Below are 114,149 nucleotides of genomic sequence, written 5' to 3' on the forward strand. Positions count from 1 at the left end.
CCTGCGCCGCGGACCCAGTCCGGCCGGCCTGCCGACCACGCGGCGCGGCCGTCCGCCCGTTCCACCGGCTCCACCTCGAACGCCGGGTGCTCCGCGAGGAACGCGGCGATGATGTCTTCGTTCTCCTCCGGCGAGAACGTGCAGGTCGAATACACAAGCCGTCCGCCGGGGCGAAGCATACGCGCCGCTTGAGCGATGAGCGTATGCTGCATGGCGGCGTACTTGGCCGTCCAGGCCGGCTCCCACGCCTTGGCCATCTCCTCTTCCTTACGGAACATCCCCTCGCCGGAACAAGGCGCATCGACCAAGATTTTATCGAAATAGCCGGCAAACGCATCAACCAGCTTCGCCGGATCGTCATTCAGCACGACTGCATTGCGGACCCCGTTTAACTCGATATTTTTCACCAGCGCCTTTACCCGGTCCGGATGGATGTCGTTGGTCACGACAACCCCTTCACCCTGCAGCTTGGCGGCGATTTGCGTCGTCTTGCCGCCGGGAGCGGCGCATAAGTCGAGCACCCGGTCGCCCGGCTTCGGATCGAGCAGCTCGACCGGCGCCATCGCGCTCGGCTCCTGAATGTAGTACAGCCCTGCGTGATAATGCGGGTGCTTCCCCGGCCGGACTTCATCCGCAGATCCTTCCGTCTCCGAGCCGCCGCGAGGAGCAGCGCCTTGATAATAAAACCCCGTTTCCGCCCAAGGAATCGGACGCAGCCCGATCGGCGACAGCCTCTCGAACGCCGCGGGGGACAGCTTCAAGGTGTTCACGCGTAAGCCGTATAACCGCGCTTCGTCGTATGAAGCCAAAAAAGCCGGAAAATCCGCTTCCAGCAACCGTTCCATATGCTGCAAAAATACCGCAGGCAGATCGCGCCCTGTCATGTTTCGTTCAACCCGTTTCCGTCAATGTGGACATCCAGACCGGCCGTCGGGAGCCGCCTATCGGCTCTGGTCCCGACCCGGATGCCGGATGATTCCCATTGTACTTCGAATCCGATAGTCCCCGCAACCCGGGATGGTTCCGATTGGGGGCAGGGGTCTGGTCAAGAAATTCGAAATTACACCCCATTTCAGGTATGATAGAAAGAGGTAGCTATTTGAACACATCGACAAGAAAGAGGGGGAACCATGAAAAAGCTTGCCATTTATTTATCCATCATCGTCGTTTTGTTCGGCGCGTTATTCGTGTTGAACCAGCAGTCCAATAAAGCCAAATTCGGCAAACACGCCGACAACGTGTACAAGATCGCGCCGGACAAGCTGCATCCGGAAACGGTGAAGCTGCTTGACGATCCAAACTATCAAAATATCATTCTGCCGGAGGACCTGGATAAAAAAATTGCGAATAAAGAAAGCTTCTATATTTATTACTTCGCTTCCACCTGCCCGCATTGCAAGGTGACGACGCCGATCCTGATGCCCGTGGCCAAAGAGCTGGGCGCCGACATCAAACAATTCAACCTCGAGGAGTTCAAAGACGGCTGGAAGCGATACGGCATCGAGTTCACACCGACCTTGATTTATTATAAAGAAGGCAAAGAAGTCGAGCGGCTCGTCGGCGAGCAAACGAAGGAAGCGCTGCAATCGTTCATCAGCAAGCACAAATCTTAAACCGGCCGGGAGCACGATGAAGCCCGGGTAGACGAATTATTCATACTAACGCTCTGCCGGGCGCACCCGAATAAGGCTGCACCGACGTCAAACGTCGGGTGCAGCCTTTCGTATGAGCAGGTCTAGCTGCTCGCGCTCGTATAATGCGCGACCGCATACCGCCAAAACATTCGCGAAAGCGCCAGGGCGATCAGCGCGACCAGCCCGCTGGCGATCACCTCCGTCCAGCCGATGCGTCCGACGATGGCGGCGGCGGGGAACGTCGTAATGAACGCCACCGGGAACACGTAGGTTAGGATGAACCGCAGCGCGCCCGGGTACACCGAAACGGGAAAACGCGCCGTCTCGAACGACGTCGTGAACAGGAACGATAAATTGTCGACCTTCACCGCCCAGAACGATACCGTCATCATCGCAATCCACAGCGAATACACGACCGCCAGCGCCGCAACGAATACCGCCGCGAACATCAGCAGCTCCCGCCAGCCGGGGGTATAGCCGATGCGCAGGAGCGCGAAGGCCACCATCCCGAAACCGAGCAAGACGTCGGCCAGACGCCAAAATACAAGATGCCGAAAGCTTACGTAAAATTGGCTGTCGATCGGCTTCGTCAAGACGTAATCCAGCGTGCCTTTGCGAATATGGTCCACGAGCCGGCTCATGTTCGGCTGCAGGAAGAAATCGATAAAGCCGTGTACGGCGGTGAATACGCCGAGCAGCGCCAGCACCTCGTCGAACGACCAGCCGCCGATCTGCTGCGTCCGGTAAAAATAGAGCTGCACCGTCAGCACCGCCATCGCCAGACCGAACAGCGTATGCAGCACGTTGGCGGCGAAATTGGCCCTATACTCGAATTCTTCGACCAGACACGCCCGGAAAAACGATTGCAGCGTACGCCCGTATTTGCGCATCTCTCCTAACCTCCCGCCGCGGAGTATTTGGCCAGTCCCCGCTTCCACTGGATGCGGAAAATCACGATCAGCACCGCGATCCAGACCAGCTGCTGGACGAAGCCCTGCCCGATTAAATCCGGGCGTCCCGCCAGCTTGCCCGTCAGCAAATCGACGGGAAATCCGACCGTCGAATAGAACGGAAACCAGGAGGCGACCCAAACCAGCCCCTCCGGAAACATGGACAAGGGCGCGATGCGTCCCGCCAAGAACAAATGCAAGCCTTCATACAGCGCAAAGATCGACGTAGCCTTGTTCGTCCAGAACGCCAGCAAACCGAATTCGTAGCCGATCAAATAACGCAGCACGTTGGACCCGAGCAGCGCCAGTACGGCGAGCCCGATCATCCCCCCGTCCGCCGCAGGCCGCAGCACCGGCCATATCCACGCAAGCACGAGCCAGGACGGAACAAGCAGCGCCGCGAAAAACAGCTTGTAGACGATGTTTTGCGCAATGCTCCAATGCATCGGATGAAACGGGCGAAGCAGCTTGGCCGAGAACGTGCCCTGCCGGATTTCGCTGTCCAGCTCCCACACGTCCCACGACCGCGACAGCCTCTCGACAACGAGCACGCCGATAAAGTACACGATATAATCGTTCGCGCCATAACCGCGGACGGTGCCGCCGCCGGCAATCGACAGCCATACCGAGAGGCTGACGATCGGCTGGACGAACGACCCGATCATCCAGATCAGGCTTTCGCTGCGATACGCCAGCATGACGGCCCATTCAACGCTCAGCAGCGCCGCATACTTCTGCCGGAACCGCAGCCAGGCTTCCCCGGCTGTGCGGGCGTCCGCCCCTTGCCCGAGACCCTTCTCCCGGCCGCTCATTCGCGCCCCACCTCCGACGTCTCGCGTTCCTCCTGCCGGTTTTCCTTGCGTAACGCGCCTGCCGAACCGCCTGCCCCATCCGTCTGCGCGAACGCTTGCCCGATCACCGTCTCCATCGACGGATCCTCGATCGTCAGATCGAGTACCGGAAAATCGGCCAGCAGCTTCGCGGACACGGCGGATACTTGCTCGCGCGGCACCTCGAACAGGGCGACCGGATAGTCGTCCAGCATCACGTTCGTCACCGCCGGCTCCCGGGCCAGCCTTGCCCGAATCGCTTCCGCCGAGCCGCCTTCGGCCAGCTGCAGCTTGATTCGCTTGCGGGGCGAATGCCGGTCGACCAGCTCGGCGATGCCGCCGTCGTACAAGAGCCGCCCGCCTCCGATGACCATGACGCGCTCGCACAGCGCCGTCACATCGCCCATATAGTGGCTCGTAAGCAGTACCGTCGCGCCGACGCTCCGGTTGTATTCCAAAATAAACCGGCGCACAACCTCCTGCATTTGTACATCGAGGCCAATCGTCGGTTCGTCCAAAAATAAAATGTCCGGCCGGTGCAGCAGCGACGCCGCGAGCTCGCACTTCATCCGTTCGCCGAGCGACAGCTGCCGCACCGGTTTATGCAGGACGCGCTCGAGCTCCAGCAGCTCGGCCAGCTCGCCGAGGCTTTTCCGGTACGTCTCGTCATCGATCTCGTAGATCGCTTTATTGACCAGGAAGCTGTCCGATGCCGGCACGTCCCAAATCAGCTGGCTTTTTTGCCCCATCACCAGGCTGATTCGGCGTTTGAACGCGTTCCGGTGCTCCTGCGGCTTGAACCCCGCCACCTCGACGCGTCCGGCCGTCGGATGCAGCAGCCCGGTCAGCACCTTCATCGTCGTCGTTTTCCCGGCGCCGTTCGGACCGAGAAAGCCCACAATTTGGCCCGCGGGAATATGGAAGCTGATGTCGTCGACCGCTTTCACCACCCGGTAGCTGCGGCTCACTAAACTGCGCAAAGACGCCAGTAGTCCGGGCTCCCTCTCGTGCACGCGATAATGCTTGGACAGGTGCTCCACATGAATCAACCGTCTCGTCCTCCTTCGAGCTTCGCTCTATACGCGCGCTGATTAGTCTTCCTCGTGTTCTTGCGGCGGATGCAGGCGGTATTCCTCTACGAGCGCATTCAGCTCCGGATCGAGAACGCGGATGTCCAGGTCATAGAAGGCGAATGGCTCCTCCGCGATCCGATGAAGCTTGCCCAGGTAGGCCCGGCTGTCCTGCCGCAGCGCCTCCAGATCGATGCCAAGCACCTCTTCCGGCTGCTGCTCAAGCTTCTCCAACGCCGCGGCGAACAGCTTCACCGCGCCCCCGTTATTGCCGTTCCGGTAATGATAAAGGCCTACCGCTACCTGCAGCAGGCCCTGATACAACGTGTCGCGTCCTTCCTCGAGCCAGAGCTCCTCCATCACCTCATGGCATTCGAAGTAATCCCTTGCGATGTTGAAATAGTACACGAACAGCACATACAACCGATCGTACTTCGCGGTCAAGATGAACCCTCCCCGGTTTCGAGCCGATGCTAAGACAACGAGCTCTTTTTCGCCCGGCTGATCGCCTCTTCGATTTGATCGGACAATTCTTTCAATAACCACGTGTCGTTCGTATCCCACAGTTCATTGAAACGCAGCTGGAATTGAGCGGCCTCCCGCACCCGATGGTAAAAATACAACACCTGAATGTTGTTCAGCACCCGGTTGACGATATTGGAGTTGTCCTCGAACAGCTGCTGCGACTCCATGATCTCGTCGCGGATGCTGCTCATTTCCTGATCGAGCTTGTACGCCGCTTCCGCCGCTTTGCTGAGCCGGCTGACGACTTCCTCCGGCAAGCTTTCGCGGTATTTGTAGTTGAGCGAATGCTCAATCGTCGCCCAGAAGTTCATCGCCAGCGTACGCAGCTGAATTTCCGCCAGCACCCGCTTCATGCCGAGCGACGTCTGCACCGGATACTCCACAATCATGTGATAGCTGCGGTAGCCGCTTGGCTTTTTGTTCGTGATATAGTCTTTTTCATACACTAACGTCATATCCTGACGGGCGCGGATCAGCTCCGCCAATTGCCCGATATCTTCGACGAATTGACACATGATGCGGATCCCGGCAATATCCTCGATGCCGGTCTCGATTTGTTCCATCGGCACGTTAAGCCGCTTCGCTTTTTCCAATATGCTGGAAACCCGCTTCACGCGGCCGGTCACAAATTCAATCGGGGAATACTCTTCGCGGCTTTTCAATTCGCTTCGCAGCGTCTTGAATTTGACCTTCAATTCTTCGACCGTCTGCTCGTATGGCAGAAGGAATTTTTTCCAATCGCGACCATCCATCCGTAATCCTCCCTATCTTCCCGTATGCGCCGAGCCGACCGCCTCCGATATATGCTTGAAGCCGTCCTGCCGCAGCAGCTGCCGCAAGCCGCGGTTGATTCGTTTCACCAATGCAGGCCCTTCATAAATGAGCGCCGTATACACTTCGACCAGGCTGGCTCCCGCGCGAATTTTCGCATAGGCGTCTTCCGCTGTAAATATGCCCCCCGACCCGATAATCGGCAGCTTGCCTTCGGTTAAGCGGTACACGGTCCCGATCAGCTCCGTCGACTTGCCCGTTAACGGCCTGCCGCTCAGTCCGCCGGTTTCGCCGCGGTTCGCATTCGCCAGGCCGTCGCGCGAGATCGTCGTGTTGGACACGATGATGCCCGACACGTTGCTGCGCAAAATCGTCGCCGCCGTATACTCGACTTCCTCCGGCGTCAAGTCCGGCGCAATCTTGACGAGCACCGGCTTCTCCCGGCCGCCGAACTTCGCATGCATGGCGTCCATCTCGTCCTTGACGGCGGCGAGCAGACGCGACAAGTCGTCGCCGTGCTGCAGATTGCGCAGATCCGGCGTGTTCGGCGAGCTGATATTCACCACGAAAAAATCGCCGTAGCCATACAGGGCCTGAATGCATGCGCGGTAATCCTCGTGGGCTTGTTCGTTCGGCGTCGCTTTGTTCTTGCCTATATTAATCGCCAGCGGAATCGTCCGCTTTCCTTGATTCCGCAAATTGCGCTTCATGCCCTCGATGCCGACGTTGTTGAAGCCCATCCGGTTGATCAGCGCCCCGTCCTCGGGCAGCCGGAACAGCCGCGGCAGCGGATTGCCCTCCTGGGGCTTCGGGGTCACTGTCCCGACCTCCATGAAGCCGAAGCCGATGCTGGAAAAGCCCGGAACCGCCTTGCCGTTCTTGTCCAAGCCTGCGGCAAGGCCCACCGGGTTCGTAAACTTGATGTTCCAAAGCTCCGTCTCCAGCTCCGGGTAAACGCCGACGCCCCATACAGCCTGCAGCAGCCGCCGACCTCCCGGTATTTTACCGAACGTATGCAGCCCGTCGATCGTGAGATGGTGCGCCTTCTCCGGGTCCATTCGGAACAGCACCGGTTTGGCTATCGATTTGTACAACATGCTTCTCGCCCTCTTCCCGTCCGTCTCTTGCTGACGATAACTCTCTCTAGATGACAGTTTATCGTTTTACGGCGGAAAAATAAAGAGGACAACCCAACAAAACCCTGACGCTCCAGCGGTTACAATATGGTAGAATATGCTTAAACCTATCGGAAGGCAGGGCTGATGTCGATGTCCAAAAAGAAAATTACTCCGTACGCAAAGCGCAAAGCGAAAGAAGAGCCGAACAAAAAGCTGATCATCTGGGTCGCCTCCGTCCTTGGCCTCATTATTGTCGGCATGTCGGTCCTTCTCATTGTAAACAGTTGAAGCGCTCGATAGTAATCATTTTTCCATGAGCGCCGAATAAAGTCAGCCCGAAGGAGAAAGCATCCTTCGGGCCTTTTCGGGCTATTTATTTTTGGTCTCCTGCAGGATCGCAACCAGCCTCCTCACCTATTTCTCAATCCTGCCGCCGACTCTCATAGCCGCGGCGGGAAAAATTAAGTTTGCGTTCTCCCGGCTTACCGCCATCATATGACACCTAAGAAAAAAGGCCAACCAAATTTGATATGCTCCCCATTAGGTAGACAGGTGAAATAATAAAACCTATCTACCAAGGGGAGTTTTTTCATGTCCAAAATTAACGAGTACTGCGGAAAAGAGAAGTTAGCCATATTGAAGGAACTTGAAACGGGGCAAGGGTCACTAAGCGGGATAGCCTATAAATATAGCATTAACGTCAGTACTTTAAAGGAATGGCGGCGGCGTTATGAAGTGTACGGGGCCGAAGGGTTGGAATTTCGTTCAGGCAATAAGAGCTACACGGCGGAAACTAAACTTCAAGCGGTTCAAGATTATCTTTCAGGGAAGTACTCGCAGAACGAAATCATTAGAACGTACCGCATTGCAAGTCGTACACAGCTCAGGATCTGGATTAAGAAGTATAATAGTCATAGCGGTCTAAGACCGTACAAGAACGGAGGCGTAGCCGCTATGACAAAGGGACGAACGACAACCTGGGAAGAACGGATCGATATCGTATTGTACTGTCTCTCTCAAAATCGCGATTATCCTAAAGCAGCCGAAAAGTATCAAGTTTCTTATCAACAGGTCTATCAATGGGTGAAGAAATATGATGCAGGGGCAGAAGATGCCCTACAGGATCGACGTGGGAGAAATAAACCAGCCGAAGAGTTAAGTGAAGTAGAACGACAAAGACTCGCCTTAAAGAAGTTAGAAGCCGAGAACGAATGGCTGCGCGCGGAGAATGCCCTGTTAAAAAAGTTAGAGGAGCTCGAAAGGAGGCGTTATTAAGCCGAATACGTCAGGAGAACGTCTACCTGTCTATTCAAACCGTACAGCAAAACAAAGGCTTTAGCATTCAACTTTTATGCAGAATGGCAGGTATTCCCCGTTCGAGCTACTATAAGTGGTTAAATCGGGAACCCAGCTTTCAGGAGCAAGAAAACGAAAAGCTAGCAAATGCCATGATCTTGCATTATGAGAAGGTGGAGGGCATCTTTGGCTACCGCCAATTAACCCTTCATTTGAGAAGACAACTGGATCGCGCGATTAATCACAAGCGGATTTATCGCCTGATGAAATTGGCAGGCATTCGGTCGGTTATTCGCAGGAAGAAAAAGAAATACGTGAAATCCACGCCTGAACAGATCGTAGAGAATTTGTTGAACCGAGAATTCACTGCTGAGAAGTCGAATGAGAAGTGGGTAACCGACGTAACCGAAATGAAGTACGGCCAGGGCCAGAAAGCTTACCTCAGCGCCATCTTAGATCTTCACGATAAATCGATTGTGGCGTACGTCCTAGGCCATTCCAACAACAATAGCCTCGTTTTCACAACGCTGGACTTGGCTTTGAAAGCCGCACCCGGCACATCGCCAATGCTGCATAGTGACCGAGGTTTTCAATATACCTCATGGGGTTTTAAAAGACGCTTGGAAGCACACGGGATGACGCAGAGTATGTCGAGGGTAGGAAAGTGCATCGATAATGGCCCCATGGAGGCATTCTGGGGCACCCTCAAGAGCGAGAAATACTACCTCCACAAATACCAGACCTTTGAAGCATTAAAGAAGGATATCGAGGATTACATTCACTTTTATAACTACGAGCGGTTGCAGAAGAAATTAAGCTGCCTTAGCCCGATGGAAGCTCGAGCTAAGGCAGCTTAATCACTTTATTTTATTCCACTGTCTACTTGACGGGGTGCACTTCAATTTGGCTGACCTAATAATACGAAATAAAGTATTTTCTTAGCGCTTAGAATAATTTAGTGGTTTGTCTGAAGAACTACATGCTACACGCGTATGTGCTTTAATTTATAATCGCAAATAAAATTGGAGGACGTAGCCCAAGCGAAGGCGCGGGAGATGTTTTCCTTTTTTGAGCTCTAACGGGAGTCATACCTGAGTTGTTCTCAGGGTTATTTATAATACACTCTTATGTTTTATCTCGCAGGAGTTTTTGTCAAACTACTTTCTAACATATCTATAATGAAAAGGAATCGCTCCGCTTCCCGAAATACATGGTCTGCCAGCAGGGGATGAATAATACTCTTTATACGACAAGACTCGATTAATTCTTTAGCCGTCTTTTTAAAATCGCGAAGAGATTTTACGGAAATTCGATTCTGGTCAAGGAATTGGTCTAGTAAAGGAACTGTCTGGGATTGAGGTCGCATGGATTCTAAATCTCTTGCTTGAAAGAGCAATTGGTCGAAATCTTGACTAAAGTTACGTGATTGTTCAACTAACTGCCGTTCAGAGGGGTCCAGTAAATGTCCAATAAATTTTGCATGGTCAGCCATTATCCTTAAGAAAAATACATTTTCATTAATGATTGCATCGGGTAAAGGATCTAATCTTCCAGTATTAAGTTCTTCCAATCTGTTTCTAAAGTAAAATGCTTCTCTACTCGTGTGGTCGACCAACAATGGAAAGTTATTGGCTCCTGGAAGTTGGCAACTTAAAATTAATCCTAACACTTTTCTTTTAAAAGCCCATATATGGGAAGCCGCATTGTGCACTTCTACATTGAATCTTTTGATTACTTCAGGGTCTGTTTCAGGTGTAAATGTGTTTGACCTTCTTTCAATTTCCTCAAACACCGCGTAAAAGTGATTCGCCTCATTTATTAACTGGGTGTCATCGCAACGAAACCCTAATTTCAAAAAAAGTGAATGTTCCTTCATTATACGTGACCAAAACCGAACTTCGTCTAAAGAACGCATAACGAATCCATTGGACATAGCTGCACCTCCATTTCACTCCATGATTAAATATTATGGACTTTGAAAGGAAGTATGCTCAAATAATGGATGCATGCGGTCTGTTTCAGCATTGACTTCCTTGACAGATGCATTCGTGAAAAAATGCGCCGCTTCCTGAATATGAATTCCGTTACGATGAGTGTTACATCGCTTGAGTAAAGGGGTGATGATGTACCGCTTTAATCTGCGCTGCTTGCGCAGGTACGGCGTCAGGCTCCCGCATCAGTTCGTGAATATAGGCATGAATGGATCTGAAAGCTTCAGTGGCATCCTCGCCTTCTACGTTCACGCTCAAGGTTTGGTCGCATTTCATCGTTAAGAATAAGGAGACGACCTGGGAAGACACCTTCCCGTTAATATACATCTGCTTTTTACCAAACAAGATGCTGCTTTTATAACCGTTCGCTATGTCCGCAAGCCTGATTAAAGATTCTATGGCAACCGGAATGGCTGCATCCCACTTCCATTCAATGTTCATCGTCAAATCCCTTCCTTTCTTCGTGAGAAAAATAAAGAGACATGCCCCCTCATCAGGTGAACATGTCTCCAGTTGACCGGAAGAATCGTTCCTTTTTGCTGCCTAAGCCTAAGGCTTATAGATCCAATCGTTAAGATTAAAGTCTTTCTTGATGATGCCGTTATCGAACAAATATTTTTTGGTTCCTTCCAGAAGTTTCAGACTGTCCGCTGAAAAATCCTCGACTTGCCACTGGCTAATATCGAAGGATGCTTTAACTACATCCAGCGGGAATTCGGAGGACTCGGCATACAGCTTATAGAATTCATCGGCATTGGACTGAATTTCTTTTGCTGCCTTTTGCCGCACTCCGTTCCATACTTGCACGAAGCCAGGGTTCCTGGAAAGGTAGTCTTCACTCGCCACCGTCACGCTCGAGCCCCGAAGATCCGGATGACTCTTTGCTTCATCTATCGCTTTATAGCCTTTGCTGATAATCAAAGGGCCGAACCCTGTCGGGTAAGCATAAGCTTCAATATCCCCTCGCGCCAAAGCCGCTTCGCCGTCAGCAGGGAGCAGGTGAACGACCTTTATGTCTTTATCCAAGCCTTTTTCCTGCAGCAATCCTTTCAGGTAACGGCTCATGTAGGAGCCATCGGCTGTAGCGATTTTTTTGCCTTTCAAATCCTCCACCTTTTGAGGTCCATCCGCTTTAGCCACAAGCCAGGCATTCATACCGGACTGGGTAATGTTAATCAGTTTCGTCTTCAAGCCGACCGCTCTGGCATTAATTGCCGGCGTATCGCCGTAAATTCCGACATCCAGAGCACCCGAGGCGAGAGCTTCATTCAAGTTCGGTCCGTTAGGAAAAGATTTCACCGAAACATCGGTGACGCCGTATTTTTTGAGTTCGGATTCCAGGTAGCCTTTTTTCTGCGCCCAGCCTTCTACCCCCGTGATGGTACCTTTGTTGTTAGGGGAAATATACCCGATACGAAGCTTCGGTTCAAGCGTCGTCTTCGCTTCGGATGTCTGGCCTGCTCCCTGCGCCGGGGCGGCTGCATCGCCTGCTGCCGGTTGCTTGGAGCCTGAAGTCCCGCATCCGGAGAGAGCCCAGGCAAATACAGATGTAAGGAGTAATGCAGTTAAAGTCCAATGCTTGCGGGATGAATTCATAGTAATGCCCCCTGTCTGTCTAGTTTAATAAGGTTGTGCCTGGTTTAGTGCCTGTGCATGCGTCGAAATATAAGATAAGAACCGTCATCCGCCGCCGTTGATTTGGCGCCCCGGGTCCAGCCCAAGTTGGTACGGTAGCTGCCCAGCTGTCCGCTTTCGATCAGTGCGGACTCGTTGAACTCCGCTTCCTGCTCGGCAAATGGCGATACGAACAAAGCATCCGTAGGGCAGTACAATTCGCACATAAAGCAGCTTTGGCAGTCGGATTTTCTGGCGATAGCAGGAACGCCGCCGTCTTCGGTTGCCGGATCGAATACATTCGTCGGGCAGACGGACACGCACTGGTTGCAGTTGACGCAGCGGTCTTGGCTTAAGATTTCAATCATTAGATGACAGCCTCCTTCTTGGTGAATGTGGAATGGATACCGGAGTGGGCGGCACCGGCATCCTGATCGGATAACGGTCGAACCCAGAGCTGATCCAAACCGCCGCTTAGCAGGCGATAATGCTGCTTGGTATCGGACCCGGGAAAATCTTCGCGACGGTGCATCCCTCTCGTCTCCTGACGCGCTGATGCGCTTGTAAACATCCAACGGGCCGTCGCAGTCATTGCCGCCGCCTCCCGGACCCGAACGGTATTGCCGTCCCCGGCCTGAAGTCCGCTTTTCACTTCATTCCAGACGCGCTCGAGCCGCTGAAGCCCTCCTTCAAGCCCTGCTCCTGTGCGGAACCAGTTCCGGTCGTAAGGGAACACCTCGTCCTGTACGGCCTTCACGATCTCACTCGTATCCGTTCCTCCCTTGCGCTCCGCCGGTTGTGTCGGGATGCCGGTTCGTTCCGAGAGCCCTTGCGCACTGCGGCTGGCGGCATACGCTCCCAATTTCAATGCATAACGTGCCGCTCCCTCACCGGACCAATAGCCTGAGGACATCGCCCAAGCCGCATTATGGCTGCCTCCGCCGGTAAACCCGCCGCAGATGAGCTCACGTGTCGCCGCATCCCCGGCAGCATACAATCCAGGTACCTTGGTCGCGCAGCTTTCATCGATAATATGGATGCCGCCCGTTCCGCGAACCGTTCCTTCAAAGCGAAGCGTAACCGGAAATTTTTGCGTGAACGGATCGATTCCGAGTCGGTCGAAAGAAAGGAAAAAGTTCGGCTGTGCCTTGCGCATCGCCTCTTTCAGCTCATCGTCGGCCTTATCCAATCGGGCGTACACGGGCTGGGTGAGCAGCGTCCGCGCGATCACCGAGCGGCCTCGCTGCGACCCTGCGCCTTCGATCACCCGGCCGTCTTCGTAATAGAAGGTAGCCCAGGTGTAGAAGGCCGACTTCGTCACCGGAGAGAATGCAGGACACAGAGAGTACGCGGTAGAGAATTCCATGCCCGAGAAATCGGCCCCCGCTTCAGCGGCCAACAAATAGCCGTCCCCGGTTAATACATTCGTCCCTAAGGCTTTGCTTAAAAATGCGCAGCCGCCGGTCGCGATCACGACGGCTGAAGCATCGACCCGCCACGTTTCCTTCGTTTGAATGTTCGTTCCCGTCGCTCCGGCCACACCATGCTCATCCGCGAGGAGCTCCAAAGCCGGACTGTGATCGAGGATCTTCACTCCCGCCTTCTGCACCTGTCTGCGCATCAGCTTCATATATTCCGGCCCTTGCAGACTTTGGCGCTGAGACAGCCCCGCTTCGTCGACAGGAAATGGGTAGCCCCAATCCGCAATCTGGTTCGTATTGGCAAAGGTACGGTCAAGCACCCGCTGCATCCAGCCGCGATCGGCCAAATAGCCCCCCAGCGCTTCACGGCTTTTCATTGCGCTTTCCCGCTCCTCAGGATTCGGATTCACATACCAAACACCTGTGCCGGATGGAGCCGTAGCGCCGCTCGTTCCGCAATAGCCTTTATCGACTAATACAACCTTCGCACCTTCTCTAGCTGCTGTTACCGCCGCCCAGGTCCCCGATGGACCTCCGCCGATTACCAACACATCTGCGTTCAGATTCACATCATATCGACTCATTGTTTTCCCCGCCTTTATAGAGTATGGATTTATCAAATCGAAAACGAAAGCTCCCGTTGGGCTTCTATTGCGCCTGGCTCCTTCAAGAGCAAGCGATCCAAAATCACCTTCTCAAAATAGGCAAATCCACTGTCGCGTTCTCTCGGACGCGGGAGTGTAATTTTCACATCCATCGCGATCTTCCCGCTCTCAATGAGCACTACGCGGTCCGCCAATGCTACCGCTTCGCTCACATCATGCGTGACGAGCAAAACGGTAAATCTTTGCTCGCTCCACAACCGTTCAATCAACTGCTGCATTTCGATTCGCGTCAACGCATCCAGGGCGCCTAGCGGCTCATCGAGCAGGAGCAATCTCGGGCTTCCGGCCAAAGCACGTGCCAACGCTACGCGCTGCCGCTGACCGCCTGACAGGACCGCTGGCCATGCACCGGCTCTTTCCTCCAAGCCCACTTGCTTCAGCGCTTCATGCGCCAGCTTCTTGTCGCCGGACTTCACGCCGATGCGGACGTTATCGACCGCCTTCCTCCAGGGAAGAAGCCGGGAATCCTGAAACAGTACCCGGATATCGGGATGGATGCCCTTCGTTGCGTTGCCTTCGATCATAATCAGACCGTCCGACGGCTTCTCCAAGCCGGCTACCAAGCGAAGCAGCGTGCTTTTGCCGCATCCGCTCCTGCCAACGATCGCGACGAATTCACCGGGTTCCGCCTGAAAGTTAATATCTGTAAGCACCTCTGTTGTACCAAATGTTATGCCCAAATTACGAGTATGCAGCTTAACGCCGCCTTCTTTGACCGTCATGTCCATGACCTCCCCTTCACGCTTTTTTCACGTAGTTATGATGCCATTGAAGCCACCGCCGCTCGAGGAATTTCGCCGCAAGATCGGATAACTTGCCGAGCAGCGCGTACAAGATCACGCACAGCACGACGACGTCCATTCGCATATACTCCCTGGCGTGGGAAGCCATATAGCCGATCCCGGAATCGGCAACAATCGTCTCCGCGACAATCAGCGTGATCCACATGATGCCTAGCGAGAACCGGACACCGAGCAAAATATTGGATAGCGCACCGGGCAATATCACTTGGGTGAATAAGGAAACTCCGTTTAACCCGTAAACCCGTCCCATCTCGATGAGTCCCGGATCTACCGAGCGTATGCCATGAAATGTATTCAGATAAATCGGAAATGCCACCCCGAGAGCTACCAGAAACAATTTGGACGTTTCGCCAATACCGAACCACATAATAACCAAGGGAATAAGCGCCAGATGAGGAATCGTGCGCAGCATCTGGACCGAAGTATCAATAAACCGTTCGGCTACAGGGAAAATGCCGTTTAATAATCCAATGAAGAAAGCAACGCTTCCTCCGATCAGAAAGCCTAAGAACGCCCTCTGCGTGCTGGCACCTACATATTCCAGCAGCGTGCCGTCCTTGACCACCTCGACAAGCGCTTGCACGACTTCCAGAGGCGTTGGCAGTATGCGTTGAGATAAAACGCCTGCAGCGCCGAACGCCTGCCAAGCTGCCAGCATCAGTACAGGCAAAACCCAAGGCTGCCAGAATGTTGCGAATTTTCGTTTGGACATGGGGAATCCCTCTCTTTTTGTGAAGTGGAGTTGGTTGACGGATGATTCGAATGATGAAACAAAAACAAAAGAGACCCCCTACCTTCTTCAAAAATGAAAAAGGTGGAAGTCTCCTCTTTGCCGGGTAGACTGGCCATACCATCCTATTTGTAAACAATTCATATATATTTACTCGGATTAATGTTGTTGATTTACTATAGCACCTCATTCCAAGGATCGTCAATACGCTGCTTTCATTTTATCAAAATGATAACAACCGGCTCCAACTGGATTTCAATACATGAAGCCCGCAGGAAGAAATGTTTCCGTCGGGCTTCTGCATGGTTTATATTTGTTGCTCATCCGGTCTTCCCGCGCTATACATGTTTGTTACAAGACTGTCGGCGTATCGTCCAATCCTCACACTTATTTCAGCACGCATGTAGTCTCTGGTGATTGTAAAACTATCTTCATGCTCACGGCAGATATATCGGTAGCGAATCATCCGATCATCTTTTTCCTCTTCAAACACACGGATGTTTTTTTCCAACAAGTATTTTTTTACTTTCGACAAGTCTACATGAATGTTTTTCGCCAGAACCTGAGCCGCTTTAGAATAGAGCAATCTCAAGGTTTCGGAGGAGCGTTCCACTTCCCGAGCCTTTCTTATAATAATCGAATGCATGATGGGCAATAACACATAATCTCTCATCATGTTGATTTCTTCCGTTGTCGGACGACTATGTTGAACTGATTTATCGTTGAGTCTGTTCTGAAATGCCTCTTTATGTTGCGGAAGCATCATCCGGCTGGATTCCCACAGCCCGTTCTTTTCAAGCTTTTTGCTCATTTATAATGCCCTCCGATTTTCATCGACCTATCCGCTGCTTGCCCGGCAGCGGTAAGCGATGAAGCTCTTACGATTGCGGCGCTGCCATATCGATTTTTTATACTATCCGTAGCTTTCTCCAAGGCTCTGGACTTTACCTGATCCTCAAAGAGGGTAAGCTGGTAATCCTGATCGTCCATTAACTGGCTTAATGTCACACCGACACGACGCACGGGCATTTTATTCCAGAATTTATAAAAAAGCATTTTTACGGTTTCAAATACGGTATTGGTGTGGTTAGTAGGGTCCTGCATCTTCATTTGGCGCGAGAATCCGGTCGGTGCTTCGTAGGGACTGCACATGCAGCTGACCGTGACTACAGAGCCCATATATCCTTTACGACGGCAGTCGCGGCATACCTCCTCTGTGAGCTCCAGTAAAATGGTGTTCACTTCCCACGTCTCCACATAGTCTCTAGGTAAAGTCATCATATGGCCGACTGATTTTGGCGGCGTGTTGAATGTTCCGGGTGTAACCGGGCTATCATCCAGACCGTTCGCCGTCCGCCACATCACCTCTGCATGAATATCCGATTGCTTGCCAAAGCGAGCACGAAATTTATCTTTAAGACGCGGCAGCGGCGTTCTGGCAATATCGCCGATGGTGTGCATTCCAAGACGAGCAAAATGTGCCGTCATACGTGAACCGACACCGAACATCTTATTTACGGGTTGTGGCCATAGCAAAGTCTCGACTTCTGTTTTTGACAAGGTAAAGATGCCACTTTCATTCTTCTTTGCCCATATATCCGTCGCGATTTTAGCAAGTATTTTATTAGAACTGATGCCTACTCTAACCCATACTCCGGTTTGACTAAGAACCTTTTGCTGAATAGATTTAGCGATCGTTTCAGGATCTCCAAAGATAGGCAAGCTTGCAGAAACATCCAAAAACTGCTCATCAATACTGAATATCTCAACAAGATCCGTAAACTCCTCATAAATCTTCGTAATCATCAGTGAGACATCAATGTAATGCTGCATCCGGGGACGCATGACAACGAGCTCCGGACACTTGATAAGGGCTTCGCCCAACCGTTCCGCCGTAGTCACCCCGAAGCTTTTCGCGATGGGACAGGCAGCCAGAATAATACCTGAGCGGCGTGCCGGATCACCGGCAACAGCAACGGGTTTATTTTTACATTCAGGATGATCCGCCTTCTCTACGCTGGCGTAAAAGCTCTGGCAATCCGCTAGAAAAATAGTCCTTTCGCTGTTCTCGCTCATCTTATCTGCCTCCGTAAGTTCATAAGCATGGTCATGAGCTCAGCCTTTATCAAACTCCTCAGCATGTTGAAATGATGAACGTAGCCGCGGACTTTGTATTCTACCTGAATACCCTGCGCATTCATTTCTGTACTCAAAACTTTAATATTTTGTTGGATCATCTTACTTTTAATGCTCTGCAATTTTGAATAAATGGAATCTTCAACTTCCCTAAGATAAAAAATGACATGACGGAAAACAATTTTGTCCTGATACATTTTTAACGTATCCATATCTCTGGCTAACATATCCAGCAAAATGGGCAGCAAGGTGTAGTCCTTGATGATTTGAATATCTTCTTCGGTTTCAATACTTGGATTAACACTCATACATCCACCACCATCATGCGAACATATATTCTCGTTTCACATTATACACCGAACACTTGTTCTTTATGCAAGTGAATTTTTTGGAAATCGATTCTTCCCTCAGCCATGCAAAAAAAAACAGGTTACCGGCAGGCACCTGTCCTTTGCAATATTTTCGTACTCCATCTCTGCGGCTCAAATTTACGATCACGCCATCATCGTTGAACGGAACGCCAAAAGCGAGGGGAACGTCGTCTAATCGAGCCATTTATACACCTTGTTCGGGTTCGTATCGTCGGCTTGAGCGGGCAGCTTCAACGGGGTCGCGCTGACGGACGTGGCGGCAGGCAGCAAGCCGCGGCCGATCGTCACCTTCGTACCGAGCGGCGCCATGTCGAACAGCTCCTCCACGTCTGTCTGGCGCATCCGGACGCAGCCGAGCGACTGATCCTTGCCGATGCTCTTCGGCTTGTTCGTCCCGTGAATCGCGTATAACGTATCGGACAGCGTCATCCCTCGGCTGCCGAAATCGCCGTCTGATTGGCCGTTCGGATTGCGCACCTTCTCCGAAATAACGAAGCTCCCTTCCGGCGTCCGCGAACCGCCGAGACCGACCGGGTATTCGCGCACGACAATGCTGCCGCTCACGACCGCCAGCCGGTGAGCCGTTTTGTCTATCTTAATTTCAAGCGGCTCGGCGAGCGGTTGAATCAATCCCTCGGGAAGCTCACCGGGTGGCGTCTGACCTTGCGAAGATCCGCCCGCCTGCGCGGCTGAGCGCTCGTTCCAGCCCTGCATCTCTTGCGCTATAGCCGCCGAGTCGCGTGCGAACAGCTCCGACATATAAGGCGTCAACCCGGGCAGCACGTTGTCCGGATACGACGCCGTCAATTGCGAAGCTTCCGTAGGCGCTTGTCCGGTGCGCCGGATGTAGGCTGCCACCGCCGAGCGAAGCACGGCCTGCTGCTCCTGATGAGACATCCATGCCGCTACGACGCCGTCCGCCCGCTGAGCGTCGCTCGGCTCGCATTGACAGCTTTCCGCGTCGTGGTACAAAATTTGCTGCCGCGAAGCGTCAGACTCCGCCTCCACCGACAAGAGCGTCTCCGGCTTTCGCAGCCATTCGATCCAGGTCGAATCGCTGAGCGGGATGCCGCGCACCAGGATGCCGAAGCTTCTCACCCGTTCGAGCAGCAGCATGTGCTGCAGCGCTTGGCCGATCGTCTCCGGCGTTTTGGTCCCGGCCAAATAGTACACCCGGGTCGCCTGAATTTGCGCCGGCGTGACGTCCGCAGGGACGACGGCCGCAGGCTGCGCCAGCTCCTCCACCGTTCGCGTCTGCAGGCCGGGCGCCGAGAGCAGCGCAGCTCCGAGCGCAAGCATCGCTACGGCGAGACGCATGAACCGAATCCCCCAGCGGCGAGACGCCCGAGGCGGCTTCGACGGCCCGGGCGAAGCCGCCTCCTCCGCGGGCAGCACGACCTTCTGCTCTTCATAGGCCTCGTACACCTCGCCGGCTTGCGCATAGCAGTACAGCGCCTTGCCCTGCTTGCCTTGCTCCTCATACTCACGGCCGAGCAAGTACCAGGCCATTTTATTATCGGGATGCTCCCGGACGTATTTTTTCAAATATTGCGGATCCTGTTTAAAAAACTGCTGCAGTTGTTCGTCGGAATCTTTCGTTCTCACGAACTCCCCCTCGCTTTCCACCCTTCTCCCCTATAATATCGGCTGGCGGCTTTTAATTGTGAAGGTGAAGGGGAGCCGCGGAAGCAGCGCCAAAAACCGCTCTGCAGCGGTTTCAGCTTCTTCTTGCCTTATTCATGAAGCGCTCCCTCTTACCTCTCCTCGAGGCTTGACGATGAACGCAGTACCGTTCCCGTGCGAAGCTTCTCTCGCATGACCGCCTCAAAGGCATCGACGATCTCGGGGTCGAAATGGGTCCCCTTGCAGCGTATAATTTCCGACATGCCTTCCTCGTAGCTGCGCCCTCGCGCGTAAGGACGGTCCGTCGTCATCGCGTCGAAAGCGTCGGCCACGGCGACGATTCGCGCGAAGAACGGAATTTGATCCCCGCGCAAGCCGTCGGGGTACCCCGAGCCGTTCATCTTCTCATGATGATATTTGGCAACCTGAGTCGCCTGAAGCATACGTTCTTCCGGCTCCATCTTGGACAAGATGCGGGCGCCGATCGTCGTATGCGCGATCATCTCCTGAAACTCCTCGTCGTTCAAGCTTTCCGCTTTCAGCAGAATACGATCGGGTACGCCGATCTTGCCGATGTCGTGCATCAACGCGGCGCGGTGGAAATGCTTGCATTCTTCCTCGGATATTCCAAGCTTCCGGGCGATCCACAACGAGTACAACGCAACGCGGGACGAATGCCCGGCCGTATAAGGATCGCGTGAATCCAGCGCCAATACGAGCGAATGAATCAAATTCATCGAGAACGGATGGTCCGGTTCCGCACCGCCGCGATTTAATTCGGATGCCGATTCCAGCAGCAGCTCCAAGTCACGGTTTCTTTTTTCCAATTGTTCGATACGCTTCAGCAACCGCTCTCGTTCGTCCGGCAAGCCGTTCACCTCTGTTCTTTGACGTCTGAATGTACATGTAATCTTAATCGAAAAGACCTATTCTGTGAAGAAAGTAAAGTCGCTCTCTCTACAGAATAAGCCTTGTTCCGTTCAGCGGCAATTATTTGCCAGTTGTCCGCAAGATGGCGGTGCGTGTCTTAGAATCCCATTCAACATCCAAGCCAATTTCTTCGGCGAAGAAACGGACCGGCACATAAGTGCGGTCTTGTTTGATATAAGGGGCGGCATCCGTGCTTTTCTCGACGCCCGCTTGGCCCTGCTCGATTCGTTTCACGCCGGTGCGGTCGATGTAAAGCTCAATCGTTACGCCGTCTTTACTCAGCTGGACGGCTCTCGCCGCATCGTCGAACGTTACGTTGTAACCGAGCGCTTCCGTGATCGCCCGAACAGGAACCATCGTCCGTCCGTTCCCGATTTCGGGCAGCGCATCAAACTCGATCCACTTGTCATCGAGAACGACCTTCACGTTCGTATCGTCCGGCAGGTTGGCGGGAAGCCGGAAAGGACGGATTTGACGAATTTTATTGTTGTAAGCGTCCGAAACAAGCAGACTGCCGTCTTCCAGCACGGCGACGTCCGTCGGACGATGCAGCTGCGCATAGCCTTCGATGCCGTCGGCCTCGCCCGTCGTTTGATCCGGCGCGCCGGCAAGCGTCGATACTTGACCGTCGAGCAAATAACGGATCGAATGGTTTTGGCTGTCGGCGATGACCACGCCGCCTTCTTCCGTAACCGACAAGCCCAGCGGGAAGTTAAACGCCGCGTTCAACGCCTCCCCGTCGGCAAAGCCGCCCGGGACATACAGATCCTTGAGCGCTTCCGCTTTGCCGCTGCCGGCTGCCGTTGTGACGGTGCCTTGCTGCAGATCGATATAACGGATACGCTGATTGCCCGCGTCGCTGACGTACAGGTTGCCCTTGCCATCCAAAGCCAGCCCGCTCGGCTCGTTAAACTTGGCCTGAGCCAAAGCTCCGTCGGCGAAATCTCCCGCCGGCGCCGCTTGCCCTGGAGAAACCTCGACCGCCCGTCCGGATGCCGCATTTAACGTCGTCACTTGACCGCTTGGCGAAATGCTGCGAATCGCATGATTCAGCGTATCGGCTACATAAACGGTACCGTCAGCCGCGACGGCGACATCCAGCGGACTGTTGAAACGCGCCTTGGATCCCGGCCCGTCTTCCTTGCCCAGAACGCCGTCCCCGGCAATCGTGCTGACGTTGCCGGACGGATCGATTTTGCGGATCGAGTGATTGCCGGTATCCGCGACGTATACATTGCCTTGCGCGTCGGTCGCGATTCCCTGCGGGCCGGAGAACAGCGACAAGTCGCTTGCGCCGTCCAATCGCCCGCCGATCGGGAACCCTTTAGCGTCCATTTCGTAATAAATGCCGGCGTACGGGGTAACCAGCCCGCTGTAGATTTTGCGAATTTGATGATTGCGCGAATCGCTGAAAAGAACCGCTCCGTCCGGCTTGACGGCAATACCTGCCGGAAGCCGGAATTGCGCCGCATTCGTCCTGCCGTTGACGTTGCCGATATCCCCCGTTCCGGCGTATGTCGTCACTTGGAGCAATAGTTGATGATCCGCTCCCCGGAGACCGTCCGCGTACAAGCCCGCTGCAGACGCTCCGGTACCTCCGGCGATAACGGATGCGAGGATGGACAAGGCGATGATTTTCATGGCTTTATTCATGAGGTGCTCCTTTCTGGCCGCTGAAGCTTTAATTTAACGTCACAGCGGCCGATGCTGCCGCGCTGACCGGCAATTCGTATACGGTGCGGCCGTCTTTGTCAAGGACCTTTACATACATCAGCTTGACTTGTGTCGAAGCAGCCGATGTCGTTACGGTTAACGGCGCGAAGAGCAGCGTTGCCGTTTCGCCCTTCAAGTTGATTGGCGGCACCGGGCTGGAGCCGGGCGTCTCATAACGGGTGCCGGCGAAAATCAGCTGCTTCTCCGTCGTTCCGACCTCTTGCGTTAACGTTTCCGCCGAGTTTGCCCCGTCGAATATCGTTCCGTCATCACTAGGCAAGCCTGCGCCCGGAGCCTCGTAGTTCAAATCGGCCTTGTTGTAAGCGACATGCGCCTGAACCGCATAGAACGGAAGAGCTTCCAGGAAGTTCTCCATCTCCAGCTTCAGCATGATTTGATTGTTTTCCTTGACGCCGACCTGGCTCAGGGTCACTTTCGGTTCAACCACTTCGATCGCAATCTCTTTGTCTGCGCTTGTTCCGGCAGAATTGATCGTAACCGCATGCAGCCGGTAAACCCCAAGGGTGCTTGGTACGGTAACCGTAAACGCAGCTTCTCCGTTCACAACGTCTTTCGTTTCGTTGTTCAGCTTAATTTTCGAACCGGCCTCTGCGGTAAGCACGACGGTTACGCTTTGGTTTTTCAACGCCTTCCGGGGGGCGCTCTTCACGACGGGAGCGCCCGGAGGCGTATTCCCGGAATCCCCGCTAGAATTAGATGGAGCTGGCGCGGGGGTTGGCGCCGGATTCGGATTGTTCTGTTGCGTTTGTTCGAAATTTTTTCTGGCCTCATCCGTCATACGGCTTAACAGCGCATCCTCGGCTTGTTTATTAGCCGCCGCCTTCGCTGCATCGTTCGCTTCCTTGATCCGCTTCTTGTCTTCTTCCAGCCGATTCAGCAGAGAACTCAGCTTATCCTTGTTGGCCTGAAGCAGATTGTCTTCACCGGTTTTCGGCGGCGCAGGGGGCTGCTCCCGCTTCGCCTTCTCGACCTCCGGGTCGATCCCCGCGTTCTTGTCCAGCAACGGGATCTTGTTCAAATCAATCTTTTTGAGCGGGTCTTCAATGTTTTGATTCGCCTGATCCACCATCTTCTGATCAATTTTCTTCTCATCGATGGCAGCTTTCACCAGGTTCGGGATAGCGGCATCGAAGTTGTTCATCACTTTCGCCAAATCGTCCTCCGACAGAAATTTGAGGATCGCAAACTCATCCGGCTTCTGCAAGCCTTGCTCGAACTGCTGCTGCAATTTTTGTTTCATCTCATCGAGCTCCCGCTGGATGTCGGGAATGTTTTTCACGAAAGCTTCCATTACCTTGGGCGAAGCCTGGTTTACGATTTGATTCATATCCGCATATTCAACCCTCGTACGCAAATCAGGCGCTTGCGTTCGCGTGTCCAGATTGATCTGCTGGGCCGGATACACCGCTGCGGTATTTGTAAGCTGTAAACTGGATTCGCCGGGCCCTGAAGTACCGGAAGTTACGGTCGTCGCCCTGACGACCCCCGCGGCAACCAGCATGGTCGTTCTACCCGTTAACGGATTGGTATATATGAAGAACTGCGTTCCGCGTACACCCATGACCGCCGTCGGCGTCTCCACCTCGAACTCGTCTTCCGAGCTGACGAGCGATTTCACTTTCGACCACATGGAGCCGGCCCAGGCTTTCACCTTCGATTTCTTCGCGCCCCCGTCTTCCATCAGCTCGGAGATGTACACCTCGGCGTTCTCCCCGATCGTCAGCTCATCGTTCCGGTCGACGATCCGCAGCACGGCCGACGCTCCGGGACCGGTGGAGATCGTATCCCCCTGATTCAGCGTCAAGTCTTGATAAACCGTATTGGAACGGGATCCGCCCGATTTCGTGTAGGTGACGTCGCCGCTCACTTCAACAACGACGGCGGAACGAACGGACTTGGCGGAAGCCGGTTCGGCGAATGCCGAAGACAGCAGCGACAAAACCATCGTCCCCGTTACGGCCCAAGACACCGTCCTCCGGCCTTTCCGTTGATGTGCTTCAGTTTCGTGTCTCACTGCAAAACTCCTCTCTTTACGATGTATAAGAACCATCGAAATCGAAATCGAACCCATTCTCGTCTAGGATACGCCGGTTTTCCTTTCCGCAGCTGACGCCGGAGCTCCCCGTATACCTAACACCTCGTACAGCTTCAGCGGCACGCTCTTCCCTTTCATCAGCTTCTCGCCGGCAAAGTTGTATTCGAAGTACGCCTTCGTCAGCTCATACGTCGCTTCGGAAACAAGCACTTGATTCGGCTGCGTGTTCGATTCGATCCGCGCCGCCGTATTGACGTTATCGCCGATCGCCGTGTAGTCGACCCGCAGGTAGGAGCCGATGTTGCCGACGACCATTTTCCCCGTGTTGATGCCGATCCCTACCGCAATCGTTACGCCATACTTCTCCAGCACGTCGGCGCGAACCTTCTCCATGCCCTTCTGGATCTCGAATGCCGTCTTCACCGCGTAGTACGGATGGTCCGGAACGTCAAGCGGAGCGTTGTACAGAATCATCGCTGCGTCGCCGATAAATTTGTCGATCGTGCCGTGGTTGGCCAGCGCCCGTTCGGTAATCAGGTTGAACATCATGTTGAGGAAATCGACGACCTCCTCCGGCTCGAGCCTCTCGGATAGCGGAGTGAATCCCCGGACGTCCAGGAACAGCACGGTCAGCTCTTTACTGATGCCGCCGAGCTTGATTTCTTGCTCGCTCGTAGCTATTTCTTTAACCAGATCGGGGGAGATATAACGGCCGAATTGTTTCGTTATGTAGTTTTTCTGCTTCGTCTCGAAGTACGTCTTCATGGAGATATTCCCGAGGTAGGCAAGCAATCCGCACGCCAGCGCGCCTACGACATCCATATATTGCAGCGAGGAGGAGAACAGGAAATATTGGCCCGCAAGGAGCGCAATCATGAGGCCGAGCAGGAGAAGCGCTCCCGAAGTCGCCCGGAGCCGCCAGGTCGCGATGACGGCGAACAGCGCCACGACGACGGCAAGCGCCAGCTCCAGCAGCCCGTTCACCCGCGCAATGACTTGATCTTTCAAAATTTGGTTCAAGATGTTCGCATGCGCGTAAACCATGTGCATATGGTTCTCGATCGGGGTAATGCCTTCATCCGAGCCCGGCGCCACATAACCGACCAGAATAAGCCGGTCCTTGAATGTCGCCGGAGGCACTTTGCCTTGCAGCACGTTATTGAAAGGAATCGTTTCAAAGTCAAACTCCTTGGCGTCCCATCGAATCAGCATCTCCGATTTCGGACGGTCTTTCAGCATCGGCAAATTCAAGTAGCGATCCACATTGGCGCCCGCCAGTTGGGCCATCGCCAAGCCCATCGACGGAAATAGGCCTTCGGGCGTATGGATTTGCAGCCAGTTCGAGCGGACGACGCCGTCAGTGTCGAACGTTGCGTTGATGTGCGCCCGGTGCACGGAGTCTTTAAATATCGGAATCGGCTGCTGCACCCCGCGGGCCTCCATCCATTCGCCGGCCCTGACCGTCGTGCTGCGGTTGAATTCGCCTTCCACCAGCGCGTGCGAAGGAAGAATAATGTTCTTATGCTTGGCCAGCTCCTCGGCAAGCGCCTGGTCGCTCTCCGGCTTGTCGCTTTCGGTGTACAGCTCGATATCGAAGGCGATGACTTTAGCCCCGCCCTGTTCCAACTTTTGAATCAGCTGCGCGTAAACCTTCCGGTCCCACGGATAAGGTCCCACTTCCTTAATCGACTGCTCGTCGATGCCGATGACGACGATATCCTCATGCGGCTGCTGGGACATCGTACCTTTCAAATTCCACATATATATCTCATTCGACAGCACCTTCAACCAACCGGACGCCAGTATGACGATACCTAACAATATGATGATTGCATTGCCAATAAAAAGGACGGTTGACTTGCTCATTTCCTTCTTCTTCATGAATAGCCCCCAGCGATCAGTATACGCCACTATATTTTAACATACAAAAACATTTAAAGAATCAAGGAATTGTAAAAACATATGAAAAAAAGCCTACCCCCGATGGCCGGGAATAGGCTTTAAGTTGCAGGTCGAATCGATTAGTTAAAAGGCGTATCCGCCACTTTAATAGAGTCAGTCGGGCAACCGTCTTGCGCGTCTTGCAGATCATCGTACAGGTCTTCCGGAATTTCCGTAACGCCTTTGTTGCCGTCGCCTTCGAAAATAACTTCAGCAAGGCCCTCATCATCGTAATCGTAAATATCAGGTGCCGTGGCGCCGCATGCGCCGCACGCGATACAGGTGTCTTTTTCAACCCAAGTATATTTTGCCATGTCTAAGTTCCTCCCTTGATTGTGTAACCTTATCCTAAAATATAATATTATAAAAAACAAGAAAGTTCAAATAGAAAGTATGAAACAAATCGTTCACGGAACGAGAACGGTAGCCTCTCTATACGTTATATTAACCCGAACGGCCCAACCTTAAAACAAAACGAACGCAAATGGTTCAGGAATCGTCTTCCACCTCGAGCCCCTTGAGCCGCAAGTGATCCATCTGCAGCGACGTGCCGCGCACTTTGGCGTTACGGATCAGCGTCGACGGATCGTCGCCCAGCATCCCGGCCGTCAACACCGCGCTTTCCCCGTACTTGTCGCGCAGCTTGTCGAGCGTCCGGTTGAGCTTTTCTTTCACCGGCTGCTTCTGATAGCTGAATAAATCGAGCTGCACGGCGGATTCCTGCCGCGAGGTCAAATTTTGCAGCGTAAGGCCGACCAGGCGCACCGGGTCCCCTTCCTTCCAATAAGCATCGAACAGCTTGCACGCCATCCGGTAAAAGTCGTCGGCGCTCTCCGACGGCTCCGTAAGCTTAGCCGCTCTCGTAATCGTCTTCATATCCGGATCGCGAATCGTCACCTGCACGGTGTGCGCGAGCAGCTCCTGCTTGCGCAGTCTGCGCCCCACTTGATCCGCCAAATTCAGAAAAACGCGGTGAAGATCAGCACGCTGCGTATAGTTCACGGGCAGCGTCGTCGTATGGCCGATCGATTTGCTCTGTTCGCGCTCCGGGTTGACGGGGGCGTCGTCCTCGCCGTTCGCCGCCCGTTTCAGCCAGGCGCCCATCACCCCGAAGTGGTTCGTCAGCAGCCTCTCATCGGCATGCGCCAGCTGACCCAGCGTATGAATTTGCAGCCGTTTCAGCTTATCCGCGGTCTTCTTCCCGATCCCGAACAGCAAGGCGCACGGATGCGGCCATAGCACCCCGGGGACGTCCCGCTTCCGCAGCACGGAGATGCCATTTGGCTTCTTCATATCGGAAGCCATTTTGGCCAGCAGCTTATTCGGGGCGACGCCGATGGAGCAAGGCAAGCCAAGCTCCTCGCGAATGCGGCTCTGTATCGTTTGCGCAATGTGCAGGGGCGTGCCGAACGACTTCGAGCCGGTAATATCAACGTAACATTCATCAATCGACATCGTTTCCACGAGCGGCGAATAGTCATAAGCGATTTTCATAAAGCGGCGGGAGAACTGGCGGTATAAATCGAAATCGGGTCGGATCAAAATCAAATTCGGGCATAACTTCAACGCCTCGCGAACGAGCATTCCGGTCTTCACGCCGCGGGCCCGGGCGACGTACGAACACGTCACGATGATGCCTTTGCGCAGCTCCACGCTTCCCGCCACAGCCAGCGCCTTGCCGCCGTACTTCTCCGGCTCGACGGCTTCATGCACGGAGCAATAAAACGCGTTCATATCGATATGCAGAATCACTCTGCCGTTCAGCGGATAACCGTTCGCCGGCATCCGCGTCTCCTGGGTTCCGTCCGACATCGCCCGGGTCACCTCCTCACTTCGCTATCTCTAGCATAAATCGGCTCGCGGCGTCGGTCAACTGCCGCCCTGACGGCATGATTTTATATTCTATAATATCCCTAACAAGAAACAATGTGCTATAATTATGAATTATACTTTGCCATCGATAGGCTTTCACGAAACAGGAGGATTCCCATGACAGGCACCGTTAAAATTTTCGATACTACGCTCCGCGACGGAACGCAAGGAGAAGGCGTCAGCCTTTCCGTGGAAGACAAGCTGAAAATCGCCCAGAGGCTCGACGCATTGGGAGTTACTTATATTGAAGGCGGCTGGCCGGGAAGCAACAACAAAGACATCGAGTTTTTCATTCGCGTCAAAGATTTGAAGCTCAAGCACGCCAAGGTGACCGCCTTCGGCAGCACGCGCCGCAAAGAAACGCTCGCGGATCAAGATCCGAACCTGAACCGAATTATCGAAGTCGGGGTTTCGGTTGCCACCATCTTCGGGAAGTCGTGGGATTTCCAGGTTCATACCGCGATCCAAACGACCTTGGAAGAAAACCTGGCGATGATTTTCGATTCCGTCCGTTACTTGAAGCAGAACGGGCTCGAGGTTATCTACGACGCCGAGCACTTCTTCGACGGTTACAAAAGCAACCCCGACTACGCCTTGGCTACCATCCGCAAAGCGGAGGAAGCAGGCGCGGATTGGATCGTGCTGTGCGATACGAACGGCGGCACGCTGCCGCACGAAATTACGGAAATCGTGAAGGTCGTCCGTCAATCGGTCGCGACGCCGGTCGGTATCCACGCCCATAACGACTGTGAGCTCGGCGTCGCCAACAGCCTCGCGGCTGTCATGGCCGGCGCTACGCAAGTGCAGGGCACCATTAACGGGTACGGCGAACGCTGCGGCAACGCCAACCTCGTGTCCATTATTCCGAATCTTCAATTAAAGCTGAACTACAGCGTCATCAGCGAAGAACAGCTGGCCAGCTTAACCGGCGTCGCCAGATACGTCAGCGAAATCGCAAATATGCATATGCCGGTGAACCAGCCGTATGTAGGAGCGGCCGCTTTCGCTCACAAGGGCGGCATTCACGTCTCGGCCATCCTGCGCAACTCCAGCACATACGAGCATATCAAGCCCGAGCTTGTCGGCAACAAACAGCGTGTCCTCGTCTCCGAGCTGGCCGGTCAAAGCAATCTCGTATTCAAAGCGCAGGAAATGGGTCTTGATTTCGATACGAACAACCAGCAAACCAAGCAGTTGATCGAGCAGATCAAAGAAATGGAGCATCAAGGCTACCAATTCGAAGGTGCAGACGCTACGCTGGAGCTGCTCATTCGCAACGCATACGGCAAGCTGGAGGAAGTATTCTCGCTCGAATCGTTCAAAATTATGGTCGCCAAAACGATGAACCAGCCGGTATTAACCGAAGCGATCGTGAAAGTGAGAGTCCACGGCGAAACCTGTTATAACGCGGCCGAAGGCAACGGCCCGGTTAATGCGCTCGACAACGCCCTGCGCAAATGCTTGCTGCAGTACTACCCCGGCCTCCAGAACATGCATTTGTCCGACTATAAGGTGCGTGTGCTTGACGAGAAAGACGCAACGGCCGCGAAGGTTCGCGTACTGATCGAATCGTCCGACTTCCAGAATACGTGGAGCACGGTCGGCGTCTCCGAGAACATTATCGAAGCCAGCTGGCAAGCGCTTGTCGACAGCATCCGTTATGCCTTGCTGAACCAAACAAGAGCCGCGAGCAAGCAAGCAGAGTCTAAAGAACGCTTAGGCCTTGTCAACCACTAGAACGAGTGAAGCTGCAGTCCGCGCTCCGATGCGCAGGCTGCAGCTTTTTTACGTTCAGGAAGCCGGCGAAGCGTCAATAAGCTTCTTAATTTTAGCCTCCAGCTCATCGGGAGCAAGCACATGGACGATTTCCACCAAGCGTCCATGCTTGTCAACGAGAAAGCTTGTCGGGACGAACAAAATGCGGAAATCGTTCGCCGCCTCGCCGCTCGTGTCGAGCAGGACCGGAAAAGGCAGATCGTGTCCTTGAACGAACGCGTTGACATCTTTTATCGAATCACCCTTCGTAACGTTCACCGCATACAGATCGAAATGATCCTTGTAACGCTTGTACACGTGTTTCAGCGCCGGCACCTCCTCATGACAAGGCCCGCACCAAGACGCCCAAAAATTAATCAGCAGCGGCTTGTCGCGCGTGCCTCCGATCACGTATTCTTTACCGTCCAAGCCTTTTATTACATGGTGAGGAACCGGCAAATCGACCGCAACCGACGGTTTAGCCGCCGCCGCTGCCGCGACCTTCGTCTGGCGATCCATGCGTTGCCATTGCCAGCCGGCGGTAACCGCCAAAACCAAAGCCGCAACCGCCAATGCTATTGTTTTTTTCATCGTATGTTCTCCTCCATCTTGCGTTCCTGCTTTTCCTCCGGCGCGCCAACAAGGGATGCCTACTATTATTTCCAGCTGCAGCGAAATGAATCCCATGGAAAACGTTCCAGCCTGCTTCCAAGGATGGCTTCCAGAGCGCAGGATACATTAATCTTATTATCGGCGCATATGGAGGTCCCGTCAGCAATGGAAAAAACGAAAAAGAAGAAACTGTCCATCCTCTTCGAAAGCGATATAACAGCGGATAACTACACAATGAATCGCCAATCCGAAGCCGGCGACCAAACCGAATCCAAGCCGACCGCGAAGCAGCAAGCGAACGCCGGCTCCAAAGGTTTGATCTGGGAGTTCATCGCCATTGCAACGGTACCGCTCGTCCTGGTGCTCGGCAATTCGATGCTCGTACCGATCTTGCCGGAACTTCAAGAGAAGCTCGGGATCAGCCAATTTCAGAGCAGCCTTGTGATTACGCTGTTTTCCGTCACAGCCGGCCTTGTGATCCCGATATCCGGTTATTTGTCGGACCGGTTCTCACGCAAAGCGATTATTATCCCTTCGCTCATCATTTACGGAGCAGCCGGCATTTTGGCTGGTCTGGGGGCCGTTTGGAACTCCTACACCGTGCTTATCGTCGCCAGAGCGATTCAAGGCCTGGGCGCCGCCGGCACGGCGCCGATCGCGATGGCACTGGCGGGCGACTTGTATAACGATGGAACGGAAAGCAAGGCGCTAGGCTTGACGGAAGCGTCCAACGGCACCGGGAAAGTGGTCAGCCCGATACTCGGCTCGCTGCTGGCGTTAATTGTTTGGTATGCCGCCTTTTTCGCATTTCCGGTGTTTTGCCTGCTTTCCCTGCTCGCCGTTGTTTTTTTGCTGAAGGAACCGGAGCGCAAGAACGAACCCCCGAAGCTGTCCGAATATATCCGGCAGATCGGCACGGTCATGAAGAAAAAAGGCCGCTGGCTGGTCACTTCGTTTGTCGCCGGTTCGGTAGCGCTGTTCGTCCTGTTCGGCGTTCTCTTCTATTTATCGGACATTCTAGAAGCGGCGCCGTACCATATCGACGGCGTCATGAAAGGTCTTGTGCTGGCCATCCCCTTGCTGGGACTCGTGATCACGTCGTATACGACAGGCTCCATGATTAAGAAGAACGGCAGCTTGATGCGAGTGCTGATGACGATCGGATTAGCTGTCATGACGGTCTCGCTCGGCTTATGCATCCTCTTTTATAACAAAAACATCTATCTGTTCATCAGTCTTCTAACGCTCAGCAGCATTGGAACCGGGCTCCTTCTGCCGTGCCTCAACACCATGATTACGGGCTCGGTCGAACGCGACCAGCGGGGAATGATTACGTCGCTTTACAGCAGCCTGCGCTTCCTGGGTGTGGCGTTCGGTCCGCCCTTGTTCGGCTGGATGATGGACAAGTCGCATCAAATCGTATTTATTACCGTTACATCGCTTACCGCGATCACGCTCGTTCTCGTCTTTTTCTTCATCAAACCGCCTGCCAAGCTTGGAGGCAGCTAGCCATCCGGAGCGGTTGCTCTTATAATGGAAGGTAAAAATGAGATGAGGCGAACAGCGCCCGATGCCACCCGAATCGATTACACTGACGTCCGCCGTTTGGCAAAAGATGATAGACCATTGCCGGGAAGCCTACCCGCTGGAAGCCTGCGGCTTGCTATTCGGCGGCGATTCAACGCAAAGCGAATCCCTGGTTTCGCCCATCATCGACGAATTTCTGCCTATCGCTAACGTTGCCTCCGACCCCGGGCACCGGTTTCGGATGCATCCGCAGCAGCTGATTCGGGCGTTGACGCGGGGCTCGGGAGAACACCCGGCGGGAACACGTCGAGCATTGCTGGGCATCGTTCATTCGCACCCGAAAGCGCCGCCGGTTCCATCTTCGCTCGATCTCGACCCGTTGTGGAACGGTATTGCGAGTTATTGGATCGTATCGTTATCCGACCTGGAGTCGCCGGCTGTGCGAGCTTACACCATCACCTGCGGCGGGGACAAGAAACCGGTCAGCCTTCCTCTGGTTTTCCGCGTTGGCGACAACAGTCCATAAGCGCAAAAAAACCTTCGGATTCGACTTCGTTCCGAAGGTTTTTTAATGTCTGCTGAGCTGCATGTACAAATCGCCAAGCGTCTGAACGTCTCGTTCGCGCGCTTGCTCGAGCAGCCTCGACCACAAGCGGGCTGTCATTCTCGCATCCTCCAGCGCATGATGCCGCTGCGTCACTTTAACGCCGTAATGATCCAGCAGCGTATCCAGATCATACGCTTTCAATTTCGGATTCAACCATTTGGCGACCATCATCGTATCGAGCAGCCGGTGCGTCAAATTCACCTTGGAGGTGCGCCATAAAGCGGCGTTCAAGAAGTGCTTGTCATGCCCGGTGCCGTGCGCAACGAGCACCTTCTGCTGAACGAACTCCAAGAAACCGCGCAAAGCATGCAGCAGCTCGGGCGCGGCGGACGCTTCCTTGTTCGTGATGCCCGTCAGCTCTTCGATTTCCTCCGGAATATTGCGTTTCGGATTGACCAAGCTGTAGTACGTTTGTTGATCTTCCACTTCCGAGCCGTTGACGGCTACCGCGCCGACCGAAATGATTTCGTCTCCGTTATACGGCGAAAAACCGGTCGTTTCCAAATCGAATACGACCAGTTTCAGCGTATGGAGCGGAATTTCATATAACGAATTTTTTCGCTGTTCCTTCATGATGGACCGAATAAAAGCCATCTGCTGTGCACTTTGCATATCAAACATCGATGTGATCGCCGGCGTAAGCCCGCCCATTTTGTACAAACTCCACATTCTTCCCGGCGGCCTCCTATCCATCACCAGCATTCACCCGCTTTCTTCCGATTTTCTATCTCCGAATGTACGACCTTTTTGACGTATTTTTGCAGCTCGTTTCCGATCCGCAAACACAATTTCAATTCGGTCGTTCTCTCTCTGGTCAATAAATCCGCCGTCAGCTTGCCTCTTGACGTATAATGGCCTTCCTCCAGCTGGAACGGGGTCATCGAGCGCAGCTTTAGCGCAGCCGCCAACGCATCGAGCCAGTCGTGACCGATTTCGTCGGGCACATGCCCTTGGGCAAGAAGCAGCCTGATCCGCCCTTCCGTTGAAGTAACCCGAATGCCTGCTTCCAGCGCGAGCAGCCGGACTCCGTTGACGATCGGGATATAGGCGCCGTATTTGACATCCACACCGCCGGCATCCTCACCATACCGCTCCTTGATGAGCTGGCCGAATATGCCGATCGACACTTTGTGGTGCAGCGTATTCTGCAGCATATGCCTGTACATCAGCGGATGCGCTTGATTGTAGGAAACGAAGGAGTCGATGAGCGACTCTCCCAGGCTGCGGTCGCCGTAAATCGTGCGCAAATCGGCAGCGATGAGCAAATAGCGGACGTTCTCCCAATTCGGCTCCGCCAACCATTCGTTCGTCATCGCCAAATAACCGGATAGCGGCTGCCGCCACTTGTCGTTCGTGCACAACACCCCGCCGCTGCATGGCGGATAGCCCGCCGCCTCCAGATTGGCCGATATACGTTCGGACAGCACGCTGAAAAACGCCTTCGCTTGTTCCGCTTCCTTCTCATCCCCCGGATCGGCGTAAATCAGACCGTTGTCCTGGTCGCTCCACAATGTTTGTTCTACTCGTCCGCCGCTGCCGAATAGCAAAAAAGCATAGGGAAGAGGAACCTGTTCGTTCCTCTCCTCACAGAGGATTCGCTCCGTCATCTCGATCGTCCCGTAAATAATCGTATCGTGAAGCCGATTCACCCCTCCGTTCCATTCGAACGGTTCTTCCGAAGGAAGATGCAGGAGAAATACATCGTGAGCGCGATCGCGTAAAGCTCTAAGCTGGCTGAAGTCCCGGGCCTCTTTGACCTCTTGGATGATGCTGTCCCACGCATGACGCTCCATGCCTGCATCTCCTTCCCGTGAGAGAATTATAGCTGATTTTTCTTTTACAGATTCCGAGGCTTTTCTTACAGGCTGTGCGTTTGGCCGCCGGCTGCCGCTTTTTTCATTTGCTCGGGATAGCCGTACGTGCCGTGTTCGGAAAGGTCCAAACCGATGATTTCTTCTTCTTCGGTTACGCGCAGACCGATCGTCGCTTTAATCAAGTACAAGATAATGAAGGAAAGCACGAGCACGAAGAGGAACGCCCCGACAACGCCGAGCGCTTGAACGCCCAATTGCTCGAACCCGCCGCCGTACAGTAAACCGGCTTTACCGATCCCTACCGTTTCAACCAATTGCGGCGTTGCGAAAATACCTGTAGACAACGTACCCCAAACCCCTGCGATCCCGTGTACGGAGAAAGCGTAAACCGGATCGTCAATACCCGCTTTTTCAAACCATTGCGCGGTGAAGAAGGTAACAATACCGGCAATCGCGCCGATGATGATGGCATCGCGGGGCGTTACGAAAGCGCACGCGGCTGTAATGGCGACAAGCGCGGCAAGTAAGCCGTTCAGCATGCTGGGAATGTCGGCTTTGCCGAAGTAAATCCAGGAGACGATCAGTGCCGCTACCGCACCTGCTGCAGCAGCCAGGTTCGTGGTCAGCGCAACGTGACCGAAGAAGCCGTCGCCGGTTGCGCTAAGCGTGGAACCCGCGTTAAATCCGAACCAACCGATCCACAAAATAATGACGCCAAGAACAGAAAGCACTTGGTTATGACCTGGAATCAGGTTAGGCGTTTTGTCTTTATTATATTTACCGATACGAGGTTTCAGCAAGAGGGTCGCCACGAGAGCGGCCGTCGCGCCCTGCAGGTGAACGACTGTCGAGCCTGCGAAATCCTGCATGCCGATAGAGCCGAGCCAACCGCCGCCCCATACCCAATGGGCAACGATAGGATAGATGATGATCGTATATAAAATACCGAAGATGAAGTAAACCGGAAGCTTGCCGCGCTCTGCGAAACCGCCCCATGCGATCGCGAGCGATACGCCGGCAAAGGCGAGCTGAAACAAGAACAGGATGCCGATCGGAATCGGAGATTCCGCAAACAAGCTGATGCTCGCTTTCACCTGATCAGCCGTACCGTCCAGGAAAAAACCGCCGGTACCGATAAAACTGTTGCCGTCGCCGAACGCCAAACCGAAACCAACAGCCCAGAAAGCGATGGCGCACAGCCCGAACGTCAAGATGGTTTTACCGGCAACGTGACCTGCATTTTTCATCCGCGTCGAGCCCGCTTCCAATAAGGCAAAGCCGGCTTGCATGAAGATGACGAGAATGGCTGCAAGCATAACCCAAACCGAATCGATAGCCGCAGCCAATTGAGCCGGCGTTTTGTCGTCAGCCGCAAGTGCCATTCCGGCAGGAGCGAACAGGGACAACAGACCTAAAGAAACCATCATTTTCTTTAACACATCGACCACTTCCTTAGTTTGTGTTATTTTATATAACATAATATGAAATTAATAATGTCATTATATGCAGATATTCATTTTTTTGCAATAGATCTTTCATTAATTTTATGGTTTTCCGAAAAATAACCTGACATCGATAGATGATCATTCGTTTTTTATATGAATAATTTGTACTACTCCTAATATGCGTGTCATATATTATTACAATTCATTTGGATGTCTACCGATTTCCGGCAGCCATATCGGTTCTATGCCCATTTACGCAACGCAAAGCATAACGTTTGACTGTATGGTTTGGAATGAGTATCATTATAGGTGAAAAGAGGTGACGAATCATGGGGATATGAAGCTTTATAAAATTGGCGAGCTGGCTCGCTTATCGGAAGTAAGCCCCAGAACGATCGATTATTATACGAAGCTCGGCTTAATCGATCCGGAAACGAGGTCGAATACAAATTATCGATTGTACAGTGATGAAACCTTGACTCGGCTTAAACGTATTGAATCGATGAAGAGGGAGAAATATACCTTAGAAGAGATCAAGGACAGCCTTCGTCAATGGAACAAAGTAAGCCAAGACGAGATTGTGACAGATAAACTTACATCCTTGCAGGTTCTATTGAAGCAGCTGGAACGGGAAGCGAAGGAGGTCGGCCCGCTTGTCGAGAAGCTGAAGCCGACGCAGCTGAAGAATCTGCACCAGAAGCTGACGCCATCCGCTGCTGCTTGTATCGAAGCACTCTTGCTGCTGCTGGGTAAAGGCCCTCTTTCCTGATATAACCTCAAACAAACAAAGAATGGAGTGTAGTCGAATATGTTATTCACGCCATGGACCATCCTCATTCTGGCCGCATTCGGACTGAGCGTTTGGGCAAGCTTCCGGGTTAAAGGAACCTTCAACAAATTCTCAGACGTACCGGTCGAGTCGGGATTGACCGGTTACGATGTAGCGCGGCGCATCCTGGACGACAACGGACTGTATGACGTACCGGTCGAAGCGGTTCGCGGTGCATTGACCGACCATTACGACCCGGTGGCGAGAGTCGTCAGATTGTCTGAACCCGTATACTACGAGCGTTCGATCTCCGCCGTATCGGTGGCGGCGCACGAAGTCGGTCATGCGATCCAGCATAAGGTTCATTATCCGATGCTGGTAGCCAGACATAAGATTTTCCCGATTGTAAACTTTTCTTCCGGCATCGCACCGTTCCTTCTGTTAGGAGGATTTTTCTTCAAAATTTCCGGGCTCATCCTGATCGGGATTCTCTTATTCAGCGCCGCTGTCGCTTTTCAGTTGATTACGCTGCCGGTGGAGTTTAACGCTTCCTCCCGCGCCCGCGACCTGATGATCTCCTCGGGATTCATTCGTAATCATGAGGAGAAGGGCGTCTCCAAAGTATTAGGCGCCGCCGCACTCACTTATGTCGCCGCCGCACTCATCTCGGTGCTGCAGCTGTTAGAATACATTTGGATCTTCAACCGCAGCGACGATTAATTCAACTCCATCAAGAAGCCCCGGCCATCGGCCGGGGCTTCTTGGTTGCTATGTGATGCAGCCGTTGATGGGCTGGCTATGATCAAGAACGATGAATGAAAAACTCGAGTAAAAATTTACGAAACCCTTCGGCAACAAGCGGCAGCTTGTCCCCCGAGCGTTGAATCAACCCGACGCTGCGCGTTACGCGCGGTTCGATGACCCGCACCTTGGACGGCTGCAGCTGGCTAATCTCCGTTAATGCCATCTCCGGCAGCATACTTACCCCCATACCGGCCGCCACCAATCCGCGGATCGTATCCGTCTCCTCGCCTTCAAAGCCGATTTTCGGGGTAAATCCGGCCTTAGTGCAAGCTTCAAGCACGATGCTCCGCAGCGAATACTCCTCGCTGAACATAACGAACGAATCGTTCTTTAACTGTTCCAATCGAATTTGTTCATTGCGGGCCAGCGGGTGCTCCTGCGGGACGATGGCGTACAGCTCTTCCAGCAGCAGCAAATCGCCCGTGACTTGGTTATGTTTCTCGGGAAAAGGTGAAATGAAGGACAGATCGATTTCACCTTTCACCACATCGCGGATGAGACTATTGTAGGTGCCTTGACGAAGGCGGAATTTGACTCGCGGATGTGTTTCCCGAAAACGCGCCACGACGGTGGGCAGCAAATAAATGCCGAGGCTGTGCGGGAAGCCGATGCGAATTTCTCCCTGCTCCGGATCCATGAACTCATGAACTTCGTTTATCGCCCGCTCCAAATCCGTCATTATGGCTTCTACGCGACACAAAAACAACTTTCCGACCGAGGTAAGCTGGAGATTGCGCCCCTTCTGCACGAATAATTGGACACCCAGTTCTTCCTCCAGCTGGTGGATTTGCCGGCTGACCGCCGATTGCGCCACATGCAGCTCTTCCGCCGCTTGAGTCACGTGCTGCTTGCGGGCCACTTTCACAAAATACTGCAACTGTCTGAATTCCACGGGATTCCTTCCCCCTGTTTCTTGGTTGAGGCACGCTCTATTGGACAAGTTCTCATATAAAAGTTTATAATAATAATTGGTGAAATACCAATCATTCTCAAAGAGAATTAAAGGAGGCCCATGTACACATGGCACAAGCGACACTGAAAGGCAATCCGATCACGCTTGTCGGACCGGAGCTTAAAGCCGGAGACAAAGCACCTGACTTCACAGTTAACAAAAATCTGCTCGAAACCGCATCGCTTTCCGATTACGCGGGCAAAGTGAAGCTCATCAGCGTGGTGCCTTCCTTGGACACCGGCGTGTGCGACGCACAAACCCGCCGTTTCAACGAAGAAGCGGCTAAATTGGGCGACAACGTGGTCATCCTTACCATCAGTAACGACTTGCCTTTCGCGCAATCCCGTTGGTGCGGCGCAGCAGGTATCGACAAAGTCATCACCTTGTCCGACTACAAACATCATTCCTTCGGTAAAGCTTACGGTGTGTTGATCCAAGAACTGCACTTGTTGATGCGCTCTATCTTTGTTATCGACGCGAACGACACCATCCAATACGTGGAGTACCTCGGTGAAATGACCGATCACCCGAACTATGAAGCAGCTGTCGACGCTGTGAAAAAACTCGTGTAATCCATATGAAGTCATAAAAAAAAACAGCGAAGCTACCCTCGCTGTTTTTTTATTCCCCCCTGGAAAAACACCGGATTCAATCATGTATTTTATAAGCGGCGAGCCGCTTGTCGATATGTTTGAAGATGTCCAGTATGGTGCGGTAATTGGAGCCCAAGTCCCCCAGCGAACCGCGCGAGGCGGAATATACATCGATGGCCGTTTTGACCGGGTTGATCCCGAATAACGTCACCGTAATATCCTGCGTCCTGCCGGTAATCGTCCGCCGTTCCAATACGATTTCGCCGACGCTGCGCACCTCATGGAGCAGCTTGTAACCGTTCAATTTTTTGAACATGTTGACCACTTCATCCATGGCCTGGTCTTTGGAGAGTTTATAATTGCGGGTCTTCAGCAGCGGATCCCTGGCTTTCTCTCCGGTCGTTTCATGGCTGCGAATCAGACCGATTAAGGTTCGCTTTAGCAAAGCATTCCCTCCTATGCGAAGTGCGTATCTATTCCAGTTAACACTAATGTTTATCATATCATTGTTTACAAGGAAGAGAAAGAGGAAATGCGCGTTTTCGCAAGAAAAAGAGCCGAATCAGAAGTTGAAGCGGCTCTTTCTCTTGAATTAAACTTCTTCTAGAAAACCGATTGATTGGCGCCTTCCCAATCCTTCAAGAAACGTTCGATGCCTGCATCCGTCAACGGGTGCTTGGCCATCTGTTGAATGACTTTATAAGGGACCGTTGCGATATCTGCGCCCAGCAGCGCCGCATCGATGACATGCGTCGTCGTCCGTACGCTGGCGGTAATGATTTCAGAGGAAATGTTATGAATTTTAAACATTTCGCTGATTTCTTTAATCAGGTTCATCCCGATTTGGTTAATATCATCGAGACGGCCGACGAACGGAGAGACGTATGTAGCGCCGGCGCGTGCAGCCAACAGCGCCTGCGTGGAGCTGAAGATAAGCGTTACATTCGTCTTAATGCCAAGCTCGGTGAAACGTTTCGTTGCCTTTAACCCATCCTCGGTCATCGGCACTTTCACCACGATCCCGTCGCCCAGAGAAGCGAGCTTCTTGCCCTGCTCCACCATTTCATCGGCTTGCAAGCTGATAACTTCCGCACTGATCGGAAGGTTGCCGACAATGGCGGATATTTCGCGTACCGTTTCAAAAAAATCTCTGCCTTCCTTCGCGATCAGCGAAGGATTCGTCGTGACGCCGGCAATGACGCCAAGCTCATGCGCTTTTCGGATTTCTTCCACATTGGCGGTATCGATAAACAGCTTCATCTCCAACATCCCTTCATCATATGTATCCGGTATTTTGGGCACAAAAAAACCCGCATATGCCGTCCGGTTTAGTGTCTCAAACCCGCTCTCGCAGGTGGGTGTCCGCAGAACCGGTTTTGAGATCCCTTTTCGAGGGCATGTCAGCCGCGATTCAATGTTGGTCTCCCTAGAAACAGTCATTGGTTCAAAACAACTTTAAAACCGAAACGAACATCGCAGGATTTTGTTGTAGTCTTATTATAATCTACCGCTGAGCGAAAGTAAACTCGGCCGCGGATGAAGTTCATGGAACGGTGGGAACTTATTGCTTGTCCGCTTGGTTGGCGTTATCTTTAGCCGCATCCGCCGCAAGAAGGTCGCCAGACTTCGATGCTTCATCCGGGTCCGACGGCGCATCGCCTTCGTCCGCCTCTTCCTTCCCGCTCAAAGCCTGCTGCTTTTCCTGCAGCTTGCCGAAGATGAGATTAAAGTGCCAGAACGAAATGACGGCGATTAGACTGCCGGTGAAGAACGGAATCAGGAACGTGAATATGCGAGTGCTCACGAACAGCACAACACCGACCAGCACAATCATGGACAAGGAGCGAATCGGGCTTCCGATCGTAATCAGCACCGCATTCTTGACAATCTGCAGCATCTTCATATGCAAATGCGTCAATATAGAAAAGAAATGGAACAAAGAAATGATCAGCAGCACCGAAATCGACATCACCAAAAAACGTAAAATGCCGAACAGCCCGGATTGATTCCCGTAAAATTGAAAATTGGCGTACAAGATAGCGCCAAACAGCAAGTAAATAAATCCGCCGATCATCGCTTGAACGAAGTTTGACTTGTAGCCGCGGAAAAATGTCTTGAACAGCGGCACATCCTCATCCCCCGTCACCCATTTACGCGCGACACTAAACATGGCCGCCGTCGAAGGAAAGAGGGTGAACGGCGAAACGACAGCCATTAAGAACAAGGTTTGGTAGACCATCTGCTCTGTTGTCGAATTCAACAGTAAAATACCTAGGAAAAAGAACGGTATCGCGCAAAAGATCCATAATAAATTGATGACGGACAACCGCATAATCCATTCGGAAATCCGATAAAATCCGCCCATTACTCCTCGAAACTCCACTACAACGCCTCCTTATGTCTCCAAACTTAATAGCTTATTTCCGGAAATCCAGGTAGCCGTCCATGCCCGTCCGGGAAATTCAAATACGGCTATAAAATCAGGAAGGCCCATGCTTTAGGCATGAGCCTTCCCGATTTGGTAACTAGGGCGATTCGTGTATTATACGAGCGTTTCTTCGTTCGAGCGATTGGACGAACGCGTATGACCGCCGCGGTCGCTGCGTCCTTCTTGACGGTTATCCGAACGGCCGCGATAATCGCGGTTCTCACGGTAGCCGCCTTCGCGACGTCCGCCATCACGGCTGCCGTCACGACGGGAGCCGCCGCGGTCGCCACCACCGTAAGGACGGTCATTGCGGCGTGCGCCGCCTGCCGTACCGTAAGGGCCGGAAGGTCTGCGTCCGTTCGAACGAATGTCCGGACGACGCTTCTTAGCGCGAATCGGATCCTCTGGCGTCAGTTCGATTTCAACTTCCTTCTTATCGCCGCCGGTCAGCAATTTCAAAGCGGAAGCCAGCAGGTGAACCGAGTCGTGCTGCTCCAACAGCGAGATCGCAAGACCTTTATATTCGTTATGTTCTTCTTTTTGAAGCACTTCAAGCACGCGCTCGGCTGTCAGCTTTTGCTTGCCTTCAATCGCTTCGGCCAAGCTTGGCATCGGCTTACGGGCAATGCGATGACGGGTAATTTTCTCGATAAAGTACAGGTGGTCGATCTCGCGCGGCGTTACGAACGAGTAGGCCACGCCTTCTTTACCGGCACGGCCGGTACGACCGATCCGGTGCACATAACTTTCCGGATCTTGCGGCAAGTCGAAGTTGATGACATGCGTTACGCCGGAAACGTCCAATCCGCGTGCGGCTACGTCGGTAGCGACCAGTACATCGATGCTTCCGTCACGGAATTTGCGCATCACGTTATCGCGTTGGTTCTGGGACAAGTCCCCGTGCAAACCTTCCGCCGTATAACCGCGTTTTTGCAGCGCTTCGGACAGCTCGTCGACACGGCGCTTCGTGCGGCCGAAGATAATCGCGAGATCCGGGGATTCCATATCGATCAAACGGCACAGCGCTTCGAACTTCTGGCGCTCATGCAGCTCGATGTAAGCTTGCTCGATGTTAGGTGCGCTGATTTGCTTCGGAATAACCGAAACGTGCTCCGGATTTCTCAGGAACTGTTGCGCCAGCTTCTGGATATTAGTCGGCATCGTCGCCGAGAAGAGCATCGTTTGACGCTCGTCCGGAACAAGCCGAAGGATGGATTGGATATCTTCCATGAAGCCCATGTCGAGCATTTCGTCCGCTTCATCCAGGATAACCGTCTGCACGTCGTCCAGCTTGATCGTTTTGCGGTTAATGTGGTCGAGCAAACGGCCCGGCGTACCGATAATAATTTGCGGCTTCTTGCGCAGGCCGCGGATTTGCTTCACGATATCTTGACCGCCGTAGATCGGCAGCGAGCGGATGCCTTTGAAACGACCGAGCTTTTCGATTTCTTCCGCCACTTGAATGGCAAGTTCGCGGGTCGGACACATGATGAGCGCTACGATGCGTTCTTCCTTGATGTCGATTTTATTGATCAACGGAATCCCGAATGCTGCCGTTTTCCCGGTTCCCGTCTGTGCTTGACCAATGAGGTCGCGGCCCTCCATGGCTACAGGAATGGCCTTATCTTGAATCGGAGTCGATTCTTCAAAGCCCATCTCCGTAATGGCACGCAACACTTTCGGCTCCAAGCCGAATTCACTAAACGTTTTCAAATGATTTCATTCTCCTTTGTTCTATGGGTTCTCATATTGTCTGTACCCTTAAGTGCGACTCCTATCTTCTTTTTATTACTCTCTTCATGAAACACTTTCTAGCTGTGTCAAAATGAACAGTCAAGGCCGTACTTAAGAATATCTTTAGTATTATACCACATGCGGAAGTCATATTCCAGAAATGTTCAAATTGAAACCCGTTTTCCCCGAACATCGTATATAATACATATATAGAATGCCCTGACGAAAAGGAGCGACAGCCCATGTCCGTATGGAAAAGAGTGGGAGGAATTTTGAAAAGCAACAAGTCGGTGCCGGAGACTAAACCCTCCAATCCGTTTGAAGATACGAAGGTTGGAGACATCGTGAGCGTCGATCTGGAAGAATACGTCGTGTCCGGCAAGCTGACGTACTTCGATCAAGGCTTCGCACCGCATCGCTTTGCGTATTATTTGCAAAACGGCAAGCATCTCTCCTGTTTGCTTGTGGAAAAAGGACGTACGTACGAATGCTTTATTTGTGAATTCGTGGAGGGAGCTTTGGACGATCCTAACGATGTGCCTACCCGGCTTGACACAGGCGGCGAGGTGACGTACGAGCTTGAGCACAATCGGACCGACACGGTGCGGACCGAAGGCAATACGGATTTCCGGGCCGCGGACCAAGTGATGTTTTGGCGTTATTTCGGGACGGAGGATCGTTATTTTTTCCTGCAATGGCAAGACGGTAAATATGTGGCGATGGAAGGCGAACGGACGCCTGCCGGTTTAATCAAATTTTTGAAAGCTTCGAGCGAACCGAACTCTCATTGATTCGTTTCGCCTGATCATACGATGGTTCTGCGAGGAGGTGACCCTGTTCAATGAAGCGTGCAGCCCGTTGGCTCGCCCTTGTGCTCGTATTCGCGCTATTAGCCGGATGCGGCGATTCAGGCAATTTTATTAAGGAAAACTATTCGTTGATCGATGTTCAGGGCCAAGGCAAGAGCACTGCCAAAATTTATTCGGTAACCGGCAAAGATGTGCCTACTGTAGCTCATGAACTGGAACAGCAAGAGAAACCGCAGGAAATAAGCAAAGAATCGACCGAGCGGATGTTTCTCGTATACGACAACAAGATCATTCATGTCCAGAAAGACCCGGATAACGAAAATACGACGCTTGTTGAATTAGACACGATCCAATATGCAAAAGATAATTACGACTCTTCGTTCTTGCAAGGATATTTAACCGCTACGCTGATTCAATCTGTTTTTGGCGGAGGCTGGTTTAACAGCCACCGGGGATATGACTACCGGGGCTACACGTCCAGCAAGCGTTACGACGATTACGGCAAATACCAGACGGCGCCTTATCCGAGCGCCTCCGCTCCCGCGAAGACGCCGGCGCAGACCGCGCCTTCGACGTCCGATCGCAAAGGGAGCTTCACAACGACGCCAACCAAGCCCAGTACGGGCGCCGGAAGCAGCAGCGGCTCGGTTCGCCGGAACGACGGCTCCACCCCAAGCTACGGCAAAGCGCCGTCAAGCGGATCGTCCAAGCCGAGTACAAGCAAGCGATCCGGTTCTTTTAAACGAAAATAACAATCGAAACGTGAAGCTTTCCGCGACAATCGTGAGAGAGCTTCACGTTTCGCATTCACGGAGGATTCCTATGATAAAGCTGCAGCGCTCGTGGATCGGTTCCATTCTCGTGACCGTCTTGAGCTCGGCTTTCATTGCGGCCAGCTTCAATTTGTTCCTCATCCCCCACCAGCTGCTCAGCGGCGGCTTGTCCGGGATTGCGATGATGATCGGGTATTTGACCGGGTTCGACATCTCTCTGCTATACCTCGTATTGAACTTGCCTGTCCTGATTTGGGGACTGGTTTCGATCGGACGCAAATTCATTGTGCTCAGCACGCTTTCCGTTATCTTAACGACATGGTTCATGCGGATCGTACCCGTCGATACCGTTGCGAACGATTCGATCATGTCCGCCGTTACCGGCGGCGTGCTGCTCGGTATCGGTTCGGGCATCACCATGAGGGCTGGCGGCTCGACAGGCGGCCTCGATATCATCGGATCGATATTGACCCGTAAACGGGATTTTCCGCTCGGCACCGTCCTGTTCGCTTTGAACGGCGTCGTTATTTTAATGCTCGGCTATTATAAGAACAACTGGGACCTCGCCCTCTATTCGATGGTAACTATTTTTATTACGGGCAAGGTCGTGGACACGATACATATCCGGCATTTGAAGGTCACCGTCTATATCGTCACGCAAAAGAAGGATCTGCTGCTGCAAAAAATGAAAAAGCTGCACCGCGGCGTTACCGTTATTCAAACGGAAGGGGCATATACGAAGCAGCCGCAGCATATGCTGATGACCGTAACGACCCGTTATGAGCTCGCCGACCTCCGGCAGCTCGTCCGCAAATGGGATCCGCAAGCGTTCGTGAATATCACCGAAACCGTCGGCGTTATGGGCTTATTTCGCAGAAATTAGCTTATTTTTAGCAGTCCGCTGGCACAAAAGTACCGCTGTCAACTTAAACAATCTATGTTATAATCTAATTGTAACTTCATAGCCGTTGATTTCCCCGGCTTTACCTGTATGGCTCGTAAGTGGCTCCTGATCTCTCAACACCAGATGACGGGAAGGGTGATGCTTGTGGAAACAGTAAAGCTTTCGACGATTGTTATGAAATTAACGCCGGAATTATATCCTTTTCTCAAGCAGCGTGAACTCGAGTCGGAGATCGTGCTGCGAAACGGGCTCGCTGCCCTGGAGGCCGAGGACGCCATGGAAATTATTCAATACAGCATATCCGAGCACCAGAAAGACGCCCACCTTCATTAAGAAGGGGGCGTTTTATTTATGAGTTTCAACATTTCGCAATAATTCCATGTTATGCTTTCCGCCTAAATGTGATATGATATGACATAGAATACGGTAATCGGAGGGATCATGAATGGGCGCCTTATCCCCATGGCATATTATTTTAATTGCTGTCGTGCTGCTGCTGCTGTTCGGACCGAACAAGCTGCCCGAGCTCGGCCGCAGCTTCGGCAAGATGTTCCGCGAGTTCAAGGATGCGACGAACAACAACAGTGGAAACACGAATGACAACCGTGAGCTGGAAGCTCCGAAAAAAGAGCTGGCAATTGCTTCCGATACGGCACAACAGCCAAACGCGCAAAAATAGAAAAGCTCCTGAGCGGAGCCTTTCCAAGCCATCCGCCTACACGGCAGGATGGTTTTTTTTGCGCATATAGGCCTGCGTACCGAATGTGAGCACAGCGGCGAGGCCGGCTATCACCGCACCGAAGAGATACATATCATTTCCGCCGAATACGTCTTTGACGAAGCCGCCGGCGTAGCCGCCCGCGATCCCGGCCAATCCGAGAAATACCATGGACAGCATCGATTGTCCCGTCGATTGCAGATGGTCAGGTACAAGACGTACGACGTAATGCACCGAGGTAATCCAAAACACGGCGAAGGTGATGCTCTGCGTCGTTTGCAAAAACATGAGAATAACCGGGTCTTGAATAAATCCGTACAACAACCAGCGGATCGTATACAGCACCGCCACGATGCCGAGCAGAGCCAGTTCGTGAAACCTGTTCAAATACCGCCCCAGCAGCGCAAAGGTAGGGATTTCACTGCCTGCGGCAAGCGCCCATGCCCAGCCGACCATCACATCGGAGCCGCCCAAATCTTTTAAATACAAAGCAAACAACGAATCGTTCATCCGGTGCGGAACCATGATCAGGAAAATGAGAAATAAAAACCATATAAACTGTTTGTTGCGCAGCATGCTGCCGAAAGCGCGCAACGATACGACAGCGTCGCCTTTCCCCTTCTCGTCGCGCAGCAGCAGTAGAAGAAGCATCGGCAGAACCCATATCGTCCAGTACAGGAAAGAAAGATTATGCATGCCTCCGAGCGCCGTGAGCAGGAAACCCGACGACAAGGACAGCAGCATGAAGCCGACCGAGCCCCACATTCGCACGGAGCCGTACGTCGCATGCGCCCGCTCCGCCACACGTATCGACAAGGTATCGAGCAGCGGCGTCGAAGACAGCATGAAGAAATACAGCATGAGCATGAAGATGAACGCACTCATATACCCGCTCGTTCCGAAGATGCCGATACTGGACAATATCGTCATGCCCCACAAGCAAAAAATAATGAGCTTCAACGTTTGATAACGATCGCTGATATATCCCCACATCGGTTGGGCGAATATCGTGATGAACGGTCCGATCATCATCAACAGCCCGATTTGCGAAGACGAATAGCCGCGCTCCCCCAAATATAACGGCAAAAAAGGATTAAGTACGCCGGTCGTTGCATAATATGAAAAATTAAGGCCCCGCAATTTCCAAAGCTGCTTGTTCATCATTACCTTCCTTTAATCAAACTAAGATCGCATGTCCCATCCGCCATCATTCTTTGCATTGTAGCACGGTTCGTCAAATTGTATCAAAGCTGTCTATCGATTTTCGGTTTCTTTGGTATAATGATAGATATTATACTAGCAGGGAGAGACGAACATGGAACTCTTAGTGGCCGCGTTATTCATGGCTTGGAGCGGCGTTAGCGCCGACCATCCCGACGCCACGTTCGAACAAATGGTGCAGGCATCCTTAGATTCCAAGAACGCCATCGTGCAGCAAACGCAGCCAGCCGCAACCCCGAACGGCAATCCCGAAGATCCGCTTAAGCCGGCCGTCAAGCTGGACCCGCAGAAGGACGCCCCCGCCGTAAAAGGCATCTATGCGACGGCGCACAGTGTCGGCGGCTCGCGGATGAACACGCTGCTCAAGCTGATGGATGACACCGAGCTGAACGCAATGGTCATCGATGTGAAGGACGATTGGGGGTATATTACATACGATACCGGGAATCCGGCCTTGCTTGCCATGGAGACAACGCAAAAAATTATTCCCGACGTGGGCAAGCTTATGTCGACGCTGAGTGAGCACGACGTATACCCGATTGCCCGCATCGTCGTATTCAAAGATACCTTGTTGGCCAAAAAACGTCCTGATCTTTCTTTCTTAAACGCAGACGGTTCCGTCTGGGGCAATAGTAAAAATCCACCCGACAGCTTCGTGAATCCTTATAAAAAAGAAGTATGGGACTACAATATCGAAGTGGCGAAAGAAGCCGTAAAAGCCGGATTTAAAGAAATACAATTCGACTACGTCCGGTTTCCGGAAGGCTTCGAGAAAAGGGCCGACTCCCTGAAATACGACAAAGACGACCGGACGCGCATCGATGCCGTCGCCGAGTTCGTCAAATACGCGCACGAGCAGCTCGCTCCGCTCGGCGCAAGGGTGTCCGTAGACATTTTCGGTTATGCCGCTTCCGTACCGGCTGCCGAAGGGATCGGGCAAGATTTTCAAAAAATTTCGCAGAACGTCGACGTCATCTGTCCGATGATTTATCCGAGCCATTATTCGACCGGCTGGTTCGGCTCTAAAGTGCCGGACGCCGCTCCCTACGCCACCATTGACGGCGCGACTAAAGATACGCACAAAAAACTGGAATCGCTTCAGGAGCTCAAGCCCGTCGTCCGCCCCTGGATTCAAGACTTTACCGCCACTTGGGTGCCGGGGCATATCCGGTACGGCAAGCAGCAGATCGAAGAGCAGATCCGCGCCTTGAAGGATAACGGTGTGGAAGAGTTTCTGCTGTGGAACGCCGTGAATACGTATACGCCGGATGTCGATTACTAAAAGAGAGCGGATCGCACCGCAAGTATGGGGCGATCCGCTCTCTTTGGCATGGCGGATGGTTTATGCGCTGCTGCCTCGGCGAACGCCGAGATCGGGCAGCTGCCAATCGATCGGTTCGCTGCCGATGCTTTGCAGGAAAGCATTCGCTTGCGAATACGGCTTGCTGCCGAAAAATCCCCGATGCGCAGATAGCGGACTGGGATGCACGCTTCGCAGGATGAGATGGCGCCGGTTCGTGATCAGCTGCATCTTCTGCTGGGCATGACTGCCCCAGAGAATGAATACGATCGGCTTCTCCCGTTCGTTCAACAGCGAGATGACGCGGTCGGTGAACCGCTCCCAGCCTTTTCCTTTATGCGAATTCGCTTCTCCTTCCCGGACTGTCAGCACGGTGTTCAGCAAGAGAACGCCCTGCTGCGCCCAAGGCACCAAATACCCGTTATCGGGCAAAGGGCAGCCCAGATCGTCCCGCAACTCCTTCAACATGTTCTGCAGCGAAGGCGGCGCAGGAATGCCCGGCTTGACGGAGAAGCTGAGACCGTGAGCCTGACCCGCCCCATGGTACGGATCCTGCCCCAGGATGACGGCCCTCACATCGGCATATGCCGTAAAGTGTAAAGCGTTAAACAGATCGTGCATGTCCGGATATACGGTGCGCGAAGCGTATTCCCGCTTCAAAAACTCCCGCAGCTCCAAATAATACGGTTGTTTAAATTCGTCGGCCAATAAATCGGCCCAATCGTTCGTCAGGATCGCTGCCACGATTCCCTCTCCCTTATCTGTGTTTCGTGAGCCGCACGAGCCAATGAACGAAATAGCCGACAGGCCGCTCTACCCTTGCTCGGGTTTTGGCGTCCTCCGGCTGAACTAACGGATAACCCAGGCTTGCCGTCGAAATGGTCGAAGCCGACAAAGTCAAGCGCATTCTTCCACGCGCCGGACAAGCTGCCCCAATATTCCGGCCGTCGCCAATACGATGCCGTCGGCGGCGGGCAATCCTTGCCTTAGCTCGTTCACATGAGCGTCGTTAGACTCGGGTATCTTTACTGTAAAACGGAAGCGGCTTTACCACAACATCGGTTTAGGCTTGCAAGTCCATTACGAAGCCTGCGCCTCTGGTCGCTCGTTTCTTCTAGACGATAGCGGCCTCTAGCACCTCCGGCGTTTTCACGTAAAACCGGGCCAGCAGCCCTTCAATCTGGTCGAAGGCTTCTTCGTCCCGTTCGGCCAACACCACCAAGCGGATTTGCCGGTCCTGCAATTCAATTTCCATATTGTATAAGTACATCGATGATCCCTCCGTTCTCCGGGCATAGCTTGCTCTCCCATCCTACCGGATTCGCCAGGCTTTGGCAAGACCAAGGAGGGTTGCTCCGGCGGCGGCGCAGCCACCCGAATTGCGGCCGGTTAGCTTCATCCGTTACAATGAGGGATGAGACAAGATTTCCATTCTAGTTTCGCAGGAAATGGAGGAACAACACATGCTGGCAGTCGGCACACCGGCTCCCGCATTTACTGCGGAAAGCACGCAAGGCACGATCCGTCTCGACGAAGATTTAGGCCGTCGGCCGATCGTTCTCATCTTTTACCCGAAGGACGAAACGCCCATTTGTACGAAGCAGCTTTGTGCCGTACGCGATTCGAAAGCGCAGTACGCCGAATTTGATGCGCTCGTGCTCGGCATCAACCCGGGCACCCTGGAGGAGCACCGCCGATTCGCGAATAAGTTCAACTACGATTTCCCGCTGGTCACGGACGAAGGCGAATCGATTCGGCAAGCGTACGATGTCGAGCAAACGTTGTTCGGATTGCTCGGTCAGCAGCGAATCGTATTTGTCATCGGCGCCGATGGCAAAGTGTTCTATGCAGCGAAAGGCAACCGGCCGACGCACGAAATTTTAAATGCGCTTCGGTCGGAGCGAGCAAGAAGGGGCGGCTAGCCCCCTCTTCTTCCTCCATCGAACAAGCGGGTCCGCATACGGCAGTTGCGTAAGCTTGCCTCCGCTTCAAATAACGGGGAAACCATGAGGCAAATCTTCGGCAGGCGGCGAGGCTCCACCTGAACAAACAAGGGCTTCTTTCCGGGAAAGAAGCCCTTGTAAGGCAAGCCGCTATTATTGCGATAAACGTTTCGTCAGCTCATACAAATCCATATCAAATTCTTTCTTCGTGTGCACCACTTTATCGATATCGGTCAGCGTCAGCTGGCCCTTAATCACGCCGCATGCTTTGCCGGATTCGCCCTGGATTAAGCTCCGCACGGCGAAATCGCCGAGGCTGCTTGCCAGAATCCGGTCGTTATGCGTAGGCGCGCCGCCGCGTTGAATGTGCCCGAGCACCGTAACGCGTGGTTCTATGCCGTTGCGCTTCGTAATTTCCTGGGCAATGACCTCGCCCTTACAGACACCCTCTGCGACGATGACGATACTATGACGTTTGCCTTGTGCGAAATTTTCGGCCATCCGGTTCGAAATTTCGTCCAGGTCAAACGGCACTTCCGGTACGAGAATCGTCTCCGCCCCGCTGGCCAGTCCCGCGTACAGCGCGATATCGCCGCAGTGGCGGCCCATGACTTCCACGACCGACGAACGCTCGTGAGAGCTCATCGTATCGCGCAGCTTGTTGATGGCGTCAACGACGATGCTGACCGCTGTGTCAAAGCCGATCGTGAAATCGGTGAACGGAATATCGTTGTCGATCGTACCCGGAAGACCCATCGTTTTGATTCCAAGCTTGCTCAGCTTGTTCGCCCCTTGGTACGATCCGTCTCCGCCGATCACGACGAGACCGTCAATCCCCCGCTTACGCAAGTTGTCTGCACCGAGCTGCTGCCCTTCCGGCGTCATAAACTCCTTACAGCGGGCGGTTTGCAGAATCGTTCCGCCCCGTTGAATGATATCGCCGACGCTCCGCAAATCCATTTCCCGGATATCGTCATTAATAAGTCCGGCATATCCCCGCTGTACGGCAAACACTTCCAGGCCGTGAAACAGCCCGCTACGTACGACGGCGCGAACCGCCGCGTTCATTCCCTGCGAGTCGCCGCCGCTCGTGAGAACGGCAATTTTTTTTACTGTCATGATGGTTTCCTCCTTGTCGCTGCCCTTATTATCTCTATAAATATAAAACATTGGCATCTTAGGTTGGTCTTACATCGCTGTGGCGCTGTCCGCTCCCGCTACGTGGTCCTGCGAATCCAGACGCTGTTCACGAGGAAGAACAGCCGCATCCACGGGCTGCCTTTCATCAAACGGCGGGAGATACGCTTAACCTCCTGCTGCTTGCTGACCTTCGGATCGGACAAATATAACGCCAGCAGCCCCTCGATAATCATCCGGTGGAAAGCCGGATGCTCCAGCAGCTGCGAATGGCGCTTCGCCTCCTCGACGATCACGGCGATTCGTTCGACCGTGGCATCCATGTTCGCATAGTAGCTGCAAAAATTTAAATCACCGCCGGACAAATCTTCTTCTTGATCGATCAAATAATCGAGTAAAATGTGAAGCCCGCAGACGTACGGAAAGTACGCCTCATGAATGCGCTGTACCGTGTCCGCCTGCAAGCGCGATTCCGAAGCCGCCAGAAACAGCATAAACACCCCGAGCGTCGAACCCGTCGCCGCGGCAAATTCGTTCCATTGAATGGCCGGGAAGCGGCTCTTGTGACGTTCCCACCAGGTGAGCAGCGCCTCCTCGCGCAGCTCTCTGCGGATGTGCTTGTACACCTGCAAATCGCAATACAGCCCGACCAGTTCGCGAACCGAGGCAGCCACGAGCGGATAAGCCGGCAGTAAGCGGAGTGAGGCTTGACACGTTTTGACCAAATCGTTCAAATAATCCCCGTCTTCGCGCTCCGTCCGGAATTCGTAATATTCGTGGAGCGGCTCGGACGGATCGACGGCGTCCAGCATCGATTGATGCAGCCGGCGGAAATCGTCCGGGTCAAGCGAAGTGCTGCGGTCGCACAAATTATCCAAGTAGTCGCTGATCGTTTGGAAAGCGACGATGAGCGGAATCAGCACATGACGCATCGCGGGATGAGCCGCCGCATAGACTGCGCCTCCGATACAGTGAAATTCCTTCGCCGTCATGCTGTCGATGGCCTGCTTCCGCAGCTCGGGATCGGGTATCGTTTCGGCTCGATCGCGCCAATAACCCAGCTGTTCACGTACGCCCGGCAGGACGTAGCGGTACACCCTCGAGACTAAACGAAAAGGCCCGTTCGGAACGGCCGCTTTGGAGCTACCGGGGTTCAAACAAATCCCCTCCTCCGCCGCTTAACGCGTAGCAGTGCTGCAGCAGCGCCCGCATCTCTTCCCATTGAAGCTCGATCAGCAATTGTTCCACGCGTTCATTTCTCGTGCGCGTCACCTGCATTTCGATAAGCCGGTTGAAGCCTGCCGGCTCGAAGCGCCCGTCCGCCGACCATTGTTCGAAAGCGGCCCGAAAGGAGGGATTTCCGATATCATCCCACACGAACGCAGCAAGCCGCTCCCGGATCCGATCGGACCACTCCTGATGAGCGGGATGACCGCCGGCCATCCGAAACCAGTAGTCTGCATTCGGGTAATCCCCCTCCATCCGATGCATGATGGCGTGCCAGTAGCTGCCTTCAGGCGTATGGATGTCTTGCGAAAGGTTGTGCGAATGATCCAGGCTTTCATTAAATAGATGCAGCCCAGCCTTCACGGCAAGCGCGAAGCTGCGGCGTTCGCCTTCGAATCCGTCCGTGGACAGCTTGGAGATTTTCAAATCCGCCAAGTCGTCCAGTTCCTCCGTCGGGTACAAGGAAGGCCGATGGCTCGTCAGCTGCGCTGCGATCCGGCCGAGGCTTTCTGTCCAACTCACGTTACGCGAACCTCCCGGGGTTAATGGCGTCTATCGTCTTGAATTCGTCTCTACATTTAATGATGCGCCGCACGGGCATCCATATCTTGATTGACACGGAACCATAAATGAAGCTCATTGATCGTGCTCGCAAGTTCTGCGATTTCGCTGTTCAGCCTGCAGGAGGTTGCAAAGTCGTCTTCCACATTCAACTGGTCCTGCTTCACGATAATGATCCGTTCGATTTGTTTGACCCGGTCGGGAATCGTTCCGCGGATCTCTTCCCAGCGCAGCAGCAGCTCGGCTTGCTCCCGTTTCGAGTAATCCTCGAAGTCTTTCTTCAGCTGAGGCAGCGGAATGCCGAGCCGTTCGTCCCATACAAAAACATCGGTCATGCGAGGTGCACCACCTTGTAAGCTTTTAAACCCGGACCTGCAAGAGGCACTCACAGTTTATTCTATTAATGTATCAGAAACAAGACCTTCGTTCCAGTAGGGAACGAAATTTTTCTCCTCCATTTTCAGGGTTCGTGGTATAATGTGGGGACTGTGTGAAAAGAGGGGCTGCTATGAATGAATCCGAGCACCAACGCGTAACGTTCAGCCAGCTGTTAGCCTTCTTCCTGCCGCTCGGCATATCGGCGAGCCTGGTTACCATCTCCCATGTCATTATTAACAGCACGCTGGCGCGATCGGCCAATCCGGAAATCATCATCGCCAGCTACGCCCTGCCGATGAGCATTCTCGGCATCACCGAGAAACCGGCCGTACTGCTCCGGCAAACATGCTCTACCCTGGTTCGCGACCGCATCTCCTTCCGGGCGATGTCCGTTGTGAGCCTCTATGTGCTCGGCACTATTCTCGCGCTCGGGGCCATCCTAAGCTATACCCCGGCAGGTCCGTGGGTGTTCGCCCGCCTGTTCGGAGCGGACCCGACGTTGATTGAACCGATGATGGATGTATTTCGCATCCTTATGTTCGTCAGCATTTTCTCGGGGCTGCGCTGCTTGTTTCACGGCGTCATCATTTTCAATATGCGTACCAAGTGGCTGACAATCGGCATGCTGATCCGGCTTATCGGCATGTACCTCGTCTCGCTTTATTTCATCCGCACCGGCGTAACAAGCGGCAAAGTCGGCGCCATCATCTTCCTTGTCGGCATGGTGATCGAGGCTGCCGTCAGCATATGGGAGGGCCGGTCGCTGCTGAAGCGCCACATTCCGGAAAAGAAGCCCGACCATCCGATTGAAAAGCCGTCGCAAATATTCAGATTTTTCAAGCCGCTGCTCTATTCGTCCGTCATTGCAGTCGTGTCGGTGCCAGCCATTAATGCATTTCTGGGCAAAACAAGCGATATTCAGTTAGCGATCGCCGCATTTGCCATCGCCGCCAGCGTGACGAACCTGGTGACCAGTTTCTTCTCCTACACGCATCAGATCGTCTTGAACTTTTACCGCAAAGATGCGCGGAAAGTGCTGCGCTTCGCCTTGATGCTGTCGTTAATTCCGACGCTGCTGCTCTCCCTGCTTTCCTACACGGACATCGGACCCTGGTTCATGGAGCAGGTGATGGGCGTGAACGAGCGGCTGATGCACGCTTCTCTGTCAACGCTTCGCGTATTTACGCTGTTGACGCTGGTTTTTCCATGGCTCGATTACGGCAACGGGCTGTTAATGCTGAGCGGCCAAACGAAAACGATGGTATGGTCACAAGCTGCAAACGTGTGCATAACCCTGTTAACCTTAGTCGTTTGCGTGTTCATGACGCCAGGCTGGAACGGGATGATCGGAGCGCTGGCGCAATCGCTGGGACTCGCGGCCGAAGCGGCCGTCGTCTGGCAGGTCCTGCGTGCAGCGGCCCGCGATCGGACGGTTCCGGGAAGCATCGGACCGAACACACGGACAGCGGACAAAATTAACACAGAATCGAGTGGACGCTCATGACTGCGGAATCGCCCATGAGGCGCAATGATCTGGTCTTACGAAGCTTTACGTTTTCCTTTTTTATGATGATCGCCATCATCACTTCGTATTTCCCGCTTTACTTTCAATACAGAGGATACACCACCATACAAATCGGTCTGCTGTACTCCGTCGGGCCGCTGGTCGGCATCGTCGCCAACCTGTTCTGGAGCATGATGAGCGACAAGTACCGGACGATCCGCAAGGTGCTCATCCTGATCGTCATCGGCCAGCTCGCGATCTCCCTGCTCGTGTTCCGGACGGATGCCTTCGCGTTAACGATTGCCCTGATGGCTGTCTTCTTTTTCTTCCAGCAGCCGATGATGTCGCTGAACGACAGCTTGATTCTGTTAACGGTCAGCGGAACCCGCAAAAGCTATGCCTCCTACCGGGTATGGGGCTCGATCGGGTTCGCCGCTGCGGCGCTCGGCTTCGGACAGCTGTTGAAATATTACGGTGCAACCTTAACGCCGGTGCTGACGGTCGGGGTGCTGATCATTTCGCTGCTGCTGGCCTTCCTGTTGAAGGACGCACGCGACCCGCAAATCAAGAAGCCCGACTTCTCGGGCTTCTTCCCGATAGTCGCATCGCGGCCGTTCCTGGCCTTCCTGGTGACGCTGCTCATAGTAGCTACCGCGCACAGGCTCAATGACGGCTTCCTGGTCTTATACATGCAGGAGCTCGGAGCGAGCCCTTCCCTCATCGGCTGGTCGTGGGTGGCTTCCGCCCTCAGCGAAGTACCCGCTTTTTTCTTGCTTAGCAAATACGGTCACAAATATAAAGAGCTGCCGCTGCTGGCGGTTTGCAGCCTCGTGTACGGCATCCGCTTTCTGATGATGAGCTGGATCGACAACCCTCTCTGGGTCATCGTAACGCAATTGATGCATTCGGTGTCATTCGGCATCTTCCTGTTCACGGCGATCCGGTACATCCAGATGGTCATTCCCGATCAATACCGGGCAAGCGGACAAGCCGTGTTCGCCGTCATCTGGTCGGGGGTCGCCGGGCTGCTTAGCGGTACGATCGGCGGCTGGATCTTTAACGACTTCAGCCCGCAGACGATGTATGCCTTCGGATCGGGACTCGCGTTCGTAGCGATGATTTGCTTTCTCGTCCTTCACGCCCGGAGCACCGGTGCGAACGGCGCCCGCGATTTTCAAGCCTGACTATGCAGGATTCGCCGCCCCTTCGTTCGTCTAATAAGTCGAGCGAACCCGGGCGGCTTTTTGGCGCGGCGAAACTCACTTCTTAAAGATTTCTTAAGAACCGGTACAACGTGCAACGTTCTGGAAAGATCATCCGTCATACTCAGAGGTAGAACTATAAGTAACGGAGGGGTTATGTGCTTGCGGTCAATCAGTTGTCTCACAGCTTCAAGAACGGCGTAGAAGCTACGCCGGTGCTCCATGAAATCGATTTCCACATCGCCAAAGGCGAAATGGTCGCGCTGCTCGGCAGTTCGGGCTCGGGCAAGTCGACGCTGCTCAATCTCATGGCGGGCCTGATGAAACCGACAACCGGCAGCATCCTCATCGACGGCAGCCCGATCGAGAAAATGAGCGAAAATCAGCTCGCCGAATTTCGGCGTTCGCATATCGGTTTTATTTTTCAATCGTACGAACTGATTCCTCATTTGACGGTACGGGAAAATGTCGAGCTGCCGCTCGTATTTCAAGCTGTGAAACCAAAGGAGCACCGGGACAAAGCGGTGTCGCTGCTGACGAAGGTCGGACTCGGCGAGAAAACGGAAATGTTCCCGTCCCAGCTGTCCGGCGGCCAGCAGCAGCGGGTAAGCATCGCGCGTTCCCTGGTGACCGAGCCAGCCATCGTGTTTGCCGACGAGCCCACCGGGAACCTGGATACGAAAACCGAGAAGGAGATCATCGACCTGCTGATCGAGCTGAACGGAACGCTGGGCATTACGTTCGTCATTGTCACGCACGAGCTCGAGGTGGCCCGCCGCGCCCAGCGGGTCATTCAACTGCGGGACGGACGCCTCGTCGAAGACGGCGCATGGGCGGGTGAAACCGGATGAAGCTGACCGACTACATCAAGCTCGGCTGGGATCAGCTCAAGCGCCGGATCGTCGTCACCGCTTTATGCGCGATGGGAATCGCCATCGGCTCGGCTTCGATCATTGTCGCCCTCTCGTTCGGCGAATCGATCAACCAGTTCAGCAAGGCGCGGATGTACGATTTTCTGAAATCGGACGAAATTTCCGTCCGCTCTGGCAGCGGACCGGAAACCGGGGCGCCGGACGGCGATCCGAACGCGTCCAAGCCCTACGAGCTGACCCAGAGCAAAATCGATCTGATTCGCAGCTTCCCGCATATGAAGGCGCTGTCGACCTATCGGACGTTACACGGGTTTCAATTGGAGCTCGATAACAAGAAGGGGTACTTGAACGAAATTTACGCAACCGAGCTGGACACGCTTGACGATTTCGGCATTGAGCTCCAGCAAGGCGGCCCGTCCGACCTCGAGAATACGATCATCCTCAGCTACGGGGCGACGATGGGACTGCAGGACGAACAAGTGTCGAGAACACGAAACTACGAGAACGAACGCGAAGCGATGCAAGCCTGGCGCGAACAGCGGACGCTCGCCTATCCCATGTACCAGAAGCTGATTACGCTTGTGCCGCAAGGCTTCGGAGCGAGCAGCGGGGAGAGCGTCTCCATTCCTGTACGTGTCGCAGGCATTCTGAAGAAGCCTGAGGGCATGTCGGACGACATCGTCTCGAATCAGAAGATCGCCTATGTCTCACCCGCGCTCGGCAAACGATTGTCCGAGGCGCAGGCGTTAATGAACGGTGGTCAAGAAAGGCCGAACAGCGGCGGACAACCCGCGACAACAGCCGATTACGACGAAGTGAAAGTAAAAGTGACCGACAGCTCCCGCGTCAAAGAAGTGGAGGAGCTGTTGAAGAAGCTCAAGCTTGATGTGCAGACGAACCTGTACCGGGAAGAGCGGATACAGTCCGAGCTTATGATCGTACGAATCGTGTTTGGCGGGGCCGGCTTGTTTATCCTGTTCGTCGCCTCGATTTCGATCGTCGTCGCAATGACGATGTCAACCTACCAGCGGCGCAGACAAATCGGCATCATGAAAGTGCTCGGGGCGAATCTGAGGCAAATCCGCAACATGTTCATGGTCGAATCCGCGTTGCTCGGACTGCTTGGCGGGCTGGTCGGCATTCTGCTCTCGTATTGGGTCGTCTGGGCGATCAATATCGTCATCATGCGTTTTTCAGGCGGATCCGGCAGCGAAGAGATTTTGTTCATCAGTCTGTGGATTTTGCCGCTCGGCTTGTTCTTCGCCATTATGACTGGTGTGCTGTCCGGCATTTATCCGGCTGTCAAGGCATCCCGCACCGATGCGTTAACTGCGATCAAACGGGATTAATCACGTTATAGGAGTCATGCTGCCATGAAAAAGAAAAAATGGATCATCGCCATCGCCACCGTGCTTGTCCTCGGGGTGACAGGTTTATTGTTCTGGCAAAGCCGACCGGCCGACAAATCGAAGCAGACGGCGATGCAAACGACGAATGCGCTTAAATTCAAAGTGACCCGCGAAGATTTGGCCAGCAGCGTCGAGGTCAAAGGCAAATCATCGTATCAGCAGGAAACGTACATCAATGCCCCCTTCGCCGCCGATGTCAAATCGTGGAATGTGAAGGAAGGCCAACAGGTGAAAAAGGGCGACCTGCTCTTCCAGCTCGTCGATACGGACCTGCGCAATGAAATCGCCGAGCTTCAGGCGTCCGCCCGCAAGCAGGAGCTCGATATCCGTTTGGGTGAATTTCAAGCGACGATAGGAAGCGGCGACGCTTCGACGGGCATTTCCGAAGCCGACGCCAAGCAGCGCTTCGCGCAGAACGAAAGCCGCAAAATCCAAGAGGAAATCAACCGGTTAAATCTGGAGCATGGACGAACGCAGTTAACCGAGAAGATCGAGAAGCTTAAGTCTTCGCAGTTTACCGCGCCGGAAGACGGCATTTTCTTATTCGATAGCACGAAGGAACCGAAGTCCGTGAAAGAAAGCGAGCGGATCGGCAAAATCGTCGATCTGTCGAAGCTCCAGCTCATCTGTATGGTCGGCGAGTTCGATCTGTTCCGGCTTAGCGAAGGATTGCCCGTAGAGGTGCGCGTCGACGCCTTGAAGGGGCTGAAGCTGCAGGGCAAAGTCGAACGGCTGTCCAAATTCGCCAAAAGCGCCTCGGACGCGTCCGGGAGTGCCGCTCAGTTCGAGGTCGTCATTTCGCTCGAACCGAACGAGCGGCTTATCGCGGGTCTGAGCTTGACCGCCTCCATTCAAACCGATAAGAAAACCGGCGTATTGGTCATCCCGACCTTGTCCGTACAGCGGGAGAAAGACGAATATTATGTGATGATGGAAACGGCACAAGGCGAACTCGAGCGCAGAACCGTCAAAATCGGCGTGGAAACGCCGGAGAAAACGGAAATTGTCAGCGGCCTTCAGGAAGGCGACACCGTCGTCATTCCGTAAAAAGGCTGAACGGCGGTTGTTATTTCTTTAGTCTCCCGGTATAATGAGTGTAGCTTTTAGCACCAAGTACTAAATTTGTGGTGCTTGTCTGTTAAACACGAAAGAGGATGATGAAAGATGACTGAAGCGACCCGTGTGCTTGCCTATGAAGATTTCAAGGAAATTTTGTTAGACCGTCGAAGCGTCCGCAAATACTCGGACGAACCGGTTTCCGTTGAAGATATTAAGGAGCTGATCGATTGCGCGCGGTATGCTCCAAGCGATACGAACTCGCAAACGTGGGAATTCATTGCCGTCACGAACCGCAACAAAATCAAGGAGATCGAAGCTATCACATGGGAAGAGCTGCACAAGCGCGCCTCCGAGGCGGAGCAGCGCGGCCTGTCTAAGGAAGCCCGGCTGCTGACCAAGTCGTTCGGACCTTACGCCACGGCCTTCTCCGACGCTCCCGTGCTCATCGTGTGTCTCGCGACTCCTTACCAATCCAAATTCCGCGAGCGCATCTTCGATCCGGTTCACTTAGTCCCGGACCATGTATGGGACGAAGAAGGCATCAAGAGCAGCTGCCTCGCTTCGCAAAACCTGATGCTTGCGGCTCACGCCCGCGGGCTGGCCACTTGTCCGATGACCGGTCCAGTGCTGCTCGCGCAAGACAGGCTCCGCACGTACCTGGACATCCGGCCCGAATGTCAAATCAATATGGTTATCGCGCTCGGCCATCCGCTGGAGCGTCCGGCCCGGCTGCCCCGCAAGCCGGTGGACGATATTCTCCGTATCGTCGATTAAACGATACGCGCTATTAACGCTGGTGCGCCTCGTTGCGCAGGATCTCCAGAAGTTCAAGGCCCGTCAGCCCATGACAAAAACTCCCCCGCTCATCCTTGGATGTTCGGGGGAGTTTCTATAACGCGATAACGCGAACCTTTAGCCGATCTTGGCCATTTCTTCCTCGTCCATTTCGTAATTCGAATAAACGTCCTGCACATCGTCCAGATCGTCGAACGAGTCCATCATTTTGAGCAGCTTTTCGGCATTTTCGCCTTCTACCTTGATCGTGTTCTGCGGAATCCAGCTGACCGAGGCTTCGGCAAACTGCAGTCCCTGCGCCTCCAGCGCGGTCTTCACCTTCCCGAATTCATGCGGGTGCGTAAACTTGGGCATATCCTAACGCTCCCTATCGCTCAAAATATCACATTTATGTTTACACCAGCTGCCGCGGGTGGGTCAAAGATTTGTCCAGGTATCTATATACAAAAAAACGGTTCCCGGAACCGAAGTTCCAAGAACCGCCTGCAGGCTCTGATTTGTCTCATGATGCATACGGCAGAAGACAACTACCCAACGATATATGTTATAAACCCGACTGTCGCAACAGCCCGGGCATCGTAGTTAGTTTAAATCTTACAGCTTGATAACGTTAGCTGCTTGAGGACCGCGGTTGCCGGAAACGATTTCGAACTCAACCGATTGGCCTTCTTCCAACGTTTTAAAGCCATCGCCTTGAATAGCCGAGAAGTGAACGAATACATCGTCTCCGCCCTCAACTTGGATAAAACCATAGCCTTTTTCTGCGTTAAACCATTTTACTGTACCTTTCAATGAAAACAACCTCCTAGATGTATCGCCATCAAGGGCGAATAATTCAATTATACCACCAGTATGAGGATAAATCAACTTGCTTCCTCTTATTCATACGCCAATCTCAGCAGCTCATTGGAGCCCGGAATGAACGGCAGCGACGACTCCGGCAGCGAGGCTTGAATCCCTTGCCGGCCCAGCGCTTCCGACAGCCGCTCAAGCAGCGGATAACGATCCCACCCCAGCGTAATCACCGGGTAAATCCGTACTTCGCCGCCTCGCCGGCAAACGCGCATCAGCTCTTGAAGCGCCGCGAGATGGAAGTCAAAGTCGAATTGCTCGTGATACAGAAATAAAAAATGGCTGACCAGCACCAGCGAAAACTCGCCGCTTTCGAATGGCAGGCGCGGCAGCTTAGCCGGCACGTAACGGCCGTTCGACCGCTCCGCTTCGTAGTGCGCGGCAAATCGTTCGAGCGACGCCTCGCGATTGGAACGATGGCGATCCACATCGCCGTAATAGCTCCAGTCGAACTGCTCCGGAATTGCCGCCAGCTTCGCTGTGGAAGCTTCAATTTCCCGGACGCCGTTCGCGCGGATCGCTTCCGGCTCCAGCGCATACAGCGGGTCTGCCGCCCGGGCATCGTAACCTCGGCCGCATGCTTCGGCCACGAACGATGAGGCCCCCGCCGCCACGTCCAACACCGCTCCGCTTTGCAGCAGCTCGGGTCTCAAGGCAAACATCCGTACATACTCGTCATAGGATCGGCACGTCATGGCTACGCCGATTTGTTCATACGCTTTCCGTTCTTTGCTCATCTCCAAAGCACTCTCCTCGTCTCGACTCATCTTGATAGCTCTGGGCCTCCACCCGCCCTCCGGCCGATGCTGAAGCTTAGCAGGATATTACCACGGTTTGGAGTGGGACGCAATGCCGATTGTCCCGTATCCCGTACCGCCTTGATTTTCCGCGGCAGTTAAGGTATGATTCGCGAGTAGAGAGACTGGTTGTGTCCTTCATTATTATGTTGAAAAGAGGTTCCCCGCACGTGATTAAAAAACATACGATTTACAAAACCGATAAATGGAATATGCTGACCGTGGAAGTGAACGGCAAACAATTGATTTTACGTGAAATTTCCGACCAATGGGGCGAAGAATGCCATACGTTCCTCAGCCGTCCGGAGATGATGCACTGGGTCGGAGAGCGCTTTTCCAAAGAACGCTTTCAAGGCACGGAAGAAGAGCTTGAGCAAATTTGGGAAGCGTTTCGCCAAGTATAAAAGCCGATTTTGCATTTTCAGGCTTGACTTCTTGCTTGTTTGGCTTCTATAATTAAGATAATTACATAAGGATGTCCTCCAAAGGGGAGTAGCTGTCACAGTAAAGTCGTCAATTCGGGTTCTTGCGAGCCCCGGCTTTATTGGCAACGTCACGTTGTTAGCAAGACCTTTGCCTATTATGGGTAGAGGTCTTTTTTGTTTGAAAAAAGTACCTGAACCAAACCAGGCACAGGATCATTTTTATGTACACAATAATTATAAAAGAAAGAAGGAGTGAGGGACATGGAGTGGTTAACGCCATCATTTTTACTAGCGTTGTTGAACATTATACTCATTGACCTCGTACTGGCAGGCGATAACGCGATCGTCATCGCGCTCGCAGCGCGCAACTTGCCGAAAGACAAGCAGAAGGGCGCCATCCTCTGGGGAACCGTCGGTGCGGTTGTCATTCGAATCGTCGCCACACTCGCCGTCGTCTGGCTGCTGGAGCTGCCTTATTTACTGCTCATCGGGGGACTCGTCCTAATCTGGATCGCTTACAAATTGCTCGTCGACCAGAAGGACCACGCCATTGAGGCTAAGCCAAGACTCGCGGACGCGATTCGCACGATCATCATCGCCGATGCGGCTATGGGCTTCGACAACGTCATCGCAGTTGCCGGCGCCGCACACGGCAGCTTCTCGCTGGTCATCCTCGGACTCATCATAAGCGTACCGATCATGGTATGGGGCAGCACGCTGTTCATTAAGCTCGTCGACCGCTTCCCGATCATCATCTGGCTCGGTTCCGCCGTCCTTGCCTATACGGCAGCCAAGATGCTGACGGAGGATCGCTCCGTAGCCGGATACTTCCATGAAAATCCGGTTGTGAAATGGGCGATTGTCTTCCTGATCATCGTGGGCGTACTAGCCCTTGGCTACTTGAAGAAAAAATCCGGATCGGTCGTCTCGGTCAATGAGCATGGCGCGTTAACGATTCCGGTCGGTTTAGAGAAAGAAGCCGGCATCCAGCCGGACGACAATTTCACGGCAAGCCGGGATAAAGACGGCCGTCTCGTATTGGTGAAATCGCGAAGCTAGAACGGCTCGCTGAACGGAACTCTTGAAAGCCGATCCCTCCAGGGGGTCGGTTTTTTGCCGTCCGTACAAAAAAAGGAAAATAACGCTAGGCGGCGAACATACATTACATAGATAAGAGGTGATTTTTGTGAACAATGCCACGTCGATCGTTACCTTCATCATCCTTTCCTTTTGCTTGGCCTTGATATTAATTATGAAGAAGGATACGCTGCCGTCCGGCGTCAAACGGCCCCTCGCCCTTCTGGCGCTCGTGATGGTCGCGTTCTCGTTCGGGCTGCTGATCTATTCATTCCTTGCGAATCCGGTCTAAGCACCAAGCGATTAGACTTCGGCGTCCGGAATCCCTATACTAATATTTAAGCCCCGCTCCGGTCATACTATCCCGTAAGTTTTCTGACCGACCTCTTCTTCCTATGGAGCGTGAACGAGCGATGCGATGGATTCCATTAGGGCTGTGCGGCGCGCTAAGCGCTTGTTTGCTGATGCCATCGGCGTCAGCGGTCCAGGCGGATCAAACCGCCACACCTAATCATATGACAAGGAGGGCACCCATGAATCAAGTACTGAAACGTAACGAGGTCCCGGACGAGCACCGCTGGAACTTAGAGGATTTAATCAAGGGCCAGGAGGCATGGGATCAAGAGTATCGTCAAGTGAAAGAGCAAGTGAAAGATATTGCGCGTTTTCAGGGCAAATTGAGTGACCCGGCCTCTATTAAGAAGTGCTTCGAGCTGGAAGACAAGATTTCCTTACATATGGAACGGCTGTACGTCTATGCGAACCTGAAGCATCACGAGGACATGACGGACCCTGCGTATCAGGCCTTATCGGATAAATCCAAAAAGCTGAGTGTTGAAGTGAACGAAGCGATGTCGTTCATCTCGCCGGAGATTTTGAGCTTATCCGACGAACAGCTTCAGAAGCTCGTAGCAAGCCCGGAGCTTTCTTTCTATAAGCGCACGCTGGAAGAATTGATTCGCCAGAAGCCGCATGTACTCGGCAAGGACGCAGAGTCGCTGCTGGCGCAAGTCGGCAACCTGGCGCAGGCACCCGGCACGATCTTCGGCATGCTGAACAATGCGGACCTGAAGTTTCCTAAGGTCAAAAATGAGCAAGGCGAAGAAGTCGAGCTGACGCACGGCCGCTACATCCAATTCCTGGAGAGCCCCAACCGTACGGTGCGCAAAGAGGCGTTCGAGGCGATGTATGCGACCTACGCGAAGCAAAAAAATACGATAGCGGCGACGTTGTCGGCCAACGTGACGAAGAACATTTTTTACTCCAGAGCCCGGAAGTATCCTTCTGCGCTCGAGATGTCGCTCTTCGGCGATAAAATCGACAAAAGCGTCTATACCAACCTGATTGACGCCATTCACGAAGCGCTGCCGCTGATGCACCGATACATGGAGCTCCGCCGCAAGCTGATGAAGCTCGATGAGCTGCACATGTACGATTTGTTCGCTCCGCTCGTCGAGGAATATAAGCTGGACATCACGTACGAGGAAGCGAAAGCGACCGTGAAAGAAAGCTTGAAGCCGCTCGGTCAAGACTACTTGAACATTCTTCAAGAGGGCTTCGACAACCGCTGGATCGACATCTACGAGAACGAAGGCAAGCGGAACGGCGCCTACAGCTGGGGAGCCTTCGGCACTCATCCTTACGTGCTGCTGAATCATAAGGACAACCTGAACAGCATGTTTACACTGACGCACGAGATGGGCCATGCGCTTCACTCGTACTTGTCCGATACGAACCAGCCGTATCGCTACGCACAGTATACCATCTTCTTGGCCGAGGTCGCTTCAACGCTGAACGAGGCGCTGCTGATGGATTACTTGCTCAAGAAGTCGACGGATCCGAAGGAAAAGATGTATCTGCTCACCTACTATATGGATCAATTCCGGACGACGGTGTTCCGCCAGACGATGTTCGCCGAATTTGAGAAAATCATTCACGAGAAGGCCGAGCAAGGCGAGTCATTGACGCCGCAGCTGCTGAGCCAGGTGTACTACGATTTGAACGTCTTGTATTACGGCAAAGACATGGTCGTGGATAAAGACATTGAAATGGAATGGGCGCGCATCCCCCATTTCTATAACAGCTTTTACGTTTATAAATATGCAACCGGCTTCTCGGCGGCGACGAGCTTCGCGAAGCAAATTTTGGATGAAGGCGAGCCGGCCGTCGAGCGTTACCTTGGCTTCCTGAAGAGCGGAGGCAGCGACTATTCGATCAATATCCTGAAGCGGGCCGGCGTCGATATGTCCTCGACGGAACCGATTAAACAGGGAATGAGCGTATTTAAAGATTTATTGGAACAAATGGAATCGCTAGCGAAGTAAGTGCTGGCGAGTCAGGCTGAGTTCGGTTCCCCCGGCTCAGCCTTTTTCCGTCAGCCCCTCCCGTTCTCGCCCATTCCGACAAATTTTAATTTCCCGCAGGAGTGTGATCGCATGATGAAAGCCCAGTGGATGCTCATTTTGACGCTTATTTTTGCACTGATTACCGCTATCTTTGCCGTGATCAACGTTGATCCGGTGCGTGTCAATTTCCTCGTCACCCAGGCGGATATTCCGTTAATACTCGTCGTGCTCGGCTCCACCTTGCTCGGCGGACTCATCGCATCGCTGCTCGGCATGCTCCGGCAGTTCAAGCTGAAGCGCACCATTCGTCAGTTGGAGAAGCGGGTCAGCGAGCTGGAGCGCGAACAGGCGGAGTCGGCAGCCGCGCCCGTTCCGGCTTCTCCCGATTCCCAAGGTACAGCCGCTCGCGGTACGGAGAACGTTTAAAAAAAATTAAATTTACATCAAATCTTCCTTAAGTCGTACATAAAGAAGGATTATTCATTGAAGTAAACTGGCTCTTTCCATTAAAATGTATGTAGGAATGGCATGAACGACTACTTCGTGCAGGAAGGGTGCCTACAGCATGAGCGACCCCGGGGTGGAAAGCCAAGAACAACATCTGAATACGCTTGCGTTTCAGCGATCCTTAACAGGCATGGCCTTTCTGTCGGCCGAAGGAACGTTCGTTTCCCTCAACCCTGCCTTCTGCAGCATCATGGGCTATGAACGGGAACAGCTGCTCGGCAAGCACGTCGATAGCATTAGGCACCCTGCAGATATCGAGAGCTTGTATGAGGCGAAGCCGAAGGTCTTGGACGCAATTGGGCTTGAGACGTCCGCCCCATCCGCCGATCCGAAGGAACGGAGATTCGTCGATCGTAACGGGAATACCATTTGGGCCAACGTTGCCGTCTCGGTCCTCCGGACATCCCCCGGGCGGCAGCTGTATTTCATTCAGGTGCAGGCTATCACCGAGCATAAGCCCTTGCAAACGGGAGCCGAACGCTCGCTCGCCCAAATGATCGATATGCTGGAGCATAGCACCGACGGTTTCTTTGCGGTTGATTCCCAAAGCCGCTTTACCTATGTGAACCGTTCCGCAGAAATGTTCTTCGGACGGTCGCGTGCCCACTTGATCGGGTTAAGCTTCACCGATGTGTTTCCGGAAGCAGCGGCACAGGCGATTGCTGAACATTGCAGCCGCATACTGACCGATCATCGGCCAAACCTTCTTGAACTGTATGACGAACCAGGCAACCGATGGATCGAAATCAACGCCTCCCCGCTGGCCGACTCGTTCTCGGTCCTTTTCCGCGATGTCACCGATCGCCGTCAAGCCGAAGCCGCCTTGCGGGAAAGCGAGGAATTGCACCGGATCCTGACGGAGCATTGCAGCGATATCATTTCCAAGCATACGGGCGAAGGGGATATTCTGTACGCCTCGCCTTCGAGCAAGACGCTGCTCGGCTACGAGGCGGAAGAGCTTATCGGCACAAACATCTTTGATTACTTCCATCCGGAGGACCTGCGGCTTATACAGGATGCCGGCGATTACTCGATCATGGCGACCGAGATGAGCTTGCCTCCCTACCGAATGCGTACGAAACAAGGCGAATACCTGTGGTTGGAAACGAATATTCGCAGGGTCAGTACGCCGGAGCCCGGTTCGAAACCGTTCGTCTGGGTGTCTCGCGACATTTCCGCACGCAAAAAAAACGAACAACAGCTCTTGAAAACGAACGAGCTGCTGCAAAAAATATCGTCGATCGACGCGCTCACCGGCCTCGCCAACCGGCGCAGCTTCGATGAAAATTACGCGCGGGAATGGAGACACGGCTTGCGGTTCGCCACCCCGCTTTCCGTTATTTTACTCGACATCGATTATTTTAAACGGTATAACGATAATTACGGCCATCATGAAGGAGACTTATGCCTTCAGCAGGTAGCGGAAGCGCTGCTCCGTGCGGCCAAACGTCCGGGCGATTTCATTGCCCGTTTCGGCGGCGAAGAATTTATTATCGTGCTGCCGATGACCGACGAGTCCGGAGCCGCCTTCGTAGCCGAACAGCTTCGATACGAAATCGAGCGCTTGGGCATTCCGCATACATGCTCGGACGTATCGACGATAGTAACCGCCAGTCTGGGGTTTGCGACGCTTGTGCCGAGCCGGGAGCTGTCGCCGCAGGAGCTGCTCATCAGAGCGGACCGGGCTTTATATCAAGCGAAACAAGAAGGGCGAAACCAGGTAAAGGGGTTTTTGACCGCATAGTTCAAACGCTCCTTCCTTAATGGAAAAACGGGCGTTTTTTTATTGAAACAATTGGCGGGCGCGCTTCGTTAGAAGAGTAATCGGATCGATTTCTTTCTGATCGTAAACCCGTATAAGGAGGGATATTTAGGTGAGCAAGAACCAATCATGGATGGCGAGGCTGTTGGTCATCTCCCTGCTGGCGGGCGCAATTCCCGCAGCAGCGCAAGCGCAAACGGAACAAGGCATCTCTTTAAGCCTGAACGGTGGACCTGTCCGTTTCTCCGTCGAACCGCAGCTTGTCAACAGCACATTAATGGTGCCGCTGCGCGACGTATCGACGACACTTGGGGTAACGGTCGAGTGGGAGCAGGCCGCCAAGACGGCGACAGCGGTTAAAGGCGAGCGATCCATTCAGCTGACCGTCGGCAGCACGACCGCCTACCGCGGCGATACCGCCGTCACGTTGGCCGAAGCCCCGGTAACGGTGCAGGACAAGCTGCTCGTGCCACTGCGTTTCTTCAGCGAGTCGTTCGATTTTAACGTCTACTGGGACGGAGCGAATCGAGCGGTGAGTATCGTGGACGCGGATAAGAGCCTGCCGACCGTCGGATCCGTCGCCAGGCTCCAGGAGCTGCTGAAGGAGTCCGGCTTCGGCACGGATTCGGGCAGCGGGTTCGCCGCCACGGGTGCGGTCGCCGAGAAGGCGATGTCCTCCGCGGCAGCTGCCGCTCCGGCAGCAGCAGCACAAGCCAAGTCTGCGGACGCCGCCGGCGGTGCCGGGTATTCGGGCACGAACGTGCAGGTCGAAGGCGTCGACGAAGCCGACATCATCAAGACGGACGGCCAATACATTTACCAAGTGAACCGCGACCGGGTGATCGTAACGTCGGCGGTTCCCGCCGACAACATGAGCGTCGTCGGTACGGTGTATGTGGACGACCGCAACTTTTATCCGCGCGAGCTGTATGTGGACGACCGGCATTTGGTCGTGATCGGTACGACATTCCATCCGCAGTCTGGCGAACCGGTTCAGCCGGAACCGATGCCGCTGCTCAGGGATAAGCCCGCTGTATCGGCGAACCCTTCCGCAGCGGTCGATTCCGGCTCATCCGCGAGCGTCGAACGGATGCCGGTCGTTGCACCGGCCGGGGGCGAATTGAAGAAGATCGCGGTGCGCCCGAACCCGGGCCGTTCTACGACCAAGACGATCGTATACGATCTCGCCGACCGCAGCAGCTTGAGGCCGGTGCGTGAAACCGAGCTGGAGGGCAACTACATATCTTCGCGTAAAATCGGAGACGCATTGTATGTGATTACCAACAAGTACATGAATTCGTTCCAGCTGATGCGCCCGAACGGGGCTGAAGCAGGCGCCGGTACGGACGCCTCCCTGCCCGCTTACCGGGATTCGAACGCCGGCACAAACTTCCAAACGATCGGGCTGGAAGACGTTCGCTACTTTCCGAAAGCGGTAAAACCGAATTACTTGCTTATTGGCGGCCTCAACCTCGGGGAACCCGGGAAAAACATGCAGGTGACCAGTTACTTGGGCTCCGGGCAGCACGTCTATGCATCCGCTTCGAACCTGTACATCGGAGTGAACGAATATGAGGCGGCGCCGGAGGGCCCGGTTGCTTTAGCTGCACCTGCGGCGGAGCAGGCCGACCGGTCAATGCCGCCAAGCTGGACGCCGCCGGAGACGCAAACCGTCATTTATAAATTCGGTCTGAATCAAGGCACGGTTCATTACGAAGGACGCGGCAAAGTGCCGGGACATCCGTTAAACCAATTCTCGATGGATGAACATAACGGCTTCTTCCGGATCGCCACGACGTCCGGCGCCATGTGGCGCAACGACGAGTTCACCTCCAAGAACAACGTGTACGTCTTGGACGCCTCGATGCAGACGGTCGGCAAGCTGGAAGATTTGGCGCCGGGCGAGCGCATTTACTCGGTTCGTTATGCCGGAGACCGCGCCTACATGGTCACGTTCCGCAACGTAGATCCGCTGTTCGTCATCGACTTGAAGGAGCCGGCAGCGCCTGCCGTATTGGGTAAGCTGAAAATTCCCGGTTACAGCGATTATTTGCATCCTTACGACGAGAACCACTTGATCGGCTTCGGCAAAGAAACGGTCGAGGTGGCCAATAAAGGCGCCGGAGGGCCCGGTGAGGAAACGATGGCCTACTACCAAGGCATGAAGATTGCGATGTTCGATGTGTCTGATGTGAAAAACCCGAAAGAGCTCTTTAAAGAAACGATCGGCGACCGCGGCACCCATTCGGATCTGCTGCACAACCACAAGGCGCTGCTGTTCTCCAGGGAGAAACAACTGATGGCCTTCCCGGTTACCGTCATGGAGGTTCCCAATAACAAGGCGGCCGACCCGACCGCTTATGGCGAATTTGCTTTTCAAGGCGCCTATGTGTACGGAATCGACCTGCATCAGGGCTTCCAGCTTCGGGGCAAAATCACGCATTTGACCGACGACGATCTGAAAAAGTCCGGAAGCGGCTGGTATGACGGCAGCCGAAACGTTGAACGCCTCTTGTACATCGGCGACATCTTGTACTCGGCTTCGCCGGATGCCGTGAAAGCAAACCGGTTATCCGATTTGCAGGAAGTCGGTTCCGTCACACTTCCGCCATGGACGCCGAAACAACCGTAGATTCGAGCAAGTTTCGCTTGGCATCCCCATGAGGCTAGGGTACAATACTTGAAGAGCTGAAATTAGGGCATGGAGGACTTGAACCCATGGTAACTTTTATTATCGTCATCTCTATCATCATAGCGATTGCCATATCGGCTTCCGCCATCTACGTGACGAACAAAGCGTACGCGCGCAAATATTACGACGAGTAGATTACAGCAGAAGGCTTACGGCTGCGGCGACCGCACCTCCGATCAACGAGCTGAGCCCGTTCACCGCATCATTCGTCATCCAAGCCAAACCGCGATATCGAACCGCCGCTGCCTTGCAGTGGCGGTTTTTTTCGATTTCTTTGCCGCATACGGTGCAGCGGTACATGACTTGTACGACGGCCCCGAGCCACGAATCCAGCAGCGAGCCGGTCAACCCGCCGAGCACGCCGATGAGGAGCAGCGGCAGAAGCCCGAACGCAGGTTCGGCCGTACCGATGACGGCTCCGGCGCCGGGTTGAAGCGCGGCGAGCGTCCAGGCGGTCCCGCCGATGAGGAGTCCGCCGGCCGCGGAAGCGCCTAGGCCTAGCGGCGTAATGCCGCCGGACGTGCCGGGAGCGACCCGTCGACCGCTCACGATGGAGCGCGGCTGCGTGCGGCTGAGGCCGCCGATTTCTGTTGCCCACGTATCGGCAGTGACAGTCGCCATAACGCCGACGTAAGCCGCCCACCAGACGGGGTGCGGCCAAAGGGCGTAAGCGAGGCATAACAGCAGCCCCACTCCGCCGTTGGCGAGCACTTGTCCGGCATCGCGACGACCGGATTTGGCATAACCGCTCTCGGCTGCGGCCTTCTTCCGGCTCTTCCACTTGGATAAGACGGACGATGTAATAAAGAACACGATCAGCGTGCCGAACCACGCCAGGCTTCCTGCGGCATACATAAGGGTGCCAAGCAAGACGGCAGCCGCAAAACCGGACCCCGACAGGGATTTTCGCCAATAGGCCGCCCCTGCGACGGCTAAACTTCCGATAAGTCCGATGGTCACGGACTGCAGCATGTGCAGCATGATTCTATCTCTCCTTCTTTATACCTGCAAACCCTGTGCCTGATAGCTTCGATTAACGTTTGCATTCGGCGGCCTTTATGTTTACAGAACTATTGCCATTATAATATGATTTGGTTATATGGAAAAATCGTCCGGGGAGTGAGACGCCGTGCATGAGGATTTCGGAATCGAAAAGGTGCGAGTCAAGCGGGATTTGGATTCGCAAGAGATGCTGCGCGTCATCTTCGACTATGCGGCCAAAATAGCGAATGAGCGGCGGCTCGACAATCTGCTCATGCTGATGGCCGATATGGGCCGGCAAATGGTCGTATCCGACCGTTGTACGGTTTGGATGCTGGACCGCCATAGCAACGAGCTGTATTCCACCGTCGCCCACGGAGTACCGCCTCTGCGCATCCCGAGCACGGCCGGTCTCGTCGGGTATGCGGTGCAATCCGGGAACCCGATCTTCATCGACGACGCCTACACGAATGCGGAATTTAAAGACGTGCTGCAGCACGGCGCTATCGCCACCGATCAGAGAACGGGCTATCGCACGAAGGCTCTCATGGTCATTCCGTTCCGTAATAACGAAGGCGAGATTATGGGCGCCTATCAGGCGGTCAATAAGCTGACGAGAAGCGAGCAGTTCTCACAGCGCGACTTGGAATACTTAACGCTAGCTGCATCGTATGCCGGCAAATCGCTGGAATCCGCACTGCTGACGGCCGAAATCGAAGAAACGCAAAAAGAGATCATCTTCACGATGGGGGAAATCGGCGAAAGCCGTTCGAAGGAAACCGGCAACCATGTCAAGCGGGTCGCCGAGTACTCGTACTTGCTCGCCATCGGCTTAGGCATCAGCCAACAGGAAGCGGAGCTGCTCAAGATCGCCTCCCCGATGCATGACATCGGCAAGGTGGCGATTCCGGACGCCGTGTTGAAAAAACCCGGCAAGCTGACCGATGAAGAATTCGAGATCATGAAGTCGCATACGACGATCGGCTACAACCTGCTGAAAAATTCGAATCGCCATCTGTTACAAACAGCCGCCGTCGTCGCTTACCAGCATCACGAAAAATGGAATGGACGCGGTTATCCATGCGGCTTGCAGGGCGAAGAGATCCACATCTTCGGCCGTATAACCGCCATCGCCGACGTCTTCGACGCGCTGGGCAGCGAACGGGTATATAAGAAGGCTTGGGAACTGGACCGCATTCTGAATTTGTTTAAAGAAGAACGAGGACAGCATTTCGACCCGAAGGTCGTGGACGTGTTCATGGAGCAGCTGCCCCAAATTTTGAAGGTACGCGACGAGCATTCCGACCTTGCGTCTGAGGAAGCAGCGGCTAACGGAAAATTAGCCCGAAACGAGCCAGCCGCCAAGTGACCCGCCAAAATGAAGACCGCCCCTATTCGAATGAACGGGGCGGTCTTATTGTCGTTGAATTACAAAGCCGGAATGCGCGCGTGGAACGAACCGAGCGTCTTCTCGCCCCAAAGAAGCTCGAAGAGATCGCCATCCTGAACGGCTGCAACGCCGGCCGGCGTTCCCGTATAAATCAAATCGCCTTGGCCGAGACCGTAATGCTGCGCGATATAATCAATGATCACCTGCAAGTTGAAAATCATATCGTTCAGGTTGCCGCGCTGCGCTTCTTTCCCGTTGCGAATAAGGCTGAACTCTACCCGCTTTGCCTCCTCGAAACCAGGGAACGCAACGAACGGCGTCACCACCGCAGATCGTAAAAACCCTTTGGCCGGCAGCCATGGGTATCCCTTCTGCTTGACGACATTCTGTACATCGCGCAGTGTAAAATCAATCCCGAGCGCCATCCGGTCGACCAGTTCGTCTACGGTATTACCCGGGGAATAATCGCGCCCGATATGGAGCACGAGCTCCGCTTCATAATGCACCTCGCCCCTGCCTGCAGGCAGCTCGATGGCGCTGCCGTCCATCTGAGTTATGGCATGCGTCGGTTTTGTGAAGATCATCGGCTCGTCGGGAACGCTGTTCCCAAGCTCGGCAGCATGCAGTCCGTAATTGCGTCCTACGCAATAAATGTTGCGAATCGATTGTTTCATCGTTAATTGTTCGCCCTTTCGTTGTCAGAGTCTGGTTTCCATTGTTATTCTGTTTTTTCGGTTTTGCTCGGCTGTTTGGCCGTATTCGCCGGGTTTGTCGTGCTGGACGATGGTTTCGCCGGCTCCTCCGTTTTGGAGGTATCCGCCGATTTCAGCGGTTTCTCCGGCTTCGCCGTATCGACCTGCTTCGGGCTCTCGCCCGTCTTTGAACTGTCTTTGGCCGGCGGCTTGGGCGAAGTCGCAGCAGGCTTGCTGCCGTCATTCGATTTCGTCAAACCGTTCGTCACGCTCTTGTTGATGGGAGGCTTCGGCGTTTCCGTCACGAACTTGTTCACCGGCCCTACCGTGATGACGCCTTTCGTATCGATTCGCGCGTTAACCGAATTTTTCGTCAGCTTCTCGAACAGCTTCTGCGCTTGATCGTCGATCATCCGGATCGGCTGTGCCCACTTGGTCAAGATAGGCACCAAATTTAAATCGCAGCTGCGATCCTTCGCACAGGATGCTTCCAGAATCAAGCTTTCCCACGTATCCGGATTTTCATTGGTCGTGAAGATGAAGTTACCCAGGCTATAAGCGATCCATTTGCCTTTGTACTGCTCAAATCCTTGCAGCACATGCGGGTGGCTGGCCACGATCAGATCGGCGCCGTGATCGATATACTCATGAGCCAAGTCCGTCTGCACCTTGACCGGACGCGGGTTGCGTTCCTCGCCCCAATGGGCGATGACGACGACCAGATCGGCCTCGCTTCGCGCTTTCGTGATCGCATCCAGCGCCAGCTTGCTCGAATAAGTGGCGGCAAGTCCCGGCTTTTGCGCAGTCGCCATCCAGCTGGTATCCGGCAATACGCGGCTGAAGCCGAGAAATGCGACTTTGATTCCTTTATGCTCGATAATCTCGTGCTTATACGCCTCTTGCGCATTGCGTCCTGCTCCGACGCGGCGTAATTGCTGATCGTCCAAATGCCCGAGCGTATCAAGCAGACCGTCTTGCCCATAATCCATCGAGTGATTGTTCGCCAAATTGACCAAATCGACGCCGGCCCGCTTGAGCTCCGGCAGAGCAAGCGGAGATGAGCGGTAGACGTATTCTTTCGTTTGAGCCGTGCCTCTCGTCGTGATCGGCGTCTCCAGGTTGACGATGGTCAAGTCCGCTTTGTCCAGATAAGATTTTACATACTTATACGGGTAATCGTACCCGTTCTTGACGAGCAAATCCTCCACCTTGCTTGCGAACATAACGTCCCCGACGAAGGCTAATTTGACGCGTGCCTTGTCTTCCGAAGCCGGCTGTGCCGTGCTTCCCTGTTCTCCGCCAGGAGCAGCGACGGGTGCGGCTGCCGGCGGTTCCTCGATGCGATTCACCGCCGTCGGCAGAGGCGCCGCTTCGGTCTTAGGACTTGTTTCCGCAGTCGGTGTCTGCATGTCCGGCCGGGCCTCCAGCCACTGGATCAAATAAACGAATGCGCCAAAGACGAAGACGGCCAGCACAACGATTTTCAGCCGGAGCGACTTCCATACTTTCTTCTCTTTCTCCCTCTTATGCTTCTGCGTCCGCGATTGAATGATAACCTACCCCTTTAAAACGAACTGGCTGCCAAATAAGCCCATACGTTCTCGTGCACCCTATTATACCAAAACTCCCTCTCACGGTCATGGGCAATTGTCCCAATATTTTGCTATAATGAAGTTCGAATTTATGTGCTGACGATGGAAAGGACACAAGATGGACAAAATCGCTATCATTTCCGATATTCATAGCAATCTAACCGCATTGGATACCGTCCTCGCCGATATTCGCGGACGCGGGATCGAACGAATCGTATGCCTCGGCGACTTGGTGGGCAAAGGCCCGCAGCCGGCGGAATCGGTAGACCGCATACGCGAAGTATGCGAAACGACGGTGCAAGGCAATTGGGACCACGGCATTGGCGGACCCCAGGACAAAGAAGCCGGACGCTGGCAGCAAAGCCGGCTTTCTGCCGAGCAGCTGCGCTACTTGAGCAAGCTCCCCTTCGCCTGCGACCTGCGAATAAGCGGGCGCAGGGTTCGCTTGGTCCATGCATCCGCGAGCAGCGTCTATCATCGCGTCTACCGCAAAGCGAGCAAGCGGGAGAAGCTGCGCATGTTCGAGAACACCGAAGCGACGGGCGGGTTCGCCGGCACCGATGAGACGCCTGACGTGCTGGGGTACGGAGACCTTCACCTTCCCTTTATGCACACCTTATTGTCTGGAGCGAAGCAAGGGCTGCTGTTGTTCAACACCGGCAGCGTAGGGGCTCCCTATGACGGCTTGCCGCTGGCCAGCTATACGATTCTGGAAGGCGTATTCGGCGGCGATCGGGAAGCGCCTTTTGGCATCCAGTGGGTTCGCGTTCCTTACGACGTCGAGCGGGCGATTGCGATTGCCGAAGAGGTTGCGCTGCCGCAGCTTGAGCGTTTCCGTTACGAGCAGCGAAGCGGACGCGAGCAGTAAGAGATTGTGTAAGTGTCGTATTATTATGGTAAGATAAGCAGAAGTTGTCCGGGTCACAGGATCCGAGGACGAAAGTAGGCGAGCAACTTGACGAATTGGAAAGTAAATTTAATCGTTCTTTGGGTGGGACAATTTTTGGTCATGGCGGGCATGACGATGATTGTTCCATTCTTACCTTTATATTTGCAAGAGCTGGGCCTGCATGAGGAGCATGAGGTGGCGACTTGGGCCGGTCTCATCTTCGCCGGCAACTTTGTCACTTCGTTCCTGTTTCAGCCCTTATGGGGCGGATTGGCCGACCGGTACGGACGCAAAGTGATGCTGCTGCGGTCCGGGTTCGGCATGGCCGTCGTCATGGCTTTGATGGGCTTCGCAGGCACGGCCTGGCACTTGCTGCTCCTGCGGATGCTGAACGGCACCATAGCCGGCTTCATGCCGGCCGCCGTTGCGCTCATGTCGGCGAATACGCCGCGTGAGAGAATGGGCTTCGCCATGGGCACGCTTCAATCCGGCGCTGTCGCCGGCTCTATTCTGGGCCCGTTCTTTGGCGGTCTGATGGCCGAGTGGATCGGATTTCGGCCCATCTTCTTCGTGACGGGCGCGCTGCTGTTCGCCGCTTCCCTGCTTGCGACTTTCCTCGTGAAGGAAACGTTCGATGCCAAGCGAGCGTCCCAGAAACCGAAGCAGTCGATGATGGCGGCCTTCGCCGAGCTGCGCAAAAGCCCGCAGCTGCCATCGATTTACGCGGTCACCTTCCTGATTCAATTCTCGCTGCTCAGCGTACAGCCGCTCCTGCCGTTATTCGTGCAAAAGCTGCACGGACAGGACGCGATGGTTGCCTTTTATGCGGGACTCGTCGGCTCCATCACCGGATTTTCCAACATGATTGCGTCTCCCCTGCTCGGTCGCCTTTCTGACCGGATCGGGCCTGAACGTATTCTCATCGTGTGCCTGGTCGGCTCCGCGATCGCCTCCGTGCCGCAAGCGATGGTGCACAACGTCTGGCAGTTGTTCGCTTCAAGGTTCTTCCTCGGCATCTTCCTCGGCGGACTGCTGCCTACGGTGAACGCCTTGATCCGTAAGCATACGCCCACCGGTATGGAAAGCCGCTCCTACAGCTTTAACTCCAGTGCGCTAAGCCTGGGCAACATGCTCGGTCCGGTCGTTGGAGGCGCCGTCTCCGGGTTGATCACGATCCAGCAAATCTTTCTCATCTCCGGCGCGCTGCTGCTCGTCAACGCCTTCTGGGCGCACAAGTCATTGATAAGCACACCAAACCTCCCCCGTTCGGGCAGCTCCGAATAGGGGAGGTTCGCTTTCATGCCCACAGGCGGCTGGCTTGCCTGAATGGACCGGGCATCCCGGAGAGACAGCTGTTCCGGGGAAAGCTTCGCCTATCCCTTAACCCGTGCGATGGCAAGGCCGTCATAGGCCGGCAGCATGACGCCATCCAGACGGGGATCCCGTGCAATCCGCTGGTTGAACTCTCGCATGCGCGTCACTGCGTTTCCTTTCTCATTCGGATTGATCGTCTTGCCGCGCATGAACGTATTGTCGCCGACGATGAGCGCCCCCGGACGCGCCAGCTTGATCGCCCATTCCAAATAATTCAAATAGTTGCCTTTGTCCGCATCGATGAAAAAGAAATCGAACCGGCGCCCCTCCTCGGCAAGCCGCTGCAAGCTGTCGAGCGCCTCCCCTACATAATACTCGACTTGTTCGCCGAAGCCGGCGAGCTTCAGGTTCTCGTAAGCCAGATCGGCGTACGGCTGCTTCAGCTCCAGGGACGTCAGCTTCCCTCGCTCCGTCAGCCCCCGTGCCAAACAAATGCCGCTGTACCCCCCGAGTGCCCCGATTTCAAGCACCTGCTCGGCACGGTTCATGCGCACCAGCAGCGTCAGCAGTCTTCCGTAACCCGGAGCAACGGAAATTTCGGGCATCCCTTGCTTACGAATCGATTCCAATACCCGCTCCAACGTTTCGTCTTTGTCAAATAACGAATCCGCGTACGATTCCTGCGTCCAATTCGATTCCATCCTTGCCGGCCTCCCCTCGTTCTCATCGCGAGCCGCGTTGTATAATGATTGCGAATCGCCTATACTAGGTAATTGTATGGCTTTTGCCAACGCAGTTCAACTTGTTTGATTCGGAGTGAAACTCACCTATGTCTTTCCCATCCTTTAGTTCCATTGAATTGATCGCCACTGCTCCCATGGGGCTTGAAGCCGTCGTGGCCCGCGAGGTTCGCGATTTGGGTTACGAGCAAGTCACCGTGGAGAACGGCCGCGTTACTTTTACAGGCGACCTGCTCGCTGTTTGCCGCGCAAACTTATGGCTGCGCACGGCGGATCGCGTCTTGATCAAGATGGCGCAATTCGAAGCACGCACGTTCGACGACTTGTTTGAAGGCGTCAAAGCGCTGCCTTGGCCGGACTGGATTCCGGAAGACGGAGAGTTCCCCGTCGAAGGACGTTCGCACAAATCGCAATTGTCCAGCGTCCCCGCTTGCCAAGGCATCGTGAAGAAAGCGGTCGTGGAAAGCATGAAGCAGCGGTACGGCACGGAATGGTTCCGCGAAACCGAAGGCCGTTACGTGATTGAGGTGTCGCTGCTCAATGACATCGCCACGATCACGCTGGATACGACCGGTCCCGGACTGCATAAGAGAGGCTACCGCAAATTGGTGACGGAAGCGCCGCTGAAGGAAACGATGGCGGCCGCCATGGTGCTGCTCAGCCGTTGGCAGCCTGAACGGCCGCTCTACGACCCGTTCTGCGGCTCCGGCACGATCCCGATCGAAGCGGCGATGATCGGCTGGAATATAGCCCCCGGCCTGCGGCGCAGCTTCAACGCGGAGAGCTGGCCTGTGATTTCGGAAGCGTTATGGAGCGAAGCACGGGAGGAAGCCTTTGATCTGGTCAAGGACGATATCCCGCTGCAAATCGGCGGCTCGGACATCGACCCCGCCGCCATCGAAGTGGCGTTAGCTGCAGCCAAATCCGCAGGCCTCGCCAAGGAGCTTCGCTTCCATACGCTTCCGGTCAGCAAAGCGCTGCCGGCCGGCGATTACGGCTGCCTGATCACGAACCCGCCATACGGCGAAAGGCTCGGCGACCGCGAAGAAGTCGAACGCGCGCTGCGCCAATTCGGGCAGATGCATAAGCAGCTGCCGAACTGGTCGGCCTTCATCCTCAGCCCGAGCAAGCAAATGGAGCATTATCTCGGGCGAAAAGCCGATAAGAAGCGCAAGCTGTTTAACGGACGCATCGAATGCGCGTTATACCAATTTTTCGCCCCGGGCGGCTTGTTCGGCTGGCGGAAGGATTCGAGTACGAGCGGGAATTAATGCAGATTGCGCCTATACGCTGTGAGGAGCAGCCAAAAAAAGCTTAGGGCAGACGCTCCTAAGCTTTTTTTGGCATGCGCCCTTCCAGCGCGTAAACCATGCAAAAAAACGCATCCGTCTTCGGGGTACGTTCCCCGGTAAACGGATGCGCTGCCGGCGTCGGCCGATAGGGTTTCGTTACACTTCCGTCCTCGGCTTCGTCGGGTCGCAGCTCATCGCTTTGATTTCCGACACCTGAGACAGCTTAAGCAAGTAATAACACTCCTCCCGAGCCATGTGATCCGCCATCAAGGGCGAAAGCACACCGAGCGCCTGCCCGCTTAAACGGAGCTCTTCCAGCTCGCTCAGAAACTGCTTGAACAGCGTCATTTCAAGCTCAACCTCTTTATTAAACCGGGCTAAAGCCGGGAATTTCTTGATGTTCGTGCGCAGAAAGCCCGCCAGTTCCACCGCTTTCAGGTAATACTCGCGGAATTGCCGGTCGAACGATCTGGCCAGTTCCACCAAACGGGATTCCGTCATATCCAAGCCGGCTGCAATGGAGCCCGCATGGCCGTAGGCGTCCTGGAGCCATACGATGTGGTGGTGCACCGCATCGAATACCGGCGCCGGGCGCCCGGATAACAAGTACCCCAGTACGCGTAAATACTCCTCTGCTTCGTTCACCATATGGCTCAAGAACGCGGGCGGCAGCTGGATTGCGATCTTGCCGATCAAATGCCGCTCCAGCAAGCGCAGCTTGAACGCGCGAAGGTCTTGTGTCAGCCCGTACGCGTCCTGCGTCAAAGCTCCCGCCTCTGCCGGGAACTTATCCGAACGCGCCTTCTTCAGCAAGTCGTCGAATGCTTGAACGAAGCCGAGCGCCCGCTGCGCCTCTTCCCGTTCATCGACCGGCAAGCTTACCCGGATGAACCTGGCATGATCACCGAGCACCTGAAGCCAAAACCGATGTTCAAATAACGCCGACTCGATAACCTCCGAGTTTTTCACAAACATGCCTCCAATGATCCGATTGTTCCGTGCCGGATGGGAATGATCCGGCCACCCCACATCGTATGCTCAGAGGCCCAATCGGGTTCAAAGAAAGCCGCAGTCGTTCGCTGCCTAAGCTATACTAAGCGTGCTTCAGCTGAGGACGGCACATCAAGTAATCGAACAACGGTAGAAATACGTCGTGGTTCGATTCGCAGCAGATCGAGAGCTTCACTTCGCCCATCCAGTAAAACGTGATGATTTGCCGGCTGCGCCCGCGAATCATCTCGACATCCCAATGCGGGGACGTCAGCTCGTACACGTCACGATTTATGAACAATTTCGGTCCTTCAGCAGATAGGAAGACTCCGATGAAATCATCGCCGATTTTCGTGTAAAACCCCTTCTTATTTAAGATGCTGCGTTCCTGGTCCATCGCCGGGTTCTCCTCCTTCATCTATTCACACCAAAAAAAGCTCCCCTGGTCGGGAGCCGCTGTTGAAAGGATCGCGATCACTCCGTGCCTTCGACAACTGGCTGGCATAGCGCTGCTCTCCTGCGCCTAAGCCCCTATAGCTTTGCGTCCGCAGACTTTCGTCCGGGTTGCCCTTATCGAGTGCGCTCGAATTGTGTCTGTTCATGGAGATGTTCTTTATTAAGAATATAAGATAGAAGGTCACGAATACATAGTTCTTTCATCCCATTTTCATAAAAAAAATTGGGAATTTTGTATGATTTTGAATAACCGGTACCCTTTCCAGTAAAAAATGATACCCGTCAACGCGATCATGGCAACCGTTACAAAAAGCGGGCCTCCGCCCCATTGACCGAGCACATAGCCCCGATTACCGGTCCCGGAAATTGGCCGCCCCCGGATCATGTCTGGACGCCGAAATTCGTGCCGCGCATCCCTTCCGGCGTCAAATCAAAAATCCCCGGTGCCCTGAGGCCCGAGGATCTGATCTTCTTGCATGATTTATTTCACGTATTTGCTCGCCTTCTCGATCGCTTCGTCTTCCGTCTTGCCGGTTACATACCGGCCGTTAATGAAGATGAAGGCAAACCGCGAGCACGGGCCGCAATAAGACTTGCAGCCGACTTTGATCTCGGCGTCGGGCGCAAGCTTCTGCAGCTTCGGAACGGCGGTTTTCATTCTCATATGTTTGCATTTGTCGCAAACGCGAATATCGTTGACCATGCGGTAATTCCTTTCTTCAAGCGGCTGACACCGGGGAACTCCGTGAACGATGTGCTAGTGGTCCCCGTTATTGCCCTTGCTTGGATTCGTTACCGCGAATCCTTCTTCCGGCACATAGAAATAATCGATCCGAACGCCGTCGAGCAGCGGCTCGTCCTTTTGCAGAATAACGTCGATTCCTTTATCTGTCGAAACGACGACATCGTTCTCGGTCGGCGTATCCATGCTGAGTCCGTAGTGGGCATGGTCGCCATGCGCATGAGTCACATACACGCGAAGCTTTAATTCTTTATTCTCTTCTTGCTCCATCTCGGCCAACAACACTTTGGCCGCATTGCGCGAAATCTTGCATTTCATGTCCAGTCACTTCTCCTACTGTGCGTTTTTTCTTATTGTATAGAATCGGGCCGCCGAAAGCAACCGTTCTTCGCTGTTTCCGTATGTATGTACAAGCCGGCCTCACTTGCGAATCAAGTCGGTGTCTTTTAATATGGAAGATAATGAATGGAGGTTAACGAATGATTCCCTTTTATCGCAAATATTACAAAACGATTATCGATATTGCGCTGCTCGTGCTTACCGTATATTTGTTCATGTTCGCCTTTAGCCATCTGTATCGGATCGCGACCCCGATTTTCCTCGCGTTCGTCATTTACTTGATCATCGAGCCGTTCGCCAAGTTCCTGAACCGGCGCGGGTTGAAGAAATCGATCGCTTCCGCCATCTCCACCCTCGTCTTCGTGATGGTCATTCTAGGTGCCATGACCGGACTCGGCGCGATCTTCACGACCCAGATCATCAATCTCGCCGACAAGCTGCCCGATTACGCCGTCGTTCTGGAGCAAGAGCTCATCAACCGCTCCGACCAGGTACAGTCACTGATCGGGACGCTTCCGGTCGATTTGAATTTAGTGGAGAAGGCCAAGGAGTACTCCGCGGAGATCATTCAGAAGACGACCGAAATCGCCCGTACGTTCTTAACGAGCTTGTTCGCCATGCTGACCTCGTTCTCCACGTTCGTCGTGAACTTCGTGATCGGTATTATTTTGGCCTATTTCCTGAGCATCGAGATCGAATCCTGGAAGCGGATCGCTTCGGACAAAACGCCGAAAACGTTTAAAAAAGCGTTCCACTTCCTCCGCGAGAACGTGCTGCTGGGCATCGTCACCTACCTTAAAGCGCAGGCGAAGCTGATCAGCCTGACCTTTATCGTCATCTTCATCGCGCTGCTTATATTGAACGTCAACAACGCCTTCTCGATCGCGCTCTTGGCGGCCATCTTCGACGTGCTCCCGCTGCTCGGCGTTTCGACGCTGTTCATTCCATGGATCATCTACTTGCTGGTCGTCGGACAAACGACGCTCGCGATTTGGCTGGCTGTGCTGCTCGTCGTTGTGATTGGAACGAGACAAATTCTGGAACCGAAAATTACGGGCGATTCCCTCGGCGTGTCCGCCTTCACGATGCTTTCGTTCATGATCGTCTCGCTGTCGCTCTTCGGCGTGGCCGGCTTGATCTTATCGCCCGTGCTGATCATCCTGGTTAAAGCGCTGTACGAGCAAGGGTATTTAAAACGATGGATCCGGATGCCGGCCGAAGAGTACGAGCCCGATCCGTCGTCTATCAAATAATGCAGCACATCTCAACCGGATTCGGACGCTCACAAGCCGATTGATGGCATCTGAAGTCCATGGAAAGCGGTGAAACGATATGTCGCAGCCCGCATAGCGTTTCTTACAAAGAACAAAAAAAGAACCCCGATTCCTCGAGGTTCCCTTTAAACCTATTCAGTTGTTGAGCGGATGGCCGCTTCTTGTGGTTTGACCTTCCGAGGACGCAGCCTTAAGCGCCGTATTTCCGTTCGGCTCTATCGGTAAACCAGTTCATCAAGAGCAGCGTAACGGTTACATCGTCAATCGGGATGAAATTCAGCAGATCCGGCATGATCCAATAAATAAGCGCAGGCACCACGAACAACAGCTTCTCTCCGAGCGGAACCCGCGGGGAACGCAGCAGCGGCCAAATGCGCCGAAATACATGACCCCAATGCCGGAGTGACAACAATCGCTTCCACATCGCCTCGGGTCTCCCTTCCTGTCCAAGTCGTCTTACCCCGATTATACCTCATGGCAACCCGTTTGCCCAAACTCCGCTCCCCGCACAAAGAAGCCGCCGAGACGGACGGACTCGGCGGCTTCGAAATGCTAAACCATCAGCCCTTCCGTCAATAGCGGAAGCAGCTCATTATAAATAATCGGGAATTGCGACAACGGGAGCGGATTCACTCCATAACCGGCTTCAATCGTAAATCCCGGGCGTCCGTAGGTTTGAATAAACCAATCCTTATATCCGGCATCGCTGCCGGTTAACTTCACGGCTGCATATCCGCTAATTTGCTGGAAACGCTGTGCGATACGTTCCGACTCCGCCGGTTCGTAATCGCGGTAATTCCAATAAATTTCCCGGCCCTGGGTATGAAACGCCATCACCAGCCGGAAATCGCGCTCCCGCGTAAATCGTTCCATCGCCGAAGCTTCCGGCTCTGACAAGGGGCTCGGCCCTGTATAATCTCTCGGTCCGGGTCCCGGTACGTCGCGGCGGTCGCGTTCCGTCTCCCAATAAGCGGGAAATTGATCGTTCAGGTCGACGCCGCGAACGTTCGCTTTCCATCCCGAGAAGTCGTCCGAGCCGCCGTTCCATTCGAGCAGCTGCCCGGCATGCGGATGATCCGGGTCCGCTCCGTGCAGCACCAGCTCAACGCCATCGGGATTGACCATCGGCACGATCCAGAGAGAAGTCTCTTCGAGCAGCCTGCCCGCATCAGAGCCGCAGAAGGACTGTGCCTGCACGCAGGCGTTCGCGTAATCCTCCGTAAATTTCATCAGCAGCAGGCTGGTCACCCACTCATTCGCATGAAACGAACCGTTATAATGAAGGTGCCGCATCCCGCATCCGATGCGGACGTAAGGAATGTCCTTGCCCATGACGCTTTGACCGATCGAGCCTATTTCCAGGAACGGGTAGCGATACCCGAGAAGCTCGAGGCTCCGCATCATCTCCTGATAACCGAATGGAACCGTCGTATCGACGATAGGACCGGCCTTGCACACGGGCAAGCGAACGGTCTGTCCGATCCGCAAATACCGGGGGTTGACGTCCGGATTCGCTTCCATGAGATCGCTCAGCCCGATCTGAAAGCGCCCCGCCAATTCAGCTAACGTATCCCCGGCTTGGACGATATAACGGCAATCCGGAGCGTTCGGAATCCGAACGCTGCATCCCGGCTGCAATCCGCCGCCCTTCTGCAGCTCCGTATTGGCCCTTATCAAGGCTTGAACCTGAAGCCCATGCCGCTGTGCGATCCTCTCCCACGTGTCTCCCCGCCTGACGACATAAGGAAATGTCATACGTTCCGTCCTCCTTCACGCATCCTCCCCGTTCTTCCGGTCGGAGGCCGGGGTATCTAAAAATATGCGTGAGGACTAAATAATATGCGATACTTGCCAGACGACCGGCGTCACGCGGATTTGCTCGTTTAACCAGCTTTGAGCGATCTTCTTGAACATGAGCGGATCCCCGCTGCAAAAAAACTGATGAACCGGCATCACCGGACTCGTAGCCAGCATTCCTTTATGATATAAAATCGTGCTGACCTCCCGCGCGGTTTCATCCGCCGAGCTGATCAGCGACACTTGAGGACCCATCACGCTGCCGATCACATCGGACAAGAACGGATAATGCGTGCAGCCCAGAATCAAGCAATCCATCGGCGCTCCTTGCAGGTCGGCAAGCGAATCCGCGACGACTTGGCTCGTCTGATCGGCACGGAACATGCCCCGTTCGACCAGCGGCACGAACAGCGGACAAGCTTTGGTCACCACTTGGATCGTTGGCGAGATTTGGCGCAGCGCGAACTCGTATGCACGGCTTTTGATCGTGCCTTCGGTACCGATGACGCCGACGATTTGCTTTCTGGTGGTCTTGATCGCGGCGCGCGCGCCCGGGTGAATGACACCGACAACCGGGATCGGCACGCGGGCGCGAATTTCTTCCATGGCGACGGCGGTTGCCGTGTTGCAAGCGATCACGATCATTTTCGGATGGTATTGGAGCAAATAATCGACGATCTGATGGGTAAAATGTATAACTTCCTCGGCCGGTCTGGGACCGTACGGCGTACGTGCCGTGTCGCCGAAGTAAATGATTTTTTCTTGCGGAAGTTGGCGCATAATTTCTTTCGCTACCGTCAATCCGCCGACACCTGAATCCAGTATGGCAATCGCTTGCTGCACGTGTGTTCGCTTCCTTTTTCATGAAGTGGCAAAACGAATGTGCTCCTACAACATATGTGAGCTCCGTTGGAAAGGTACCCCGGACATCCGGTGTCCGCAAGGTCATTCTATCTTAACAAACGATGGCGGAAAATTAAACCGCTCCGCGATCAACCTTCACTTTGGCGGCTCGATGTCGTTCAGAAGCGCAAAGGTGTAGCCGGCTTTCTTGATATCCTTGACAATTCGGTCGAGCGCTTCGATATTCTCCGGCGAGCCTTGGTGCATAAGAATGATATTGCCGTCATGAAGGTTGTTCATGATGTCGTTATACGGATCTTCCGCCCCGTTCTTCCGCGGCTCCCAGTCGCGCATCGCCGTCGACCAGAAGACGGAGGTATAGCCCATATCGGATACAAGCTTTAATAAGTGCATGTTATATCGGCCGTAGGGGAAGCGGAAAAACGGCTGAATCTCTTCGCCGGTCACTTCCTGATATAACTTCTCGTAATCCTCGATTTCCTTCCGTACCTGCTCGTCTGTCTGCACGTTCATATCGGTATGCGTCATCGTATGATTGGCCACCAAATGGCCGTCCTTGACCAGCCGCCGAACGTAATCGGGATTTTTCCTCACATTGTAACCGGCTATGAAAAAATTCGCTTTCGCGTCGTTGTCCTTCAACGACTTGATCAACGTCTCGATATCGCCCAAATTACCGCCGGTATCGATCGTCAAGTACACCTTCTTGCCCGTGCCGACCCATAACGCCTTCATAGAATCCGTATAGGCTTTCGTATCGCCCGGGAAGCCGGGCACTTGTCCTTTCGGCTTCTTCATGTAATACCACGACAGCGCCTTACGGTCTCCGGTTCCCGCTTCTTTCGGCGGCTTGGCGGATGACCCCACGACGGCGCTTGCGGGATTGCGCGGCCCGTTATAAACCGAACCCGTTGCCGTTGCGTCCGCGCCGGAGGCCGTGGAAGGCCCGGTGGATGCGTGTTCGGCCGGAGGCCCGTCCGGCGGCCCCGGCTCCTTCTCCTTCGGCGGCCCGGACGTCACCTCGTTCACCGGCGGAGCCGGAACGACGTTCGCCTCTGGGGCCGGGGGCGCAGCCGGTGCCGATTCCCGTTCCGGCGGATCCGCGGCGGCGCCTCCGCTGCACGCCGTTAGAACACAGGCCAAAGCGGCTAAACCTATCCAAGCTTTCATACGCGCCAACAGCACCGCTCTCCTTACGCTCCATAAGTACAGGAAAAACCTGCTTGCTTCATTATACTCAACTTCGATGCGAACCGGCGAGTGCTAATAGGCTTATCCCTAAGCCGGCGTTTATCCGCATCCATCCGCAGCCAGCCGTTCTATTTACGCTCGGCAGCCCACATCAGCAGTTGCAGGATCGTAATAAGCACGAAGGCTGTGAGCGCTAAGAACGGAATCGTTACGAAATGAAACCAGTCGATATAATCGACGTCACACGGCACCGGACCGCAAGCGGCCGCGCCACTCTTGAACCAATCCGTCTTCTGCATCAAGTAGTGATATAACGAGATTCCCGCTCCCCACACGGACATTGGCAGCGCATACAGGTAAAATTTCTTCTCTTTGCGCACCGCTGCGATGCCGAGCAAAATAACGAGCGGATACATCAAGATCCGCTGATACCAGCACAGCTTGCAGGGCGCATAATGCAGCACCTCCGAGAAATAAAGACTGCCCAACGTGGCCGTTAACGCCACTACCCATGACAAGTGCAAGCCGTTCTCGCGGATAAATGATTTCCAGTTCATACGTCTCTCCCTTTGATTTCGAATCTCGTTTCATCATTATACCATTAAGCTTCTCTCCTTTTCATCACTACCGCCCACGGCGAACATAGAGCGGGCGGTTCGTCCGCGACGAACCGCCCGCTTCCCCTTATACCGAAAAACTGTTCGCGATCCCGGCACCCTGCTCCTGCACGAGTCCGCTCCACTGCTCCCGCGGGATCACATCGACGACCGCTTTGATCGCAATCTTGCCGAAATCGAGCTCCGGCACGCGTTCAAGCGTCAACCGGTCGGTCATAAGCCGATCCAGCACGCCCGGGAACCGTTCTTCGATTTGCTGAAGCCGGTACAATCCGGTCTCGAAGTCTTGACGGGATGCGTTAACCGACCCGAACACGCATTTGTTCTCAAGCACCAGCTCTTGATTAATGGCATCCGAAGCGACCCGGATATGGCGGCTGCCGGGGGTAACGCCGAGCAGCGCCAATACGCCGTTCGGGCCGAGAGCGGTCATCGCGTCGAAAGCGAGCGGGCTAAAGCCCGTGCATTCGACAATCAAATCGGCGCGTTTCCCCTTCGCTTGCAGCAGCTCGCTTAACGGCGACGACGCTGCTCGCGCTCCATCTCCTGCGCCCGTACCTGCTCCGGCGCCCGCCCCCGTTCCCGTTGCTGCCGCTGCATCCGTGCTTCTCGCCGTCCCTGCAGCCGCCCCGGCTCCGGCCGCTTCCGCACGCCGTTCGACGGCCTGCTGGAACTCGGCCCCGCACGCGCGCACGATATCCGCTCCCGGCGAGTCCGGAGCCGACTTGGACCAGACGAGCGTGTCCAAGCCGAGGCAGCGGCACGTCAGCGCGGCCAGCAGACCCAGCGGTCCCGAGCCAAGCACCACGGCCGTTGTCGGCTGCCATACGAGACGCTGCTGGATGCGCTGCACTTCATCCCACACCTTCTCGACGATGCTCTGCGGCTCCGTCAGCATCCCGTACCGCAGCAGCCCTGCCGGCACGCGAACCAAGTACCGGGCGTCCTCCACATAATATTCGGACAAGTACCCGTGCGCGCCTTTAATGCCGCGCTCCACGTACTCGCCCGTCTCGCAGAAATCCTGCTTGCCGTTGCGGCAGTTCACGCACCCGGGATCCGTGCACGGGCGCCGCACCAATGCACACACGAGCTCTCCGGCCGTAAATCCGGAGTCCTCGCCCGCTTCCTCGACAACGCCGAGCGACTCGTGCCCGATGATCAGCGAATGCTCCCCTTCCGGAGGCACGCCGTACTTCTCGCTCACCAATTCCCGGTCCGTACCGTCAAGCCCTACGCACAGCACCCGCACGAGCACGTCGGCAGCCGTCTTCCGGGACGGCCGCTCCACCTCGCACAACTCCAGCTTCGGCGTTTCCGTCTGCGCACCAGCCGCGGCGGACAAGCCGGACAACCTTACGGCTTTCATCGCTTCACGCTCCCCTGCTTCAGAAGCTTCGCATCGCTCTCGTCCTCGCGGTCGCGTTGTTGGTGCCGGAACCATTTAAGCTTGGACACATACTCCTGAACGACTTTGACGAATGAAGCGTGGGACCAGGTCAAGGGCGACACCGACAAGGGATCGCCGGTGAACGGATGCACCTGCTCCGCCAGCACGCCGGACGGAAGCGCATGTTCAACCGTCCAGCGCAGCAATCCTTCGGCCTCTTCGAGGTCCTGCTCGCTTTTGGCAACGGCGATCACATATTCCGCGTACCACAAGGTGCAAATAAACCACGGATTGCCCGGCACCTTCTCGATGTCCTTCGTCATCTGATGGTAGTAGTCGTTCGTATACCGCGAAATGCCGCCGACCTCCGTCTTCACCCACAAGCGCTCGCGAATGGCCTTCATCGTCGCTTCTACGCGAGGGTCGTCCACAGGGAACAAGCCGAAGTCGAACACCGCGTACATGCTGGCATCCAGCGTCAAATCCTGCTCGTATATCCGCTTCTCTTCATTCCAATATAATGATCGGACAAAACGGCCTTCGGCGGTCATCTGCCCTTCCACCGCCGCCTTCATCCGCTCCGCCTTATCCCGGTAATGCATGCCGCGCAGCTTGTCTTGGAAATACTCCGCAAATGCCGCGGCTGCCAACAATCCCCCGTACACGCTCGCCACCGTAAACAAATGCACCCCGTAACGCTCTTCCCACAAATCGTGGGAGGGCAGCGGCAGTCCCGACGCATCCGTATAGCGAGTCATGAAATCCGCGGCCGGGATGACAAACTTCTCGTAATCGTCTTGAGCTTCCTTCAAAGTGCCCGCCAGCCGGTGATGGTGCCAAAGGGCATATAGCACCAGAGCCGTTTCGTCTTCCTGAATGGGAAGCTGCTTTTCGCCGCGCGCGTTGATCCAAGGATGCCAGCTTGAGCCGACCGAGCCGTCCGGATTGTATTTATGCAGCAAATACCCTTCCGCCGCTAACCCGCGTTTGCAAAAGTTGAAAAACTTGCGCGTCAACGCATAGTACCCCGATCGGTCCAACGCGTGCGAGATCAATGCGCCGTCCCGCGGCCACATGTAAGAATACGTATCCCGCGCAAATTTCATAATATCCGAATCGTTGGCCGCCATAATCGCGCCGCGGTTATCGGTATTCGTGCGTATGATCAACAAGCTTCTTCTATAAAAGGATGCAAGCTCCTCATCAAGAATCGAAAGCTCATGGCGGTCCTGCTCCAGCCACTGATGCCAGTAATTGTAGGTCCGCTGCAGCAGCAGATGCGGAGAGGAAGCGCGAACCGATCGCTCCAGCTTTTGAATCTCCTTCATATCGCGGGCGAAGCAAACCCAGAACCAAGCCTCCTTCTTCGAGTTGGCCGGAACGTTCAGCTCCAGCTCGATCGTTCCGTCCACCGAGCCCTGCGCGATCGGATTACGCCCGAGCTGTCCGTCCTCGGCGTCCCGCCAAGTGCCTTCAAGCCGGTTCAATTCTTTTTGCCCGATCGCGAAAGAGGTGGGCGCCGACTCGACGCCTTCCCCGGATTTGCAGGACAGCGACATATAGCGATGACCTTTATAGAAGACGAGCGATTTCAGTTCGGGATCATAATAGACCGTATCGCCGACCCCGTTCCCGTACAGATGCAGATCCAGATGAAAGTACAGCTTCACTTTCCGATCCCGGTCCCATCTGTTTTCTACAACCACCTTGCGGACCAACACGTTCTCTTGAACGTCGACGCCGTCACGGATCAGAAGCGCCAGTCCGAGACGATTATACGTACACTCCACATTCGTCACCATGGAATCGTTCAAGTAACTCGCCTTCTTGCTTAGCTCCGGATGATCGATCCAGAAAAAATCTTCAGCCGTCCATACACCAAAATGCGACAAATGATCAAGCGCCTGGTTCTCTTGGCCTACATATGGAAAATAAATATCGCGCAAATTATAGTGCGCATCGAAATTGACCAATACATTGCCGTTGCCGATGGGCAGATCACGGGCCATCGTTAGTTCATCTCCTTCCTGCTCTACCTAATTTCCCCTGACATTGAAACGAATTATGCATATCGCCGAAAAACCGAAAAAGCCGGCCCTTGGGGCCGGCTGAAAGAACCGAACGTCTATTTTCTTTTTCTGCCGTGTTTCACGAGCGTCATCCTCCGGGAATGGCGCAGCCACGAGTAATACGCTTTCAAGTCGCGCAGTTGAATATCCTGCGATACGCGGCCCAGGAACGTCACCACGATCATTTTGTGAAGCGGGTTGCCAGAGAGATCGACTTTTTCTTTCAATTCAACAAATTCCGCCACCATCACCAAGTCTCCGTCAATCAGATGCACATCTTTTTCATTCGAATAATAAGGCTGCACCTGATTGTTCTTCAGCTTATCCCATAAGTAAGCGCAAATATGCGCAATGCCGCCCTCTTCCGGCTCCACACGCTCCGTCCAGCGGCTGAGCGCATGACTGGTTATCACAATATCGGCCACTTTGTATCCGTTAAAATGGATAAAGAAGGGTTCGTAGGCACTCCAACGACTCATCATTTTATCTTTCAAGTCAATTCTCCCCCTTCAGGCCTAAAAAGGATATTATTTAAATCGTAGTATCGATACTACATGGAGTCAAGAACGAATTGATTCATAAAGTTTTTTTTAGAATTGCTATTTATTTTCGCTGACGCCTCCTATACAATAGTTGAGAAAGGGGTGAACAGGGTGGGGCAACCAATTCCTGACTTCGGAAAATTTCTAGAACACTTACGCGGCTCCATGTCTCTGCGCGAGGCAGCCAGAAAAAGCGGACTTTCCCATGCGTACATTCGTGATTTGGAATTGGAGCGAAACCGTTCGACCAATGACAAAATTACACCGTCCCCGGATACACTGCAAAAATTATCGGTCGCCTACGGGTATCCGTACACCGATCTTATGGTTAAAGCGGGCCACTTAAGCCGCGGAGACGTACCTAGTACGCCATCCAATTCCCCGTCGGATCTCAACTTGACGGCTGTCCAATATATCGAGATCGGCATGAAAGAAGTCGCTTATTATGGGAAAGATGCGAGAATAGCCCGGAATATCGATTCCCTGCTTGATTTCAGTTCGTTCCTGGACAAACTGGAAGAGCACGGTTTTCGCAAAATGGACACGGATCTCTATGTAAATTTCAACCATATCCGTAAATACGATGAAAAACGCGGCAGGTTGCACTTTGACGAGACGGGCAAAGGCAAATCCGTCATCATCTCCGCTATCCGGCAAAAGAAATATCATGACTTGATCATTCGATATGTGGCGAACAATACGAATAAAAGCCTCGAATTCTCGTTCGGTAAAAGCGGAGCTCCGGCAAGCCTGAACACGGTCGAAGAGAACAGCTAAACACTACAACATCAGAGAGGGGCATCTCTTTGAACGTGATTCACTACATCGTCGTGTACCCGTTGCTTTTCGCTTCGTTGTTTGCTCTGGGACTGGCTGTTTGCAGGCTCAAGGTTACTGAATTTATGTATCCTACGCTGGTTTGCGTCGTGCCGCTTTCGTTGATTTCCGTACTCGTTCAATATTACGGGAAAGCGTATCTCATGGGCTTCATCCAGCCCTTATGCATCATGCTGGGCTACTGGCTCATATTCAAGTTCCGGTTCAATCATTCCTTACTCATCGGCATCATCATCTACACGACGAGCGCGCTGTCCGAATTTTTATTTGCAACCGTGTTTAACCGATTCCAGCTCCATCTCCTGGCGCTGCATCTCCAAAAGGATCTGCCGATCGTGGGTTTTTGTATGATCGTTACAAACGTTCTGCTTTACTTGCTGCTGCATCGCCTCCGCTGGGGAATATCGTTTATTTTCTCCGCAGTTTCGAAGAATAGGCCGCAGCCAAAGCTGCAGGGTGCTTGGAATGTGTTGTTAACAGGCCTTTTTTTCATATCAGGACTCATCACCATATCGGTTTACTTCTCTACAAAGCATTTGCTTCCTTTAGTTGCTGTTGTTTTTATTGTGTGGGCGCTGCTGATCTTTCTTTCTTACAGGAAAGAATTGGGCGAGTAGCCCGCCATCTGAAATTCCAATAAAAGCAAGCATAAAAAACCGATTCCTCCGGAATCGGTTTTTTATGCTTGCACTCATTGACACAGACCCTCTGTTCCTCTAATTATTAAATTAGTCTAGTTGATCCTAGTTTGTTATGATTAGGCTAGTCGGTGTTATCGGATAATGGATCCTTATTGAAAAGGAAGGTCATTAACATTTCTACTTTACGTTTATTGGACGACAAAGCCGTGAAATATCGGGAAGCGCTGCTCCTTGTTTTGTTTTTTCTCACAACCGGTCCCGGACCTGCTCTATTCATGCTGAATAAATTTACCGTTACCTTTTTCCCCTTATTCATGCTGGTCGTTACGCTGTTTTTGTATAGGAAAGAGTTAGCCGGCCTGGATTTTAATCAAATCCTGCGCAATAACGGACAATATCGTCTCATCCTAAAAGCGGTACAATGGGGCATTTACGCGCACGCCCTAAGCGCCATCCTGTTTAGACATACGGGCAGCAGCATAACGGATCACCTTCTGAAAAACTATCCGATAATGTCGATTAATGTCGTATTCATCGGGCCTGTCATTGAAGAAATCATCTACAGACACCTTGTATTCGGATATTTATCCAGGAAAACAAACAACTTTTGGATGGCTGCGATCTTGTCTTCGTGTTTGTTCTCGCTGGCTCACTTTAGTGTGGACAGGTTTATTGCCTATCTCGGGGTCGGGCTCATTCAATGCTATGTGTACAAAAAATCCGGCAATCTTTTTCCCTGCATGGTCACTCATATCGCATTGAACTTCATCAGCGTAATGGTCACAACCATGAATGCTTAACGGATCAATATATGGGAATTGTCAAAAACCGCATAATTCGACATATTTCCGCTTGTGCACAAGGACTTACTATATTAAACTTAAATAATAGTAAACGGCTAACTTTCGATACATACAAAATAATTGTCGATTTCAGCTCGGAAACTTGTGACTTAATATCTATTTCAATTTGTTACTAATGGTTTATATTTTATTTATAGATGAGGGTTGTCCAATGTTGGTTTACTCGGCAGTAAAGTTTTTCTTTTCTTTTGTAGAGCTAGGCGTAGCAACGATTCTCACCATGTCTTTATTCCGCTTTCCTCTGAAATACAACTATTATAAATTCATCATTATTTCTCTTGTTATGACATCCATTTCTTTTTACCTGAGAGATGTTCTGTTATTAAGCAATTATGCGATTCCAAGTATGTTAATTTCCGAAATGATTCTCATTACCGTTCTGTTTAACCTTCCCGTTTATTATTCGTTATTTATTTCCGTTATCGGCTTCATGGCGGGTGCACTTATGGAGTACGCCGTTATGATCGCAGGCGATTTGCTTGGATTAACGAATCCAGAATTGATTGCCACCAATGTTGTGCACTCGAGCTTGATTTACATGATTACATCCATCATTACAATCATTATTACCATTTATATCCGCTATCGAAAGTTCGGGTTTATGTTTTTGCTCAACAAGATGACGATGCGCGAAGGCATAAAAAGATATAATTTTGCGATCTCTGCCATTTTAGTGATGGCCATGTGTCTTCTGCAAGTCACTTCTTTGTCCTACAACAAACTGAATATTCACTCTTATGTACTGATTGGCCTGGCTATTTCATTTTTTGTAGCCCTTTACATTTCATACAAGCATAACAAAAAATTAATTAATGAAAAGTATGAGAGGATGAAGAACAGATGAATTTTATTGATCGTTCTGCCCACTCTCTAGCCGGCAAAATTCGATCAAACTATCCAAGCGCAGCATCCCAGACGTTGTTGACCTATTCTCTTAGTCTCATAATCAACTCTTCTTTATCGGTTCTAATCGTGTTGCTTGTCTCGGCCTTCACCGGGAAAGTCACCGAATCCCTTATCGTCATTTGCGGTTACACCTTGCTTCGGATCGCCAGCGGAGGGATTCATTTTCAATCCTCTTTAGTATGCTGCTTATTTTCGGCGATGGTGTTTTTAATATCATCCCATTCCCAATATGATTATGTCTACCTGGGCATGCTGCTGGATGCCGCAGCCATCTTGCTTGTCGTCAACTACGCCCCTTCCGGCATTCGGGACGTTAGCACGATTAGCCCGAAGTACTATCCTTTACTTAAATTAATTTCAGCCATGATCATTAGTACTAACTTTTATTTCCACCTCCCTATGTTATCAACTGCTTTTTTTATACAAGCGTTTCTGACTTCAAATCTGGCAAAAAGAGCAGTTGACTCTATAGAAGGGAGGTTACGTCGATGAAAAAAATGATCGCATTTTTGGCAAACGGAGTGCTTGTATTTATTGCAGCTACTCTGATGGGCACAAATTCTTTCTGGTCTCATCGCCCAGCTACTCCTACAGAACTACTTAAAAAGTAATGGCTGTCCTTTCAGGGCTGACAAGTATAAGACTTGTCAGCCTCATCCTTCCCCTACGGAGCTGAACTTGTATGCAGAAGATTCCCGTTACTCGCGACGGTAAGAGAGGGTCCGAGGTTTTCGTGGTCGATGCCGGCGATGTCATCAAAATTGACCGTGTGCGCGACCGTGAGATCATCATCCACACCAAAGACGAACAATATTACCTTGATTTCTCTTTTGACAACTTAGAAGAATGGCTATTCGAGGACGGATTTCGGCAGCTGGACAGCGCCAATATCGTAAATATGAACCACGTCCACGCCTATGATTACAAGCGCGGACAGGTTTATTTCAGCTCAGACCAAAGCAAGAACGCCAAGACTGCATCCGCGGCCAGGATCCATAAAGAGCATGTTGAGAATGCTATGAGACTTATCCAAACGGCAGAGAGCTCGAAAGCTGGGCAAAATCAACAACTCTACGAAGAGCTGTTCACGAAAATTGTCAGTGAAACGAACGATTACCAGCTGCTTCGCTCTTATGCAACGATTCGCTCCGTGAACGAGCGCAAACGTGCGGAAGAGAAAATCCTGCATATGGCTTACCACGACGCCTTAACCAATTTGCCTAACCGCCTTATGTTTGACGAAAAACTGAAAGCTTGCTTTGCGGAAGCGGAACGAACAGGCAGTATGATGGCCGTCATCTTTTTCGATCTTGACCGGTTTAAAGTCATTAACGATACGCTCGGTCATCATGTAGGAGACCAGCTCCTCCAAAGCTTGGCGCACAAGCTTCAGGTTTATGTTAAAGATAAAGATGTCGTCGCCCGTTTCGGTGGAGATGAATTCATCATACTGCTAACCAATGTCGTTCATATCGACGAAGCCGCCCAGTTTGCCAAAGGCATTCCCGATTTGTTGAAAGAACCGTTCGTTATTGAGGATCAAGAATTATTCGTAACGGCCAGCATCGGGATCAGCTTGTATCCGCACGATGGCACGGAAGTGGAAACCCTGCTCAAAAATGCGGACATCGCCATGTATCGCTCCAAAGAGAAAGGTGGGAATTCATACAACTATTACCATCCCGATATGAACAAGCGTTCGCTGCACAGGTTGAATATGGAAATCAATCTGCGCAAAGCGCTGGAGCGCGGAGAATTTCGCGTGTTCTATCAGCCTATCGTTAATCTTAAGAACGGTACGGTGTTCGGGATGGAGTCGCTCGTTCGTTGGATTCATCCGGAATGGGGCATGATTTCACCCGGCGAGTTCATTCCGCTGGCCGAGGAAACCGGTTTGATCGTGCCGATCGGCAATTGGGTGCTCAAACAAGCATGCATGCAGAACAAAGAATGGCAGCGTCAAGGCTATGCGCCGCTGGTCGTCTCTGTGAATATCTCCGCGATTCAGTTTCATCAGCTGAACTTCGTCCAAATCGTCATGGATGCCTTGGACGAATCGGGCCTCTCTCCTGACCTGCTCTGCCTTGAGATTACCGAGAATATCGCGATGAACAACGTCCCTTATATTCTTGACACGATGCAGAAGCTCAAATTGCTCGGCGTCCGTATTTCCATTGACGATTTCGGTACCGGCTATTCATCGCTAAGCTACTTGAAGCGATTCCGCGTCCATACGTTGAAGATCGACCAATCCTTTATCCGGGACGTCACTTCAGACGAAGACAATGCCGCTATCGTTACCGCCTTGATCGCCATGAGTCATCGGCTCAAGATCAAGTCGCTCGCCGAAGGCGTCGAGACGCAGGATCAGCTGGAGTTCCTCATCTCGCAGGGCTGCGATGAAATTCAAGGCTATGTCTTCAGCAAGCCGATGCCGGCAAGCGAATTTGAATATATGATTAAAGAAAATAAACAATTATATATAAACTGAGAAAAAAGTAGCAATTTATTGCAACTTTTTTCTTTTTTTTTCGTCGTAATGTAAAGGAAATCGTTTACAAGCTACAGAACGGTCCAAGATTGGAAGGAAAGGATTGGAGCCATGTCCGCGCGTATACCGAGCAGTCCCCGTGCACAGGCCGCGCCTGCCCCCGCCCTGAAAAAATCCCGAAAGCGCGCATCTTCTTTTCCGCTAACGTTGTTTTTTTACACGGTGTTTGTGCTGCTATTGTTTGGCATGCTGTTCAGCTGCTGGTTTTTCTTGACGAAGTCCGGCTCGAATCTTCGGTTTATGATGGCTGATACGTTAATTACGACCCAGCATCGCCACTGGGCGAAATATTTGATCGGCAGCGAGGAGCTGGATAGACGGGTAAACCGTTATTGGGCGCAGTTTGACATTTATTCCGGCGTCAAGGATGAAGGCTTGGTCAACGTCGGACCCAAAGCGTCAGATGACGTACTAACTCCCGAGAAACCGATCATAGAAGTTGAAGATATTCAAGGCACGAACTTTAAAGGCAAGCTGCTGATCGTCAGCGATCCGAAAGCGCTGCGAATCGCAGTCCCCGGAACGTCCGGCAAAGGGGAGAAAGTTTCCAGTATGGTGAAACGCCTCGGAGCTAAAGCCGGTGTGAATGCCGGCGGTTTTGTTGATCCCGAGTGGAAGGGCAACGGCTTTCAACCGACAGGTCTTGTCATGTCCGGGGGGAAAATTTACTACAACGACGGCAATATGAACACGCCGAACCACATCGTCGGCATCGATAAGGATGGACGTATGGTGGCGGGCAAATATTCGCCGAACGAGCTCATCAAGATGGGGGTTCAGGAAGCGGTCACCTTCGCTCCGAAGTTTATCGTGAACGGCGTCGGCTTGATCAAGAATCAAGCCGACGGCTGGGGGATCGCCCCGCGAACGGCGATGGCCCAGAAAGCGGACGGCACCATCATGTTCGCCATCATTGACGGTAGACAGCCTGCCCACAGCATAGGTGCCACGTTATACGACATTCAGAACATATTTTTGGATCATGGTGCAGTCACGGCGGCTAACTTGGACGGCGGCTCTTCCACTGTACTCGTTGTTGATAATAAAATCGTGAACAAGCCGTCAAGCGAGTATGGCGAACGGTACTTGCCTACAGCCTGGCTTGTATTTGACGGCGAGGCGGAGAATGTCAACATCAAGAACATATGGCAAGGTCTCGATCCTAGCAAGATCGATCCTTCTAAATGGTAGATCTTCATGTCCCCGTTACAAGTACACATTCTTTACACTGTCCAATCCGATGCAGCGAGCTATTCATACATTAGTTTTACCAGTCCGTATTCCGGACGTACGCTGCGGACAGCGGATGGCGACTGCGTAAGGTATACATCTTGGGGGAGGTGATGGGGATTCGTCTCTCGTCCCTTAGTCACTTCATTAGGTTTTATGACCACCTTCTGATGAAAGGAATAGGCGGGATCGTCCGCTATAGGTGATCTGATGGCAAGAATGGGTACAATCTTGCTTTTCTTCATTCTATTTATTCTATTAGTTATTGTACTCTGTACAATATGGGCCTACTAATCTTCCAGAAGAACCATGAGAAGGACTCGTGCCTAAAGCACGAGTCCTTTGTCGCGTTCCAATAGCGGTTACACCGTCATTTTGTCCGATACAGCTTCTTCCAGACTATCGGCTTCGGCTTCCAGCTCCGTTGTCGTAGCCGCGACCGGAGCATGAACCGCTTCGCTGGCGTCGCTGTCCTTCCTCCACGATTTGACTTCGTTACCGGCCACAACCGCGAGATTTTTCGCCCGGCCGGCCCATTCAGACGTTTGGCGTCCGATCGTTTTCGCCGTAGCGCTCGTTTTGTCAGATACGGTAATCGCCAGCTGTTTCGTTCTCTCCCCTACTTCTCCGGCCACCTGCTGTGATTTTTCACTTACTTGCTGATACCCTTCCGCCAAGTCGGTACGCAGCTCCCGCCCCGATTTCGGTGCAAACAATAATGCCGTAACCGCGCCTAACACACTGCCGACAACCGCGCCTACCAAGAAATTTTTGCCTTTGTTTTCGCTTGCCATGAGAAGTCACTCCTTCGATTTGGATTGTCTGGAAGCCTGGAAACGCGACGCGATAGCGAGACCTGCCATCGTCCACTCGATCAGTTCGTTTACGGTGTCTTGCCGGCTATGTACCGCCCGCTTAGCTTCCAATACCGTGTCCTCCACCGTTTGTGAAATGACTCCAATGGACCGTGTTACCCGCCGCACGGCTTCACCGGTTTCGTTCGCCGCCTGAAACCAGGCATCGACCGTATCCAGCTTATGCTGGAGATCGTCAATGAGCGTCACAGAAGCTTCGATGACCCTTTCCGACTCTTGCACCGTATGCAGCGCTTGCTTCTGCAGACGATCGATCGACGATTCCCCCAGCCGCAGCAGCGCATGGGTATAGAGCAAGAAGCGAATGAACGTTACCGAAACCGCCAAGAACGCGACCATACAAAACGCTAACCCCCATTGCCACCACATGGGCCCCACCTCCGCCGTTCGTTTCCGCTCCTAGACGAATGCCTATGAGATACTACAGTATAAGTAGGCGACTTTCGTTTTGACACTCTTTCCGCGAAAAAAGTCCAGGTCCGGGTGCTCCTCATGCATGGAAAGTTTGTTCGATCTACCCATGATCAGGTATAATAAAAAAGGACTTTGGGGCAAAAAAAAACGGCCTTTCGGCCGCTTTCTCCAATCGTTTATTGCTTAAGCTTTAAGCACGTCATGGTCGACATAACGTTCGCCGTTCAGCTCGCTGATGACATTGATCGCTACTTTTGCGCCGTCCCCGGCCGTTACGATCGTATGCACGCTGACGCCCGCAACCGTGCCTGCCGCCCAGATGCCCGCCACGCTTGTTCGACCGTCGGCCTGTGTATCGATGACCGTCTTGATGCGCGGCTCGGTACCCGGCTTCGTCCGGACGCCCACGCTCTCCGCTAATTCAACGGACAGGCCGGTTGCCAGAATAACGTGTTTGGCCTCGAAGCTGCCGCTTTCCGTCTCGACACGGAAACCGTCGCCGGCTTGCTCGAGCCGTACGGCTTTGGCTTGGACGAGCTCTGCGCCGAACTTGGCAGCTTGCTTTTTGCCGGTGTCCACCAAATCCGGTCCCGCAATTTCCGCTACACCATAATGATTCTCGATCCAAGCGCGTTTGGTGATGCTCTGATCGTTATCCACCAGTACCGTCTTCTTCCCAGCTTTCGCGGTAAATAACGCTGCGCTTGCTCCTGCCGGTCCTGCTCCGATAATCGCTACTTCATAAGACATCATCCATCTACTCCTCTTTCATGGGATCTACCCGCAGTCGCAGGCTGCACACTATTCATTCTTACCAAACTCAATATACTTTAGTTTAGTAAGATAGGCATATTTCCATTATCCCCCTACATTTACCACTTGTCAACTTGTGTGAATGTGAATGAGAACGGGTAACAAATGTAGAAAATTATACTTTTTTAAAACTTTTTCAGCCGCACGCGCGTCTAATCTTTGACTGTATTCGACAACTTGTCCGGGAGGAAATGGAATGCTGCCCCGCCAAAAAATAAAAAAAACAACTAAACGCAAAACGGTCCGCAATACGCTAATCTCCTTGGCTATCATCGGAGCCGGAGCTTTGACATACGCCGGTTACCTCCTATATAAAGCCGACACAGCCCTTGAGAACATGTCTCTGCCGAGCGGAAATTCAACAGCGCAAGCCGCCGCGCCGATAGTCGACGCTCAACTCATGAAGCCCATGAGCTTCCTGCTTGCGGGCGTGGACAGCCGCGACGGCAGCGGCGGGTCGATGAACACCGACGTGCTGATGTTAGTCAGTCTAAACCCTGAGCGACGTGCCGCCACTATCGTGTCCATACCGCGCGATCTGCAGATGAATCCGAAGGCGTATGGCTTGCCGAGTCATAAAGCCAATTATTATTACGCGTACTATAACAATCAGGACAAAGACACCGCACTGTCGAAGACCAAACAGCTGTACAGCAACATGTTCAACGTTCCAATCGATTACATGGCGGTCATCGATTTTGACGGGTTTCGCGAAGTCGTTGACGAATTGAACGGCATTGAAGTTAACGTCGATATGGATATGCGATACGTAGATACGGAAGACGGAACCGACATTAACCTGAAGAAGGGCTTGCAAACGCTGAGCGGCAAAGAAACGCTGGACTTCCTTCGTTACCGCAAATCGAATCGCGGCACCGATGAATCGTCTGATACGGCCCGCAACGAAAGACAGCAGCTCGTGCTCGACAAGCTGCTCTCCCAGATGACTTCGCTAGGCGGCATCACCCAATGGGGCGGTATTCTTGAGATTGCCGGCCGCAACGTCAAGACCGATATCCCCGTGGACACGCTGCGAAAGTTCATCTTATCGTTCCAGAAGCTGAAGCCGGAGCAGCTTGAATTTATTCATTTAGACGGGCGTTGGGACAGTCCGTATATTGTGCCGAAGGAAGAAGATCTTACCGCAGCCGTCGCCGCGCTCCGTACGCAGCTGGGGCTGCCGGCTCAAGATCCGTCATTCGCCACTGTTACCGGTTCCACTTACAATGCATGGCGTACGAAATTCGGCATCGATCCCGCTGTCACCAAATCGGCTGCGACGACGCAACGCACGGGCGGATCGAACACCCGGGAAGTGAATAAAGCTCGGTAACTGCATCCGGTGCTTACGCTCTTTTCCCAAGACACAAATATCGTGTATACTGGGCTTACCAACAATGGAAACAAGGTGAAGTCATGGCAGAGAAAATGATCCGCAATATCGGAGACCCGGTCTTGCGGGAGAAATGCAAGCCGATCGTCCAAGTCAATTCCAACGCTATTAAGCTGCTCGACGATCTGCGTGAAACCTTATACGCCGTACCCGGCCGCGCAGGCTTGGCAGCCCCGCAAATAGGTATACCGAAGCGCGCAGCCGTGCTGGACTGCGGAACCGGATTGATCGAGCTGATCAATCCCGAGATCATCGAACGCAAAGGCAGCCAGGAAGGCGCCGAGGGCTGCTTATCCATCCCGAACGTATATGGGTTTGTCACACGGGCCGCTTCCATCAAAGTAAAGACGTTGACCCGCAGCGGCGAGGAGGCTATCCTCGAAGCCGAAGGACATCTCGCGGTGTGTATGCAGCACGAAATCGATCATTTGGACGGGGTATTGTATATCGACCATGTGAAGCAGGGCGATTTGTACGACGAGTCGACGGATAAGCCGATGAACGTGTACGATTTGATTCGCCTGTCCAAGCAGGGCCAGTAGCAATCGATGAAGGGAAGCGGGGTCGGGTTTCGACCTCGCTTCCCTTCGTATTTTCCCCCAACGCTGATGAATGCCGCGGTCCATTTGCAGCGGCGGTCACGCGGCTGCCTTCTTTTTTTCCCAAGCCGCGAATGATTTGATGTATATGGCAAAAAAACCGTCCCATCCTGCGCGAACAGGATAGGGCGGTTTGGGTTTCATGATGATTAGTTCGGTTTAATGATATACGTGCACTTGCTGCCGCTCTTGGCCAAGCACTCGGTTCGTTCCACGTGCGCTTCTCCGCCCAGCAAATTGCGAAACATCGCCAATTCGCAGCTGCAAGCATGATTGTAATGATTAGCTACCTGGGCAATCGGACAGTTGTATTCCTGGAGCAAATAAGTACCGTCCTCTTGCTCCTCCAGCTCAACCATATACCCGTTCGCATTCTGAATATCCGCCAGCTCCAGCACCCGCTCGGTCAAAGGCTTGCCCGCCATCCGCTCCTCGTAACGACCGATCAGCCGATCCTTGCGGCGCTCGAATAGCAAGTTCACCTGCTCCTGACCGGAAACGGCTTCCAGCTCCTCCAACAAATCCAGGGTGAGAAACTGATATTTCTTAGGAAATAATTCGTCGGCCGCTGCCGATAACGAATATAAATGGGTCGGTCTGCCCATCGCTTGCCGAACCAGCCTCGATTCGATCAAGCTGTCCCGCTCCAACGTGTTCAGATGACGACGGACCGCCATCTCCGTTATTCCGAGCCGTTTCGACAAATCGCCGACACTCATAGAACCCTTGGTTTTCAATAAGGTGATGATGACTTTTCTAGTGGAAACATCAGGTTCTTGGTTCATCCGGTCTCACCATCCTTCGTACGCAGGTCGCCATTATTCGACAATTCGACAAATAAAATTCCACACGCCAATGAATACCCTCATTGTATACGAAATTACACGATAAGTAAATTAATATACTACTATGTATATAAAATCCTAATGGAGGAAAGCGTTCCCGCTTTACACAAAGAAGCGAAGCCGACGCGTCGGCTTCGCACTTATTCACCACGGATAATCGCTTACCTTCTCCTGCGGATTACAGCACTTCTTTGCGAATGAAAGCCGGTACGGCTTCTGCGAACGTTTCCAGCGCCTCAGGCAGCGCTTCGACTAGCGGATGTAAGCCATCCCGCACGATGTCCGCATAGTCTTGAGCCAGCAGCCGGCGAAGTTGTACGAGCGCCTTCAATGTCCCGGCCGTTGGAGCTTCAACAACGCCTTCTCCTTCCAAAATGTCCACGATGTCTTCATAACTGCTCGCATCGCGCATCATAAAAGCATCGATCAGCAAGCTGCCGATGTCCGTCACCGTTTCGATCGCCAAGTGAAGCGTGCGCTCCTGCGCCAAATGAAACAAGAGCGTTGCAGAAGCCGGGCCTGCAGTCGAATGAGCCTCCTGCAGTTCGCGGCAAGCTTGAATTAACGTCGGGATGAACGACAACCGAAGGTCGATTTGTTCTTGATTGACATAGTACATGGCTTATCCCCGCTTTTTCTTTTTCCATTTCGACCATAACAAGATGGCCGGGAACGAGACGATCAAAAGAACGATTAACAATACTGCCTGCATCAAGTATTCGTAGCTCATATCGGTCTCCTTCTGTGCTAGGCCCGGCCGGAGGCGTTCTCGCGGGAATAGGCCCAATGATTGGTCGGCCCGTGTCCACCGCCGATCCCCAACTCATCGCGAATGGCCAGCGTAATGAACCGTTTGGCCGTATGCGCCGCTTCCAGCAAGCTGCGTCCCTTCGCCAGTTCCGCACAGATCGCCGCCGAGAACGTACAGCCCGTTCCATGCGTATGACGCGTCTCATACCGCTGCGCAACGAGCAGATGAAACGTCTCGCCGTCGAACAGCACATCGGTCGGCTCGCCGCTTCGGTGCCCGCCCTTCACGATCGCCGCGCCGGCCCCGTGCTGCCGGACCAGCTGCCGCGCCGCTTCCTTCATATCGTCCAGTGAACCGATCGTCAATCCGGTCAGCACTTCGGCTTCCGGAATGTTCGGGGTGACGACGGCCGCGAGCGGCAGCAGCTTGTCCCGCAGCGCGTTCTGCGCGTTCGAAGCGAGCAGGCTGGCTCCGCCTTTGGCCACCATGACCGGGTCGACTACCAGCTTCGTTAAACCGGCTTTGCGGATGCACGAAGCGACCACCTCGATCACTTCCGGCTGCGACAGCATGCCGGTCTTGGCCGCATCCGCTCCGATATCGGATAAGACGGCGTCGATCTGCTTCTCGATCCCTTCTAGCGGAACATCGTATATGCCGTGAACCCCGAGCGTGTTTTGCGCGGTGATCGCCGTGACCGCAGACATGCCGAACACGTCGAGCATTTGGAACGTCTTCAAGTCCGCTTGAATCCCTGCGCCGCCGCCGCTGTCCGAACCGGCTATCGTTAACGCTTTATGTACCTTCATGACTCTTCAATCCTCTCCGCCCAATCCTTCCTATTAGTTTAGACCTCCGGGCCTTCCCTCGTCAAGGCTGTCATCCGAGCCGAAAAGCAAAGTTTTCGTGATCATTTTTTGACAAGTGGAACAAACGCTTTGACGCCGTAAAGCCCCAGCGTTATGATGAAACTACGATGAAAATTCGGAAAGGTTCGATTGCCCTATGCCGACGTACCCCTGCACGCACGAACTTCATTTGGTCACCACCGGCCGCCAAGAGCTGGAAGACGTTGCCGCTATCCTGCGGGACTGTCCGGTTGCGATGATCGACGTGCTGCACATCCGTGAGAAACACCGCTCCGCGCGCGAGCTCATTCGCTGGTACCGGACCCTCAAGCCGCTGCTGCCGCATACGGCCGTCCTGCTGAACGACCGCTTGGACGCGGCACTGGCTGTGCAAGCCGACGGCGTCCAGCTCGGCGGAGGCAGCTTGTCGCCGGACGAAGCGAGAGCGCTTGCGCCGCAGGGCATGCGGATCGGCCGCTCGGTCCACACACCGGAAGAGGCGGTCGAAGCCGCCCGGGGAGGGGCGGACTTCGTCCTCTACGGCCATGTCTACGAGAGCGGCTCGAAGCCGGGATTGGCGGGACGCGGCCTTGAAGCGCTGACGCACGCCGTACAAGCGTCGCCGATCCCTGTGATCGCCATCGGCGGCATCCGGCCGGAGCGCGCCGAAGAGGTGCTGGCGACGGGCGCAGCCGGAGTTGCGGTTTTGTCGGGCGTGTTCCTGCATGAGAAGCCCGGCGCGCAAATCGAGCTGTTCCGGCAAGCGATCGATCGGACGAAGCCATTGCAATTGCCAAGGAGAGGATTCCTATGACCACCGTCTCAAATTGTACCCCTGTTAGCCCGGACGCCCCTTCGGCGATTATCGTCGGAGGCGGCGTCATCGGAGCCGCCATCGCCTACGAGCTGGGCAAAGCGGGCTTCGCCTGCACGCTGCTTGATAAAGGAGGCTGGAGCCAGGAAGCTTCTACCGCCGCGGCCGGCATGCTGGGCGCGCAGGTGGAAATCCATCAGCCGGGACCATTCTACGAGCTGTGCCGCGCCAGCCAGCAGCTGTACCGCCCCTGGGCCGAAGAACTGGAAGCGTTGACGGGCATCACCCCGCAATATATACCGGAAGGCATCGTCAGAGCCGCATTAACCGAAGAGGATGAAACGGAACTGCGCAGCCGGCTAACGTGGATGTCCGATGCACGATGGATGAGCCCGGAGGAGATGCTGCAGCTCGAATCCGAGCTGACGCCTGCCGTCCGCGGCGGGTTGCTTCTGCATGCCGACCATCAAGTCCATCCGGTCTGGCTGGCCCGGACGCTGCGCGCCGCGCTCGTACGCCAAGGCTGCCGCATCCGCGAGTGGACCCCGGTCACCCGTCTGCTGACCGACTCCGGCAGCGGACGCGTGAACGGCGTCCATACGCCGGAAGGCGGGCTGACGGCCGACTTCGTCGTCCTGGCCGCCGGCGCCTGGAGCTCGTCGTTGACCGAACCGCTCGGCTTAACGCTGCCGATGTTCCCGGTCAAAGGCCAATGCCTGTCCGTGCGCACCGAAGCGCCGCTTATCCGCTCGACCGTCTTTACCAAAGGCTGTTATATCGTGCCGAAGAACGACGGCAGCTACATCATCGGCGCCACGCAAGAACAGGTCGGCTTCGATAAACGTGCCACAACCCGCGTCATTGCCGATCTGTACGACAAAGCGGCGGCGCTGCTGCCGCGGATAGCCGAAGCCGAATTCGTGAGCACCTGGGCCGGACTGCGTCCGGGCACGGAAGATGAGCTGCCGTTCCTCGGCGCCTGGGACGGCGCCCCGGGTCTGCTGCTCGCGACCGGCCATTACCGGAACGGCATTCTGCTCGCTCCGGTCACCGGCAAGCTGATCGCCCAGCTCGTGCAAGACCGTCCGACCGAAGTCGATCTCACGCCTTACTCGCCGGCAAGAGTCGCCGCGCCTCGGGCCGCTGCGGGCGCCATTACGATTTGAACCTGGCGAGCAGCGCCCAGCGCCGCTCGAAGCGACGTTTGTATTTGGGAAGCCCCCGGTACAGTTCCACCGTCTCCCGGAACGCACGGCGGGCTTCTTCTTCGCGCCCGAGCTCCTTATACAGCAGCCCGAGCCTGTAGTAGGCTTCGCAAGAAGAGGAATTCACTTCGCGGAATTTTTCCAGGTACCCGACTGCTTTCTCGGGATCGGTTGCGGCGTAAGCCTCGCCAAGCCGCAAATACGGCTCGCCGTACTTCACGCGTGGATTGATGTCCAGCGCCCGCCGGATTAAAGCTTCGCCGTCTTCCCGGTGGCCGCGCTTTAATTGGCAGATGCCCGATTCGCTGAGCACATCCGCCGAATCGTCCATGATGCGCCGTACATCTTCCAGCAGCTCGAAGGCAGCGTCGTACTTCTTCTGCTCCATATAAATACGGGCGATTTCCAGCTTCGTCGACGTGTGATGGGGACTCATGCGCAGCTCGTCGCGCAATCGGCTGAGCCGGCGGATTCGCTGCAGCGGCTTGAACAAGCTGGGCGTCAGCCCGATAAAGCGCCGCTCCAAGACGTATAGAACGATCAGGAGCACAAGGAGCGCTACGAACGGATTTCCTGTTAACCACCATAGTAAGGAAAAAATCAGAACTTTGCTCAAGAGGCATGCCTTCCTTTCGTCTATCGTGACCGCGCCGCATTCCGGAAAAAAGGATGGCGGCCGAGTCGCTTATAGCCGATTGTACCATAAGTTGTCAATGATTGTTACCATACGAACGAAGCAGGGGGACGACGCGATATGAATGAAAGCGCCGCAGTCAAATGGAGTAAAACAAGACAAATGGGCAAGGCCAAATATGTGATGTTTCGAGGCGTCTTGTTGTGGGGCGTTTCCCTGACCGTGCTGTTCACGGCGATAGAATGGATGACACAGCATACGATGCTTACGTCTTGGCTGACCGTTCGCCTGATCGTATTCGGGATTATCGGATTTCTCATCGCCAATGTCCGCTGGGACGGTCAGGAACGAGCTTACTTGGCCCGGACGAACCACCAACAAGGCAAGCCCGGGACCAAGTCGCCGAACAAACCGAAGCGCAAATAAACGCCATATAAAGCCCGGCAAAAAAAGGAGCACCCGTCGCCAAGACCGGTGCTCCTTCCTGTTCGTTCACGCTTCGACTTTGAGCTTCTTCGCTTCTTCCAGCATGCGGCGTACATCTGCCCGTACGGTGCCGAAGCTGAGCACCTGCTCCTTGAACGTTTCCCGGGCGCCCCAGTGCGTTTCGCCGTGCTTATCCTGAAACAGCGATTCGGTCACATCTACGTAAGCCGCATGCAGATCGTTATCATACCAATCGATATCGCTGTCAGCGTCCTTCTTCAACAGCATCACCATATCAAAATCGTTATCCTTCGAGTCTGAGAAAAGCGCCACATAGGTTGACTTTTCGCCTTCTACGGATACCTCCACATCGGCGCAAAGCCGATCGCTTCGCTCCAGCACGCGTTTGCATTCGGCATTCTTCACGTCGTGCAACGGCCATACCTCCCTTATGAGAGCCTTCGTCCTCAACAGTGTCCCACTGCCGGCCGCCCCTTATGCACAGCAAACAAAAAACCCGCAATCCGAGGATGGCGGGCGTCAAAGGAATATATATTTTAAAAAGGGGGTCTTCCTTAGTATAGCCGGGTTACATTAACGACCTGTTATAAACAGATTACAGTTTCGTTACAAGGTATCATTACAAGGGCCGGAGACGGGCCTGTTCTTAATCCTCATCGTCGAAATCGACATATTCCTCCCGGGGCGGATCGCCGCCTATTTTCTTCTTCATCGCCAGCTGTGCAAAAAACAAGAGCACTTCGTTGTTGACAAAGGATACCCCTAAGCCGAAAATGCCGAACATGCGGGCGAAGTGCTGCTCCGTTCCCGGGAATACCGACGCCCACCACCAGACGGCTGAAGCGGTAATCGCTATATTGACGGCCGAGCCTGCCAGGAAGGACAGCAGGAGAAGGCCTGTTTTCCACATCAATAAAATGCCGACAAGCCCCGTCAACACGAAGCCGGCTCCTATCACTACCCAAAATATCGTATCGTACGTCAAGGGTCGTTCACGCTCCCAAATCCGACTCATTCCAAACATCTCGCCTTCCCAAGGTTAACATGAAAGCGAAAGCGGGACAACCGTTTGCCGAATCTGTCTAAAAGTTGTCAAAAGCTTGCGGCAAGGCGGGGACGCCGCCAGTCGCTTCTCCCATCTACGTACATGCGCACGTCGTTGTTGACGAATACCGGCAGCCCGCCGAGCACCCGGCTCAAACGCGCCGCCAGCGGAAAGCCGCGCCAGCCGAGGTTGGCGGCAAAGACGCTCGTCCCCGTCACATGGTCAACGAAGCCCGGTACGCCGATGCCGATGCCGATGCCGATGCCGACGCCTTCAGGCGCCAAGCCGTCTCCTGCTGCAGGCGGACGATCGCTTCCGCCTGCACAGCACGACCCCATCCGCGCCCCCACGCTGCGCGTCCGTTGCGATTTTTACCAGGCTGACCGTGGCCCCCGTCTCGTTCGCAACGCCGATGACCATGTTCGTTCCACCAATACCGACACCTATGTAATGCTTCACCGGCTTCTCCCTCTGCTCTGATCTTGAAGTCTTCTTCTTCCGACCGGCGCTCCCTTCGCTCGGTTTTATCAAATTTCAGTTCATTTTATTGATGTTTTCAATCCAATACTTCAATCTCTTTCTCAATTGCGTATAACCGCTTTATCTTGATCCTTCAGACCCTGCTGACCGGATACGACCACCTGCTCGCCTTCCTTCAAGCCGCTCAACACCTCGCGGCCGTTATCCGAACTGCGCCCGAGCGTAACGCTCCGCTTCTCGACATGATCGCCGACCAACACGAACACGTAGTTGTCGACGCCTTCCTTCACTATGCCTGCGGACGGGACCGTGAGCGCTTGCCGGTTCCCGTCGTCGCCAAGCTGCAGCTTCACGCGCATCCCCGGCTTCAGCTTGCGGTCGGGATTCGGAGCGCTCAGCTCCAGCACGTACGTCTTGCTAGACGGACTCATGACATCGGCCAAGTAGGTTACGGTGCCGGTGAAGCTGTCGGCCGAGCCTTGAAGCGTGAACGTCACTTCCTTCCGGCCGGCTAATTGCTTGACCGCTTGATCGGTCACGTCGGCATGGATCTTGATCGGGTCCAGCTGCTGCACCACACCGGCGGCAAACCCTTGCGGCACCGTCATTCCCGGCTCGGGCGTCAATTCGGTCAATATGCCGCCGATCGGCGCCTTCACTTCCACATCGGCTAACGTATCCTCGATATCTTTCATCGACAGCTCAGCGCTCTGGAGTTGAATCCGCAGCGGCGCAAGCGGGTCGGTCGATTCGAGCCCCGCAAGCTGCTTCTGCGCCGTATCGAGGTCAAGTCGGGCCGCCTTCCATTGCGTCTCGATTTTGTCGACCTGCGCCTTCGTCGCCGTTCCCGCGTCGTAATCGTTCCTCACACTGTTGTACGACTTCTCGATATCGGCAATTTGCAGGCTCAGCTTCTCGACCGTATTGCGCAGCACCTGCTTGTTCGTCGATAACTCGGCTGCGTTCTTATCGAGCTGCGCTTGTAAATTTTCGCCGGATAGCCTCGTCTTCTCCAGATTGCGCTCCATATCGGAGGCATCGAGTCTGAACAACACGTCTCCGCGGTTGACGTTATCGCCTTTCTTCTTCAATACCTCGACGACGTCCCCGCCTAGCTTGGAGATGATGTTGAGCTGCGAGGATGCGACGATGTCGGCCTCCTGCTCCAGCTTGCCGTCGATCTCAGCCGTCGCCGCCCGCGCTACCGTGACGATCTTCGCTCCGTCCGATCCGGCGGAAGCGTTCGAGCAGCCCGCTGCGGCAGCTCCGGTCAGCAAGACCATGAGTACCGCCAGCATAGCTCGCGACGCGGCTTGTTTATGATTCGTTGATTGTGCCATCTCCAGATTCGCTCCTTTGCTTCGCCTGTTCCGTTCCTGTCGGCCTTCCCGTTATTCGCCCATCATCGGCATGCCGGGTTCGCCTTTGCGCTTCTTTTCCTTGATCAACAGCGACAGCGCCAGCGCCACCAGCGATAGAGCCGCCGTTAAAATAAACACGTCGTCCAGCGCCGTGATCGTCGCTTCGATTTGCACCTGCCCGGCCACGTAGCTGAGCGCGCTGGCCCTGGCCTGCGACGCCGATTGCCCGAGCGCCACGAACGAGTTCTGCAGCCGGTTGATTTGATCCGTCACCGAAGTAGAGAACATATTAAGCTGCTCCGCATAGCTCGCGCTGTGGAAATTCCGGCGGTCCGTGAACAGCATCGACAACCAGGCGATGCCGAACGCACCGCTGACCTGACGGATCGTATTGGACAGCGCGGTTCCTTGCCCGACTTTGTCCATCGGCACCGTGCTCATCCCCGCCGTTTGCATCGGCATCATCATCAAGCCCATTCCGGCGGCCCGCAGGCACATCCAGAAGACGATCGTGCCGTGCGACGTTTCCATGCTGAGCTGCGAGGTCAAATACAACGCATAAGCCGTGATCAGCATGCCGATAACCGCAATCGCTTTGGCCCCGATTTTATCGTATAACGCTCCCGCTATCGGCATCATGAACCCCGACATGAGCGCCTGCGGCAGCAGCAGCAAGCCGGTTTGGACGGCAGATAGGCCGGAGACGCTTTGCAGGAAAATCGGCAGCAAAAATAACACGCCCATCATGATGACGGTGACGAGGCTCGAGATCGACACGGTGAGCGTGAACGTCCAGTTTTTCATCAAGCTCAAGTCAAGCAGCGGGTCCTTCACATGGAGTTCAATCGTGATGAATGCGATCAAGGAGACAAGGCCTGTCAAGACGAAGGCGAGCACCTCGTGATCCGTCCAGCCTTTCTCTGACACGAGCCCGACCCCGTAGAGCAGCGAAGCGAGTCCGAGGCTGGAGGTCAGAAAGCCGGCAAGGTCGAAACGCCGTTTCACTTCCGATTTGAACTCCCTTAAGAAAGCTGCCGATAAAAATAAGTCCAAAATGCCAATCGGCACATTGATCGTAAAAATGAGCCGCCAATCCAAATATTCGACGATGTAACCGGACAACGTCGGACCGGTAGCCGGAGCGAACATAATCGCGATCCCGAACATGCCCATCGCGATACCGCGGCGCTCCACCGGAATCATACGTAAAATCATCGCCATGCTGATCGGCATCATCGCGCCGCCGCCAACGGCTTGCACGATCCGGAATACGATCATCGCGTTGTTGCTCCAGGCGATGCCGCAAAGCCCCGAACCGATGGTAAAAATAGCGAGCGAAATCACGTACATTTTCTTATAGCCGAAACGATCGCCCAAAAACCCGGTTGCCGGTACCAAAGCCCCGCTCACCAACGCATAGGCGGTAACCACCCACTCGATTTGCGACTGGTTCACGCCGAAGACGGACATCATCTTCGGAATGGCGACGTTGACGATACTTGTATCGAGGATGGCCATAAACACCCCGAGAATTAGCGCCACCATCGCGAATCCAGGTAATTTGGCGGCGGCTTGGGGCGCCTTATCCCCTTTATTCTCCTGTTCATTCTGAGCGCTCATCGTCTGCTTCCCCCTTACCGCTCACGTGTCTGTTGCTATTTCTCGATTTTCACCGTCGCGTTCAAACCGGGAATAAGCCGCTTGCCTTGATAATCGTCGATGCTGATTTTAACCGGAATGCGTTGAATGACTTTCGTATAATTGCCTGATGTATTCGAGGACGGCAGCAGCGAGAAGGAGGAGTTCGTCCCCAGCCCGATTTTCTCTACGCGCCCGGTGAAGGTTACATCCTTGAACGCATCGATCGTAAAGGTTACCCGATTGCCGACCTGCACTTCCGTAATCTCGGTTTCCTGCAGATTGGCCGTGATGTACAAGCGGTTCAAATCCGCACTCATCGCCAGCGTTGCGCCAGGGGCCACCGTTTGGTTCTGGACGGCGTTCGATTGAATGAGCGTCCCTTGCTCGGAAGCGACGATTTCCGTTGTAGTGGCCGGTGAATTTCCG

120 protein-coding genes, 1 other RNA gene, 1 pseudogene and 1 riboswitch (1 of these 123 running past the window's edge) are annotated in these 114,149 nt (G+C 53.8%); of the genes and pseudogenes, 47 read left to right on the forward strand and 75 right to left on the reverse strand.

Going from position 1 to position 114,149, the window contains the following annotated elements; translation table 11 throughout:
• The coding region (locus PVA01S_RS06160) for an RsmB/NOP family class I SAM-dependent RNA methyltransferase (protein ID WP_164751751.1) at positions 1-884 on the reverse strand (884 nt) is incomplete at its 3' end.
• Positions 885-1,130: 246 nt separating this feature from the next.
• On the opposite strand from PVA01S_RS06160, the gene PVA01S_RS06165 reads away from it, so the two are divergent.
• Entirely contained in the window at positions 1,131-1,613 is a 483-nt protein-coding gene (locus PVA01S_RS06165; RefSeq protein WP_127606064.1) for a thioredoxin family protein, read from the forward strand.
• A gap of 122 nt (positions 1,614-1,735) precedes the next feature.
• On the opposite strand, the gene PVA01S_RS06170 is transcribed toward PVA01S_RS06165, so the two are convergent.
• The 6 genes from PVA01S_RS06170 to PVA01S_RS06195 are packed head-to-tail and all read right to left on the reverse strand — an operon-like array spanning position 1,736 to position 6,877.
• The gene (locus tag PVA01S_RS06170) at positions 1,736-2,524 is read right to left on the reverse strand and encodes an ABC transporter permease (RefSeq protein WP_054796844.1); all 789 of its coding nucleotides are present in this window, start codon (positions 2,522-2,524) and stop codon (positions 1,736-1,738) included.
• A 5-nt stretch (positions 2,525-2,529) separates the two neighbouring features.
• Positions 2,530-3,396: an ABC transporter permease gene (locus PVA01S_RS06175; protein ID WP_127606066.1), complete on the reverse strand. Its 867-nt coding sequence runs from the start codon at positions 3,394-3,396 to the stop codon at positions 2,530-2,532.
• A complete protein-coding gene (locus PVA01S_RS06180) occupies positions 3,393-4,463 on the reverse strand; it encodes an ABC transporter ATP-binding protein (RefSeq protein ID WP_127606068.1) in 1,071 nt (356 codons plus the stop codon). Before PVA01S_RS06180 ends, PVA01S_RS06175 begins: the two co-directional genes overlap by 4 nt.
• Positions 4,464-4,505: 42 nt before the next feature.
• Positions 4,506-4,928, reverse strand: coding sequence for a DUF309 domain-containing protein (locus PVA01S_RS06185; RefSeq protein WP_155614736.1), 423 nt, complete (start codon positions 4,926-4,928; stop codon positions 4,506-4,508).
• A 29-nt stretch (positions 4,929-4,957) separates the two neighbouring features.
• On the reverse strand, positions 4,958-5,761 hold the full coding sequence (gene yjbM, locus PVA01S_RS06190; protein ID WP_127606070.1) for a GTP diphosphokinase: 804 nt from the start codon (positions 5,759-5,761) through the stop codon (positions 4,958-4,960).
• 12 nt (positions 5,762-5,773) lie between these two features.
• On the reverse strand, positions 5,774-6,877 hold the full coding sequence (locus tag PVA01S_RS06195) for a quinone-dependent dihydroorotate dehydrogenase (protein WP_127606072.1): 1,104 nt from the start codon (positions 6,875-6,877) through the stop codon (positions 5,774-5,776).
• 165 nt (positions 6,878-7,042) lie between these two features.
• Between PVA01S_RS06195 and PVA01S_RS26495 the strand changes: the two genes are divergently transcribed.
• Both PVA01S_RS26495 and PVA01S_RS06200 read left to right on the forward strand, forming a co-directional pair.
• Positions 7,043-7,186 (forward strand): hypothetical protein, encoded by a 144-nt coding sequence (locus tag PVA01S_RS26495; RefSeq protein WP_164751750.1) that lies wholly within the window; start codon positions 7,043-7,045, stop codon positions 7,184-7,186.
• A gap of 303 nt (positions 7,187-7,489) precedes the next feature.
• Positions 7,490-9,051, forward strand: a protein-coding gene (locus tag PVA01S_RS06200; protein ID WP_127606074.1) for an IS3 family transposase whose coding sequence is annotated in 2 segments (ribosomal slippage) — positions 7,490-8,132 and positions 8,132-9,051 — 1,563 coding nt in all. Because the reading frame shifts where the segments join, the coding sequence is not laid out codon by codon here.
• Between the two features lie 275 nt (positions 9,052-9,326).
• On the opposite strand, the gene PVA01S_RS06205 is transcribed toward PVA01S_RS06200, so the two are convergent.
• From PVA01S_RS06205 to PVA01S_RS06285, 17 genes are all read right to left on the reverse strand, one after another.
• A complete protein-coding gene (locus PVA01S_RS06205) occupies positions 9,327-10,127 on the reverse strand; it encodes a DUF2935 domain-containing protein (protein WP_127606076.1) in 801 nt (266 codons plus the stop codon).
• A 163-nt stretch (positions 10,128-10,290) separates the two neighbouring features.
• Complete coding sequence (locus PVA01S_RS06210) at positions 10,291-10,626, reverse strand: HPr family phosphocarrier protein (RefSeq protein ID WP_054799247.1); 336 nt, start codon at positions 10,624-10,626, stop codon at positions 10,291-10,293.
• 108 nt (positions 10,627-10,734) lie between these two features.
• On the reverse strand, positions 10,735-11,781 hold the full coding sequence (locus PVA01S_RS06215) for an ABC transporter substrate-binding protein (RefSeq protein ID WP_127606078.1): 1,047 nt from the start codon (positions 11,779-11,781) through the stop codon (positions 10,735-10,737).
• Between the two features lie 44 nt (positions 11,782-11,825).
• Positions 11,826-12,167, reverse strand: a complete 342-nt coding sequence (locus PVA01S_RS06220) for a 4Fe-4S dicluster domain-containing protein (protein ID WP_054796837.1) — start codon at positions 12,165-12,167, stop codon at positions 11,826-11,828.
• Positions 12,167-13,804 (reverse strand): FAD-dependent oxidoreductase, encoded by a 1,638-nt coding sequence (locus tag PVA01S_RS06225; RefSeq protein WP_127606080.1) that lies wholly within the window; start codon positions 13,802-13,804, stop codon positions 12,167-12,169. Before PVA01S_RS06225 ends, PVA01S_RS06220 begins: the two co-directional genes overlap by 1 nt.
• A gap of 32 nt (positions 13,805-13,836) precedes the next feature.
• On the reverse strand, positions 13,837-14,607 hold the full coding sequence (locus tag PVA01S_RS06230) for an ATP-binding cassette domain-containing protein (RefSeq protein ID WP_054796836.1): 771 nt from the start codon (positions 14,605-14,607) through the stop codon (positions 13,837-13,839).
• A 16-nt stretch (positions 14,608-14,623) separates the two neighbouring features.
• Positions 14,624-15,400, reverse strand: a complete 777-nt coding sequence (locus tag PVA01S_RS06235; protein WP_127606082.1) for an ABC transporter permease subunit — start codon at positions 15,398-15,400, stop codon at positions 14,624-14,626.
• 325 nt (positions 15,401-15,725) lie between these two features.
• Positions 15,726-16,229 (reverse strand): YhjD family protein, encoded by a 504-nt coding sequence (locus tag PVA01S_RS06240; RefSeq protein ID WP_127606084.1) that lies wholly within the window; start codon positions 16,227-16,229, stop codon positions 15,726-15,728.
• Positions 16,226-17,494 (reverse strand): DNA polymerase IV, encoded by a 1,269-nt coding sequence (locus tag PVA01S_RS06245; RefSeq protein ID WP_127606086.1) that lies wholly within the window; start codon positions 17,492-17,494, stop codon positions 16,226-16,228. Before PVA01S_RS06245 ends, PVA01S_RS06240 begins: the two co-directional genes overlap by 4 nt.
• Positions 17,491-17,862 (reverse strand): YhjD family protein, encoded by a 372-nt coding sequence (locus PVA01S_RS06250; RefSeq protein ID WP_127606089.1) that lies wholly within the window; start codon positions 17,860-17,862, stop codon positions 17,491-17,493. Before PVA01S_RS06250 ends, PVA01S_RS06245 begins: the two co-directional genes overlap by 4 nt.
• A 234-nt stretch (positions 17,863-18,096) precedes the next feature.
• On the reverse strand, positions 18,097-19,530 hold the full coding sequence (locus PVA01S_RS06255) for a L,D-transpeptidase family protein (protein ID WP_164751752.1): 1,434 nt from the start codon (positions 19,528-19,530) through the stop codon (positions 18,097-18,099).
• A gap of 149 nt (positions 19,531-19,679) precedes the next feature.
• Complete coding sequence (locus tag PVA01S_RS06260; RefSeq protein WP_127606091.1) at positions 19,680-20,417, reverse strand: HD-GYP domain-containing protein; 738 nt, start codon at positions 20,415-20,417, stop codon at positions 19,680-19,682.
• Between the two features lie 121 nt (positions 20,418-20,538).
• Positions 20,539-22,131: a stalk domain-containing protein gene (locus PVA01S_RS06265; RefSeq protein ID WP_127606093.1), complete on the reverse strand. Its 1,593-nt coding sequence runs from the start codon at positions 22,129-22,131 to the stop codon at positions 20,539-20,541.
• Positions 22,132-22,159: 28 nt separating this feature from the next.
• Positions 22,160-24,226 (reverse strand): FecR family protein, encoded by a 2,067-nt coding sequence (locus PVA01S_RS06270; RefSeq protein WP_164751753.1) that lies wholly within the window; start codon positions 24,224-24,226, stop codon positions 22,160-22,162.
• Between the two features lie 63 nt (positions 24,227-24,289).
• A complete protein-coding gene (locus tag PVA01S_RS06275) occupies positions 24,290-26,128 on the reverse strand; it encodes a CHASE2 domain-containing protein (RefSeq protein WP_127606097.1) in 1,839 nt (612 codons plus the stop codon).
• Positions 26,129-26,268: 140 nt separating this feature from the next.
• The gene (locus PVA01S_RS06280) at positions 26,269-26,502 is read right to left on the reverse strand and encodes a ferredoxin (RefSeq protein WP_127606099.1); all 234 of its coding nucleotides are present in this window, start codon (positions 26,500-26,502) and stop codon (positions 26,269-26,271) included.
• Positions 26,503-26,677: 175 nt separating this feature from the next.
• On the reverse strand, positions 26,678-28,000 hold the full coding sequence (locus PVA01S_RS06285; RefSeq protein WP_230876121.1) for a DNA polymerase IV: 1,323 nt from the start codon (positions 27,998-28,000) through the stop codon (positions 26,678-26,680).
• Positions 28,001-28,177: 177 nt separating this feature from the next.
• On the opposite strand from PVA01S_RS06285, the gene cimA reads away from it, so the two are divergent.
• Positions 28,178-29,797 (forward strand): citramalate synthase, encoded by a 1,620-nt coding sequence (gene cimA / locus PVA01S_RS06290; protein WP_054796824.1) that lies wholly within the window; start codon positions 28,178-28,180, stop codon positions 29,795-29,797.
• A 54-nt stretch (positions 29,798-29,851) separates the two neighbouring features.
• Here the strand turns inward: cimA and PVA01S_RS06295 are convergent, their stop codons facing one another.
• A complete protein-coding gene (locus tag PVA01S_RS06295) occupies positions 29,852-30,406 on the reverse strand; it encodes a TlpA family protein disulfide reductase (protein WP_127606101.1) in 555 nt (184 codons plus the stop codon).
• 186 nt (positions 30,407-30,592) lie between these two features.
• On the opposite strand from PVA01S_RS06295, the gene PVA01S_RS06300 reads away from it, so the two are divergent.
• Together PVA01S_RS06300 and PVA01S_RS06305 are read left to right on the forward strand one after the other, a co-directional pair.
• A complete protein-coding gene (locus PVA01S_RS06300; RefSeq protein WP_127606103.1) occupies positions 30,593-31,936 on the forward strand; it encodes an MFS transporter in 1,344 nt (447 codons plus the stop codon).
• Positions 31,937-31,997: 61 nt separating this feature from the next.
• On the forward strand, positions 31,998-32,480 hold the full coding sequence (locus tag PVA01S_RS06305) for a M67 family metallopeptidase (RefSeq protein WP_127606105.1): 483 nt from the start codon (positions 31,998-32,000) through the stop codon (positions 32,478-32,480).
• 42 nt (positions 32,481-32,522) lie between these two features.
• On the opposite strand, the gene PVA01S_RS06310 is transcribed toward PVA01S_RS06305, so the two are convergent.
• From PVA01S_RS06310 to PVA01S_RS06320, 3 genes are all read right to left on the reverse strand, one after another.
• A complete protein-coding gene (locus PVA01S_RS06310; protein ID WP_127606315.1) occupies positions 32,523-33,257 on the reverse strand; it encodes an exonuclease domain-containing protein in 735 nt (244 codons plus the stop codon).
• Positions 33,254-34,354, reverse strand: a complete 1,101-nt coding sequence (locus PVA01S_RS06315; RefSeq protein ID WP_127606108.1) for a DUF294 nucleotidyltransferase-like domain-containing protein — start codon at positions 34,352-34,354, stop codon at positions 33,254-33,256. Before PVA01S_RS06315 ends, PVA01S_RS06310 begins: the two co-directional genes overlap by 4 nt.
• 65 nt (positions 34,355-34,419) lie before the next feature.
• A complete protein-coding gene (locus PVA01S_RS06320) occupies positions 34,420-35,799 on the reverse strand; it encodes an ammonium transporter (protein ID WP_373423821.1) in 1,380 nt (459 codons plus the stop codon).
• Between the two features lie 358 nt (positions 35,800-36,157).
• On the opposite strand from PVA01S_RS06320, the gene PVA01S_RS06325 reads away from it, so the two are divergent.
• Together PVA01S_RS06325 and PVA01S_RS06330 are read left to right on the forward strand one after the other, a co-directional pair.
• Complete coding sequence (locus PVA01S_RS06325; RefSeq protein ID WP_054796821.1) at positions 36,158-36,589, forward strand: helix-turn-helix domain-containing protein; 432 nt, start codon at positions 36,158-36,160, stop codon at positions 36,587-36,589.
• A gap of 39 nt (positions 36,590-36,628) precedes the next feature.
• Positions 36,629-37,309: a zinc metallopeptidase gene (locus PVA01S_RS06330; RefSeq protein WP_054796820.1), complete on the forward strand. Its 681-nt coding sequence runs from the start codon at positions 36,629-36,631 to the stop codon at positions 37,307-37,309.
• Between the two features lie 82 nt (positions 37,310-37,391).
• On the opposite strand, the gene gltC is transcribed toward PVA01S_RS06330, so the two are convergent.
• Positions 37,392-38,285, reverse strand: coding sequence for a glutamate biosynthesis transcriptional regulator GltC (gltC, locus tag PVA01S_RS06335; protein WP_054799239.1), 894 nt, complete (start codon positions 38,283-38,285; stop codon positions 37,392-37,394).
• Between the two features lie 128 nt (positions 38,286-38,413).
• On the opposite strand from gltC, the gene tpx reads away from it, so the two are divergent.
• Positions 38,414-38,917: a thiol peroxidase gene (tpx, locus tag PVA01S_RS06340; protein WP_127606112.1), complete on the forward strand. Its 504-nt coding sequence runs from the start codon at positions 38,414-38,416 to the stop codon at positions 38,915-38,917.
• 76 nt (positions 38,918-38,993) lie between these two features.
• On the opposite strand, the gene PVA01S_RS06345 is transcribed toward tpx, so the two are convergent.
• From PVA01S_RS06345 to cshA, 5 genes are all read right to left on the reverse strand, one after another.
• On the reverse strand, positions 38,994-39,383 hold the full coding sequence (locus PVA01S_RS06345) for a DUF1499 domain-containing protein (protein ID WP_127606113.1): 390 nt from the start codon (positions 39,381-39,383) through the stop codon (positions 38,994-38,996).
• 158 nt (positions 39,384-39,541) lie between these two features.
• Positions 39,542-40,198 (reverse strand): fructose-6-phosphate aldolase, encoded by a 657-nt coding sequence (gene fsa / locus PVA01S_RS06350; RefSeq protein ID WP_127606115.1) that lies wholly within the window; start codon positions 40,196-40,198, stop codon positions 39,542-39,544.
• Between the two features lie 43 nt (positions 40,199-40,241).
• Positions 40,242-40,423: non-coding RNA, 6S RNA (ssrS, locus tag PVA01S_RS06355), on the reverse strand.
• Between the two features lie 76 nt (positions 40,424-40,499).
• Positions 40,500-41,321, reverse strand: coding sequence for a YesL family protein (locus PVA01S_RS06360; RefSeq protein WP_127606117.1), 822 nt, complete (start codon positions 41,319-41,321; stop codon positions 40,500-40,502).
• 159 nt (positions 41,322-41,480) lie between these two features.
• Positions 41,481-43,079, reverse strand: a complete 1,599-nt coding sequence (gene cshA / locus PVA01S_RS06365; protein ID WP_127606119.1) for a degradosome RNA helicase CshA — start codon at positions 43,077-43,079, stop codon at positions 41,481-41,483.
• Positions 43,080-43,342: 263 nt separating this feature from the next.
• On the opposite strand from cshA, the gene PVA01S_RS06370 reads away from it, so the two are divergent.
• From PVA01S_RS06370 to tatA, 5 genes are all read left to right on the forward strand, one after another.
• Entirely contained in the window at positions 43,343-43,891 is a 549-nt protein-coding gene (locus PVA01S_RS06370; RefSeq protein WP_127606121.1) for a DUF4178 domain-containing protein, read from the forward strand.
• Between the two features lie 50 nt (positions 43,892-43,941).
• On the forward strand, positions 43,942-44,661 hold the full coding sequence (locus tag PVA01S_RS06375) for a DUF4247 domain-containing protein (RefSeq protein ID WP_127606123.1): 720 nt from the start codon (positions 43,942-43,944) through the stop codon (positions 44,659-44,661).
• Positions 44,662-44,731: 70 nt separating this feature from the next.
• The gene (locus PVA01S_RS06380; protein WP_127606125.1) at positions 44,732-45,565 is read left to right on the forward strand and encodes a YitT family protein; all 834 of its coding nucleotides are present in this window, start codon (positions 44,732-44,734) and stop codon (positions 45,563-45,565) included.
• Positions 45,566-45,724: 159 nt separating this feature from the next.
• A complete protein-coding gene (locus PVA01S_RS06385; protein ID WP_054796819.1) occupies positions 45,725-45,919 on the forward strand; it encodes a hypothetical protein in 195 nt (64 codons plus the stop codon).
• Between the two features lie 112 nt (positions 45,920-46,031).
• Entirely contained in the window at positions 46,032-46,265 is a 234-nt protein-coding gene (tatA, locus tag PVA01S_RS06390) for a twin-arginine translocase TatA/TatE family subunit (protein ID WP_127606127.1), read from the forward strand.
• Positions 46,266-46,301: 36 nt separating this feature from the next.
• Here tatA and PVA01S_RS06395 read toward each other — a convergent pair whose 3' ends face one another.
• Positions 46,302-47,465 (reverse strand): MFS transporter, encoded by a 1,164-nt coding sequence (locus tag PVA01S_RS06395; protein WP_127606129.1) that lies wholly within the window; start codon positions 47,463-47,465, stop codon positions 46,302-46,304.
• 154 nt (positions 47,466-47,619) lie between these two features.
• Here PVA01S_RS06395 and PVA01S_RS06400 point away from each other — a divergent pair, with 154 nt between their 5' ends.
• Entirely contained in the window at positions 47,620-48,807 is a 1,188-nt protein-coding gene (locus PVA01S_RS06400) for a putative glycoside hydrolase (RefSeq protein ID WP_127606131.1), read from the forward strand.
• Between the two features lie 60 nt (positions 48,808-48,867).
• Here PVA01S_RS06400 and PVA01S_RS06405 read toward each other — a convergent pair whose 3' ends face one another.
• The 3 genes from PVA01S_RS06405 to PVA01S_RS06415 all read right to left on the reverse strand — a co-directional run bounded on the left by PVA01S_RS06405 (position 48,868) and on the right by PVA01S_RS06415 (position 50,095).
• Positions 48,868-49,569, reverse strand: coding sequence for a uracil-DNA glycosylase (locus PVA01S_RS06405; RefSeq protein WP_127606133.1), 702 nt, complete (start codon positions 49,567-49,569; stop codon positions 48,868-48,870).
• On the reverse strand, positions 49,554-49,751 hold the full coding sequence (locus tag PVA01S_RS27705) for a hypothetical protein (RefSeq protein WP_328133349.1): 198 nt from the start codon (positions 49,749-49,751) through the stop codon (positions 49,554-49,556). Before PVA01S_RS27705 ends, PVA01S_RS06405 begins: the two co-directional genes overlap by 16 nt.
• A gap of 188 nt (positions 49,752-49,939) precedes the next feature.
• The gene (locus tag PVA01S_RS06415; RefSeq protein WP_127606135.1) at positions 49,940-50,095 is read right to left on the reverse strand and encodes a DUF3906 family protein; all 156 of its coding nucleotides are present in this window, start codon (positions 50,093-50,095) and stop codon (positions 49,940-49,942) included.
• 193 nt (positions 50,096-50,288) lie between these two features.
• On the opposite strand from PVA01S_RS06415, the gene PVA01S_RS06420 reads away from it, so the two are divergent.
• On the forward strand, positions 50,289-50,747 hold the full coding sequence (locus PVA01S_RS06420) for a peroxiredoxin (protein ID WP_127606137.1): 459 nt from the start codon (positions 50,289-50,291) through the stop codon (positions 50,745-50,747).
• A 174-nt stretch (positions 50,748-50,921) separates the two neighbouring features.
• Here the strand turns inward: PVA01S_RS06420 and pfkA are convergent, their stop codons facing one another.
• The 4 genes from pfkA to PVA01S_RS06440 form a co-directional block, all read right to left on the reverse strand.
• Positions 50,922-51,887 carry a 6-phosphofructokinase gene (gene pfkA, locus PVA01S_RS06425; RefSeq protein WP_127606139.1) on the reverse strand — a complete coding sequence of 322 codons (966 nt, stop codon included), beginning with the start codon at positions 51,885-51,887 and terminating at the stop codon, positions 50,922-50,924.
• Positions 51,888-51,985: 98 nt separating this feature from the next.
• Positions 51,986-53,062 (reverse strand): tetraprenyl-beta-curcumene synthase family protein, encoded by a 1,077-nt coding sequence (locus tag PVA01S_RS06430; RefSeq protein ID WP_127606141.1) that lies wholly within the window; start codon positions 53,060-53,062, stop codon positions 51,986-51,988.
• Positions 53,049-53,654 carry a hypothetical protein gene (locus tag PVA01S_RS06435; RefSeq protein WP_127606143.1) on the reverse strand — a complete coding sequence of 202 codons (606 nt, stop codon included), beginning with the start codon at positions 53,652-53,654 and terminating at the stop codon, positions 53,049-53,051. Before PVA01S_RS06435 ends, PVA01S_RS06430 begins: the two co-directional genes overlap by 14 nt.
• Before the next feature lie 56 nt (positions 53,655-53,710).
• A complete protein-coding gene (locus PVA01S_RS06440) occupies positions 53,711-54,028 on the reverse strand; it encodes a hypothetical protein (protein ID WP_054796814.1) in 318 nt (105 codons plus the stop codon).
• Between the two features lie 173 nt (positions 54,029-54,201).
• Here PVA01S_RS06440 and PVA01S_RS06445 point away from each other — a divergent pair, with 173 nt between their 5' ends.
• From PVA01S_RS06445 to PVA01S_RS06470, 6 genes are all read left to right on the forward strand, one after another.
• The gene (locus tag PVA01S_RS06445) at positions 54,202-55,575 is read left to right on the forward strand and encodes a hypothetical protein (RefSeq protein WP_054799235.1); all 1,374 of its coding nucleotides are present in this window, start codon (positions 54,202-54,204) and stop codon (positions 55,573-55,575) included.
• Entirely contained in the window at positions 55,572-56,759 is a 1,188-nt protein-coding gene (locus PVA01S_RS06450; RefSeq protein ID WP_244932916.1) for an MFS transporter, read from the forward strand. Before PVA01S_RS06445 ends, PVA01S_RS06450 begins: the two co-directional genes overlap by 4 nt.
• Before the next feature lie 176 nt (positions 56,760-56,935).
• Positions 56,936-57,628, forward strand: coding sequence for an ABC transporter ATP-binding protein (locus tag PVA01S_RS06455; protein WP_127606145.1), 693 nt, complete (start codon positions 56,936-56,938; stop codon positions 57,626-57,628).
• Positions 57,625-58,998, forward strand: a complete 1,374-nt coding sequence (locus PVA01S_RS06460; protein ID WP_127606147.1) for an ABC transporter permease — start codon at positions 57,625-57,627, stop codon at positions 58,996-58,998. Before PVA01S_RS06455 ends, PVA01S_RS06460 begins: the two co-directional genes overlap by 4 nt.
• 24 nt (positions 58,999-59,022) lie before the next feature.
• Complete coding sequence (locus tag PVA01S_RS06465; RefSeq protein ID WP_127606149.1) at positions 59,023-60,105, forward strand: efflux RND transporter periplasmic adaptor subunit; 1,083 nt, start codon at positions 59,023-59,025, stop codon at positions 60,103-60,105.
• A gap of 117 nt (positions 60,106-60,222) precedes the next feature.
• On the forward strand, positions 60,223-60,891 hold the full coding sequence (locus PVA01S_RS06470) for a nitroreductase family protein (protein ID WP_054796812.1): 669 nt from the start codon (positions 60,223-60,225) through the stop codon (positions 60,889-60,891).
• 138 nt (positions 60,892-61,029) lie between these two features.
• On the opposite strand, the gene PVA01S_RS06475 is transcribed toward PVA01S_RS06470, so the two are convergent.
• The 3 genes from PVA01S_RS06475 to PVA01S_RS06485 form a co-directional block, all read right to left on the reverse strand.
• A complete protein-coding gene (locus PVA01S_RS06475; protein WP_127606151.1) occupies positions 61,030-61,266 on the reverse strand; it encodes a YebC/PmpR family DNA-binding transcriptional regulator in 237 nt (78 codons plus the stop codon).
• 240 nt (positions 61,267-61,506) lie between these two features.
• Positions 61,507-61,704, reverse strand: a complete 198-nt coding sequence (locus PVA01S_RS06480) for a cold shock domain-containing protein (protein ID WP_054796811.1) — start codon at positions 61,702-61,704, stop codon at positions 61,507-61,509.
• An 86-nt stretch (positions 61,705-61,790) separates the two neighbouring features.
• The gene (locus PVA01S_RS06485; RefSeq protein ID WP_127606153.1) at positions 61,791-62,501 is read right to left on the reverse strand and encodes a class I SAM-dependent methyltransferase; all 711 of its coding nucleotides are present in this window, start codon (positions 62,499-62,501) and stop codon (positions 61,791-61,793) included.
• 230 nt (positions 62,502-62,731) lie between these two features.
• On the opposite strand from PVA01S_RS06485, the gene PVA01S_RS06490 reads away from it, so the two are divergent.
• The 7 genes and pseudogenes from PVA01S_RS06490 (at position 62,732) to PVA01S_RS06520 (ending at position 71,309) form a co-directional block, all read left to right on the forward strand.
• Positions 62,732-62,965, forward strand: a complete 234-nt coding sequence (locus PVA01S_RS06490) for a hypothetical protein (protein ID WP_127606155.1) — start codon at positions 62,732-62,734, stop codon at positions 62,963-62,965.
• 282 nt (positions 62,966-63,247) lie between these two features.
• A pseudogene (locus tag PVA01S_RS06495) lies at positions 63,248-63,901 on the forward strand (TerC family protein); the annotation flags it as partial.
• 271 nt (positions 63,902-64,172) lie between these two features.
• Positions 64,173-64,355 carry a hypothetical protein gene (locus PVA01S_RS06500; RefSeq protein ID WP_054796846.1) on the forward strand — a complete coding sequence of 61 codons (183 nt, stop codon included), beginning with the start codon at positions 64,173-64,175 and terminating at the stop codon, positions 64,353-64,355.
• A 241-nt stretch (positions 64,356-64,596) separates the two neighbouring features.
• Positions 64,597-66,387: an oligoendopeptidase F gene (gene pepF / locus PVA01S_RS06505; protein WP_127606159.1), complete on the forward strand. Its 1,791-nt coding sequence runs from the start codon at positions 64,597-64,599 to the stop codon at positions 66,385-66,387.
• A 114-nt stretch (positions 66,388-66,501) separates the two neighbouring features.
• Entirely contained in the window at positions 66,502-66,834 is a 333-nt protein-coding gene (locus PVA01S_RS06510; protein ID WP_127606319.1) for a LapA family protein, read from the forward strand.
• Between the two features lie 139 nt (positions 66,835-66,973).
• Entirely contained in the window at positions 66,974-68,659 is a 1,686-nt protein-coding gene (locus tag PVA01S_RS06515; RefSeq protein WP_127606161.1) for a sensor domain-containing diguanylate cyclase, read from the forward strand.
• Between the two features lie 130 nt (positions 68,660-68,789).
• On the forward strand, positions 68,790-71,309 hold the full coding sequence (locus PVA01S_RS06520) for a beta-propeller domain-containing protein (RefSeq protein ID WP_244932918.1): 2,520 nt from the start codon (positions 68,790-68,792) through the stop codon (positions 71,307-71,309).
• Between the two features lie 195 nt (positions 71,310-71,504).
• On the opposite strand, the gene PVA01S_RS06525 is transcribed toward PVA01S_RS06520, so the two are convergent.
• Positions 71,505-72,341 carry a DUF92 domain-containing protein gene (locus tag PVA01S_RS06525; protein ID WP_127606323.1) on the reverse strand — a complete coding sequence of 279 codons (837 nt, stop codon included), beginning with the start codon at positions 72,339-72,341 and terminating at the stop codon, positions 71,505-71,507.
• Positions 72,342-72,498: 157 nt separating this feature from the next.
• Between PVA01S_RS06525 and PVA01S_RS06530 the strand changes: the two genes are divergently transcribed.
• Positions 72,499-73,719: an HD domain-containing phosphohydrolase gene (locus PVA01S_RS06530; RefSeq protein WP_244932919.1), complete on the forward strand. Its 1,221-nt coding sequence runs from the start codon at positions 72,499-72,501 to the stop codon at positions 73,717-73,719.
• 59 nt (positions 73,720-73,778) lie between these two features.
• Here the strand turns inward: PVA01S_RS06530 and PVA01S_RS06535 are convergent, their stop codons facing one another.
• Positions 73,779-74,414: a fumarylacetoacetate hydrolase family protein gene (locus PVA01S_RS06535; protein ID WP_127606163.1), complete on the reverse strand. Its 636-nt coding sequence runs from the start codon at positions 74,412-74,414 to the stop codon at positions 73,779-73,781.
• A gap of 44 nt (positions 74,415-74,458) precedes the next feature.
• Positions 74,459-75,841 carry a CapA family protein gene (locus tag PVA01S_RS06540; protein ID WP_127606165.1) on the reverse strand — a complete coding sequence of 461 codons (1,383 nt, stop codon included), beginning with the start codon at positions 75,839-75,841 and terminating at the stop codon, positions 74,459-74,461.
• Positions 75,842-76,142: 301 nt separating this feature from the next.
• Here PVA01S_RS06540 and PVA01S_RS06545 point away from each other — a divergent pair, with 301 nt between their 5' ends.
• Together PVA01S_RS06545 and PVA01S_RS06550 are read left to right on the forward strand one after the other, a co-directional pair.
• Positions 76,143-76,892 carry a metallophosphoesterase family protein gene (locus tag PVA01S_RS06545; RefSeq protein ID WP_054798363.1) on the forward strand — a complete coding sequence of 250 codons (750 nt, stop codon included), beginning with the start codon at positions 76,143-76,145 and terminating at the stop codon, positions 76,890-76,892.
• 87 nt (positions 76,893-76,979) lie between these two features.
• A complete protein-coding gene (locus PVA01S_RS06550) occupies positions 76,980-78,197 on the forward strand; it encodes an MFS transporter (protein ID WP_127606167.1) in 1,218 nt (405 codons plus the stop codon).
• A gap of 89 nt (positions 78,198-78,286) precedes the next feature.
• Here the strand turns inward: PVA01S_RS06550 and PVA01S_RS06555 are convergent, their stop codons facing one another.
• Positions 78,287-78,928, reverse strand: a complete 642-nt coding sequence (locus PVA01S_RS06555) for an O-methyltransferase (protein ID WP_054798362.1) — start codon at positions 78,926-78,928, stop codon at positions 78,287-78,289.
• Between the two features lie 128 nt (positions 78,929-79,056).
• On the opposite strand from PVA01S_RS06555, the gene PVA01S_RS06560 reads away from it, so the two are divergent.
• A complete protein-coding gene (locus PVA01S_RS06560; protein WP_127606169.1) occupies positions 79,057-80,238 on the forward strand; it encodes a THUMP domain-containing class I SAM-dependent RNA methyltransferase in 1,182 nt (393 codons plus the stop codon).
• 177 nt (positions 80,239-80,415) lie between these two features.
• Here PVA01S_RS06560 and PVA01S_RS06565 read toward each other — a convergent pair whose 3' ends face one another.
• The 4 genes from PVA01S_RS06565 to PVA01S_RS06580 form a co-directional block, all read right to left on the reverse strand.
• Positions 80,416-81,228 (reverse strand): DUF2935 domain-containing protein, encoded by an 813-nt coding sequence (locus PVA01S_RS06565; RefSeq protein WP_054799249.1) that lies wholly within the window; start codon positions 81,226-81,228, stop codon positions 80,416-80,418.
• 124 nt (positions 81,229-81,352) lie between these two features.
• Positions 81,353-81,646 carry a hypothetical protein gene (locus PVA01S_RS06570; protein WP_054798365.1) on the reverse strand — a complete coding sequence of 98 codons (294 nt, stop codon included), beginning with the start codon at positions 81,644-81,646 and terminating at the stop codon, positions 81,353-81,355.
• Positions 81,647-81,735: 89 nt separating this feature from the next.
• Positions 81,736-81,828: riboswitch (cyclic di-GMP riboswitch) on the reverse strand.
• 358 nt (positions 81,829-82,186) lie between these two features.
• Entirely contained in the window at positions 82,187-82,408 is a 222-nt protein-coding gene (locus PVA01S_RS06575; protein WP_127606171.1) for a YuzB family protein, read from the reverse strand.
• A 54-nt stretch (positions 82,409-82,462) separates the two neighbouring features.
• On the reverse strand, positions 82,463-82,765 hold the full coding sequence (locus tag PVA01S_RS06580) for an iron-sulfur cluster assembly accessory protein (RefSeq protein WP_127606173.1): 303 nt from the start codon (positions 82,763-82,765) through the stop codon (positions 82,463-82,465).
• Positions 82,766-82,926: 161 nt separating this feature from the next.
• On the opposite strand from PVA01S_RS06580, the gene ytvI reads away from it, so the two are divergent.
• Entirely contained in the window at positions 82,927-84,039 is a 1,113-nt protein-coding gene (gene ytvI / locus PVA01S_RS06585; protein WP_127606175.1) for a sporulation integral membrane protein YtvI, read from the forward strand.
• Positions 84,040-84,250: 211 nt separating this feature from the next.
• Here ytvI and PVA01S_RS06590 read toward each other — a convergent pair whose 3' ends face one another.
• The 8 genes from PVA01S_RS06590 to PVA01S_RS06625 all read right to left on the reverse strand — a co-directional run bounded on the left by PVA01S_RS06590 (position 84,251) and on the right by PVA01S_RS06625 (position 92,482).
• Positions 84,251-84,484 (reverse strand): hypothetical protein, encoded by a 234-nt coding sequence (locus tag PVA01S_RS06590; RefSeq protein ID WP_054798358.1) that lies wholly within the window; start codon positions 84,482-84,484, stop codon positions 84,251-84,253.
• 128 nt (positions 84,485-84,612) lie between these two features.
• Entirely contained in the window at positions 84,613-85,815 is a 1,203-nt protein-coding gene (locus PVA01S_RS06595; protein ID WP_127606177.1) for a M14 family metallopeptidase, read from the reverse strand.
• 75 nt (positions 85,816-85,890) lie between these two features.
• Entirely contained in the window at positions 85,891-86,700 is an 810-nt protein-coding gene (racE, locus tag PVA01S_RS06600; RefSeq protein WP_127606179.1) for a glutamate racemase, read from the reverse strand.
• A gap of 156 nt (positions 86,701-86,856) precedes the next feature.
• A complete protein-coding gene (locus PVA01S_RS06605) occupies positions 86,857-87,891 on the reverse strand; it encodes a delta-lactam-biosynthetic de-N-acetylase (protein ID WP_127606325.1) in 1,035 nt (344 codons plus the stop codon).
• A gap of 149 nt (positions 87,892-88,040) precedes the next feature.
• On the reverse strand, positions 88,041-88,469 hold the full coding sequence (locus tag PVA01S_RS06610) for a disulfide oxidoreductase (protein WP_127606181.1): 429 nt from the start codon (positions 88,467-88,469) through the stop codon (positions 88,041-88,043).
• A 127-nt stretch (positions 88,470-88,596) separates the two neighbouring features.
• Complete coding sequence (locus tag PVA01S_RS06615) at positions 88,597-89,898, reverse strand: glucose 1-dehydrogenase (RefSeq protein ID WP_127606183.1); 1,302 nt, start codon at positions 89,896-89,898, stop codon at positions 88,597-88,599.
• Positions 89,895-91,928, reverse strand: coding sequence for a glycoside hydrolase family 15 protein (locus PVA01S_RS06620; RefSeq protein ID WP_127606185.1), 2,034 nt, complete (start codon positions 91,926-91,928; stop codon positions 89,895-89,897). The genes PVA01S_RS06615 and PVA01S_RS06620 overlap by 4 nt, the downstream gene beginning before the upstream one ends.
• Positions 91,929-92,044: 116 nt before the next feature.
• On the reverse strand, positions 92,045-92,482 hold the full coding sequence (locus PVA01S_RS06625) for a hypothetical protein (protein WP_127606187.1): 438 nt from the start codon (positions 92,480-92,482) through the stop codon (positions 92,045-92,047).
• Positions 92,483-92,641: 159 nt separating this feature from the next.
• Between PVA01S_RS06625 and PVA01S_RS06630 the strand changes: the two genes are divergently transcribed.
• The 8 genes from PVA01S_RS06630 to PVA01S_RS06665 all read left to right on the forward strand — a co-directional run bounded on the left by PVA01S_RS06630 (position 92,642) and on the right by PVA01S_RS06665 (position 99,519).
• Positions 92,642-93,307 (forward strand): helix-turn-helix domain-containing protein, encoded by a 666-nt coding sequence (locus PVA01S_RS06630; protein WP_127606189.1) that lies wholly within the window; start codon positions 92,642-92,644, stop codon positions 93,305-93,307.
• A gap of 29 nt (positions 93,308-93,336) precedes the next feature.
• The gene (locus PVA01S_RS06635; protein WP_127606190.1) at positions 93,337-93,984 is read left to right on the forward strand and encodes a hypothetical protein; all 648 of its coding nucleotides are present in this window, start codon (positions 93,337-93,339) and stop codon (positions 93,982-93,984) included.
• 230 nt (positions 93,985-94,214) lie between these two features.
• Entirely contained in the window at positions 94,215-94,808 is a 594-nt protein-coding gene (locus PVA01S_RS06640; RefSeq protein ID WP_127606192.1) for a CPBP family intramembrane glutamic endopeptidase, read from the forward strand.
• A 214-nt stretch (positions 94,809-95,022) separates the two neighbouring features.
• Positions 95,023-95,715: a hypothetical protein gene (locus PVA01S_RS06645; protein ID WP_127606194.1), complete on the forward strand. Its 693-nt coding sequence runs from the start codon at positions 95,023-95,025 to the stop codon at positions 95,713-95,715.
• The gene (locus PVA01S_RS06650; RefSeq protein ID WP_127606196.1) at positions 95,712-96,269 is read left to right on the forward strand and encodes an accessory gene regulator B family protein; all 558 of its coding nucleotides are present in this window, start codon (positions 95,712-95,714) and stop codon (positions 96,267-96,269) included. Before PVA01S_RS06645 ends, PVA01S_RS06650 begins: the two co-directional genes overlap by 4 nt.
• Positions 96,266-96,388, forward strand: coding sequence for a cyclic lactone autoinducer peptide (locus PVA01S_RS06655; RefSeq protein ID WP_127606198.1), 123 nt, complete (start codon positions 96,266-96,268; stop codon positions 96,386-96,388). Before PVA01S_RS06650 ends, PVA01S_RS06655 begins: the two co-directional genes overlap by 4 nt.
• 71 nt (positions 96,389-96,459) lie before the next feature.
• Complete coding sequence (locus PVA01S_RS06660; RefSeq protein WP_054800207.1) at positions 96,460-98,268, forward strand: EAL domain-containing protein; 1,809 nt, start codon at positions 96,460-96,462, stop codon at positions 98,266-98,268.
• Between the two features lie 111 nt (positions 98,269-98,379).
• A complete protein-coding gene (locus PVA01S_RS06665) occupies positions 98,380-99,519 on the forward strand; it encodes a phosphodiester glycosidase family protein (protein WP_127606200.1) in 1,140 nt (379 codons plus the stop codon).
• Positions 99,520-99,920: 401 nt separating this feature from the next.
• Here PVA01S_RS06665 and PVA01S_RS06670 read toward each other — a convergent pair whose 3' ends face one another.
• From PVA01S_RS06670 to PVA01S_RS06680, 3 genes are all read right to left on the reverse strand, one after another.
• Complete coding sequence (locus tag PVA01S_RS06670) at positions 99,921-100,352, reverse strand: YtxH domain-containing protein (protein WP_127606202.1); 432 nt, start codon at positions 100,350-100,352, stop codon at positions 99,921-99,923.
• A gap of 6 nt (positions 100,353-100,358) precedes the next feature.
• The gene (locus PVA01S_RS06675) at positions 100,359-100,802 is read right to left on the reverse strand and encodes a DUF948 domain-containing protein (RefSeq protein WP_054800206.1); all 444 of its coding nucleotides are present in this window, start codon (positions 100,800-100,802) and stop codon (positions 100,359-100,361) included.
• 228 nt (positions 100,803-101,030) lie between these two features.
• Entirely contained in the window at positions 101,031-101,597 is a 567-nt protein-coding gene (locus tag PVA01S_RS06680; protein WP_127606327.1) for an FAD-dependent oxidoreductase, read from the reverse strand.
• A gap of 259 nt (positions 101,598-101,856) precedes the next feature.
• On the opposite strand from PVA01S_RS06680, the gene PVA01S_RS06685 reads away from it, so the two are divergent.
• The gene (locus tag PVA01S_RS06685; protein WP_127606204.1) at positions 101,857-102,993 is read left to right on the forward strand and encodes an LCP family protein; all 1,137 of its coding nucleotides are present in this window, start codon (positions 101,857-101,859) and stop codon (positions 102,991-102,993) included.
• 83 nt (positions 102,994-103,076) lie between these two features.
• The gene (def, locus tag PVA01S_RS06690) at positions 103,077-103,595 is read left to right on the forward strand and encodes a peptide deformylase (protein ID WP_054797705.1); all 519 of its coding nucleotides are present in this window, start codon (positions 103,077-103,079) and stop codon (positions 103,593-103,595) included.
• A gap of 206 nt (positions 103,596-103,801) precedes the next feature.
• On the opposite strand, the gene PVA01S_RS06695 is transcribed toward def, so the two are convergent.
• From PVA01S_RS06695 to thiD, 3 genes are all read right to left on the reverse strand, one after another.
• Positions 103,802-104,437 (reverse strand): helix-turn-helix transcriptional regulator, encoded by a 636-nt coding sequence (locus PVA01S_RS06695; protein WP_054797704.1) that lies wholly within the window; start codon positions 104,435-104,437, stop codon positions 103,802-103,804.
• A 238-nt stretch (positions 104,438-104,675) separates the two neighbouring features.
• On the reverse strand, positions 104,676-105,116 hold the full coding sequence (locus tag PVA01S_RS06700; protein ID WP_054797703.1) for a DUF86 domain-containing protein: 441 nt from the start codon (positions 105,114-105,116) through the stop codon (positions 104,676-104,678).
• A 128-nt stretch (positions 105,117-105,244) separates the two neighbouring features.
• Complete coding sequence (gene thiD / locus PVA01S_RS06705; protein ID WP_127606206.1) at positions 105,245-106,057, reverse strand: bifunctional hydroxymethylpyrimidine kinase/phosphomethylpyrimidine kinase; 813 nt, start codon at positions 106,055-106,057, stop codon at positions 105,245-105,247.
• A gap of 196 nt (positions 106,058-106,253) precedes the next feature.
• On the opposite strand from thiD, the gene PVA01S_RS06710 reads away from it, so the two are divergent.
• Positions 106,254-106,910 (forward strand): thiamine phosphate synthase, encoded by a 657-nt coding sequence (locus tag PVA01S_RS06710; RefSeq protein ID WP_127606208.1) that lies wholly within the window; start codon positions 106,254-106,256, stop codon positions 106,908-106,910.
• Entirely contained in the window at positions 106,907-108,076 is a 1,170-nt protein-coding gene (gene thiO, locus PVA01S_RS06715) for a glycine oxidase ThiO (RefSeq protein ID WP_127606210.1), read from the forward strand. Before PVA01S_RS06710 ends, thiO begins: the two co-directional genes overlap by 4 nt.
• Here thiO and PVA01S_RS06720 read toward each other — a convergent pair.
• A complete protein-coding gene (locus PVA01S_RS06720) occupies positions 108,066-108,731 on the reverse strand; it encodes a tetratricopeptide repeat protein (protein ID WP_127606212.1) in 666 nt (221 codons plus the stop codon). The genes thiO and PVA01S_RS06720 overlap by 11 nt on opposite strands.
• A gap of 138 nt (positions 108,732-108,869) precedes the next feature.
• Between PVA01S_RS06720 and PVA01S_RS06725 the strand changes: the two genes are divergently transcribed.
• On the forward strand, positions 108,870-109,175 hold the full coding sequence (locus PVA01S_RS06725; protein ID WP_236595967.1) for a hypothetical protein: 306 nt from the start codon (positions 108,870-108,872) through the stop codon (positions 109,173-109,175).
• A 66-nt stretch (positions 109,176-109,241) separates the two neighbouring features.
• Here the strand turns inward: PVA01S_RS06725 and PVA01S_RS06730 are convergent, their stop codons facing one another.
• The 7 genes from PVA01S_RS06730 to PVA01S_RS06755 form a co-directional block, all read right to left on the reverse strand.
• On the reverse strand, positions 109,242-109,601 hold the full coding sequence (locus PVA01S_RS06730) for a hypothetical protein (RefSeq protein WP_236595977.1): 360 nt from the start codon (positions 109,599-109,601) through the stop codon (positions 109,242-109,244).
• A gap of 241 nt (positions 109,602-109,842) precedes the next feature.
• Positions 109,843-110,211, reverse strand: coding sequence for a hypothetical protein (locus tag PVA01S_RS06735; protein WP_230876126.1), 369 nt, complete (start codon positions 110,209-110,211; stop codon positions 109,843-109,845).
• 77 nt (positions 110,212-110,288) lie between these two features.
• Positions 110,289-110,579 carry an ROK family protein gene (locus PVA01S_RS06740; protein WP_127606214.1) on the reverse strand — a complete coding sequence of 97 codons (291 nt, stop codon included), beginning with the start codon at positions 110,577-110,579 and terminating at the stop codon, positions 110,289-110,291.
• Positions 110,515-110,700, reverse strand: coding sequence for a hypothetical protein (locus tag PVA01S_RS26500; RefSeq protein ID WP_164751754.1), 186 nt, complete (start codon positions 110,698-110,700; stop codon positions 110,515-110,517). The genes PVA01S_RS06740 and PVA01S_RS26500 overlap by 65 nt, the downstream gene beginning before the upstream one ends.
• A 122-nt stretch (positions 110,701-110,822) precedes the next feature.
• Positions 110,823-112,061: an efflux RND transporter periplasmic adaptor subunit gene (locus PVA01S_RS06745; protein WP_054797699.1), complete on the reverse strand. Its 1,239-nt coding sequence runs from the start codon at positions 112,059-112,061 to the stop codon at positions 110,823-110,825.
• Positions 112,062-112,112: 51 nt separating this feature from the next.
• Positions 112,113-113,702, reverse strand: coding sequence for a DHA2 family efflux MFS transporter permease subunit (locus tag PVA01S_RS06750; RefSeq protein WP_127606216.1), 1,590 nt, complete (start codon positions 113,700-113,702; stop codon positions 112,113-112,115).
• Between the two features lie 35 nt (positions 113,703-113,737).
• Positions 113,738-114,149, reverse strand: partial view of an efflux RND transporter periplasmic adaptor subunit gene (locus tag PVA01S_RS06755; RefSeq protein ID WP_127606217.1) — the 3' portion only. The gene runs 242 nt beyond the window's last position; the window shows 412 of its 654 coding nt (coding positions 243-654); its start codon lies off the right edge, out of view; it ends in the stop codon at positions 113,738-113,740.

This window comes from Paenibacillus validus NBRC 15382 (genome assembly GCF_004000985.1).
Classification (GTDB): Bacteria; Bacillota; Bacilli; order Paenibacillales; family NBRC-103111; genus Paenibacillus_G; species Paenibacillus_G validus.

Coding starts and splice junctions, on each gene's coding strand:
- PVA01S_RS06165 (WP_127606064.1), top strand. CDS start 1,131: ATGAAAAAGCTTGCCATTTATTTATCCATCATCGTCGTTTTGTTCGGC.
- PVA01S_RS06170 (WP_054796844.1), bottom strand. CDS start 2,524: ATGCGCAAATACGGGCGTACGCTGCAATCGTTTTTCCGGGCGTGTCTG.
- PVA01S_RS06175 (WP_127606066.1), bottom strand. CDS start 3,396: ATGAGCGGCCGGGAGAAGGGTCTCGGGCAAGGGGCGGACGCCCGCACA.
- yjbM (WP_127606070.1), bottom strand. CDS start 5,761: ATGGATGGTCGCGATTGGAAAAAATTCCTTCTGCCATACGAGCAGACG.
- PVA01S_RS06195 (WP_127606072.1), bottom strand. CDS start 6,877: ATGTTGTACAAATCGATAGCCAAACCGGTGCTGTTCCGAATGGACCCG.
- PVA01S_RS26495 (WP_164751750.1), top strand. CDS start 7,043: ATGTCGATGTCCAAAAAGAAAATTACTCCGTACGCAAAGCGCAAAGCG.
- PVA01S_RS06205 (WP_127606076.1), bottom strand. CDS start 10,127: ATGTCCAATGGATTCGTTATGCGTTCTTTAGACGAAGTTCGGTTTTGG.
- PVA01S_RS06210 (WP_054799247.1), bottom strand. CDS start 10,626: ATGAACATTGAATGGAAGTGGGATGCAGCCATTCCGGTTGCCATAGAA.
- PVA01S_RS06215 (WP_127606078.1), bottom strand. CDS start 11,781: ATGAATTCATCCCGCAAGCATTGGACTTTAACTGCATTACTCCTTACA.
- PVA01S_RS06220 (WP_054796837.1), bottom strand. CDS start 12,167: ATGATTGAAATCTTAAGCCAAGACCGCTGCGTCAACTGCAACCAGTGC.
- PVA01S_RS06225 (WP_127606080.1), bottom strand. CDS start 13,804: ATGAGTCGATATGATGTGAATCTGAACGCAGATGTGTTGGTAATCGGC.
- PVA01S_RS06230 (WP_054796836.1), bottom strand. CDS start 14,607: ATGACGGTCAAAGAAGGCGGCGTTAAGCTGCATACTCGTAATTTGGGC.
- PVA01S_RS06235 (WP_127606082.1), bottom strand. CDS start 15,400: ATGTCCAAACGAAAATTCGCAACATTCTGGCAGCCTTGGGTTTTGCCT.
- PVA01S_RS06240 (WP_127606084.1), bottom strand. CDS start 16,229: ATGAGCAAAAAGCTTGAAAAGAACGGGCTGTGGGAATCCAGCCGGATG.
- PVA01S_RS06245 (WP_127606086.1), bottom strand. CDS start 17,494: ATGAGCGAGAACAGCGAAAGGACTATTTTTCTAGCGGATTGCCAGAGC.
- PVA01S_RS06250 (WP_127606089.1), bottom strand. CDS start 17,862: ATGAGTGTTAATCCAAGTATTGAAACCGAAGAAGATATTCAAATCATC.
- PVA01S_RS06265 (WP_127606093.1), bottom strand. CDS start 22,131: ATGAATAAAGCCATGAAAATCATCGCCTTGTCCATCCTCGCATCCGTT.
- PVA01S_RS06275 (WP_127606097.1), bottom strand. CDS start 26,128: ATGAAGAAGAAGGAAATGAGCAAGTCAACCGTCCTTTTTATTGGCAAT.
- PVA01S_RS06280 (WP_127606099.1), bottom strand. CDS start 26,502: ATGGCAAAATATACTTGGGTTGAAAAAGACACCTGTATCGCGTGCGGC.
- PVA01S_RS06285 (WP_230876121.1), bottom strand. CDS start 28,000: ATGTCGGACGGAACCCAGGAGACGCGGATGCCGGCGAACGGTTATCCG.
- cimA (WP_054796824.1), top strand. CDS start 28,178: ATGACAGGCACCGTTAAAATTTTCGATACTACGCTCCGCGACGGAACG.
- PVA01S_RS06295 (WP_127606101.1), bottom strand. CDS start 30,406: ATGAAAAAAACAATAGCATTGGCGGTTGCGGCTTTGGTTTTGGCGGTT.
- PVA01S_RS06300 (WP_127606103.1), top strand. CDS start 30,593: ATGGAAAAAACGAAAAAGAAGAAACTGTCCATCCTCTTCGAAAGCGAT.
- PVA01S_RS06305 (WP_127606105.1), top strand. CDS start 31,998: ATGCCACCCGAATCGATTACACTGACGTCCGCCGTTTGGCAAAAGATG.
- PVA01S_RS06315 (WP_127606108.1), bottom strand. CDS start 34,354: ATGGAGCGTCATGCGTGGGACAGCATCATCCAAGAGGTCAAAGAGGCC.
- PVA01S_RS06320 (WP_373423821.1), bottom strand. CDS start 35,799: ATGGTTTCTTTAGGTCTGTTGTCCCTGTTCGCTCCTGCCGGAATGGCA.
- PVA01S_RS06325 (WP_054796821.1), top strand. CDS start 36,158: ATGAAGCTTTATAAAATTGGCGAGCTGGCTCGCTTATCGGAAGTAAGC.
- PVA01S_RS06330 (WP_054796820.1), top strand. CDS start 36,629: ATGTTATTCACGCCATGGACCATCCTCATTCTGGCCGCATTCGGACTG.
- tpx (WP_127606112.1), top strand. CDS start 38,414: ATGGCACAAGCGACACTGAAAGGCAATCCGATCACGCTTGTCGGACCG.
- fsa (WP_127606115.1), bottom strand. CDS start 40,198: ATGAAGCTGTTTATCGATACCGCCAATGTGGAAGAAATCCGAAAAGCG.
- PVA01S_RS06370 (WP_127606121.1), top strand. CDS start 43,343: ATGTCCGTATGGAAAAGAGTGGGAGGAATTTTGAAAAGCAACAAGTCG.
- PVA01S_RS06375 (WP_127606123.1), top strand. CDS start 43,942: ATGAAGCGTGCAGCCCGTTGGCTCGCCCTTGTGCTCGTATTCGCGCTA.
- PVA01S_RS06380 (WP_127606125.1), top strand. CDS start 44,732: ATGATAAAGCTGCAGCGCTCGTGGATCGGTTCCATTCTCGTGACCGTC.
- PVA01S_RS06385 (WP_054796819.1), top strand. CDS start 45,725: ATGCTTGTGGAAACAGTAAAGCTTTCGACGATTGTTATGAAATTAACG.
- tatA (WP_127606127.1), top strand. CDS start 46,032: ATGGGCGCCTTATCCCCATGGCATATTATTTTAATTGCTGTCGTGCTG.
- PVA01S_RS06395 (WP_127606129.1), bottom strand. CDS start 47,465: ATGAACAAGCAGCTTTGGAAATTGCGGGGCCTTAATTTTTCATATTAT.
- PVA01S_RS06400 (WP_127606131.1), top strand. CDS start 47,620: ATGGAACTCTTAGTGGCCGCGTTATTCATGGCTTGGAGCGGCGTTAGC.
- PVA01S_RS06415 (WP_127606135.1), bottom strand. CDS start 50,095: ATGTACTTATACAATATGGAAATTGAATTGCAGGACCGGCAAATCCGC.
- PVA01S_RS06420 (WP_127606137.1), top strand. CDS start 50,289: ATGCTGGCAGTCGGCACACCGGCTCCCGCATTTACTGCGGAAAGCACG.
- pfkA (WP_127606139.1), bottom strand. CDS start 51,887: ATGACAGTAAAAAAAATTGCCGTTCTCACGAGCGGCGGCGACTCGCAG.
- PVA01S_RS06440 (WP_054796814.1), bottom strand. CDS start 54,028: ATGACCGATGTTTTTGTATGGGACGAACGGCTCGGCATTCCGCTGCCT.
- PVA01S_RS06445 (WP_054799235.1), top strand. CDS start 54,202: ATGAATGAATCCGAGCACCAACGCGTAACGTTCAGCCAGCTGTTAGCC.
- PVA01S_RS06450 (WP_244932916.1), top strand. CDS start 55,572: ATGACTGCGGAATCGCCCATGAGGCGCAATGATCTGGTCTTACGAAGC.
- PVA01S_RS06460 (WP_127606147.1), top strand. CDS start 57,625: ATGAAGCTGACCGACTACATCAAGCTCGGCTGGGATCAGCTCAAGCGC.
- PVA01S_RS06465 (WP_127606149.1), top strand. CDS start 59,023: ATGAAAAAGAAAAAATGGATCATCGCCATCGCCACCGTGCTTGTCCTC.
- PVA01S_RS06470 (WP_054796812.1), top strand. CDS start 60,223: ATGACTGAAGCGACCCGTGTGCTTGCCTATGAAGATTTCAAGGAAATT.
- PVA01S_RS06475 (WP_127606151.1), bottom strand. CDS start 61,266: ATGCCCAAGTTTACGCACCCGCATGAATTCGGGAAGGTGAAGACCGCG.
- PVA01S_RS06485 (WP_127606153.1), bottom strand. CDS start 62,501: ATGAGCAAAGAACGGAAAGCGTATGAACAAATCGGCGTAGCCATGACG.
- pepF (WP_127606159.1), top strand. CDS start 64,597: ATGAATCAAGTACTGAAACGTAACGAGGTCCCGGACGAGCACCGCTGG.
- PVA01S_RS06510 (WP_127606319.1), top strand. CDS start 66,502: ATGAAAGCCCAGTGGATGCTCATTTTGACGCTTATTTTTGCACTGATT.
- PVA01S_RS06515 (WP_127606161.1), top strand. CDS start 66,974: ATGAGCGACCCCGGGGTGGAAAGCCAAGAACAACATCTGAATACGCTT.
- PVA01S_RS06525 (WP_127606323.1), bottom strand. CDS start 72,341: ATGCTGCAGTCCGTGACCATCGGACTTATCGGAAGTTTAGCCGTCGCA.
- PVA01S_RS06535 (WP_127606163.1), bottom strand. CDS start 74,414: ATGAAACAATCGATTCGCAACATTTATTGCGTAGGACGCAATTACGGA.
- PVA01S_RS06540 (WP_127606165.1), bottom strand. CDS start 75,841: ATGCAGACACCGACTGCGGAAACAAGTCCTAAGACCGAAGCGGCGCCT.
- PVA01S_RS06545 (WP_054798363.1), top strand. CDS start 76,143: ATGGACAAAATCGCTATCATTTCCGATATTCATAGCAATCTAACCGCA.
- PVA01S_RS06555 (WP_054798362.1), bottom strand. CDS start 78,928: ATGGAATCGAATTGGACGCAGGAATCGTACGCGGATTCGTTATTTGAC.
- PVA01S_RS06560 (WP_127606169.1), top strand. CDS start 79,057: ATGTCTTTCCCATCCTTTAGTTCCATTGAATTGATCGCCACTGCTCCC.
- PVA01S_RS06570 (WP_054798365.1), bottom strand. CDS start 81,646: ATGGACCAGGAACGCAGCATCTTAAATAAGAAGGGGTTTTACACGAAA.
- PVA01S_RS06575 (WP_127606171.1), bottom strand. CDS start 82,408: ATGGTCAACGATATTCGCGTTTGCGACAAATGCAAACATATGAGAATG.
- PVA01S_RS06580 (WP_127606173.1), bottom strand. CDS start 82,765: ATGAAATGCAAGATTTCGCGCAATGCGGCCAAAGTGTTGTTGGCCGAG.
- ytvI (WP_127606175.1), top strand. CDS start 82,927: ATGATTCCCTTTTATCGCAAATATTACAAAACGATTATCGATATTGCG.
- PVA01S_RS06590 (WP_054798358.1), bottom strand. CDS start 84,484: ATGTGGAAGCGATTGTTGTCACTCCGGCATTGGGGTCATGTATTTCGG.
- PVA01S_RS06595 (WP_127606177.1), bottom strand. CDS start 85,815: ATGACATTTCCTTATGTCGTCAGGCGGGGAGACACGTGGGAGAGGATC.
- PVA01S_RS06605 (WP_127606325.1), bottom strand. CDS start 87,891: ATGAAAGCTTGGATAGGTTTAGCCGCTTTGGCCTGTGTTCTAACGGCG.
- PVA01S_RS06610 (WP_127606181.1), bottom strand. CDS start 88,469: ATGAACTGGAAATCATTTATCCGCGAGAACGGCTTGCACTTGTCATGG.
- PVA01S_RS06615 (WP_127606183.1), bottom strand. CDS start 89,898: ATGAAAGCCGTAAGGTTGTCCGGCTTGTCCGCCGCGGCTGGTGCGCAG.
- PVA01S_RS06620 (WP_127606185.1), bottom strand. CDS start 91,928: ATGGCCCGTGATCTGCCCATCGGCAACGGCAATGTATTGGTCAATTTC.
- PVA01S_RS06645 (WP_127606194.1), top strand. CDS start 95,023: ATGTTGGTTTACTCGGCAGTAAAGTTTTTCTTTTCTTTTGTAGAGCTA.
- PVA01S_RS06650 (WP_127606196.1), top strand. CDS start 95,712: ATGAATTTTATTGATCGTTCTGCCCACTCTCTAGCCGGCAAAATTCGA.
- PVA01S_RS06655 (WP_127606198.1), top strand. CDS start 96,266: ATGAAAAAAATGATCGCATTTTTGGCAAACGGAGTGCTTGTATTTATT.
- PVA01S_RS06660 (WP_054800207.1), top strand. CDS start 96,460: ATGCAGAAGATTCCCGTTACTCGCGACGGTAAGAGAGGGTCCGAGGTT.
- PVA01S_RS06665 (WP_127606200.1), top strand. CDS start 98,380: ATGTCCGCGCGTATACCGAGCAGTCCCCGTGCACAGGCCGCGCCTGCC.
- PVA01S_RS06670 (WP_127606202.1), bottom strand. CDS start 100,352: ATGGCAAGCGAAAACAAAGGCAAAAATTTCTTGGTAGGCGCGGTTGTC.
- PVA01S_RS06675 (WP_054800206.1), bottom strand. CDS start 100,802: ATGTGGTGGCAATGGGGGTTAGCGTTTTGTATGGTCGCGTTCTTGGCG.
- PVA01S_RS06680 (WP_127606327.1), bottom strand. CDS start 101,597: ATGTCTTATGAAGTAGCGATTATCGGAGCAGGACCGGCAGGAGCAAGC.
- PVA01S_RS06685 (WP_127606204.1), top strand. CDS start 101,857: ATGCTGCCCCGCCAAAAAATAAAAAAAACAACTAAACGCAAAACGGTC.
- def (WP_054797705.1), top strand. CDS start 103,077: ATGGCAGAGAAAATGATCCGCAATATCGGAGACCCGGTCTTGCGGGAG.
- PVA01S_RS06695 (WP_054797704.1), bottom strand. CDS start 104,437: ATGAACCAAGAACCTGATGTTTCCACTAGAAAAGTCATCATCACCTTA.
- PVA01S_RS06700 (WP_054797703.1), bottom strand. CDS start 105,116: ATGTACTATGTCAATCAAGAACAAATCGACCTTCGGTTGTCGTTCATC.
- thiD (WP_127606206.1), bottom strand. CDS start 106,057: ATGAAGGTACATAAAGCGTTAACGATAGCCGGTTCGGACAGCGGCGGC.
- PVA01S_RS06710 (WP_127606208.1), top strand. CDS start 106,254: ATGCCGACGTACCCCTGCACGCACGAACTTCATTTGGTCACCACCGGC.
- thiO (WP_127606210.1), top strand. CDS start 106,907: ATGACCACCGTCTCAAATTGTACCCCTGTTAGCCCGGACGCCCCTTCG.
- PVA01S_RS06725 (WP_236595967.1), top strand. CDS start 108,870: ATGAATGAAAGCGCCGCAGTCAAATGGAGTAAAACAAGACAAATGGGC.
- PVA01S_RS06735 (WP_230876126.1), bottom strand. CDS start 110,211: ATGAGTCGGATTTGGGAGCGTGAACGACCCTTGACGTACGATACGATA.
- PVA01S_RS06740 (WP_127606214.1), bottom strand. CDS start 110,579: ATGGGGTCGTGCTGTGCAGGCGGAAGCGATCGTCCGCCTGCAGCAGGA.
- PVA01S_RS06745 (WP_054797699.1), bottom strand. CDS start 112,061: ATGGCACAATCAACGAATCATAAACAAGCCGCGTCGCGAGCTATGCTG.
- PVA01S_RS06750 (WP_127606216.1), bottom strand. CDS start 113,702: ATGAGCGCTCAGAATGAACAGGAGAATAAAGGGGATAAGGCGCCCCAA.